Origin of the sequence: Nonomuraea bangladeshensis (assembly GCF_039529455.1) — a bacterium.
Lineage (GTDB): Bacteria > Actinomycetota > Actinomycetes > Streptosporangiales > Streptosporangiaceae > Nonomuraea > Nonomuraea bangladeshensis.
Window position 1 is genome coordinate 167,515 of the sequence record NZ_BAAAMV010000003.1, and the last position, 110,868, is coordinate 278,382.

Genomic DNA, 110,868 nt, shown 5'->3' on the forward strand with positions numbered 1-110,868 from the left:
GCCGAGGCTCACGCCCAGCAGCTCCATCAAGTGCCGCGGCACTTCGCCCTCCGGCAGGAGCTGCGCCAGGACCGCCGTGTTGAAGCCGCGTGAGAACCCGAAGCTGCCCGCCTCCGTGGCCGACACGATGTGGGAGGCCTGGAAGAACAGGCCGACCATCATCTCCGACGCCTTGACGCCCGGGTCCAGCACCTCGACCAGGTCGCTGAGGGTGAGCCGGACCCGCACCTCCACCGCCTTGGCGCCCTGGCCGACGCGCAGCACGACGCCGTCGCGGGAGGCGGTCTGGTGGAAGTCGGCGCGCAGCGCGCGCTCCAGCCCGTCCGGCGTGAAGCGGTGGGCCGACCCGTGGCGCGCCAGCAGGTCGTTCACCGTGGAGGTCAGGGCCGACAGGTGGGCGAGCCGTCCCGTGGGCATCGCGCCGGGCAGGGTGTCCGGGTCCGGCAGGGCGGCGGCCATCGCGTCCAGATACTGCTGGTGCAGGCCGAGGGCCTTGGCGGTCACCCACTGGGCGACCGTGGCGACGGGGACGTCGCCGGGCGGCGTCGGGCGGCCCTTGGCGGCGTACGTCATCGCCTGCAGCGCCTGCTCGTACGCCTGCCGCGTCTCCTTCGCCTGCTCCAGGGCGGCGCTGTACGCCTCGGCGATCCTCGTGTGCCGGGCCTGCGTGGCCTGGTGCACCAGGACCTCCTGCAGGGCCTTGCGCGCCCGCTCGAAGCGGGCCTCGTCGTGCTGTTCGAGCGCCTTCTTGGCCTCCTCGGACTTCTGGCGGGCCTGCTCGCCGGCCTCCTCGGCGCTCTGCTCCTTCGCGGCGATCTGGAGCTGGAGGTGCTGCTCGGCCTGGGCGAGCGTCTGCAGGATGTCGCGTACCTGCTGGATGGTCGGGTTCTTGCCCGGTAACGGCGGCGTGTGTTGCGCCCGGGTGGCCTGGGTGGGGGCCCAGGGCGGGGGCGGCAGGGTCTGCCCGCGCAGGGCGAGCTGGCGGGACAGGCCGTCGATGTCCACGGCGAGCAGGCGCTTTTCCTGGACCGTCGGCGCCTGGTGCCACTTCTCGGACAGGAAGGCCAGCTCGTTGAGCTGGGCCGGAACGCACAGGTCCTCGGTGACCTCGGCCTTGCGGCGGCGACGCCGGCGGCCCTGTTCCGCCTGCGTCGCCTGGAGGGTGTCGGTGATCTCGTGCAGCCAGACCCGGGAAAGCTGGTCGTTCGCGACCCTCGGGTTGAAGTGGACCACGTGCGGGGCGTTCTGGTCGGTGCCCTGGGCGACGTTCTCGCCCTGGGCCAGGTCGGTCTGGCCCATCAGGTCGGGCGACAGGCCGCCCACGACCGGGCGGAAGTGGTGGGTGCCGTGCTCGCGGGTCTCGACCACCAGCGTGCTGCCGTCCTGCGACCAGGTCAGGCTGAGCACCCCCTGGGTCAGGAAGTGGCGGGCCATGAGCTCGGCGACCGCGGTCTTCACCTCGTCGAGGGTCAGGTCGGGGCCCTGGCGGCCTTCGGTGACGTAGCGGGTGCCGGGGGTCGGGCGGGAGGTGACCGTGCCCGGTTTGCTGGTGGCGGGGGCCGGTGTGGGGCCGGGGTCCGGTGCGGGGGCCGTTTCCTGGTCTGCCGCGGCTTGGGAGATCAGGAGCAGGGCGGACGCCTCGGCCTGCAGGTCCGCGAGGCTGTCCACCTGGGTGGCGCGGGTGTTCAGCGCGGTCCTGATGCGGTTCATGGTGGCGACCGGGATCGTCCGTACGCCGTCGGCCGTGGGGACGAGCAGGTCGCCGGTCGGGCCGAGCACCGCGCCGGGGAAGTCGGCGGTGAGCGCGCCGATCAGCGCCGTACGGGCCCGCGCGGCCGGCGTCACGGAGGCGACGGGGGCGTCGGCGGGGCCGACTCCATCGGTCAGCCGCGTGGTCGCCCCGGCCGCCGCCGGCTGGACGGCGGCGGCGTTGTCCGGCTGCGGCGCGGCAGCGGTGTTCGGTTGCGGTGTGGTGCCGGCCTCTGGCTGGACGGCGCCCTCCGGTTGCGGCGCGGAGGTGGCGTCCGGCTGCGGCGCGGCCTCCGGCTGCGGCGCTGTGGCCTCCGGCTGGGCGGGGGTGGCGTCAGGCCGGGCAGGGGGCGCGTCCGGCTGGGCGGGGGTGGCGTCCGGCTGGGAGGCGGCGGTCGCGTCGGGTTGCGGCGCGGAGGTGGCGTCCGGCTGGGAGGCGGTGGCCGCGTCCGGTTGGGAGGCGGCCGTCGCGTCCGGCTGTGGCGCGGTGGCGGAGTCCGGCTGCGACGCTGTGGCTTCCGGCTGGGCGGGGGTGGCGTCAGGCCGGGCAGGGGGCGCGTCCGGCTGGGCGGGGGTGGCGTCCGGCTGGGCGTCGGGGGCCGGTTGCGAGGCAGAGGTGTGGTCGGCCTGCCTCGCCGGCTGGCCCTGCTGCCCGGTGCGCCGGGGTTCGGAGCCGTCCGCGTCCGGGGCGGAGGGCGCCTGGGGCTGCTGGTCGGGGTTCGCGGGCTGGGAGGCGTTCCTGGCGGGGCGGCGGTGGCTGGACGCGTCGGCGTCCGGAGCGCCGGTGGCCGTACGCCGGGCGCCGTCGTCCCCCGTGAGGTCGTTCGTGGCGACGGGGTTCGCCGGGGCGCGGCCGGGCGTGGAGACGGTGCTGCGGACCTGCGCCGGATCCGCGCCCCCAGGGCGGCCGACGGCGGCGGCGGCCGGGTCGCCGCCGCTCGGCCCGCTGCCGTTGGGCCCGCCGTTGACCGGGCTCCCGGCGGCCGGGTCACCGGGCGGGGCGCCACCGGCACGGGCGGCGTCGGTGCGGGCGGCGGCGTCGTACGCGGAGGCGAGCGAGGTGATCGGATGCGCGAGCGCCGTGTACACGTCCGGGTTGAACGGGCTGATCGTGCCGGTGCGCCCGGCACCGCCGAAGAAGCCCCCCAGCAGCGCGTCCGGCGTGAACGGGTTCCCCCACTGGTCGTACACGAGCCCGTTGGCGATGAAGCTGCCGGCGGGCGAGGCGATGGTGTTGGTGAGGCCGGTGGTGAGCGCCCGCCCGGCGAACCCCGGCACCCGGCTGGTGACGCGGGACATCGGCCCGGCCACCCGGGTGCCGATGATCGCGCCACCGCCCGCTCCGATGATCGCGGCCTGGGACTTCTTCCAGTCCCACTCCTGCCGCGTCCCCATCTTCATCTGCTGGTACTGGGCGGCCGCGTCGATGAAGAACTCCTCGCCGATCTCCTCGATCAGCTCGCGGCCGATCGAGGAGGCGAGCAGCCGGGTGATGAGGCCGCGTCCGGTGGCGCCGTTGAGCACGGTCACCCGGGCGAGCTGCCGGGCGGCGAGCGGCCTGCCGCCCGCCATGGCGAGCCGGACGAGGATCCGGCTGATGGCGGCGCGGGCCGCCGCCGCGTACGGGCCGATGAGCGCGGTGCTGGACCCGGCGGTGAAGAAGGCGGCGTACAGGGCGATGGCGATGGCGACGACGGTCACCCAGAAGGCGACGTTGACGGAGAGCTTGGAGTATTGGGTCTCGACGGCGAAGTCGCTCGCCTGCTGCGTGTACGCCCGCGCGTTCTGCGACACGCCGGTCAGGCCGCCCTCGTGGCCGTACAGGAACTGCGCCCTGGAGACGAAGTCGGCGGTGGCGGGCGCGGCCCAGCCGGACGCGACCACGCGCACGGCGGCTCCGGCCTCCGGCGCGGAGGAGACGGCTCCCGAGCCGAGCGCCTGGTACGCCTGGGCCAGCTTCGACAGCCCGCTCTCGCTGGCCTCCGGCCACTTCTGCCCGGCCGACAGCATGGGGATGAGCCAGGTGACCACCCACTCGGGCAGCGCCTCGGTCTCCCAGGCCGGTCCGACGTCCCGGTCGATGCGGACGGCGGCGACCGCGCTCGGCAGTCCGCCGCCGTTCTGGCTGCCGGGGTTGGTGAGGCCGCCGGCGTTGTTGGTCGCCACGTCGCCGGGGTCAGACCTGCATCGTCAGGTTGGCCTGCAGGTCGTTCTTGATGTCGGCGTCGGTGAGCAGGGTGTTGTCGACGTTCGCGCGCACTCTGGTGCCGGCGTCGACGATGGCCTCGGCGAGGTCCTCGTACTGGGTGAGCATCCGGTTCGGGCCGTCGCCCTGGAAGTGGGCGGCGTAGAAGGACCGGCCCTCGGCGCCCGCGCCCCACGGCTCGGCCGCGAGCGCGGCCTTGACCTGGGCGATCAGGCGGGCGGCCTCCCCGCTCAGCTCGTCGGCCATCGTCGTCCACTGCGTGATGCCGCGGTAGACGACGGGCTTCGCGATCTGCGTGCCGTCCCAGAGCCTCACCTTTTGCCCTCCATCCGTTCGGCGAAGCGGGCCATGGCGGTGTCGAGGTCGCCGTCGAGGTGGGCGAGGAGCTCGTCGCGTGGGACGACCGGCTCCAAAATCTCCACGACGCGCTCGCGCGCCTGGTCCGTGGCCCGCTGTACGGTGTCGAGGATCGTGCCGGCCAGGCGGCGCGCGTCAGGGTGGCGGTAGATGCGCGGATCGAGGTCGAGCCCGACGAGCTCGCCGCGGGCGCCGACGGTCACCGTCACCAGGCCGTCGCGCGACTTCGCGGTGGTCCGCAGGGTTCTGGCCTTCTCGTGCAGCTCCTGGCCGGCGTCGGAGATCTGCCGGAACATCTCGCGCAGTTCGTCGGCGTAGGCGCGCATCGCGGCGGCGTCCGGCCGTTCCGACGACTCCACGCGACAAACCCCCGTTGCCAAGCTCACACGTCCCCGACGTCACTCACGTGTTACCGATCAGTTTCCGTCACATGAACAACAGAAGGCAAGAGATCTATCAAAAGTGTTGAATCCCGACATCTAGCGGCATGGCGTGCTCGCGCAGATCCGACACCTCCTCCCGGGGAACCCATCGCCGGTAGACCCCGCGCTCGATCCGCTCCAGCCCGAGCCCGCGTGCCGTCAGCACGGAACCGCCGAGGTACTCCAGGCACAGCTGCCCGTCCCGCTCCTCCCGTACGAGGAACGACTCCTGCCGCCAGCGGCAGACGGTCCGCACCAGGTGCAGCGCCTCGCACTCCGGCGCGGGCACCGTACGCACGTGGCAACCGGGCTCGACCTCCTCGAACCCGTCCAGCGGCTCGGGGCTCCGCAGCCGGATCCACAGCTCCATGGCGTGCGGCTCCGGGCTGGCCGGGTAGTCGGCGCCCTGCCAGCGGGCCAGGTAGAAGCTCCCGCTCATGCCGCCCGCGTCCCGATGAGCAGCCATCGCCGCAGGTCGCCGTGGTACATCGCGCGCCGGTGCTCGGCGCCCTCGGCGGTCAGCTCCCAGATCTCCGCGCCGTGGGGGAGCGGCACGTCGTACACCTTGTACTCGCGGATGACGTGGTCGACGCTCGGCACCAGGCCCATCCCGACGAACGGCGGCTCCTCGACCACCCAGCCGGCGACCGCCGCGCGGCTCTCCTCGTCGGTCCCGCCGTAGGGCGTGAGGTAGAGCTCCAGGCCGGCGGGCCGCCAGCGCAGCACGTTCAGCGAGCCGTCGTCCGTCAGCATGCCGGGCTGCCCGAGCGCCGCGGCGAGCACGTCCGGCGTGGCGATGTGCGAGACGTCGAGCGCGTGGTGGCAGTAGCCGGAGATCCGCGGCTCGCCGCCGGTCAGCAGGTCGTGGATGTCGGCGGGCGCGAGCAGCTTCTGCACCGCCGGCACCCCCGAGTCAGGGGCGAGCCGCAGGTCCTGGATCAGCGTGGGGACCGCCAGCCTGGCGACCGTCCCCGGCTCCAGCAGGAAGGCGGCGGACAGCCCGGGATTGACCGCCAGCCCCCACCAGGGGTCCGGCCAGCCCGCCGCCAGCTCGGGCAGCGCGGCGATCCGGCCGTGCTGAGCCGCCCCGCCGGTGGCCAGCCGCATGCCCTCCACCGACGTGTACGCCACCACCCACGTACGCGGACCGTCCGCGACCGTCGCCCACGCGGGCGGCTCGTCCCCGGCCGCCGCGGCCGCGGTGATCGGCAGCGCCAGCTCCGTGTCCCGCAGCAGGGCGAGGCACAACGCGGTCTGGCCGTCCTGGTGGGCCGCCCACAGCCGCTCCTCGAACGGGCTGACCGGTCGATGATCGGTTGATGTCATCCGTCCAGTCTGCCCCGGCTCGCGGCGTACGCCTCAGCTCGCGTCGGCCTGGGCGCGGGCCCGCCAGAGCAGGTAGACGAAGTACGGCGTGCCGATCAGCGCCGTGACCAGGCCGGCCGGCACCTGGGCGGGGGCGATGACCGTACGGCCCAGGGTGTCGGCGAGGCTCACCAGCAACGCGCCGAGCAGGGCCGCCACCGGCAGCACCCGCGCGTGCCGCGAGCCGACCAGGGCGCGGGCGGCGTGCGGCGCGACGAGGCCGACGAAGCCGACCACGCCCACCGCCGACACCGCCGTGCTGGTCAGCACGACCGCCGCGCCCAGCGCGGCCAGGCGGACGGGCTCCAGGGGCACGCCCAGGACGCGCGGGGTGTCCTCGTCCAGCGCGAGCAGGTCGAGGTCGCGGCGCAGCCAGGCCAGCAGCGGAACGGCCACCAGCAGCGCCAGCACCACCGGGACGAGCTGGGCGGGCACCCGGCCGTACGTGGAGCCGGACAGCCAGGTCAGCGCCAGCGCGGTGTTCCACGGGTCGGACTTGACGATGATCAGCACGGTGACCGACGAGCAGGCCGCCTGCATGGCGATGCCGATCAGGACCAGCCGGTCCGAGTGCAGCCCGCCGCGCCACGACAGCGCGTACACCACGGCGAACGCGACCAGCGCGCCCGCGCCGGCGGTGACGGACATCATCCAGACGCCGGCCAGCGGCGCGGCGGCCAGCAGCGAGATCGCCCCCACCCCGGCCCCGGCCGTGACGCCGAGCACGCCGGGCTCGGCCAGCGGGTTGCGGCACACGGCCTGCACCGCGGCCCCCGCGACGGCCAGCGCGGCCCCCGCCAGCACGGCGGCCAGCACCCGGGGCCAGCGCTGGTCGAGCACGAACGTGAGCGCCCGCCCCGAGCGGCCCTGCAGCCAGTTGAGCACGTCGCCGGTGAGCAGCCACCGGTCGCCGCCGAGCAGACCGGCGACCAGCGCCGCGACCAGCAGCGCCGCGCAGACCGCCACCACGGTGAGGAAGGCCCCGCGACCGCGGGCCCCGCCGGTCCGTACGGCAGGCGGCCTGCGGGTCGGCCCCGCGTCCCGGTAGCGCCGCGCCAGCCAGATCATCACGCCCGCGCCGAGGATCGTCGTGACCACGCCGGGCGGCACCTCGACCCCGGCCTGCCCGCCGAGCGCGGCCCGCAGCAGGATGTCGGAGCCGAGCACGATGAGCGCGCCGGCCAGGCCGGACAGCGGCAGCAGCGCCCGGTTGCGGTGCAGTCCGGGGATGGTCCTCGGCAGCAGGCGCACGATCACCGGCGCGCAGAGCCCGACGAACCCGATCGGCCCCGCGATCGTCACGGCGGCCGCCGCCAGCAGCACGGCCATCAGGACGAGCCAGCCGCGCATCCGGCGCACGTTCACGCCGAGCACTGCGGCGGTGTCGTCGCCCAGGCCGAGGATGTCCACCCGCGGCCCGATCAGCACCGCCGCCACCAGCACCGCGGCGATGAGCGGCCCGAGCTGGGCGACGGCGCCGAAGTCGCTCTGCACGAGCGAGCCGCTGCCCCAGGCGTACAGCCCGGTGGTCTCCTGCTCGAAGAGGATCATGACGAGGTTGGTGAGCGACTGGAGCGCCAGGGCGGTGGCGGACCCGGCGAGGATGAGCCGGGTCGTCCCGGCGCGCCCGCCCGCCGACAGCGCCATCACCAGCCCGGCCGCGGCGAGGCCGCCGACCAGCGCGAGCCCGCCCGACAGGGGCAGCGGCAGCGCCAGCCCGAACGCCGCCGCCGTCGCCACCGCCAGGTACGCCCCGGAGCTGACGGCCAGCGTGTCCGGCGCGGCCATCGGGTTGCGCGCGACCGACTGCAGCAGGGAGCCCGCGACGCCGAGCGCGACGCCCACGGCCACCCCGGCGAGCAGCCGGGGCAGCCGGGAGGCCAGCAGCACGCGGGCTGCCTCCTCGTCGCCGCCGAACGGCAGCGCCAGCAGGTCGAACGCGCCGATCGACGAGGTGCCCTGCGTCACGTGCACGGCCGCCACCACGACGACGGCGACCAGCGCGAGCACGAAGACCCCGGCGGCGCCGAGCCGCCGCAGCGGCGTGCCCGGCGGCTCGGGCGCGAGAACCGGCCCGGCCGGCGCGCCCGAGCCGGGTCGTGGCGCGTTGCTCAACCCGCGTACGCCTTCACCAGCGCGTCGGCGAACTGCTGGCCCGACAGCGGCCCGCCGAAGGTCCAGATGCCGTTGGGCAGCTTGTGGACCTGCTGGCTCTTGACGAACGGCAGCGACTTCCAGATGGCGTTGGAGGCGAGCCCGTCGGCGAAGACGTCGTCGCCGTCGGAGGCGTTGTAGAAGAAGCGGATGTCGGGGTCCTTGAGCGCGGTCAGGCCCTCGACGTCGGTGGTGCCGAGGCCCCACTGCTCGTCCACCTTGCCGGTCCAGGCGTTGGTGAGGCCGAGCTGCCCCGCGATCTCGGAGACCAGCGAGCCCTTGCCGAACAGGCGGACCGAGATGGTGCTGCCCTGCTTCCACCCGTCGGCCATGACGAACGGCTTGCCCGCGGCGCCCGCGTCGGCCAGCTTCTGCTTGCCGGCGGCCATCGCGGCGTCGAAGTCGGCCATCAGCTTGGTCGCCTGGTCGGTCCTGCCGACCGCCTTGGCGATCATGTCGACGTCGTCACGCATGCGCTTGATGTTGTCGCTGCCATCGCTGCCCTTGGTCACCAGCACCGGCACGAACTTCTCCAGCTGCCCGATCAGCGGCGCGTCCCGCGAGGCCTCCATCACGACGAGGTCGGGCTGGAGGGCGCTGATGGAGTCGACGCTGGGCTCCTGCCGGGTGCCGACGTCCTTGACCGAGTCGTCGAGCTTGGCGGCGGTGTCCCAGGTGGCGTAGCCCTTCACGTCCGCCGCGCCCACCGGCATGACGCCGAGGGAGGCGAGGATCTCGGTCTCGGCCCACTCCAGGCTGACCACCCTGGTCGCCGGCCGGTCCAGCGTGATCTCCTTGCCACGGCTGTCGGTCACGGTGATCTTGGTGGCGGCGGAGGGACTGCCGCTCGGCCCCGCCTGTTCGGTCACGGGGGCCTCGGTCGTCCCGCACGCGGTGGCGAGCAGGACGGTGGAGGCGAGGGCGAGCAGGGTCTTGCGCATGGTCTTTCCTGACGTGTGGTGAATCGGGGGAGAGGGTGCTGAGGGAGATCAGACGGCGACCGGGACCGCGCGGGTGTGCCGGCCGACCGGGCGGGTGCTCACGGTGCCCGTACGGGGGTCGCAGGCGACCTCGATCCGGATGCCGTAGGCGGCGGTGAGCAGCTCGGTCGTGAGGACCTCGGCGGGCGTGCCCTCGGCGCGGACCCGGCCGCCCTGCAGGAGGACGACGTGGTCGGCGATCTCGGCGGCCTGGTTGAGGTCGTGCAGCACGACGCCGATGGCGACGCCGTGGTCGTCGGCGAGGTCGCGGACGAGGTCCAGCAGCTCCACCTGGTAGCGCAGGTCCAGGAACGTGGTGGGCTCGTCGAGCAGCAGCACGCCGGTGTCCTGAGCCAGGCAGGTGGCCAGCCAGACGCGCTGCAGCTCGCCGCCGGACAGCTCGTCCACGGGACGGTCGGCCATGACGGCGACGCCGGTGAGCTCCATCGCGCGGGCGACGGCCACCTCGCCCTCGGGGTCGCCGGCCCGCCAGCGCCGGCGGTAGGGGTGGCGGCCGTAGCCGACGACGTCGCGTACCTGGACGCCGCCCGGCGTGGGGCGGCTCTGGCAGAGCAGCGTCACCCGCTGGGCGAAGTCGCGGGGCGTGAGGTCCAGGGCTGAGGAGCCGTCGGCCAGGGTCACCGCGCCGCTGTCGGGGCGGTGCAGCCGGGCCAGCGCGCGCAGCAGGGTCGACTTGCCGCTGCCGTTCGGGCCGACCAGGGCGGTGACGCGGCCGGGACGGAGCGCGATACGGGCGTCCTGGACCACGGGGGTGCCGTGGTAGCTCAGGCACAGCTCCGCGCCGCGGAGGGAGATCTCCTCAGTCATGAAGCTAAGGTTAGGCTAACCTTCGCAACCGGGGAATACCGGGGCCCCCTCTCGGGCACGTGCTCCTGGTCACATTCGCGATCACGCTCATGACGCCGGCCGGCGGCGGCGCAGGACGAGGCCCGTGCCCCCGGCCAGCAGCAGCAGGGAGCCGGTCAGGATCAGCACCCGCCCGTCGGGACCGGCCTCGCCGCCGCCTCCCGTGGAGACGCCGCCGGACGGCACCGCCGTGGAGCTTTCCGTGGCGTCGTCCTCCGGGTCCTCCTCCTCGTCATCAGTGGGAGTGGGAGTGGGGGTGGGAGTCGGGGTCGGGGTCGGGCTCGGGGTGGTGCTCGACGTCGGGGTCGGACTGGGCGACCCGCCCGTGGCGCTGATCGTCAGCGGGTGGTCCACCGGCTTGGCGGTGCTCGGGAGCTCGCACTCGATCACCGGATCCTGCGGGCTGGGACCGAAGTTGACGGACGCCGCGTGCACCTTGCCCGTGCCCGCCTGCGACGGGGTGGTCGTCAGGTTGACCGTCGTCGTGGGGAGCGTGATCGGCGCGCCGGGGGAGACGCCGGTGAGCTGGGCGACGCCCGTGGCCGAGGTCAGGCCGGGGATGCCGCTGATGCCGGCGTAGGCGAACAGGTTGAGCCCGGCCTCCAGGCCGGTCGCGGGCGCGAGAAGCTGCGCCGACCCGGAGTAGGAGCCCTTCCAGGTGATCGTCAGGTGCTGCTGGACGCCGCCGGTGGCCGGCACGGTCAGCTCGACGCTCAGCTTGACGTTCTGCTTGTCGCCGGTCGCGGTCGTGGTGCACGTGTAGTCCAGCACCTCGGGGGCCGCGGCGGCCGCGGGGGCGCTTCCTAACAGCAGGGCGGCGAGGGGGACGAGCAGGGCGACACGCACGGAAGGCTCCCGGACGGATGGGGACGAAGGGTTCAAGTTTCCACTATCCGTGCGTGTCGGCAAGGTCTCGCCTAGCGGGTCTGGCGCACTCCTCGACGCCAGACGTCCACGATGGAGGCCGTGGCGGTGATGTCACGGGTCGGGTCGCCGTCGACCAGCACCAGGTCCGCGCGGAGACCGGGGGCGATCCTGCCGCGGTCGTCCAGGCCGAAGTGCCGGGCGGGCACGCTGGTCGCGGCGGCCAGCGCCTCCTCGGGGCTGAGCCCCGCCTCGGTGAGCAGCTCCAGCTCGCGGTGCAGGCCGGCGCCGTGGGTGGGCGTGAACGGGGTGGCGTCCGTCCCGGCGAGCAGGGGCACCCCGGCCCGGTGCAGGTCCCGCAGCGCGCCGGCGGCGTTGGCCGAGCTGCCGGGACGCGCGCAGTCGGCGGTCCTGACGTGCTGAGCGGTGATCGCCTCGAAATAGGCGAGCGTGGTCACCACGAAGACCTCCTGGCGGCGGGCCCGCTCGGCCAGCCGCCGAGAGGCCGGGTCGCCGGGCGGGAGGTCGGTCCACACGTGGGCCAGGCCGTCCACGCCGGCGTCGAGCGCGATCTCCACCTCGGACGCGGTGATCGCGTGGGCCACGACCCGCAGCCCGGCGTCGTGCGCCGCCCCGGTGAGGGCGGTGGCGACGTCCGGCGTCATCGCCGGCAGGTCGGCGCCGTGCACCCTGCCGTCGTCAATGACGATCTTGAGGTAGTCGGCTCCCTCGGCCAGCCGGGCCCGGACGAACGCCGGCGCCTGCGCGGGGTCGGACACGAACTCGATCTCCGGAGCGTCGAGCCCGGCGAACACGGTGCCGGCCAGGGCCGCCAGGAGCTGGGTCGGGTGCCCGCCCGGTGCGGTGGCCAGGGTGCCCGCGCTGCGCAGATCCGCCACGTCGTCGCTCTCCGAGGCGAGCCGGCGCTGCTCGCCGAGGATCCGCGGCAGGCAGAACATGTCGAGCTCCGTGGTGACCCCGTGCCGCAGGGCCTGGGCCAGGCTGCCGTCGAACACGTGCGTGTGCGCGTCGATCAGCCCCGGCAGGAGCGTCCTGCCCGCGCCGCTCACCTCGGCGTCGGCCAACCGGCCGGGGCCGACCGCGGTGATCGACCCGCCTTCGATCATCACGTCGGTCCTCGGGACGGACCGTTCGCCGTCGAACAACCGGACGTCGCGGATCAGCGTACGCATCGAAATCTCCTCCATCAGTCGTGACGCCACCAGAGAGGAGTCCCGGCGGACGGGTGTGACATCGGGCGTCGATGTCACACTTCGGGCGTGACGGAGCTCTTCGGCGGCGGATGAGGAGGTTCGCCATGACATCGACCCCAGGGGACGCGACCGCCACGGAGCAGTTCCTCGGCCATCGCGAGCTGCTGTTCTCGGTGGTCTACAACATGCTCGGCAGCGTCGCCGACACCGAGGACGCGCTGCAGGAGGTGTGGCTGGCCTGGTCCGCCCGCCGCGACAGGCTGGCCGCGGGGCCGGTCGAGAACGCGCGGGCCTATCTGGTGCGGATGGCGGTGAACCAGGCGCTGGCCCGCCGCGCGGACCTGAGCCGCCGGCGGGAGACGTACGTGGGCCCCTGGCTGCCGGAGCCGCTGATCACGGTCGAGGAGGACGCGGCCGCCGCCGCCGAACGGGCCGAGTCGTTGTCGATGGCGATGCTGGTGGTCCTGGAGACGCTGTCGCCGCTCGAACGGGCGGTGTTCGTGCTGCACGAGGTGTTCGGGTACGGCCATCCGGAGATCGCGGGCATCCTGGGCCGCACGCCGGCGGCGGTCCGCCAGCTCGCCGCCCGTGCCCGCCGCCACGTGCACGCGCGGCGCCCCCGTAGGCGGGCCGAGCCGGACGTCCACGCCCGGGTCACCGAGCGGTTCGCCGAGGCCGCGCTCGGCAGGGACCTGAGGGCCCTGCTGGAGGTGCTGGCGCCGGACGTGACCCTGTGGACGGACGGCGGCGGCAAGGGTCCGGCCACCAGCCTGCGTCCCGTGCACGGCCGCGACCGGGTGGCCGCCCTGTTCGTGTCGGTCGCCGCGACGTTGCCCGACGGGAGCCTGGACCTCCGCTACCGGCGGGTGGCGGGCGATCCGTGCGCGCTCGTCTTCTCCGGCGACAGCCCGCTGGCCGTCGTCGTCGTGGAGCTCGCGCCCGACGGCGATCTGATCAGCGGCATCTACTCGGTGACCAACCCCGACAAGCTGGCCGGGATCGGCTCCCGCTAGGCCCGGTCGGGAATCCGGCGGCGCGGCGTGTACGGCGGCAGCCCGCCGAGATCGCGGTCCGCGTCCGGCCAGCGGCGGCGGAGCAGTCCGGCGGTCCGGTCCGCCCAGCCCGCCAGGTGCGGCAGCGCGCCCTTCGCGACGCCGGCCGCCGCCTCCAGGGTCGCCACGAGCTGGGCCCGGCTGTCGTCGCCCGGCGGGCGGGCGTCGAGGGCCGGCAGGCGTTCGGCGCGGACGAGGGCGTACCAGAGGCAGGCCGCGGCGAGGCCGAAGCCGTAGCGGCGGTCGTCCTCGGCCTCGGGCACGCCCGCCGCCAAAGCCCGCCGGTGCGCGGCGGCCGGCCCCGGATCGGCCACCGAGAGCCAGCCGGGTCCGGGGACATGCAGGCAGACCGCGTCGTGCAGGCAGTGCGTGTACCCGGCGAACTCGAAGTCGATGAGCCGGGCGTCCGGCTCGCCGGCGGCGTGGACGAGCACGTTGTTGCTCTCCGGGTCGCCGTTGCTCAGCGCCAGGAACGGTCCGGGCTCGCGCAGCTCGGCCACGGCGGCGGCCAGCTCGTCCGCCGCGCGGCCGGTGACCGGCGCGCCGAAGTCGGCGGACGCCCGCAGCCCCCGCTCGTGGTGCCCGGCGAGGTGCCCGGCGCGGTCCTCGGCGGGGGAGACCGGGCCGAGCGCGGCCCGCCGGGCGTAGTAGGCCGCGGCCCGGCCGGCGGTGGCGGCGCTCAGGGTGCCGCGGGCGCGGCCGAAGGCGGCGAGCCGGGCGGCGTGCGGGGCCGGGCCGTCCGCGTGCAGCAGCCCGTCCAGCGGCGTACGCGGGGACAGGTCCTCCAGCACCACGAGGCCGCCGTCCAGGTCGGCGGCGAGGACGCGCGGCGCGAGGTCGAGTCCCAGGTCGTCGGCGAGGAAGCGCAGCGCGGCCACCTCGGTACGGGTCCGCCGGCCGTCGTCCCGCGCCTGGAGCACGTGCGGGCGTGTCCACTTGGCGATCGCCGACCCGCCCGCGCCGAGCCGCGCCCGCGCCACGGACCAGGGCGGCACCGGCTCCCAGCCGACGACGGCGGCCGACAGGAGGGACTCCACCTGGGCGGCACGGCTGATCACGCGGGCAGCCTACGACCCCGACGCCCCAGATTCGCGACATATTGCCTAATTCGGACGGAAGCCTTATTTTCTCACCAGTAGTTACTTAAGGGGCGACGATGGGCGAGCGGATCTCACCGGTCCAGGACGTGCGCAGGCACCACCTGCGGCTCGTGCTGCGCAGCCTGCGCGACGACGGCGTCCAGCCGCGCGCCGACCTCGCGCGGCGGCTCGGCCTGTCGGCCACCACCATGACCAAGGTCGTCGGCCAGCTCCTCGACGAGGGCCTGGTCGCCGAGGGCGCCGTGGAGGGGGCCGGCCAGCGGGTCGGCCGGCCGTCCACGGGCATCGGCATCAGGGCCGACGCGCGCAACGTCATCGGCGTACGGGTCGGCGCGGGCACCGTCGAGCTGGGGCTGTGCGACCTCAGGGCCCGGGTGACGCGGAGCGCGTCTTTCGCCTTCGACCCCGCCGAGCGGCCCGGACGGGTGGTCGCGCGCATCGCCGAGGAGGCGTCCCTGCTGGCCAAGGGCCTGCCCGACGGTCGGCTGCTCGGCGTCGGGGTCGCCGCCCCCGGCCCGGTGGACGCCGAGCACCGCCGCAACGTCCTGTCGGTCAACCTCGGCTGGCGCGACGTGCCCTTCGCCGACCTGCTGGAGCCCGCGCTCGGCGTCCCCGCGGTCGTGGACCACAACGTACGCGCCATGGCGCTCGCCGAGAGCCGCTACGGCGCGACCGGCGGCGCGGACCCGCTCCTCTACGTCCACGTCCGCACCGGCGTGGGCGCCGGGCTGGTGATCGGCGGGCAGCCGTTCCGTCCCGGCGCGTACGGCGTCACCGAGCTCGGCCACCTGCGCGTACGCGAGAAGGGCAGGACCTGCGCCTGCGGCGCGACCGGCTGCCTGGAGACCGTCGTGTCGGAGGCGTACCTCGCGGAGCGGCTCGGCCGCCCCTCGCCCGACCCGCTCGCCGAGCTGGACGACGAGCTGCTCGGCGAGGTCGCGGGCCACCTGACCACGGGCCTGGCCAGCGTGGTCAACCTGCTCAACCCCGAGCTGATCCTGCTCGGAGGCATCTTCCGCACGGCTCCCGAGCCGGTCTTCGACCGGGTGCGCGCCGCGCTGCGCGCCAAGGTGTTCCCCGTGCTGCGCGACATGGTACGGGTGGAGCGTCCGACCCTCGGCGGCGACGCCGGGGTCGTGGGCGGAGCCGCCGTCGCCCTGGACAGTTTCTTGTACGAAAGGTAGACAAAGTGGCAAATCGTGTGTTCGCTCCGCTGTCCGCGTTCGATCCGGTGGCGGGCTCCGTGGTGATGGAGCCGGAGAAGGACGAGCCGGGCTACTGGAGCGGCGCGGCCGGGGTCCTGCACGACGGCGAGCGGTTCTGGCTCACCTACCGCCGGCGGCGGCCGAGGGGCGCGGCGGCCGAGCGGGGCTGGCAGTGCGCGGTGGCCGTGAGCGACGACGGCCTGCGGTTCACCGACGTGTGGAGCGTGCACAAGGACGAGCTCGGCACCCCCTCCATGGAACGCTTCTGCCTGATGCCGGTCAGCGGCGGCTACCGGCTCTACCTGTCGTACGTGGACCCCGCCGACAACCGGTGGCGCATCGACGCGCTCACCGCCGAGCACCCGTCGCGGTTCGACGTCACCCGGGCCCGGCCGGTCCTGACCGCGGCCTCCACCGGCACCGAAGGGGTCAAGGACCCGTTCGTGCTGCGGGCCGGGCCGGTCACGTACCTGTTCGCCAGCTACGCCGCGCCCATGGACCGCCCTGACCCGGAGGCGCACGCCACCGCCGACATCTACAACGTCGGCGCGACCGTCCACCCGACCGGCCTGGCCACCAGCCTCGACGGCGAGTCGTTCACCTGGCGCGGCACGGTCCTGCCCGTCGGCACCGGCTGGGACCGCTACCAGGCCCGGCTCAACAGCGTCGTCCCCGTGCCCGGCGGCGGCTACGTCGGCTTCTACGACGGCTCGGCCTCCCACACCGAGAACTACGAGGAACGCTGCGGGGTCGCCGTCTCCGCCGACCTGTTCTCCTGGCGGCGGCTGTCCGAGTACGGCCCCTGGGTCACCTCCCCGTACGGCACCGGCTCGGTCCGCTACCTCGACGCGCTGCTCCACGACGACCACTGGTGGCTCTACTACGAGATGACCCGCGCCGACGGCGCGCACGAGCTGCGCGTCCACCGCGTTCCCGTCACGCGCACCGGCGGCTGAAAAGGGGTACCGGCGGCCGAATGAGCCGGACGCACCCCGCCCGCCCTACTACCCTCCTTGGGAAGGGCGTTGGTTGGGGGCGGAGGGATTGGTGACGGTCAACGGAGCGGCGAGCCCGCAGGCGGCGACAGCGGCAGGCGGGGCGCAGGTGACCGGTGAGGTGGTCGGGCGGGTCCTCGGCACGCAGGCGGCCTCGCCGCTGTCGTTCTGGGTGGGCCTGGAGCCGGGCAGGGTGCTCCAGCTCGACGACGTGGTGGTGACCAGGCGGGAGGTGCCCGGCCACGGCCCGGTGCTGGTCGCGGGCGTGGTGACCACGGTGGAGGCCCGGCACGAGGGCGCCGCGTACGACTCCGACGTGTTCCTCATCGCCGACGGCGCGCTCCCGGCCGCCGTGGTCGAGGTGGCCGAGGTGCGGGTGACCCGGGTCGAGCCGGAGGTGTTCGTGCCGCCGCTGCCCGGCTCCCAGGTCTACCTGGCCGGCTCCGGCGACCGCGACCAGGCGCTCTACTTCGACGTGATGGAGCGCCGCATCCCGCTCGGCATGGGCCGCGACGGCCAGCCGCTCTACGTCAACTTCGACTTCCTCGACGGCACCCGCGGCGCCCACGTGTCGATCTCCGGCGTGTCCGGCGTGGCCACCAAGACCTCCTTCGCCACGTTCCTGCTCTACTCGATCTTCAACTCCGGCGTGCTCGACGCCGAGTCCGCCAACACCAAGGCGCTCATCTTCTCCGTCAAGGGCGAGGACCTGCTCTTCCTCGACCACGACAACACCCGGCTCGACCAGCGCGCCCGCGACGGCTACGCCAGGCTCGGGCTGCCCGCGCGGGCCTTCGGCAGCGTCCACGTCTTCGCCCCGCCGCGCCCCAACGACCCCAACGGCGTCCCGCACGTCGCCGCCCGCACGCAGGGCGTCAGCGCCTTCTACTGGACGCTGGTCGAGTTCTGCCAGGAGGAGCTGCTGCGCTTCGTCTTCGCCGACGCCGACGACGAGCGGGCCGGCTACTCCCTGCTCGTCGGGCAGGTCGCGGCCCGGCTGAAGTCGTGGGCCGAGCCGATCGGCGACGGCGGCGCCGTACGCGTGCAGGGCACCACCTGCCGCACCTTCGCCGACCTCGTCGAGATGCTCTCCGACCAGCTCCAGGAGGAGGACACCCGCAGGGACTGGACCGGCGCGCAGACCCCGCTCGGCACCGTCAACGCCTTCCTGCGCCGCCTGCGCAGCGCCGTGCGCCCGCTGTCCCCGATCGTCCGCGGCGACCTGCCCTTCTACCGCAGCCACTCGGTCAGCACCTCCGACGCCCAGGTCTCCATCGTCGACCTGCACAACCTGCCCGAGCGGGCGCAGCGGTTCGTGGTCGGCGTGGTGCTGCGCGGCGAGTTCCACCGCAAGGAGTCCTCGGGCAGCGCCAAGCCGCTGCTGTTCGTGGTGCTGGACGAGCTCAACAAGTACGCGCCGCGCGAGGGCGACTCCCCGATCAAGGAGATCCTGCTGGACGTCGCCGAGCGGGGCCGCTCGCTCGGCGTCATCCTCATCGGCGCCCAGCAGACCGCCTCCGAGGTGGAGCGGCGGATCGTCTCCAACAGCGCCGTCCGCGTCGCCGGGCGGCTCGACCCGGCCGAGGCCGCCCGCTCCGAGTACGGCTGGATGCCCCCGGCCGTCCGCGAGCGCGCCACGATCGCCAAGCCGGGCACCATGTTCGTGGCCCAGCCGGAGATCCCGGTGCCGCTGGCCGTGGCCTTCCCGTTCCCCGCCTGGGCCACCCGGCCCGCCGAGGCCGCGCCCCGGGCCGACGACAGACCGGGCGCGAGGACAGGCGGCGACCCGTTCCAGGGCCTCCCGTCCGCCATCGAAGACGACATCCCGCCCTTCTGACACACAGGTGGTCTCGTGAAGATCCTGCACACCGCGGACTGGCACGTGGGCAAGGTGCTCAAGGGCCGGTCCCGTCTCGACGAGCACCGGGAGGTGCTGCGCGAGCTGGTCGCCGCCGCCCGCACCCACGACGTGGACGCCGTCATCGTGGCCGGCGACCTCTTCGACACCTCCGCGCCCACGCCGGAGGCGCAGTCGCTGGTGCTCGGCGCGCTCATGGCGCTGCGCGGCGACAACCGCGACGTCGTCGTGCTGGCCGGCAACCACGACAACGCGCAGCTCCTCGAGGTCTACCGGCCCGTGCTGGGCAAGCTCGGCCTGCACGTGGTCGGCGTCTTCCGCCGCCCCGACGCGGGCGGCACGCTCGCCTTCACCGCGCGTACGGGCGAGCCGGTACGCCTCGCGGTGCTGCCGTTCCTGTCGCACCGCTACGTCGTACGCGCCGCCGAGGTGCTGACCGGCACCGCCGCCGAGCACAACCGCGACTACGCCTCCCGCATCGGCGAGCTGATCGGCGCGCTCACCGCCGGCTTCCACGGCGACACCGTCAACCTCGTCACCACCCACGGCACCCTGCCCGGTGGCGCGTTCGGCGGCGGCGAGCGCGAGGCCCAGTCGATCTTCTCGTACTACTTCGAGCCGACCGCCTTCCCCACCACCACTCAATACGCCGCGCTCGGCCACCTGCACCGCCGCCAGCAGATCCCCGGCCCCTGCCCGATCTGGTACAGCGGCTCGCCGCTCAACGTCGACTTCGGCGAGGAGGGTAACGTGCCCGGCGCGCTGCTGGTCGAGGTCTCGCCCGGCCGGCCCGCCGTGGTCCGCGAGCTGACCTTCTCCTCCGCCCGCCGGCTCCGCACCGTACGCGGCACGCTGGAGCAGCTGGAGGGCATCGACCCCGGCGACGACTGGCTCAAGGTCGTCGTGGAGGAGAAACCCCGGGTCGGGCTCGCCGACGACGTACGCGAGCTGCTCGCGGGCGCCGCCGTGGACGTCATGCTGGACGAGAAGTTCCGCCCGGTGCCCGCCACCCGCCGGGCCGGTACGGCCGGCCGCAGCCCCCGCGAGCTGTTCCGCGACTACCTCGCCGCCACCGGACGCCACGACGACCAGGTGGCCGGCCTGTTCGACCGGCTCTACGACGAGGTGACCGGCTGATGCGCCCCCTGCTGCTCCACCTCGACCACTTCGGCAGCTTCCGCGAGCCGGTGGTCGTCGACTTCTCCGACACCGACTACTTCGCACTCGTCGGCCCCACCGGCGCCGGCAAGAGCACGATCATCGACGCGGTCTGCTTCGCCCTCTACGGCACCGTGCCGCGCTGGGGCAGGGAGGGCGCCGTCGCGCACGCCCTGGCGCCGTCCGTCGCCGCCGGCAAGGTCGCGATGGTCTTCGACAGCGACGGCCGCCGCTACGGCGTGGTCCGCGCAATGGTGCGCGACGCCAAGGGCGCGGTCCGCACCAAGGAGGCGCGGCTCGACGAGCTGGACCCGGCCGCGCCTCTGGAGCAGGCGTTCGAGGCCGTGGTCAAGCCGCTCGCCGAGGGCGAGGGCGTCACCCCCGAGGCGCAGCGGGTCACCGGACTCGAATACCGCTTCTTCACCCAGTGCGTGGTGCTGCCGCAGGGCCGCTTCGCCGAGTTCCTGCACGCCGCCCCGCGCGAACGCCAGGACCTGCTGGTGCAGCTCCTCGACGCCGACGTGTACGAGTTGATCAGGCAGCGCGCCGCCCGCGAGGAGGAGAGCGCCAGGCAGGAGGCGTCCTTCGCCCGCGACCAGCTCGCCAAGCTGTCCGGCGCGAGCGAGGAGGCCGAGCGCGAGCTGGCCGAGCGCATGGAGGCGCTGCGCCGGCTCTCCGACGCCATCGGCGCCGACCTCGACCTGCTGCGCGCCCGCGAGGGCGACATCCGCCGCGCCGAGCAGGAGCGCGCCGCCGTCGCCGAACGGCAGGCGGTGCTGGCCAGGCTGGCCATGCCGGAGGCCGTCCCCACCCTGGCCTCGGCCCGCCGCGCCGCCGCCGAGGCCGTCGAGACGCTGGCCCGCGAGGTCGCCACGCTGGAGGCCGACGAGCACGAGGCGTTCGAGGCGCTGGCCGCGCTGGGCGACCGCGGCGCGCCGCGGGCGGAACTGGCCGCGCTCGACGCCCGCGAACGCCTCGCCGCCGACGCGGCCCGCACCCGCGCCGAGGCCGAGGCCGCGCTCGCGGGCCTCGCGGACCTCGTCGCCGCCGCCGAGAGCGCCGAGCAGGCCGCCGGCGCGGCCGAGGAGCGGCGCGAACGGCTGCGCGACGCCCACGCCGCCGCCCACCTGGTGCACCGGCTGGCCGTCGGCGAGCCGTGCCCGGTCTGCCACCACCCGGTCGCCGAGCTGCCGCTGCACCGCTCGCCCGCCGACATGCGCACCGCCGACCGCGCCCTCGCCCAGGCGCGCGAGCAGGCCCAGCGCGCCCGCGCCGCGCACGCCAAGGCCGAGACGTCGGCGTCGCTGCTGGCCAGGCAGGCGGAAGGGCTGGAGTCCCGGCTCGCCGCGCTGCCCGCGCCCGGCGACCGCGCCGAGCTGGAGGCCCGGCTCGCGGAGATCGCCAAGGCGGACGCGGTGGCGGGGGAGGCCCGCGCCGCCGTACGCGCCGCCCGCGGCCGGCTGCAGCGCGCCCGCGACCACGCCGACCAGGTCGAACGCCAGACGGCGTCGGCCTGGCAGACGCTGGAGTCCGCCCGCGACCGCCTCCTCGTCTCCGGCGGCCGCTTCGGGCCCGGAGCCCCGTCGGACAGCGGCGAGGAGACCCAGGGGGACGAGCAGGTCCAGGGGGACGCGCCGCCGCCCCTCGTCCGTGACGACCTGCACCGGGCCTGGAGCGAGCTGCTGGCCTGGCGCGACCGGGCCGCCGAGACCGCCCGCGCCGCCCTCGCCGCCCGGGAGAAGCAGCTCGCCGACGCCCGCGACCGCCTCGCCGCCGACCGCCGCAGGCTCGCCGAGCGCCTGGCCGAGCACGGCGTCGCCACGCCCCGCGACGCCTCGCCCGACCAGCTCGGCGCCGCCGTCGCCGGCGCGCTCGCCCGCGCCGAGAGCGACCTCGACCGGCTCAGGGAGGAACGCAAGCGCGCCGCCGACCTGGAGCAGCGGGTCGCCATGAAGGAGCACGAGGCCAAGGTGGCCCACGAGCTCGCGCTGCGGCTGCGCGCCAACGCCTTCGAGCGCTGGCTGTGCGCCGAGGCCCTGGCGGTGCTCGTCGCCACGGCTTCGGAGACGCTGCGCGAGCTGTCCGACGGCCAGTACGAGCTCGCGCTCGCCGACCGCACCGGCGACATCGAGGTCATCGACCACGCCGAGGCCGGCCTGCGGCGCAGCGCCCGCACCCTGTCAGGCGGCGAGACCTTCCAGGCCGCGCTCGCCCTCGCCCTCGCGCTGTCCGGGTCCGTCGCCAAGAGCCTCGACTCGATCTTCCTGGACGAGGGCTTCGGCACCCTCGACCCGGCCACCCTCGACACCGTCGCCACCACGCTCGAACGCCTGGCCGCCGGCCAGGACCGCATGATCGGCCTGGTCACCCACGTGCCCGCGCTGGCCGAACGGGTGCCGGTGCGCTTCGAGGTCAGCCGCGACGGCAAGGGCTCCCACGTCCGCAAGGCCGGGATCGCGTGAGCGGCTTCACGGTCGACCCGTGGGACCCGGGCTACGCCGCCGCGCTCGCCGTCGAGAACATCGCCGAGATGGGCGCCACCAGCGCCGAGCTGGTGCTCGACGTCGAGCTCCAGCCCGCCGCCTGGCAGCCGGTCACGCCCGCGCCCGACGCGGTCCCGCCGACGACGCTGCTGGTCGCCGACGGGGTACGCCGCGTGGACGCGCGGGTCTGGGTCGAGGACCCCGGGGCGCCGATGCCGGTGCCGGGGATCGCGGCCTCGTACGCGGCCGGGATCGTCCGCTGCGGCCCGGAGGGCGCCGACCTGGCCGCGATCGAGGTCAGCAGGACGCTCATCTCCGCCTCCCCGAACACCCCCGAGGTCAAGACGCCGCACGCCACATACCACCCGAGCAAGGCCGCCGACGCCAGCTTCGAGGAGCTGTCCCTGGCGTTGCAGCGGCAGGTCACCCAGCTCGAAGTGGACCTGGCGGTGCGCCACCGCACGGAGAGCGACGACCTGCTGCTGGTGGACGGCCCGCTGCGGGGCCGCACCCACCTGCCGCGCACGGTCGGCTACATCAAGACGCACCACACGGCCTACCTCCCGCCACCGCAGTCCTCGGTGGTGGCGGCGCTCGCGCCGGGGCAGCGGACGCCGGTGTTCCTCATGGGCACGAGCTGGCGGCGGCACGCCTGGTACGTCCGGCTGCCGGTCCGCTCCTCCGCCCCGTGGGCGGGGGTCGCGCGCTGCGAGGCGAGCGCCGAGCTGGAGCCCGCCCAGGTCGTACGGCTCGCCGACGCCGTGACCCTGGCGCTGCCGCCGCTCGCCGGCGTCGACTACAAGGACCCGCGGGCGCCGCAGAACCTCGTGCCGATCGGCGGCCTGGAGAAGCTGCTGCGCCACCACCTGGGCGACGCCCGCCTGCTCTACCGCTCGCTGCGCACCGCCGCCCTCGGCTAGTGGACCGCGAAGATCTGCGCGTCGTCGGCGAACGCCTTGAACTCCAGGGCGTTGCCCGCCGGGTCGAGCAGGAACATCGTCCACTGCTCGCCCGGCAGGCCCGCGAAGCGCAGGTACGGCTCGATGACGAACGCGACGCCGGCCGCCCCGAGCCGGTCCGCCAGCCGGTGGAACTCCGGGATCGTCAGGATCAGCCCGAAATGCGGCACCGGCACGTCGTGCCCGTCCACCGGGTTGCGCGCCCGTTCCCCGGCGGCGCCTGGCGCGAGATGGGTGACGAACTGGTGCCCGTACAGGTTCCAGTCGATCCACCTGTCGGAGCTGCGGCCCTGGGCGCAGCCGATGAGCTCGCCGTAGAAGTGCCGGGCGGCGTCGAGATCGTCCACGGGCACGGCCAGGTGGAAGCGGGGGATCGAGGGAGCGGACATGAGCGACTTCCTCCCGTGCGTTTCCGCGATCACTACCCGCGCCCCCGGCCCCGATACCCCGATTCTGTCGGCCCGGCCTGGCAGGGTGGTGCCCGCACAGCGCGAGCCGCGAGGGAGAAAGGCGCCCGAGGTGAGTGATCGACCAGCCGATGAGAGCCCGCCGGTGCTGCACGTGCTGCTGGTGCGTTACACCGCGCCGCCCGCCGAGGTCGCGCCGCATGTCCCCGGCCACGTCGCCTACCTCCAGCGGTGGCATGCCGACGGCATGTTCCTGCTGTCCGGGCAGACGGTCCCTGACGACCTCGGCGGCGTGATCCTCGCCGTCGGCGACCGGGAGCGGGTCGAGCGGGCGGTGGCCGAGGATCCGTTCGCGGTGGCGGGGGTGGCGGCGTACGACATCGTCACCGTCGAGGCCGGGCGGGCCGACGCGACGCTGCGGGCGCTGCTCGGCGGGGACTGACGGCCGGTCACTGGCGGGCGCGGGGGAGGGTGGCGGTGACGACGAGGCCGCCGTCCTCGCGGGGGCGGGCGCTCACGTCGCCGCCGTGCGCCACCGCGATCGAGCGCACGATCGACAGCCCGAGCCCCGCGCTCCGCGCCGTCACCACCCGCTCGGCGCCGTGCCGGTGGAAGGGCTTGAAGAGCGGCGGCACCTCGTACGGCGGCACCTCCGGCCCGGTGTTGCTGACCTCGATCTGCGCCTTGCCGTCGGCCACCGTACGGCTCACCACCCGCACCCACCCGCTCCCGTCGTCCAGGTTGTACCTGATGCCGTTCTCGACCAGGTTGTGCACCAGCCGTTCGAGGAGCAGCGCGTCCCCGGTGACGGGCGCCTGGCCGGCCACCTCGTACACCGTGACCTTGGCCGCGGCGGCGTCGCCGGCCGTCTGCCGCACCACGTGCGTCACCACGTCGGCGAGGTCCACCGGCGAGCGGTCGGCGATCTCCTGCTCCGAGCGGGCCAGCAGCAGCAGACCGGAGATGAGCCGTTCGTGCCGGGCGTTGATCTCCAGCAGGCTCTCGCCCAGCTCCTTGACGTCCGGCGAGGCCGTACGCCGGTGCATGGCCAGCTCGACCAGCGCCCGGTTGAGCGTGAGCGGCGTGCGCAGCTCGTGGGACGCGTTCGCGACGAATTTGCGCTGCCCGTCGAAGGAGTGGTCCAGCCGCTCGACCATCGTGTCGAAGGTGTCGGCGAGCCGCTTGACCTCGTCCGCCGGGCGGCCCTCCAGCGCGATCCGCTCGTGCAGCCCGCGCTCGGCCAGCGGGGCGGCCGCGATCCGGCGGGCGGTGTCGGTGACGCGGTGCAGCGGGGCCAGCATCCGCCCGGCCACCACCCAGCCGAACGCGATCGCCGCCCCGCCGACCACGGCCAGCGCGAGCACGCCCTGCGCGAGCAGCGAGGTGCCGGCGGCCCCGCGCAGCTCCAGCTCCTGCCGCCGCAGCCACTCGACGGCCGCGTCCCCGGTGAGCTGCACGTCGCCGTTGACGATGAAGAACTGCTTGTGCAGGCCGGGCGCGGCGACGAACCGGTCCTCGAACGACCGTGTGAGCTGCTGGTCGAACAGCACGTACGTGACCCCGAGCAGCGCCAGCCCCGCCACCAGGAAGATCGCGCCGTACCCGAGAGTGAGCCGCAGCCGCAACGTCCGCGGCCCGCGCGGCCGCCAGCGTCCGGTCATCCGATCCGATACCCCACTCCCGGCACGGTCTCGATCACGGGCGGGCCGGCGAGCTTGCGGCGCAGCTTGAGCACGGTGAGCCGGACCGCCCCTGTGAACGGGTCGGCGTGCTCGTCCCAGACCTTCTCCAGCAGGTGCTCGGCCGAGACCACGCCGCCCTGCGCCCGCAGCAGCTCGGCGAGCACCGCGAACTCCTTCCTCGCCAGCGGCACGAACCGCCCGTCCCTGAACACCTCGCGGCGCGCCGGGTCGAGCGTGATCCCGGCCCGCCGCAGCACCGGCGGCGCGGCGGGCCGCGACCGCCGGCCGAGCGCCAGCACCCGCGCGGCCAGCTCGGGGAACGCGAACGGCTTCGGCAGATAGTCGTCGGCCCCGATGGACAGCCCCGTCACCCGGTCGTCGAGCTGGGCCGCAGCGGTCAGCATGAGCACCCGCGTGGCCGAGTCGGAGGCCACCAGCTCCTTGCACACGTCGTCGCCGTGCACGCGCGGCAGGTCGCGGTCCAGCACGACCACGTCGTAGTCGTTGACCGCGAGGCGTTCGAGCGCCGCCTCGCCGTCGTGCGCCAGGTCGACCGCGTGCGTCTCCTCACGCAGCCACTCGGCTATCGCGTCGGCGAGCACGTGCTCGTCCTCGACCACCAGCACCCGCATGGCTTCTCTCCGGCCCTTTCCTTCGGCTACGGAGCCGAGTGTGGCTCAGACGGCGTTCGGCGGAGGTAAGCGGCGGGGCCGGACACCAGGAAACGCGGAGGAAACAGCCCGGCCTATTGCATCTCCCATCGAAGACCTACATGACGTACCAACCAGATGGGGGAGACCACTCATGCGAGGACGAGCCCGCAGTGCCCTGGCCGCCGCGCCCGTCGTGTTCGCCCTGCTCCTGACCGGCTGCGCGGCCGGCGGAGGCGGCGGCTCCGAGGTGGCGTCGGTCACCGGCACCCAGGCCGCGACCAGCGCGCCGCCGAGCGCCGATCCGCAGGACAAGGGCATCAAGTACGCCCAGTGCATGCGCGAGCACGGCATCGACATGCCCGACCCCGAGCCGGGCAAGGGCGTCACGATGAGGATCGGTCCCGGCACGCCGAAGGAGAAGGTCGACCAGGCCGCACAGGCGTGCAAGCAGTGGGCCCCGGGCGGCCAGCTCAAGGGCGGCGGCGATCCCAAGCGCGCCGAGGCGCTGCGCAAGGCGGCGCAGTGCATGCGGGACAACGGCGTCGAGAAGTTCCCGGACCCCGACGGCGGCATGATGCGCATCACCCGCGACGTCGGCGAGGACCCCGACTTCAAGACCGCCCAGGAGAAGTGCCAGAAGGAGATGGCCGAGGCCGGCATGGGAGGTCTGGGATGAGAGGCCGCCTGTTCGCCGGGCTGCTGGTCGTGCTGGCCGCCGCGGGCGGGGCGTTCGTCACGTTCAACGCCGCCGGCCCGCTGGCGGGCGGGGCCGGCCCGACCGGCACAGCCGCGATCCTGCCCCCGGCCACCGCCACGGTGACCAGGCAGACCCTCGACGACACCGTGGACGCCGACGGCGAGCTCGGCCACGGCCCGGTCACCGGCGCCGTGGCGAGAAAGCCGGGCACGATCACCTGGCTGCCCGCGAGCGGCGCGCGGATCGCCCGTGGCCGCTCGCTCTACCGGGTGGACGACGAGCCCGTGACCCTCATGTACGGCGACACGCCCGCCTACCGCGACCTCAGGGTCGGCACGGAGGGCTCGGACGTCGAGAACCTGGAGCGCAACCTCCGCCGCCTCGGCTACGACGGCTTCACCGTGGACGACGAGTACACCTACGGCACGGCCGCGGCCGTCAGGGAATGGCAGGCCGACCGCGGCCTGGAGGAGACCGGGGTGGTGGAGCTGGGGCGGGTCGTGTTCGCGCCGGGGAAGGTGCGCGTGGAGAGCCTGGAGGCCGAGAAGGGCCAGCCGGCCCAGCCGGGCCAGAAGATCCTGACCTACACCGGAACGTCCAAGGTCGTCACCGCCGAGCTGGACGCCGAGGACCAGCGGATGGCGCGGAAGGGCGCCAAGGTCCGGGTCACGCTGCCCGACGGCACGACGGTGCCGGGCAAGGTCACCGAGGTCGCCACGGTCATCAAGCCGGGCGAGGGCCAGGGGGCCGACCCCGAGACCCGGGTCGAGGCCCTGGTCGCCCTCACGTCCGCGAAGGCCGTGAAGGCCGCCAAGGGCCTGGATCGGGCGGCGGTGGACGTGACCTTCACCGCCTCGCGGCGCGAGAACGTGCTCACCGTGCCGGTCGCGGCGCTGGTCGCGTTGCGGGAGGGCGGGTTCGGCCTGCAGGTCGTCGAGGGCGGCTCGGCCCGGTACGTCGCCGTCGAGACCGGCCTGTTCTCCGGCGGGCGGGTCGAGGTCGAGGGCGAGGGGCTGCGTGAGGGCATGACGGTGGGGATGCCGCGATGACGTACCCGATGATCGCCCTGACGGAGGTGTCCCGCGCCTACCCCGGCGGGGTGGCGGCGCTGCGGTCGGTGTCGCTGCGCGTCGAGCACGGCGAGCTGGTCGCGGTCGTGGGCCCGTCGGGGTCGGGCAAGTCCACGCTGCTCAACGTCGTCGGCACCCTCGACCGGCCGACCTCCGGCGCCGTCCGGCTCGACGGCCACGACGTGGCGGCGCTCTCGGACGGCCGGCTCTCGGCGCTGCGCGCGACCACGATCGGCTTCGTCTTCCAGCACTTCCACCTGGCCGCCAGGGTCCCGGCGCTGGACAACGTGGCCGACGGGCTCATCTACACGGGCCTGCGCCGGTCGGAACGCCGCCGCAGGGCCGCCGAGGCGCTGGAGCGCGTGGGGCTGGGGCATCGCCTGGACCACGAGCCGCACGAGCTGTCCGGCGGGGAGCGCCAGCGGGTCGCCATCGCCCGCGCGGTGGCCGGCGAGCCGCCGCTCCTGCTGGCCGACGAGCCGACCGGCGCGCTGGACTCGGTGTCCGGGGCGGGCGTGATGGAGCTGCTGCACGAGCTCAACGCGGCCGGCACGACCATCGTGATCATCACGCACGACCACGAGATCGCGGGCAGCCTGCCCCGGCAGGTGAGCATGCGCGACGGCCGCATCGTCGCCGACTCGGCCGCAGGCGTCCTCGCGACGGAGGGGCGGGTGACCCGATGAGCGCCCTGGAGCCTCCCGGGCCCGCGCAGGAAAGGACGCGGCCGATGCCGGTGAGGACGCCGCCGGCGCCCGCCAGGATGCGGCCCGGGGACGTCGTGCGGGTCGGCGCGGTCGGCCTGCGCACCCGCCCGCTGCGGGCGTTCCTGTCTGCGCTGGGCATCGCCATCGGGATCGCGGCCATGGTGGGCGTGGTCGGGCTCTCGTCCTCCTCCGGGGCCGAGCTGGACCGTACGCTCTCCGCCCTCGGCACCAACCTGCTCACCGTCTCCGCCGGCGCCACGCTGACGGGGGAGGCGGCGCGGCTGCCGGTGGAGTCCGAGGCCATGATCGAGCGCGTCGGGCCGGTGCAGGCGGTCTCGTCCGTCGGCAAGATCCCGGAGGCGAAGGTCTACCGCTCGGAGCGAATCCCCGAGGTCCAGACCGGCGGGCTCAGCACGTACGCGGCCCGCCTCGACCTGCCCGCCACGATCGGCGCGACCCTGCGCGACGGCACCTGGCTCAACGCGGCCACCGAACGCCTTCCCGCGGCCGTGCTCGGCGCGTCGTCGGCGCGGCGGCTCGGCGTCGGCGCGGCAGGACCGGACACGCAGGTCGTCGTCGGCGGGGTGCGCTTCACCGTGGTCGGCGTGCTGAACCCGGTGGCCCTCGCCACCGACCTCGACAACGGCGTGCTGGTCGGCTGGCCGGTCGCCGAGGAGCGGCTGGGCTTCGACGGCCATCCGACGACCCTCTACACCCGCGCGGAGGAGGCCGGGCTGGAGGCAGTGCGCGAGGTCCTGCCCGGCACCGCCAATCCGGAGGCGCCGAACGAGGTGGACGTCTCCCGCCCGTCCGACGCGCTGGCCGCCAAGCAGGCCACCAGTCAGGCGTTCGCCGGCCTCCTGCTGGGCGTGGGCGCGGTGGCGCTGCTGGTGGGCGGGGTCGGCGTGGCCAACACGATGGTCATCTCCGTCCTGGAACGCCGGGCCGAGATCGGCCTGCGCCGCTCGCTGGGGGCGACGAGGGGGCAGATCCGCACCCAATTCCTGGCGGAGTCGCTGCTCCTGTCGCTGCTCGGCGGGGCCGGCGGCGTCCTGTTGGGCACGGCCGTGACCATCGGGTACGCGCTCTACAGCGGCTGGCCTCCGGTGGTGCCCGTCTGGGCGACGGCGGGCGGCCTCGCGGCCACACTGGCGATCGGCGCGGTGGCGGGCCTCTATCCGGCCGTACGCGCCTCGCGCCTCTCACCGACCGAGGCCCTTTCCACCCCGTAGAAGCGTTGCGCGCCGGCACAAAAGTGGACTACAGTCCGCTTACATGGAGGAGCTGGAGATGCTGGGCGCGCGGCCGCCCAAGGAGCGCGCGGACGCGGCCCGCAACCGGCGTAAGGTGCTGGCCGCCGCGGCCAGGCTGTTCGCCGAGAAGGGCGTGGAGTCGGTCTCCATGGACGCCGTCGCCGCCGAGGCCGGGGTGGGCAAGGGCACGCTCTTCCGCCGCTTCGGCGACAAGTCGGGGCTCGCGGCGGCACTGCTCGACGAGCGCGAACGCGACCTGCAGCAACGCATCCTGTCCGGATCGCCGCCGCTGGGGCCGGGCGCGCCCGCCCGCGACCGGCTGGCCGCCTTCTTCGCAGCCTACCTGGAGTACGTGCTCGGGCACCTGGACCTGGTCAGGATGTCCGAGACCGCCAGCCCCGGCGCCAGGTTCCGCATCGGCGCCTACCGGTTCTGGCACCGCCACGTCGCCATCCTGCTGGCCGAGGCCCGTCCGGACGCCGACGCCGAGCCGCTGGCCCACGCCCTCCTGGCGGCCGTGAGCGCGGAGGTGACGGGGGTGCTGCGGGCCGAGTACGGCCCCGGCCGCGCCGCCGCCGCCGTGACCTGCCTCGTGGAGTCGGTCTCTCACCAGCCGCGGGCGACCCACGACTCCAGGTGAGGGCGTTCCGCCGCGACCGTCGTGTCAGGGCCGTGGCCGGGGTGGACGCGGGTCGTCCCCGGCAGGTCCAGCAGCCGGCGTACGGACCGGATGATCGCCGGGAAGTCCGACAGCGGCGGCCCGGTGAGGCCGGGGCCGCCGGGGAAGAGCGTGTCGCCGGTGAGCAGGTGCCCGTCCACGGCGAGCGACACGCCGCCGGGCGTGTGCCCGGGGGTGTGCAGCATCCGCACCTCCAGCGGCCCCACCCGCAGGATCTCGCCGTCCGCCACCGGCGTGACCGCGCCGTCCCACAACACCGCCCCGGCGGGGAAGGCCAGGGACGCCGGATCGCGGGCCAGCAGCTCGGCGGTCGCGGTGCCCGCGTCCCAGTGGCCGGCGCGCCGCGCGGCGGCGACCTCGTGCGGCCACACCGGCGCGTCCGCCGGGTGCGCCAGGACGGGGACCCGCCACGCGGCGGCCAGGTCCGGCACGGCCAGCACGTGGTCGAAATGGGCGTGCGTGAGCAGCACGGCCACCACGTCGAGCCCCCGGGCCGCGACCAGGATCCGGCCCGGCTCGTCCCCCGGGTCGACGACCAGGGCCCGGCGGTCGCCGCGCGCGTGCAGGATCCAGCAGTTGGTGGCGAGCACCCCCACCACCACTCGCTTGAGCACGAGCCCGCCGCTCACCGGGCCGCGCGCTTGAGCAGGTCGTCGTAGGCGCCGGCGTCGAAGGAGTCCACGACCGGGAAGCCGGCCGCCCACGGCCCCTGCCAGGAGACGCTGATGCCGGGATTGTGCGCGCTCGTCTCGTCGGCGAAGCGCAGCGTGGGGCTGCCGGTGATCGCGTCGGTGCCGGAGATCGCGAAGTCCCGCATGACGTCGGCGCGGTGGCGGCCGTCGTCGAGGGCGGCGCGCAGCGCGGCCACGTCCACGACCCCGCCCGGCACCCCGGCGGCGACGTCCAGGACGACCTGGCGGTGGCTGATCGAGCGGGAGTGCGTCCAGAACGCCTGGCGCAGCGCGAGGTCCAGTTCCTCCCCTGCCTCCAGGCTCTGCGCGCTCGCGGCGTGCACGGCCTCGGCGGCCAGGAGCACGGTGTGGGGGTAGAGGTCGTCGGGGGCGGTCCAGACGCGGAAGTTCGCGTCGGGCTCGATCTGCCCGAGCCCGACGGCCTCGGTGTCGGTGCCGCGCCGGGGGTGCGGGCCGTTGAACAGTTCGAGGGGGAAAACGCGGTGCTCGACCCTGACCCGGCCGTCGAGCCCGAGCCGTGCGCGGGCTCGGCGCAGCCAGATCAGCCCGACGTAGGCGAACGGGCACAGCAGGTCGGACCAGATCTGGATGGTGCCCGCCGCGACCGGCGGCGCGGCGGGTGCGAGGTCGTCCGTCATGGGTGCTCCTGGTGCTCGGTGCCCGGCGGGTTGGTGGTGAAGCGCTCCGGGCGCAGCAGGACGGCGGCCCGTCGCTCGGCGGCCATCGCCCGGTCGTACGCGCCGAGGTCGGGATGCTCGCCCCCGGCCGCGTGGTAGATGTCGCGCAGCAGCGCGGGCAGCGCGGCCGGGCCGAGGCCGGGCAGCGGGTCGTCCGGGCCGGCCAGCTCGACCGGCCCGCGGACCGCCGCCCATTCCCAGCCCGACCGGAACACGAGCGTGGCCCGCGGCAGGGCGCGCAGGTTCGCGAGCTTGGCCGTGCCGCCGCGCGCCACGAACGCGACCACCGTCTCCCTGCTGACCGGGTGCGGCAGCACGCCCGCGTTGACCACGCTCACGGACGGCTCGCCGTCCGCGCGGGTGGTCACCAGGACCGCCAGCCAGTGCTCGGCGGCGCCGTAGCGGCGGATCAGCCGCAGCCCCTCCTCGCCAAGAGCCATCAGAAGCCCTTGGCCAGCTCTCGGGCGTGCGCCTCGGCCTGCCGGCGCGTCTCGTCACGGTCGCCGGTGAGCGTGGGGTGGAAGCGGATCTCGCTGATGTCGGTCAGGCCGGTCCAGCGCAGCCAGTCGGTGAAGTACGTGGACTGGAAGTCGCTGCCGAACTCCGGGCCGAGCCCCGGCCCCCACACGGCGCTGGTGTAGACGACGGCGACGCGGGTGCCGCGCCCCTCCAGCAGGTGGCTGTAGCCCTTCTCCGGGTCGACGCCGAAGATCCAGCCGGGCTGGCTGACGACGTCGATGAGCTGCTTGAGCACGTACGGCACCGATCCGTTCCACATCGGGACGCTGAACAGCAGCCGCTCGGCGGAGGCGAAGCGCTCGAACGCGCGCCGGGCTGCGGCCCACGCCGCGGCCTCCTCGCCCTGCGGCTCGCCGCCGCCGAAGACGGTCATCTTGGCGCGCGCGCCGGCGGCGAAGTCCGGCAGGGAGCCGTCCCACAGGTCCCAGTGCTCGATCTCGTCGCCCTCGTGGGCGTCGCGGTAGGCGTCCGTGAACGTGCGGGCGATGCGCAGCGAATCGGAGTTCTCGCCGCGCGGGGAGGCGGAGACGTGCAGGAGCTTCGGCATGGGAGCACCTCTTTCTCGACAGTATCGGACCGTGGTCCGGTTAGTTGCGAGAACTATATGGACCACGGTCCGGTTACGTCAAGCGGTCAGGTGCGGGTCCAGCGCTGGTTGGCGGCGCCGTTGCAGGACCAGATCTGGAGCCTGACGCCGTTGGCCGTGGAGTAGTTGGGCACGTCCAGGCACTTGTTCGCGCCGACCGCGGTGATGCTGCCGTCGGCGTTGAAGCGCCACTGCTGGTTGTTCTGGCCGTTGCAGTCCCAGATCAACACCTGGGTGCCGTCCGCGGTGCCGCGGCCGGACACGTCCAGGCACTTGCCGCCGTAGACCCGCAGCTCGGCCGCGCCGGTGGCCTCCCAGCGCTGGTTGGCCTGGCCGTTGCAGTCGTAGATCTGCACCGGCGTGCCGTTCGCCTGCGCGGCGCCGACCACGTCGAGGCAGCGGCCCGAGCCCACGCCCCTGATCGCGCCGGCCGTGGAGCCGGGGTCGCCGGGCTCGCCGATGCTGCCGGGCGCCGACTGCAGCGCGGCGTACCAGGCGGCGGCCATCTTGTCGTAGCCGCCGGCGGTGGGGTGGATGCCGTCGATCAGGTCGGCGGTGGTGAGCTTGCTGTGCATGTCGACCAGGCGGACGCGCTTGCCGGCGCTCACCTTGCTCTGGACGATGCCGGGGATCGCCGCGTTGAAGGTGCGGGCGGCCGACTCCTGACCGGAGTTGGACAGCGGGATGATCGTCGCGACGAGGACGTCCGCGTTCGGCGCGCCCGCGGTGATGCGGTCGATCAGCGTGGACAGCCGTTGCGGCGCGCCGGCCAGGTTGTAGTTCTGCAGGACGTCGTTGGTGCCGATGTGCAGCAGCACCGTGCGCGGCGTGTACGAGCGCAGCCAGCCGGCGATGTTCGCGTCGATCTGGTCGATCCGCCAGCCCGGATGGCCCTCGTGGTCGTGGTCGCCCAGGCCGGCGGGCCCGTTGAACTGCGAGCCGACGAAGTCGACCATGTACCGGCCGCCGAGCAGGCGCTGCCACAGCCCGATCCGGTACCCGCCCGGCACCTGGGTGCCCTCGGTGATGGAGTCGCCGAGCGGCATGACCCGCGTCCCGCCGTTGGACTCGGCGGCGGCGGTGCCCGCCCCCGTCGCCAGGGTGGCCAGGACGAGCGCCAGGGCCGTGAATGCGGCGGCGCAGCCGCGTCTCCAGGCGCGCGGGCCCGCCGTCCGGACGGGGGCCGAATCGATAGGGGTCAAGGGAGCCTCCTGACGTGTTGTTAGCGCTAACATTTCGCGGCCCGATGCGGCGCTCCTTCCGCGTGGGCTGCTGGGGTGGTGGTGTGTGGCGGAGCAAATACCTCGCGGCCGCATCCGTCAAGCGCCCGCCCCCGCCTGTGGTGGCCCCCGCCGGCCCGCCGGGACGCCCCCACCAGGCATGACCCGGTGACAAGCGCGCGGTGGCGTGCGATGAAACGTTCACGCCGCGGCGGCCGGTCGTCGCACCGATCCGCTCACCGCCTTGACGGCGTTCGTGGGGGTTTTCGCTGTCGTGCTAGGAGGCCGCGTAACAGGTGGTCGAGCCGACCAGGCGGACGCCCGTGCCGCGGGCGACCGTCAGCTCGAAGGTCAGCAACGTCCTCGGGTCGCGCAGCACCGTCACGTCCTGGTGCCCGTCGCGCAGGTCCAGGTCGTCGGCGATCTCGGCGTACCCCATGGCCTGGAGCTTCTCCCGCAGGCCGGAGGAGGCGTCCACCCGCTCGCTCTCCGCGCGCAGCGACGCGCGCACCTCGCCGGGCGCGCAGGAGCCGTCGTCGATGTGCTGTGGCGCGGAGCGACGCAGGCTGGAGGAGCGCAGGAGGAGGTCGGCGTCGGCGGCGAGCCGGCTGGTGGCCTCGTCGAGCGTCGGGAGGCCGCGGCCCGCCGTGCACGCGCTGATCGCCGCGGCGCAGGCGAGCGCCACGGAGGCTGCGTATCGGCGGGTACGCATGCTCCGGACCCTACCGGAGGCCTCGCGCCTCCGGCAGGCCGCGCGGGATCAATGGATGATCGACTTGAGCCGGCTCACCAGGTGCTGGTCCTCCACGCACCGGCCGAGCCCGAGCGCCACCGAGTACAGGGGCCGCTCCGCCCGCCGCACCGGCATGTACAGCGCCGCGCGCAGCCGCCGGCCCAGGCCGCGCAGCAGCGCGCCGCCCCCCACCAGCACCGCGCCGCGCTCCCCGAGGTCGGCCACCAGCTCGGGAGGGCATCCCTCGACGGTCCCGACGGCGGCCCGCACGATGGCCTCGACCGGCTGCCGCGTCGCCTCGTAGATGAGCTGCACGGGCAGCGACACGGCCCGCTCCTGGCCGGTCTCGGCGTCCCGCCCCTCGACCGTCACGTGCCGCTGCAACGGCTTCCAGTCGGTGCCGGCCCGGCGTTTGGCCTCCTCCGCCTCGGCCTCGTCGAGCAGCAGCCCGTGCTCGCGCTCGACCATGCGGACGATGGCGAGGTTCATGGCCCGGCCCCCGAAGGGCACCGTCGCCGAGGCCACCACCGCGCCGTGGGACAGGACGGCCACGCGGGCCACGTCCCGCCCGATGTCGATGACCATCCGCCCGGTGCCGTCCCGCACCTGGACGCCCGCGCCCAGCGCCGCCGCGAGCCCGTGCGGGACGAGCAGGAGCCCGCGGGCCTCGGCGTCGTAGGCCACGTCCCGGAGGGCCGCCCTGTCGATGGACGTGGCGCCCTCCGGCAGCGCCATGACCAGGCGCGGACGGATCGCGAAGGGCCTCCGGTGCACCTTGCGCAGGAAGTGCCTGATCAGCCGCCGGGTCAGCTCCCCGTCGGCCGGCAGGCCGGCGCTGACGGGCCAGCAGGTCTCGTGGCCGCTCGCGGGGTCGGCCTCCGCGCCGTACTCCACGATCTTGCCTGTCCTGGCGTCGCGGACGACGGCGGAGGGCTCGTCCAGGACGATGCCCTTGCGCTTGACGTAGATCCGGGTGCGCGCGGCCCCCAGATCCACGGCCAGGTCCAGCCCCAGGATGCTCATGGCTGTCCAGGTGATATGTCCACCATGTCGGGATTTGTTTCCGGCGGACCATCAACGCAACACCACGAGCAGAACGTTGTCCTTTTACCCGGCCGAATCCCTGAGCTCCGCCAGGACCTCGTCGGCCCACTGGAGACTGGTCCGCGTCTGCGCCAGCCCAAGCCTCAGCGCGTACGCCCCGAACGAGGCGGGGGACTGGCTCTCCAGCGTCGCCAGCCGCCTCTGGAACCCGGCCCGGATCCGCTCCATCACCGCGATCGCGTCGTCCCGGCCGAGCAGCGGCAGCATGAACGCCTGGAGCGCGACCTCGCTCCGCGTCACGCCCACCGCCGCGTGCTCGATCATCCACTCGTGGAGCCGCCGCGTCCCCTCGGGGGTGATCGTGTACGTCTTGCGCCCCCTCGCGCCCTCGGAGCCGGCGTCGACCAGCCCGTCGGCCGCCATCTTCACGAGCTCCGGATAGATCTGCGTGTGCCCGGCCTGCCAGACGTGGTTGAGCGAGATCTCGAACTTCTTCGCCAGGTCGTAGCCGCTCGCCGGGCCTTTCACCGAGAGCAGCCCCAGGAGCGCCATCCGCAGGGACATGGCCGTCAGCTTATCGAAGACTTGACATGTAAGAACTTACATATCAATCTTCACATGTGACTAATGACATGAAGACGCGGGACGGCAGCACGCTCGTCCTCGTGGCCGCGCTCGGCGGCATGTTCCTCGCGATGCTCGACCAGACGATCGTCGGCACGGCGCTGCCGCGCATCGTCGGCGAGCTGGGCGGCGGCGAGCTCTACACGTGGGTGGTGACGGCCTACCTGCTGACCTCGACGGTCACGGTGCCGCTCTACGGCAGGCTGTCCGACCAGCACGGCAGGAAGCCCTTGCTGCTGGTCGGGATGGTGGTGTTCGTGGCGGGCTCGGCCCTGTGCGGACTGGCCCAGGACATGACGCAGCTCATCGCCTTCCGCGCGCTCCAGGGGCTCGGCGCGGGCGCGCTGGTGCCGTTGTCGCTCGCCCTGGTGCTGGAGATGTTCCCGCCCGGCAGCCCGCGCGGCGCGCGCACCCAGGGGGCGCTCGGCGGCGTGATGGCGCTGGCGTACCTGGCGGGGCCGTTCCTCGGCGGGGTGTTCACCGACCAGGCGAGCTGGCGCTGGGGTTTCTACGTGAACGTGCCGCTCGGCGCGGTGGTGATCGCGATCGTGGCGCTGCGCCTGCCCTGGAGGCCGGGCACCGGCGGCGGCGGGCGTCCCGACTACGCGGGCATCGCCGTCTTCACCGTGGCCATCACCGCCCTGCTCGTGGGGCTGACGGAGAAGGGGCTCGACGGCCACACCTGGACCGACGCGCCCGTGGCGGGGCCGATCCTGCTGGCGCTGGCCGGGCTCGCCGCGTTCGTGGCGGTGGAGCGGCGGGCGGCCAACCCGATGATGCCGATGCACCTGTTCGGCAACCGGACGTACACGCTGGTCAACGTCACCTCCTTCGTCACCGCGTTCTGCCTGTACGCCGGGGTCGTCTTCCTGCCGCGCTACTTCCAGGAGGCGCTGGGCGCCGGCGCCACCGAGTCGGGCCTGCGGATCTACCCCATGACGCTGGCCATGGTCGTGGGCAGCGGCGTCATGGGCCTGCTGATGTCCCGTACCAGGGTCTACAAGCCCTGGCTGCTGGCTTCGCCGTTCCTGCTCGCGGCCGGCACCCTGCTCTGCGTCAACCTCGCCCTGGACACCGGCGGCCTGGCGCTCGCCGGGTGGATGCTGCTCATCGGGCTGGGCATGGGGCCGATGCTGTCGGGGCTGACCGTGGCCGTCCAGCAGGCGCTGCCGCCCGCGTACCTCGGCACCGCCTCGGCCAACCTCACCTTCTTCCGCCAGATCGGCGGCTCCGTGGCGCTGGCCGTGGGCGGCGCGCTCTACACCTCCACGGTCACGGCGGAGGCTCCGGCGCAGGGCCTCGCCGCCGCGCACGCCTCCGCCGCGGCCGTCGCCGTGCCGTCGATCGGCGTGGCCGGGGCGGTGATCGCCCTGGTGGCGCTGGCGGCCATGCCGGGACGGCGGCTGGAGTTGCCGGCCGTACCGCAGACCAAGATTGACGCCGGTTTCGCGTCGTAAGGGACCCCGTGCGAAGCTGGGGGTGTCCCAACACCATGGAGGTCCTCAATGGCGGAATCACCGGAGCCGGAAGTCAGCGAAACTCCCGAGGACGAGATGAAGCGCAAGTTCCGCGAGGCGCTTGAGCGCAAGCGCGGCCAGCAGGCGGCCGGCGGCGCGGGTGGCAGGGGCGGCGATCCGTCGAAGATCCACGGCACGCACGGCCCGGCCGCGAACAAGCGATCCTTCAGGCGCAAGAGCGGCGGCTGAGTCAGACAGTTCCGGCAGGTCCAGAGGGGCGCGGTTATTCCGCGTCCCTCTTTTCTTTGCGCGCGGCCAGGTAGATCTTTTGTCCGATTCATGACGATTCGTTTGCGTTCGTCCCGGCGTGCGTGGTTTAGTCTTGCCATTCAACCAGCCGAATCCCGAACCACTCGGGAACCGGGGACCCACTTCGTTGGGGTGAATCCGGCAGCACGCCGGTAGGGCATCTCCTCGCCCGAACCCGTCAGCTAACCCGGTAGGCGTGATGGAGAGGACCCCCGCATGTCGTACCGCGTCACACCCCCGGACGCCGGCTCCCCACCGGTCGAGATTCCCGAGAGCGTAGTGCCGGCCGCCGGCTGAGCGGCCCTTCACCCCAGGCTCTTTTCCGCGCTCCGCGCAGCCTCCCCCGTCAGGTGCTCACCCCTGGCTGCGCCTTTCTCCCCTGAGCGCGTGTCCCTGTCCCCTCGCAAAGGACTCACTGCTTCATGTCTCCCCGCTTTGGCCTGCGTTCCTGCGCCGTGCTCGCCGCCTGCTCGTTCGGCGCGCTCACCGCCGTATCCACCCCCGCCCACGCCGACACCGACGAGAAGATCCTGCTCAAGGGCTCGACCACGGCCTCCTACTTCTGGGACGACGCCTCCGGCCGGGCCGGGGACACGGGCCTGCCGGCCAGCGGCAAGCCCATGCAGAAGGGCCTGGCCGCCAGCCCGAGCTGGCCCCTGCTGACCGAGGGCTACGTGATGTACAAGGGCAAGAAGATGCCCTTCTTCGTGGGTGACCGCGGCCCCGGCGTGCCCTCCAACTCGGGCATCATGCTCGACCTGGACGCCAAGACGTTCGCCGAGCTGACCGGCGGCAGGTTCAACCCCTCCACGCTGTACGTGGACGGCAACGGCGGCCAGGGCCACATCAAGGTCGACTACGTCATCACCAAGTGGGGCCCCGGCGTCGGCAAGAAGAACTACCCGGTGCCCTTCTCCACCGGCGCCTGGTCGCGCCGCGACAACAACCCGGCCGAGCCCCCGAAGGTCGCCGAGAAGCCGAAGACGACGCAGACCGCGCAGCCGGCGAGGACCGTGGAGAAGACGGCGGTCGCACCCCAGGCCAAGACGCAGAACCAGGCCGGCGCTTCCTCCGGCGGCGCGGCCGTCGAGCTCGCCGCCGGCCGGACCGTGCCCGCCCCCGCGGCCGAGTCCGAGCAGGTGAGCACCGGCGTGAGAGGCGCCGTGCTGTGGTTCGTCCTGGCCCTGGGCGGCGGGGCCGTGGTGGTGGCCGGCACTCGGCTCCGGCGCCTGATCAAGGGCTGACCTCGGCCCTGACGCTTTACGTCACCGGACCAGAATGAGATTCTGGCCCGGTGACGACCCGCGTAACCGCCAACGGCATCGACATCGCCTACGAGAGCTTCGGCGCCCCCGGAGGCCGCCCGCTGCTCCTCATCATGGGTCTCGGCGCCCAGCTCATCCATTGGGACGAAGGGCTCTGCGAGCTCCTGGCCGAGCAGGGACACCACGTCGTCCGGTTCGACAACCGCGACGCGGGGCTCTCCACCCACTTCGACGAGGCTGGGGTGTCCGGCCCTGGCGCGGCTCCGCCGTACCTGCTGGACGACATGGCCGACGACACCGCCGGCCTCATGGACGCTCTCGGCTGGCCACAGGCCCACATCGTGGGCGCGTCGATGGGCGGGATGATCGCCCAGACGCTGGCCATCCGCCACCCGGAGCGCGTGCTGACCCTCACCTCGATCATGTCCACCCCCGGTCCGGAGGTCGCGCCGCCGACCGCGGAGGCCTCCGCGATCCTCATGGCCCGGCCCCCCGCCGACCGTGACGGCGTGCTGGAGCAGGCCGTACGGACCTGGTCGGTGATCGGCTCGCCCGGCTACGAGCTGGACCACGAGCGCGTCACCACCCTCGCCGGCCTCGCCTACGACCGCTGCTTCGACCCGGCGGGCACCGGCCGGCAGCTCGCCGCCATCATGGCCTCGGGCAGCCGCGTCGAGGCGCTCGGCCGGCTGGAGGTGCCCACCCTGGTGGTGCACGGCGAGGCCGACCAGCTCGTCCCCCTGGCGGGCGGCCAGGCCACCGCGGCGGCCATCCCGGGCGCCCGCCTGGTGACGTACCCGGGCATGGGGCACGACCTGCCCCGCGCGCTCTGGCCCGACCTCGTGGCCGAGATCACCAAGCTCACCACCGCCTGAACGCGCCGCGGCCCGCGCCCCCCGGCGCGGGCCGCGCAGGTGGTCAGACCTCCAGCTTCTCCTCGATGGCCCGGAGCTGGTGCCGGGACATGGCGAGGTTGGCCCGGGCGCGGTCGAGGGCGAGGTAGAGGAACAGCCCCTTGCCGCCGCGTCCGGTGATGGGGCGGATGATGTGGTACTGGCCCCCCAGGGTGATGAGGATGTCCTCGATGCTGTCCTTGAGGCCCAGCGAGTCCATCGTGCGCAGCTTGGCCTTGACGACCTCGGTGTTCCCCGCGGCGGCGACCTGGAGGTCCAGGTCCTTCGATCCGCCGAGGGTGCCCAGCGCCATGCCGCTGCCGTAGTCGACGACCGCCGCTCCGACCGCGCCGTCGATGGTCATCATCTCCTTGAGAGAGACGTCCATGCCCGCCATGACTCCTCCTTCTCTGCCGGGTTCACTGCTTGTGTGCTGCGACGGCCGCCACGGCGGCGGCCGTCTTCCTGCCCTCCAGCCGCAGGAGCCCGACGTTCGCGCCGGGTCCGGCCAGGACTGTGAGGACGACGGTGGGGCCGGCGGCGTAGAAGGCCACGAAGCCGGCGGTGCCGGAGATCAGCGTCTCCTCGAAGGCGCCGTGCTGCGTCATGATCAGCATGCGCCTGCTCATGGCGAGCAGGGCCGCCGCGAGGGCCGCCGCCTGCTCGCCGATCTCCTCGGGCAGGTCGCAGGCCACCTGCAGGCCGTCCACGGTGCAGGCGACGCTCCCGCGCACGTCCGGCGTGCGCTCGCGCAGGAGCCTCATCTCCTCCAGGACCTCGTGCGTCGGTTCCACCCGTGGCCTCCTCCTGAGTGAGGGAAACCTCACGACAGCTCCTCTAGCGCTTTCTTCAGCCGCAACAGCAGCGCTATATCGGTCGGGTCCCCCGTGACGGGCGGCCCGGCGGGCAGCCGCGGGGCCTCCGGATGGTGGGGCGGGCGCGGCAGCTCGCCGCGGGCCCGCCTGGGCAGCGTCCGCTCGTCCTCCGCGGAAGGCGGGTCCGGATCCTGGCCGGGCGGATCCGGCGGGCACAGCAGGCCGGCCGCGGCCAGCCGGCGCACCGCCAGCAGCACCGAGTAGCCCGACCGCCCGATCTGCTTGGCCAGCTCCAGCGGGGTCGCCCGCCGGTCGGCCCGGACGAGCACCTCCCACTGGACCCGGTCGAGCGTCACCCCGTGCCCGGCCAGGGCGGTGGCCGGGCGCACCGGGCTGGTGTCGACGTCGGCGGAGGGCCAGATCCCCGCGAGCTGGGCCCGCCGCCTGGCGCACTCGCGCACCAGCCCCGCCACGTCGAAGAACCACTGCCCGCCCAGCCAGTGCTCCTCGCCGGGGCGGAACTTCGGCCGCGTCCCGCTCATCGGCAGCAGGAAGAAGGCCGCGTCGAGCACCACGCCGAGCACGGCGTACTGGAGCTCTCCCTGGGTGATCGAGCCCTCGCGCAGCAGCCGGTCGCAGCCGCCGTCGGACTGCGCGCCCCGCAGGGCCGCCTCCGACATCCGTCCCCTGGCGGTGAGCAGCCGTTCGAGGCTCGGGGTCTGGGCGCACTCCATGTACGTCACGCGCCCGTCCGACAGGAAGATGGTGCCGCTCCGGCCGACCCGCAGCGCGCCCGTCGAGCGCTCTCGGGCGAGCCCGGCGAGGAGGGAGTCCAGCTTCGTCATGGCTCACGTCGTCAGACGGCCGGCGATGGACTGGAGGCGGTGCCTGGCCAGGGCGAGGTTGGCTCGCTCCAGGTCGAGGCGTACGTAGATGACGAGCGGCCCCTCGAAGACGGTCTCCATCAGCCGGAGCAGATGGTGGCCCTTGTCCGTGGTGACCATCATGTCGTCGATGCGTACGACGTCGCCGGGACAGGTGCGGGCCAGCCCGTCGGAGGTGGCGCGCAGCGCCTCGGTGAGCGCGGCGGCGGAGCGGTCGGCCTCGACGCCGGACGCCTGGCTGAAGGCCACGGCCATGCCGCTGGTGTGGTCGACCAGCATGGCGTCCAGCGCGCCTGGTATGGCCATGACCTCCGCCAGGCAGGTGTCGATCCCGAGCACGGTACCTCCCTCGCCATCGGTGGGACGGAGACAGCGTAGAGGTACGGAACCGCCGCGAAGCGTGATCAGTTGCTGGAGTTAATGTTTTGTACGGCGATGGCGGAGAAAAACAACACCAGTGCAGATAAATATACGATTTACGAGAATTTCTCGCGGCAGCGGAGGATTTCCGCGACGTTCTGCTCGGCCCATTCGGCCACCACCGACAGCGGCCCGTGCAGCGAGCGCCCGAGCCCCGTCAGCGTGTACTCCACCCGCGGCGGGACCTCGGCGAACACCTCCCGCGTCAGCAGCCCGTCCTGCTCCATCGCCCGCAGGGTCTGGGTGAGCACCTTCGGCGTGACGCCGCCGATCCTGGTGCGCAACTGGGTGAAGCGCATCGGCCCGTCGCGGAGGCTGAGCAGCACCAGCATCGACCATTTGTCGCCGATACGGTCCAGAACCACGCGGGTCGGGCATTGGGGGTCGAATACGTCACCGGTATCCACAAGGTACTTATAGCACGATGAAGTAACCAGTATCCAACAGATACTGTTGACCTCATGAAGATCCTTGTCTTTGGCGCGACCGGCATGATCGGGCAGCGCATCGTGGCCGAGCTGACCGGACGTGGGCACGAGGTCACCGGCGTCAGCCGCTCGGGAGGCCCGGTCAAGGGCGACGTCCGCGACACCGCCACCCTGGCCAAGGGGCACGACGCGATCGTGCTCGCCATCTCGCCGCCGCGCGACGGCAGCGACCCGGAGGGCCCGTTCCTGGAGGCCAATCGCGCCGTCATCGACGGCGCGCGCGAGGCCGGCACGCGGCGGCTGATCGCCGTCGGCGGCGCGGGCAGCCTCAAGACGCCCTCGGGCGACGACCTGGTCGACACGCCCGGCTTCCCGGACGTCTACAAAAATGAGGCGCTGGCCGCGCGGAAGGCCCTTGGCCTCTACCGCCAGGTGGACGACCTCGACTGGACCTACATCTCGCCGGCCGCCGAGATCGCGCCCGGCGAGCGCACCGGCGTCTACCGCATCGGCCGCGAGGACCTGCTCGCCGACGCCGACGGCCGCAGCTTCATCACGGCCGAGGACTACGCGGTCGCCGTCGCCGACGAGCTGGAGCGCGGGGCACACCCGCGCACCCGCATCACCGTCGCTTACTAGGTCGACTCGCCTACTAGGTCACTCGTCCGGTTCGTCCGGAAGCAGCGCCTTCTCGTCGGGCTTGTGCACGAGCACGTTGTCCACGTACGACTTCGCCGCCGTGGCGAGCCCGACGTCAGCGCCCGCCTGCTCGGACAGATACCAGCGGTGGTCGAGGATCTCGTGGAAGATCTGCGCGGGCTCCAGCTTCCCGCGCAGCCCGGCCGGGATCGCGTCCACCGTCGGGTTGAACACCTCCGCCAGCCACCGGTGCGCCACGATGGCCTCGTCCTCGTGCCGCAGGCCCTTCGCCACCCGGAAGCCGTCGAGGTCGTTGAGCAGCCGCCTGGCCTGGTTCTCCTCGACGTCGAGGCCGGTCAGCCTGAGCAGCCGCCGCTGGTGGTGCCCGGCGTCCACCACCTTCGGCCGGACGATGAGCCGGCCGGTGCCGACCTTGCGCCGCACCATCATCTCGGCCACGTCGAAGCCGAGCAGGTTGAGCCGCCGGATGCGCTGCTCCACGCGGTGCCAGTCCAGCTCCTCGATGATCTCGCTGTCGTTGAGCTCGGCCCAGAGGCGGTGGTAGCGGGCCACGATGTCCTCGGCGGTCTCCATGGGGTCGATCGACGGGTGCAGCAGCCCGCCGGCCTCCAGGTCCAGCATCTCGCCGAAGATGTTGGTGTGGGCCGTGTCGATGTCGGCCAGTCGCTGGCCCTCGCTGATCATCGGGTGCAGCTCGCCGGTCTCGGCGTCCACCAGATAGGCCGCGAACGCCCCCGCGTCCCGCCGGAAGAGCGTGTTGGACAGCGAGCAGTCGCCCCAGTAGAAGCCGTTGAGGTGCAGCCGCACCAGCAGCACGGCCAGGGCGTCCAGCAGGCGGGTGAGCGTGTCGGGGCGCAGGGTGCCGGACATGACCGCGCGGTAGGGCAGCGAGAACTGCAGGTGCCGGGTGATCAGCGCGGCGTCCAGGCCGTCGTCCCTGCCGGTGACGTACGCGACCGGCTCGACCGACGGCGCGTCGAGCCTGGCCAGGTCCCAGAGGAGCTGGTACTCCCGCCTGGCGTAGCGCTCGCTGATCTCCTTGATCGCGTACACCTTGCCGCCGAGCCGGGCGAAGCGCACGATGTGCCGGGAGATGCCGCGCGGCAGATCCACCAGATGGTGCTGCGGCCAGTCTTCGAGTGGGACGTCCCAGGGGAGGCGGAGCAGGTCGGGATCGCCGAGCGCGCCAGTGATCTGGAGGGGCATTGGCTCAGGATAAGGTGCGTCGGTGGACGAGTTTCTCAAGTGGTACTTTTCCGACCATCCCGTGCTCGCCAGCCTCCTTGGGGCGGACGGTTACGATCACACCCTCGGCGACTTCACGGCCGCCGCCTGGGCCGCCCGCGAGCGCGAGGAGATCCGCTGGGCCGAGCGGCTGCAGGCGCTCCCCACCGCCTCCCTCGACGACGAGATCGACAGGGACCTCGTCCTCTCCCAGCTGAGAGGCTCGATCGCGATCGCGTCGTCCTGGCCCGAGTGGCGCCGCGACCCGGGCGTCTATCTCTCGCCGGTCTTCGGCGCGATGTACACCCCGTTCCAGCGGCGGCTCAAGCCCGAGCCCGAGCTGGTGGCGGCCGCGATCTCCCGGCTGGCCGAGGTGCCCGGCGTGCTCGCCGCCTGCCGCGCCAACCTCGACCCCGACCTCGCCGCGCCGCTGCTCGTCAAGCGCGGCCTCGGCCAGGCCAGGACCGGCCGCAACTTCCTCACCCGCACCATTCCCGGCATGGTCGGGGACGACGCGCTGCGCGCCCGGCTGGCCGAGGCCGCCGAGCCCGCCGCCCGTGCCTTCGACGAGCTCGTGACCTTCCTGGAGGGATTCGAGTGCGGCGGCACCTGGCGCATGGGGGAGAAGCTCTACTCCACCCTGCTCCGCGAGCGCGAGCTCCTCGGCTACGGCGCCGCCGAGCTGCACGAGAAGGGCAAGGCCGCCTGGGCCGAGCTGGACGCCAGGATGCGCGAGGTCGCCGTCCGGGTGAACGGCGGCGAGGACTGGCGGGCGGCCATGGAGTCCCTGATGGACGACCACCCGCCCACCCTCGCCGACATGCGGGCCGAGTACGAGGCCGAGACCCTGCGCGCCCGCGCCTTCGTCGCCGAGCGCGACCTGGTCACCTTCGCCGACGGCGAGGAGTGCCTGGTGCTGCCCTCGGCCGAGTACACCCGGCCGGTGCTGTCCGTCGCCCACTACCTGGCGCCGCCGCCGCTGGCCGGCTCGCGCACCGGCGTGTTCTTCGTGCCGTACACGCCGGACGACTTCACCGAGGAGCAGGTGCGCCAGCGGCTGCGGACGAACTCACGGGCCCAGATGCCCTCGATCGCCGTCCACGAGGCCTACCCCGGCCACCACTGGCACCTGTCGTACATGGCGGGCAACCCGCGCACGGTCAGGAAGGTCTTCCGCACCCCCTACTTCAGCGAGGGCTGGGCCCTGTACGTCGAGAAGCTCCTGCACGAGCAGGGCTACTTCGACACGCCCGCCACCGAGCTGGCCCACCTGGACTGCCGGATCTTCCGCGCTGCCCGCATCGTCGTCGACACCGCGCTGCACTGCGAGGACATGTCGATCGAGGAGGCCGAGACGTTCATGGCCACGAAGGCGTCGCTGTCGCCGGGGACCGCCCAGGGGGAGGTCAACCGCTACTGCGCCTGGCCCACCCAGGCGCCCTCGTACCTGACGGGGGCCATCGAGATCGACCGGATCCGGCAGTCGTTCCAGGGGTCGCTCAAGGAGTTCCACGACCGCATCGCCGGCTCCGGCGGCCTGCCGCTGGGGCTGGCCGAGAAGGCGGCGCTGGGGTAGCGGCGGGCTCAGCCCTTCGGGGGAGTGGGGTCGTTGCCGGGGGCGATGGTGCGCTGGTCGCGCACCTTGCCGTCGGTGCCGTGGACGCGCAGCTCGCCGCCGCCGTCGCGGTGCAGCAGCTCGCGGGCCCGCTCCACCGCCTCGGCCTGGGTCGCGGCCGTGTGCAGCGCGCGCTCGGAGCCGGGCTTGGTGACCGCCCAGGTGCCGTCGGGGCGCTGGACGACGTCTCGGGAGTTGGCCTGTCCGGCCATGATCGTTCCTTTCTCGCGACTGACACTGGACCGGGCGTCTACCCAGTGATCGGCCCGGCAGTCACGCCTCAGCCGCGCCGGGGGAACGGCGGCGGGTTGAGCGCCCGCTCGACCACGGCGGCCAGCTGCTCGTCCGTGAGGACGGTCGGCCGCCCGACCGACAGCCCCCTGACATAGACCTCGCACAGCCACTCCAGCAGCCGGGTGGCCTCGAACGCCTGCTCCAGGCCGGGCCCGACGGTCACCCCGCCGTGGTTGGCGAGCAGCGCGGCCTGCTTGCCGGCCAGCGCCTCACGCACGTTGGCGGCCAGCTCGTCGGTGCCGTACGTCGCGTAAGGGGCGACCTTGACCACGCCGCCGAGCAGCAGCGCGTTGTAGTGCACCGGCGGCAGCTCGGTCATGGTCGTGGCCACGACCGTGCCGAACACCGAGTGCGTGTGGACCACGGCCCGCGCGTCGGTGCTCGCGTAGATCGCCAGGTGCATGGGCGTCTCGCTGGAGGGCTGCAGCTCGCCCTCCACCAGGTAACCCTCGACATCGACCAGGGGGCACATCTCGGGCGTGAGCCGGTCGAGCGCCACGCCGGACGGGGTGACCGCGACGAGGTCGCCCTCGCGCACGCTGAGGTTGCCGGACGTGCCGATGACCAGGCCGAGCTCGACGGCGCGGCGGCCGTAGGCGCAGAGCTGTTCGCGAGGGTCCATGAGGGCGCAATCTAGTCGGTCGTCCGAATACAGTGCAATCGTGGTCATAGCCGGTCGAGTGCGCGCAGCATCAGCCGCTCGACGTCCACCCGGTTCAGCCGGTCCGGATAGAGCAGCAGGTGCAGGCTGAGCCCGTCCACGAGGGCGAGCAGGTGCTCGGCCAGGTCGTCGAGGCCGTCGTCCGGATGGTCGCCGCGCAGCTCGCCGGCCGCCCGCGCCTGGCCCAGCAGCTCGCGTACGACGGCGCGCAGCTCGTCCGCCTCCGCCCGCTGCACCCCGGCCAGCCGCTCCGAGGCGAGGCTGCGGCTCCAGAAGCTGACCTCCAGCCGCGACTCCTGGGTGCGCTCGGCGTCCAGCGGCAGGTTGTCCAGCAGCAGCTCGCGCAGCGCGGCGAGGCCGCTCGCGCCTCCCACCTTGCCGGTCAGCCGCTCGCGGATGCGCTGGTGCGACTGGCGCAGCGCCGACAGCAGGATCTCGTCCTTGTCGGCGAAGTAGTGGGCCAGCACGCCGTTGGAGTAGCCGGCCTCCTTGGCGATGGCCCGGGTGGTCGCGGCGTCGATGCCGTCCCTCACGATCACCCGGCGGGCCGCCGCCAGCACCTCCCGCCTGCGCTCGTCGTGATCGACGATCTTCGGCATCGAAACCTCCTCTTGACGTTTTATTCGGACGTCTGTCTATTTAGACTATGACCGTCGTCACCGTCGGCGTCCACATCGTCGACATTCTCGCCAGGCCCGTCGAGCACATCCCCGAGGGCCAGGACACCGTGCTGGTCGACCAGATCCGCCTCACGGCCGCCGGCGCGGCGGCCGGCACCGCCGTGGATCTGGTCAAACTGGGCAACGACGTGGTCACCATGGGCGCGGTCGGCGACGACGAACTCGCCGACTTCCTCCTCATGGTGCTGGCCAAGCGCGGCGTCGACACCTCCTGCCTGCGGCGCAGGACAGGAGAGGCCACCGCCGCCTCGATCCTGCCGATCCGGCCGGACGGCGGGCGGCCCAGCTTCCACGTCCCCGGCGCGAACCTCTCCGTCGTCCCCGCCGACCTCGACGCCGACGTGCTGCGCCGCGCCAGGGGCGTGCACCTCGGCGGCATGGACGTCACGTTCGGCCTCGGCGACCCGGCCTTCTTCGCCCTCCTGGACGAGATCCGCGCCGCCGGCACCGTCGTCACGATGGACCTGCTGTCGGAGATGCCCGACCTGCTCGGGATGGCGCGGGCCTTCCTCCCGCACGTGGACTACGTCCTGCCCAACGAGTCCCAGGCCCGGCTCATGACCGGGGCCGCGGACGCCGAGGAGGCCGCCCGCGCCCTGCTGGCCGACGGCCCGCGCGGCGTGCTCGTCACCCTCGGCGAGGAGGGCAGCCTCGTCGTCACCGGCGACGGTGCCGAACGGGTGCCGGCGCTCAAGACCGAGGTCGTCGACACGACCGGGTGCGGCGACGCGTACTGCGCCGGCTTCCTCACCGGTCTCCTCCACGGCGAGGACGTCCTCGCCGCCGCCCGCTGGGGCACGGCCGCCGCCGCCCGCGTCGCCACCGGGCTCGGCTCCGACGCCGGCCTCACCGACCTCGACTCGACCCTAAGGATGCTTCGATGAACGACGCCGACCTCCGCGCGCGGGCCGCCAAAGTCGTCCCCGGCGGCATGTACGGCCACCTCAACGCCGCCCTGTTCGCCCCCGGCTTCCCCCAGTTCTTCGAGCGGGGCGAGGGCTGCCGCCAGTGGGACGTGAACGGGCGCGAGTACATCGACTTCATGTGCAGCTGGGGCCCGGTCGTGCTGGGTCACCGGCATCCGCGCGTGGAGGAGGCCGCCGCCCGCCAGGCCGCGCTCGGCGACTGCCTCAACGGCCCCGGCCCGATCATGGTGGAGCTGGCCGAGCTGCTCGTGGACCTGATCCCGAGCGCCGACTGGGCGATGTTCTCCAAGAACGGCACCGACGCCACCACCCAGGCCCTCATGGTCGCGCGGGCCGCCACCGGCCGGAACAAGGTGATGATGGCGCACGGGGCGTACCACGGGGCCGACCCCTGGTGCACGCCCTCGCCCGCGGGCACCACGCCGAACGAGCGGGCCGACCTGGTGGAGTTCGCGTACAACTCGCTGGAGTCGCTGGAGGCCGCCGCGGCCACCGTCGAAGGGGACGTGGCGGCGATCATCGTGACGCCGTTCAAGCACGACTCGTTCGAGGACCAGGAGCTGGTCGAGCCGGCCTTCGCGCGCGGGGCCCGCGCCCTCGCCGACCGGATCGGCGCGGCGCTGGTGATCGACGACGTGCGCGCCGGGTTCCGCATCGACCTGCGGGGCTCCTGGGAGCCGTACGGGGTGCGCCCCGACCTGACCGCCTGGTCCAAGGCCATGGCCAACGGCTACCCGATCGCCGCCGTCACCGGCACCGACGCGCTGCGCGGCCCGGCCCAGACGTTGTACTCGACCGGCTCGTTCTGGTTCTCCGCGGTCGCGATGGCGGCGGCCAAGGCCACCATCGAGACGCTGCGCGACACCGACGGCATCGCCGCCATGGAACGCGCGGGAGCCCAGCTCCGCGAGGGCCTCCACACCCAGGCGAAGGCGCACGGGTTCGTGGTCAACCAGACCGGCCCGGTGACCATCCCGTGGCTCAGCTTCGACGGCGACGCCGACCTGTCGGTGGCCATGCACTGGAGCGACGCCTGCCTGCGCCACGGCGTCTACCTGCACCCGTGGCACAACTGGTTCATGTCGGCGGCCCACACCGAGGAGGACGTCGCCAAGGCGCTCGAAGGCACCGACCTGGCCTTCGCCGAGACCCGCGCCCACTTCGGCTGACCCGGCCCGCCCCGGCGCGCCGCGCGGTGGCGGCTCTCCCGGCCTGGACCGGGGGCCGGGGCCTCAGCCGGTGACGCGGTAGCGGCCGCCGGGGCCTCAGCCGGTGACGCGGTAGTGGCCCTCGCCGTGGCCGCCGAGCACCCGCGCCGTCGCCGGGAACAGCGGCGACGGCAGGTCGCCGACGGCGAACCAGCGCCACGACCGGAACACGTGCGGCTCGGTGACCACGGGCTCGCCCGAGCGCAGCTCCATCGTCACCGCCGCGGTCACCCGCACCACTCCCTCACCGGGATGGTCGAGCACCACGGCGGTGACCCGGGGCGGCCCGGCGTCGGACAGGCCGGTCTCCTCGCGCAGCTCCCGCGCGGCGGCCGCCTCGAACCCCTCGCCGGGCTCCACCGCCCCGCCCGGCAGGCACCACGACGGCGGCTCGCCCGCCTTGACCCGCTCGCCCAGCAGGATGCGCCCGCCGGGCGCGGTCAGCACGACGCCGACACCGATGATCCGTTCCACGGGACATCACCGTAACGGCTTCACGACCGCTTCCTGGACTCGGCGGCGGCCCAGGCGAAGACGCCCTTCGCCATGAGGGAGCGCTCGCTCGCCGCGCGGGCCGCGAACACCTCCGCCCGCACCCGGTGCACCCCCGCGTCGTCGGGCGCGGCCAGGGCCGCCATCTCGGCCAGGTGCCCGGCCAGCCGCTCGTCGCCGTCGGACAGCGCCTTCAGCGCCGCGTCCGCCAGCGCCGCGGGGCCGCCCGCCAGCCGGGCGACCGCCTCGGCCACCACGGCGTCGGGGGCGGGCTTGAGGGTGGCCGGGTTGCCGTCGTACCAGCCGCCGTAGAGCCGCCACAGATTGCGTACGACGAACTCCGGCTCGTCGTAGCGCGCCCGCAGGTAGGGGCGATCGGCGAGGTGCGCGGGCGGGCGCACGGTGTGGATGATCTCGTCCAGCCTGGCCCCGGCGTTGAGCAGGTCCAGGGTCTGGCCGACCAGCGACTCCAGCCACTCGGCGGTCTCCAGCAGGGCCTGCCTGATCCGGTCGCGGCCGAAGATCGGCGCGCCGTGGCTGGGCAGCATGATCTCGGCGTCCATGGCGGCCATGCGGTGCAGGGCGTGCACCCACTCGCGCGGGTAGCGCTGCACCTTCTGGGGGTTGCCGCAGTTGGGCGTCACCCAGTTGACCTCCTCCCCCTCGTGTACCGAGGGGAGTCCGACCGTCGCCGGTCGGTCTTCCTGCTTCATCGCCGGTCGCCCGCCCGAGAGGAGGACTCCCGTTGAGGTCTTACACCAGCTCCACAGGCGTTTCAGCTCTCCGCCGGCCCGGCGGCGAGCAGCATGTTCTGAGCCGCGTTCACCTCCCGATCATGCACCGCGCCACACGCACAAACCCACACACGGACGCTCAACGGCATCTCTTCCTGCAGCGTCCCGCAGACCGAGCACAACTTGGAGGAGGGAAAGAAACGGTCCACGACCGCCAGCGTGCGGCGGTACCAGTCCGTCTTGTACTCCAGCATGCGCCGCAGCTCCCGCCACCCGGCGTCAGAGATGGCGCGGGCCAGGGCGTGGTTCTTGAGCAGGTTGCGTACGGCCAGGTCTTCCACGGCGATCACTTGATTTTCGCGTACAAGCCGTGTGGTGACCTTGTGCAGGTAGTCGCGCCTGCGGTCGGCGATCCGGGCGTGCACCCGCGCCACCTTCAGCCGGGCCTTGGCCCGGTTCTTCGAACCCTTCTCCTTGCGGGCCAGCGCCCGCTGGGCCTTGGCCAGCCTGCGCCGCTCGCGACGCTCGTGACGCGGGTTGGCGAGCTTCTCGCCGCATGCCAGTGTGAGCAGGGCGGTGAGGCCCGCGTCCAGGCCCGTCGAGCGGTCGACGGGCGGCAAGGGCACGATCTCCTCCTCCACCAGGAGGGACACGAACCACCGCCCGGCCGGGTCCCTGCTCACGGTGACCGTGGACGGCTCGGCTCCCTTGGGCAGCGGACGCGACCACACGATGTCCAGCGGCGCGCCCATCTTGGCCAGGGTGAGCCGCCCGTCGCGCCAGCGGAACCCAGAGCGGGTGTATTCGGCCGACGCCCGCGACCTCTTCTTGCTCTTGAAGGTGGGGTACTTGGCGCGGCGGGCGAAGAAGTTCGCGAACGCCGCCTGCAGATGCCGCAGCGTCTGCTGCAGCGGCACCGACGACACCTCGTTAAGAAACGCCAGCTCGGGTGTCTTCTTCCACGCGGTCAGCGTCGCGGACGACTCGGTGTAGGAGACTCCGCGGCCTTCCAGCTTGTAGGCGCGGGTCCGCTCTTCGAGTGCTTTGTTGTAGATCAGGCGCACGCAGCCGAACGTCCGGACAAGCTCTTCGGCCTGTTCGGGGGTCGGATAGAAGCGGTACTTGTAGGCCCGCTTCACCAGCTGCGCCACCCCTCGATCATATGTGCGAGGTCACTCGGGCACCGGCCGTTTCGGACAGACGGCGGTTTGCTTGACGGCGTATCGCCTGTTCCTGCCCTGTTCCGCAGGAGTCCGGTTCCTCCCCCGCCTGAAGGCGGGGGTCTCCCCCTCGGGGGTATCTCATGAACAGGTCGCCCGGCAGCAGCCGGTGCTCGGGGACGTGGCCGATCGTGGCGTCGTCGGTCTCGCCCTTGGCGTGCGTGAGCTCGAAGGTCACCCCGGCCCGCCGTACGGTCAGCGCGTCGCGGTAGGTCACGTCGGGATGGCGGTACTCCGCCGGCCAGCGCAGGTCGTCCGCCTGGAACTGGCGCTGGTTGATCACCGCGTTGTAGCCGTTGGTGAGCACGTAGCGCCGGAAGCGGTCGCCGACGGCCTCGTGGGCGTAGACGGTGGCGCGCGGCCCCGACTCCTCGAACGGCCCCAGCCCGAAGACGTGGTCGATGTGCCCGTGCGAGTAGAAAGCGGTGGTCAGCGGCGCGCGGCTCCAGGCCCGTACGTCCTCGTGCAGCCGCCCGGCCGAGAACGGGCTGCCGGTGTCGAAGAGCGCGAGCTCGCCCTCGCCCGCGAAGGCGATCGCGTTGCCGAAGCCCTGCCACCAGCCGACCCCGTCGGCGATCGGGTGGACGCCGCCGCCGGCCAGGCCCGCGTCCACGATGCTGTCGTCCGACTCGCCGCGCCAGACGCGGTCCGCGTACTCCTCGATCATGTGACCACTCTGCGGCCGGGGGATCGTCCCCGGCAAGGACCCGGCCCTACCGTAGGGTGACCTCATGGACGTCGAGAGCAGGCTCAAGGACCTTCCCGCCTGGCGGCGCGAGGGCGAGGAGATCCGGCGCACCGTCGAGGCGCCCGACTTCCCCACGGCCATCCGCATCGTGGACGCGATCGCGGTCAAGGCCGAGGAGCTCAACCACCACCCCGACATCGACATCCGCTGGCGCACCCTGCACCTGGCGCTCACCACGCACGACCAGGGCGGACTCACCGAGCTCGACTTCACGCTGGCGGCCCTCATCGACGCGATCGCCGCCGAGCACGGCGCCTGACGCGCCGTTTCCCGTCAATACTCTCCGTGGTCTCATGGTCACTCGTTAGAGTGGGTGGCCTCTCGGCAGCCGCCGGCTCCGGACCTTGGGGGAGTTCACATGCGTGTGCCCGCGTTCCTGCTCGTTCTGCTCGCCGCCGCCGGCTGCGCGGGCTCGCCCCCGCCCATGCACGCCGAGGGTCCGGGCGAGCGCGCCGCCCCGGCGGGCGCCGCCGCGCAGGCGGGCGAGGTCAACCTCTCCTCGGCGGGCGAGTTCACGACCAACGACACCGGCGTCATCGCCTACGACCGCACGCTCGTCCCCGAGGGCGCCCAGGTCAGCGTCACCGTCGAGTCGTCGGCGGGCGCGACCCGCACCTCGCTCGTCACCGAGGGCCTGCTGCCCGGCCGCCACTACGGCGCCCACCTGCACGCCAAGCCCTGCGGCGGCAAGCCCGACGACGCCGGTCCGCACTACCAGCACCACCCCGGCCAGATCACCCCGGCCAGCGAGGTCTGGCTGGACTTCACGACCGACGCCGACGGGGCGGGCCGCTCCACGGCCAAGCAGGACTGGGCGTTCGACCCCGCCCGCCTGCCCGGCTCGCTGGTGATCCACGCCAAGCCCACCGTGACCAGCGGCCCGCAGGCCGGCACCGCGGGCGACCGGGTCGCCTGCCTGACGCTGCGCTGACTGGAAACCCGTTTCGTCCAAGCTTCTGGCGGTGCGAGACTTACACAATTACATACTGAAGAAGGGCAGCGCATTGACCAGCCAGTGGCAGCCACCCCGATTACGGCTCTTCGAGCAGGCGCACCGCCGCGTCACCTGGCTGGAGCTCCTCTACGACCTCGCCTTCGTGGTCGCGGTGGCCGAGCTGGCCGCCGCGCTCGGCGAGGGCCGTCTCCTGGTCTACGTGGGCCTGTTCGTGCCGGTCTGGTGGGCCTGGGCGGGCTACGTCTTCTACGCCAACCGGTTCGACACCGACGACGTCAGCCACCGGCTGCTGGCCCTGCCGCAGATCCTCGCCGTGGCCGCCATGGCCGCCGCCGTGGGCGACATCGAGCAGCGCTCGGGACTGTTCGCGCTCGCCTACGTGGCGGCCAGGCTGCTGCTCGTCGTCGCCTACCTCCGGGCCGGGCGGCACGTTCCCGAGGCCAGGCCGCTGACCGCCCGCTACGCCGCCGGGTTCTCCGTCGCCGCGCTCGTCTGGCTGGCCTCGCTCGCCGTCGAGCCGCCCGCGCGTTACGCGTTCTGGGCCGTGGCCCTGCTCGTCGATCTCGGCACGCCGCTGCTGTCCCGGCGTCACCAGGGCAAGCTGCCGCCGCAGACCGAGCACCTGCCCGAGCGGTTCGGCCTGTTCGTGGTGATCGTGCTCGGCGAGGCCGTCAGGTCCGTGGCCGTCGGGCTCAAGGGCCACGAGATGACGCCGGGCACGCTCGCTCTCGCCGCCGCCGGGGTGGCGATCGCGATGGCCTTCTGGTGGCTCTACTTCGGCCACACCGATGAGTCCGTGGTGCTGCGCACCCGGCTGGCCGGGCAGGTCTGGGTCTACTCCCACCTGCCGCTGTCGCTCGGCCTGGTCGCGTACGCGGTCGGCGTCGAGCACGCCATCGCCCATCCGGCCGCGACGAGCTGGGCGGTCGGCGTTCCGGCCGCGCTGGTGCTCGTCGTGCTCGGCGTCCAGCACCTGTGCTCGAACGAGCGCCGCGCCGCCACGCTGCGCCTGGCCGCCGCCGTGCTCACGCTCGCCTCGGCCGCTCTGCCCACCGCCGCCGCGCTGGCGCTGATCCTCGCGTACGCGGCCGCCCAGGTCGGCCACGACCTCCTCCGCCCCCGCTCTGTGGAAGGCCCCGTGGAAGGCAGCGCCGCATGACCGCCCAGGACGTGTTCGACCGCCAGCTCGCCGCCATCGCCGCCGGCGATCTCGACGCTCTGCTGGCTCAATACCACCCGGAGGCCGTCGTGGTCCGCTTCGACCGGGTGGCCGAGGGCCCGCCGGCGATCGGCGAGCTCTTCGCCGCCTATCTGGAGGCGAACCCGCAGGTGGACGAGCTGGTCTCGGTCCGCACGAGCGACGACGTGATCTTCTACCAGGCCAGGATGACGGTCGGCGGCAACCGGGTGGAGACCTACGGCACGCTGGTGCTGCGTGACGGCCTCATCTGGCGGCAGACCGCCGCGGCCCGCCCGCTCACCTGACGGTGGCTCAGCCGAAGACGGCGGGCGGCGGGACCGGCGCCAGCACGTGGTCGCCGTCCCTGATGGGGGCCGCGCCCGCGACGAAGTTCGTCAGCGCCTCCCCGTGGACGCACCGGGCCTGGGTCAGGCCGCCCGCCGCGCGGCGGGTCAGCAGGTCCACCGGCAGCTCCGCGCGGGAGGCGGCGACGATGAGGTTGCCGAAGCGCCGCCCCCGCAGGATGCCGGGCTCGGCCAGCAGCGCCACGTGCCGGAACGTCTCCGTGACGGTCGCGACCAGCCGCCGGGCGAAGGCGAGGCCCTTGCCGTCGGCCAGGTTGACCAGCAGGGTGCCCTCCGGGCGCAGGACGCGGGCCAGGTCGCCCATGTACTCGGCCGTCGCCAGCTCGATGGGCATGGTCGCGCCGGTGAAGGCGTCCAGCACCACCAGGTCGGCGGTGTCGTCCCACACCTTGCCGGTGCCCGTCCGCCCGCCCTCCACGATCACCTTCAGCCGCGGCACCGAACGCAGGTCGAGCTGCTCGCGTACGAGATTGACGAGGAGGCCGTCGGGCTCGACCACGATGTGGCGCGAGCCGGGGCGGGTGGCGGAGACGTAGCGCGGGATGGAGCAGGCGCCGCCGCCCACGTGGAGACAGCTGAGCGGTCCCTCGTCGAGGAGGTCGATCACGTCCGCCATGAGACGTACGTACTCGAATTCCAGAAATGTGGGGTCTTTGAGATCCACATAAGACTGAGGTACGCCATCCTTGGACAGCACCCAGCCGTCCTGCCTGTCCAGGTCCCGGAGAAGTTCGACCTCGCCGAACGTCACCGGATAGACCCCAGGCGCCGGTTCCCGCTGTCCACGTGTCACGCTGATCCCTCCCGGGAGAAACCGTATGCGACGCCGGAAGCTGATTGTGCTCGTTGTCGCGGTGGCCGCGATAGTCGGGGCCGGCGCGTTCGCCGTCTTCGCGGCGGACCGGGTGAAGGGGAGCGCGGCCGATACGGCGGCGGCCTACTTCGCGGCCTGGCGCAAAGGAGACGTCCTGGGCATGGAGCGGCTGGTCCACCAGCCGCCGGCGGACTTCGTGACCCGCCACCGGGCGCTGTCGGAGGAGCTGCACGTCGAGTCGCTGGCCCTGACGCCGGGACCGCTGAGGCGGACGGGGGAGGAGTCGGCCGAGGTGCCGTTCGCGGGCGTGCGGCGGCTCGCGGAGTTAGGGGCCTGGCCGTTCGACGGCACGCTGCGGCTGGCCGTACGCGACCGGGCGTGGAAGGTCCTGTGGACGCCCGAGACGCTGCACCCGCTGCTCAAGGACGGCGCCCGGCTGGAGCTGGGGGAGATCGAGACGACCTCGGCCGAGTTCGTGACCAGCGAGGGCGACCGCATCCCGCACGACAGCTACGCCGACGCCTATCTCGACCCGCTCAAGCCCGAGTTCGCCGAGGCGCACACCGGCTGGCAGCTGCTGCTGAAGACGCCGGGGCAGCCGGACCGGTCGCTGCTCAGCAAGCAGCCGGCGGCGAACGTCGAGCGCACCACCCTCTCCCGCCCGGTCCAGGCCGCCGCCGCCCGCGCGCTGGACGCCGTGGACGACTCCACCATCGTGGTCGTCCGGCCCAGCACCGGCGAGATCCTGGGCCTGGCCGACCGGCTGAAGGACAACTACAGCGCCGTGCGCGACGTCTTCCCGCCGGGCTCGATCTTCAAGACGGTCACCGCGGCGGCGCTGGTGCAGCACGGCCTCGATCCGCAGGCCGAGGTGCCGTGCCCCGGCTCGTACACGGTGCCGGGCTTCCGTACGATCCGCAACGACGGCGAGGTGGACCGGGGGGTCATCACGTTCACCGACGCCTTCGCCCATTCCTGCAACACCACGTTCGTCGAGCAGGCGACCAACCGGCTGACCTCGGCCGCGCTGGCGGAGACGGCGGCCGCGTGGGGCTTCGGCCGGCAGATGGTGACCGGCATCGGCGGGAGCTGCGGCACCGTCCCGGCGACCGACAGCGTCGACACCTTCGCCGAGGACGTGATCGGCCAGGGCGAGGTGGTGACGACGCCGCTCTGCATGGCCGCGCTGGCCGCCGCCGTGGAGAACGGCACCTGGCGCTCGCCCCGGCTGCTGTCGAAGGAGCAGGTGCGCCGCGTGGACGGCGTCACGAGCGAGGACGTCCGCATGGACCAGCGTGTCGTGCAGGCGCTCAGGGACATGATGGCGGCCGTCGTGGACCACGGCACGGCGTCCGGGATGGGGCTGCCCGCGGGCGTGGCGGGCAAGACCGGCACGGCCGAGACGCCGGACGGCCGGCCGCACGCCTGGTTCATCGGATACCGCGATGACCTGGCCTTCTGCGTGTTCGTCCGGCACGGGGGATCGGGGCGCGGCGCCGCCGTGCCCATCGCCGTCCGCTTCCTCAACGGCCTCTAACCTACGGTACCGTAGGTTTCATGACGACCTTGACCGTTAAGCCCAGGCTGCGCGGTTGGCTGCATGCGGGCGCGCTGCCCGTGGCCCTGGTCGCGGGCTTCGTGCTCGTGGCGCTCGGCCCGACGCTGCAGGCCCGCCTGGCCTCCGCCGTCTACGCGATCACCTCGGCGCTGCTGTTCGGCATCTCGGCGACCTACCACCGGAGCACGCTCGGGCCGAGACTGGCGGCCGTCCTGCGCCGCTTCGACCACGCGAACATCTACCTGATCATCGCGGGCACCTACACTCCGTTCGCGCTGCTCGCCCTGGAGGGCGCGGCGCGGGTGGCCGTGCTCGGCGTCATCTGGGGCGGGGCGTCGGCGGGCGTGCTGTTCCGGCTGTTCTGGCTCAACGCGCCGCGCTGGCTGTCCACCGCGCTCTACCTGCTGCTCGGCTGGACCGCGATCTTCGTGATGCCGCAGCTCCTGGAGGGCGCCGGGGTGGCCGCCGTGGTGCTCGTCGCGGTGGGCGGCGTCTTCTACTCCGCCGGCGCGGTCGTCTACGGGCTGCGCCGCCCCGATCCCTCGCCCCGGTGGTTCGGCTTCCACGAGGTCTTCCACGCCTTCACCCTCGCGGCGTACCTCGTGCAGTACATCGCGGTGTCGATCGTGGTCTACTCGCACGGCTGAGCGGCTCGGCGCTGTTTGTTGAAGAACTTCACTTGATGGGTACATATACCGTAATTTTTACGTGTGGGTCGGCGCTTCACCGGAGATGCGCGCGACCTGTCCGCCCACAGTGGAGGCGACATGGACGTACACACCCGCCTTGCCCGCCACCTGCTCGTCGACGGCTACCGCCTGGTGCTCGACCTGGAGCTGAGCCGCGGATCCTGGCTCGTCGACGCGCGTGACGGCCGCCGATACCTGGACTTCTACACCTTCTTCGCCTCCGCCCCCCTGGGCGTGAACCCGCCCTTCGCCCCCGATTTCGTCCAGCTGCTCGGCCAGGTCGCGCGGAACAAACCGGCCAACCCCGACATGTACACCGAGCACCTGGCCGACTTCGTGGAGACCTTCGTCCGTGTGCTCGGCGACCCCGCCCTGCCGCACCTGTTCTTCGTCGAGGGCGGCGCCCTGGCCGTCGAGAACGCGCTCAAGACCGCCTTCGACTGGAAGAGCCGGCGCAACGAGGCGGCCGGCCGCTCCCGCGACCTCGGCACCCAGGTCATGCACCTGACGCGGGCCTTCCACGGCCGCAGCGGCTACACCATGAGCCTGACCAACACCGAGCCGGGCAAGACCGACCGCTTCCCCGCCTTCGACTGGCCGCGCGTCGAGGTGCCCGCCACCCATCTCGGCGATGTCGAGGCGGCCGAGGAGCGCGCCCTGGCCCAGGCCAGGGCCGCGTTCGAACGGCATCCGCACGACATCGCCTGCTTCATCGCCGAGCCCATCCAGGGCGAGGGCGGCGACAACCACATGACCCCCCGGTTCCTGCAGGCCATGCAGCGCCTGTGCCACGAGCACGACGCCCTGTTCGTCCTGGACGAGGTCCAGACTGGCGGCGGCACGACCGGCACGCCCTGGGCCTACCAGCAGCTCGGGCTGGAGCCCGACATCGTGGCGTTCGCCAAGAAGGTCCAGGTCGGCGGCATCATGGCCGGCCGCAGGGTCGACCTGGTGCCCGACAACGTCTTCCAGGTGAGCGGCCGGATCAACTCCACCTGGGGCGGCGGGCTGGTGGACATGGTCCGCAGCCGTGGCATCCTGGAGATCATCGAGCGCGACGGCCTGATCGAGCGCGCCGGGACGCTCGGCGCCGTGCTGCTCGAACGGCTCGTCAAGCTGGAGGCCGAGCATCCGGAGACCGTCTCCGGCGTGCGCGGACGCGGCCTGATGGCCGCCTTCGACCTGCCCTCACCGGCCGCCAGGGACGCCCTGGTGTCCCGGCTCAGGGAGGATCACGGCGTGCTCGTGCTCGCCTGCGGGCCCCGCTCGGTGCGGCTGCGCCCGGCGCTCAACATCCCGGAGGCCGACCTCGACCACGGGCTGAGCGCCCTGGCGGCCGCGCTCGACGCCGGGACGCCGGTCACTGGGTGACGCTGGTGGCGGTGCGGCGCGGCCCGAGGTAACGCCAGAAGAAGTTGAGCAGCACGCTTGCCCGGTTGCGCCCGCCCAGCAGGTAGGCGATGTGGACGAAGATCCAGGTCAGCCAGGCGGGGAACCCGCGCACGGTGAGCCCGCTGGGCCGCTCCAGCACCGCCTCCGCCTTGCCCACCGTCGCCATGATGCCGGGGTCGCTGTAGCGGAACGGCCGCAGCGGCTCGCCCTTGGCCGCGGCGAGGATCTGCCGCGCCGCGTGCTTGCCCATCTGCAACGCCGGCTGGGCGAGCTGGGGGAGCGGCTTCGGCGGCGCGGCCAGGTCGCCGGCTACGAAGATCTCCGGATGGTCCGGCACGTTCAGCGCCTCGGTGAGCGTGATCCGCCCGCCCTTGCCCTGCGGCAGCCCCCAGTCGGCGACCTGGTCGGGCGCGGTGACGCCGAGCGCCCACACGGTCACGTCGCTCGGCAGCCTGGTGCCGTCCTTCAGCACTACCGCGTCCGGCTCCACCGAGGCCACCGTCGAGCCCAGGCGCATCCGCACGCCGCGCCGGCGCAGCGCGTTCTCCGCCGCCTGGCGCAGCCGCGGTTTGTACGGGGCCAGCACGTAGTCGAAGCGCTCCACCAGCGTCACGCTCGTCTGGTCCGGCCGGACCTCGGGATGCGTCAGCGGCAGCGTACGGCGGCGCAGCTCGGCCAGCGTGCCGGCCACCTCGACGCCGGTCGCGCCCGCGCCCACCACCACGACGTCGGTGCTCTCGCGCCGCCCGGCCGCCGTGTCCTCCAGGTAGTGCTGGAGCCGCCGACGCAGGGTGGCCGCGTCGTTCAGCGAGTAGATGGGCAGCGCGTTCTCCCTGGCGCCGGGCACGCCGAGCCAGTTCGTGGTCACGCCGGTGGCCAGCACGAGGTAGTCGTACTCCAGCGAGCTGCCGTCCTCCAGCTCCACCCGCCGCTCGTTCGGCAGCACCTTGCTGAGCGCGGCGCGGCGGGCCCGCACGTTCCGCCACCTGGCGGCGAAGGTCCTGATCGGGTACGACACGTCCGCCGTGCCCATGCCGGCCGTCGCCACCTGGTACAGCAGCGGCTGGAAGGTGGAGTACGGGTTGCGGTCCACCACCGTGACCAGCGCCCCGCCCTTGGCCAGCTCCCGGGTGGCCGCGAGACCGGCGAAACCGGCCCCGACCACCACGACCCGCGTTCTCCGTACCATGACCGGTTTCCTCCCCCTCGACGGCGCCATGGACTCCTATGACTCCGTCAGCGTCGGTTAAACCACCGTGCGAAGAAAGGCCCCCTTTCCCTGCGCGCCGGGAAATGGGGTTACGGTGATCCCTGGGAGGAGATCACCGATGTCGCAGCAAGTGACCACCATCGAGCGCCTCGGCCACCGCATCGCCGAACGGCGCGAAGCGCTCGGCCTCAGTGGCGAGGAGCTGGCCGAACGCGCGAAGGTCGAGGCCGACTACGTCGCCTACCTCGAAGGACGGGCCGGGCTGCCGCTGCGCGAGGCGCTCGCCCGGCTGGCCGGAGCCCTGGAGACGACCGTGGAGGAGCTGCTCACCGAGCCGCCCGCGGGCGCCGGGCCCGCCGCCGCGCACCCCGAGCTGGTGACGCTGGACGAGAAGGAGAGCCTGCGTCTGCTGGAGCCCGGCGGCGTGGGCCGCATCGCGTTCGCCGGCCGCTACGGGCTCACCGTCCTGCCGGTCAACTTCCGGCTGCTGGACGGCGCGATCGTCTTCCGCACCGCGACCGGCGGGTCCACCGACGAGGACCTGCGCACCGGCGTGGCCGACGTCGAGTACGTCGTGGCCTTCGAGGTCGACAGGATCGAGGAGGCGACGCGGGGCGGCTGGAGCGTCCTGGTGCAGGGTTCGCTGCACCACGTGACGGACGAGGAGGAGCGCGCGGCGGCCGCGGCCACGGGCGTTGAGCCGTGGGCGGGCGGCGACCGCGGCCAATACCTCAAGATCAGACCCACCCGCGTGACCGGCCGCCGCATCGACCCGGGCGCCTGAGATCCCGCCCGCACCCCACCCCGCCGGCCCGAGGGCCGGCCGGGGCAGGGCGGCCGTGGCAGGGCGGCGGCGGGCCGGCTGAGGCAGGGCGGCGGCGGGCCGGCTGAGGCAGGGCGGCGGCGGGCCGGCTGAGGCAGGGCGGCGGCGGGCCGGCTGAGGCAGGGCGGCGGCGGGCCGTGCAGGGGCGGGTTGTGCAGGGGCGGGCCGTGCAGGGGCGGCGTCGGGCCGGCCGTGGCTGGAGACCGCGGCTTTCCGCGTGGCGCCCCTGGCCGTGGCTGGAGGCCACGGCTTTCCGCGTGGCGCCCCCCGGCCGATGGCCGGTTACTGGCGGCGGGACCTCCAGAGGCCGATGGCGGTGACCCGGCTGTCCACGCCGAGCTTGGCGTAGATGCGGTTCACGTGGTTCTTGACGGTCTTCTCGCTGAGGAACAGGCGCCGCGCGATCTGACCGTTGGACTCCCCGTCGGCGATGAGGTCCATGACCTCGATCTCGCGTTTGCTCAGGGAGGTGAACACGCTCTCGAACGCTGCGTCGTCGACTCTCATCCGGCCTCCGGGGGCGCGAAGACGGTCAGATCGCCGAGGCCCCCGCGCTTCCGGCGTTAGCGGTAGACAGCGAGCATAACCCGCATTGTCGTGATTTGGTGGCGATTGTCGGGAGAAAAACGACGACGGCCGGTCCATCAGGACCGGCCGTCGTGCGCTTGGGGTGAGTGAAGGGACTTGAACCCTCGACACCCAGGACCACAACCTGGTGCTCTGCCAACTGAGCTACACCCACCATGGCCGCCCGCGCGAGGCGGCACAGGAAAAGTGTAGCGGGGTTCGGGAGTCTTTACGCCACTCCTTATCCGCGGACACGCCCGGCTGAGCCGCTGAACCGCTCCGGCTGAGCCGTGGACCCGCCCCCCGGCTCAGCTGCTGACCCGCTCCGCGAGTCCTCGCGCGGTCACCGAATCAGGCCCCGGCTGCTCCACGAAGATCGCCGCCCGGTAGTAGCGCAGCTCTCTGATGCTCTCGGTGATGTCGGCGAGCGCGCGGTGCCCGCCCTGCTTCTCCGGCGCGGCGAAGTAGACCCGTGGATACCACCGGCGGGCCAGCTCCTTGATCGACGACACGTCGATCATCCGGTAGTGGAGATGGCCGTCCACCGCGGGCATGTCCCGGGCCAGGAACGTGCGGTCGGTGCCGATGGAGTTGCCGCACAGCGGCGCCTTCTTCGGCTCGGGCACGTGGTGGCGGATGTAGTCGAGCACGAGCGACTCCGCCTCGGCCAGCGTCATCCCGCCGGCCAGCTCGGGCAGCAGCGCGGAGGCGGTGTGCATCTCGCGCACCACCTGCGACATCTGCTCCAGTGACTCCGGCGGCGGCTTGATGATCACGTCGACGCCTTCGTCGAGCTGGTTGAGCTCGCTGTCGGTGATGATGCAGGCCACCTCGATCAGGGCGTCGCGCCCGAGGTCGAGCCCGGTCATCTCGCAGTCGATCCAGACCAGCAAGTCACTCATACGATCTCCTCGCCCAGCGGCTCGGAGCGATCCGCCCGCTTGTTACCCCCACCAGCCTAGTGCCACTGGTCACGCGGGCTTGAGCGAGCCGACGACCTTGTCGACCACGCCGGTGCCGAGATTGTCCGGCACGGAGACGTAGAGGAGGGCCGGCCGCTCGTTCGCGCCGCGGTCCATGAGCACGATGGCTCCGGTCTCCTTCTTCCACTTGTAGCCGTTCTCCTTCGCCGCCTTCGTGAAGTCCAGCTCGAACTGCAGCAGCCAGCCCTCGCGGTCGCCGATCTTGATGGCCTTGTCGGCCGCGATCTTGGTCTCGTGCGCGACCGAGTAGAACTGCGCGAAGTCCATGAAGACGGCCTGCGCGGTCGCGCGGAGACCGGAGGCCCCGGTGTACGGGTAGAGCTCGTTGAGCAGGCCCGTGTTGACGTTGCCGACCCAGGTGCCGCCCTTGCCGTCGTAGTTGTCGTGCGAGGTCTTCTCCACGCTCGACGACCAGAGCTGGCGGTTGGGCGGCGGGTTGTCCGGGTTGAGCTGCGGGGGCACCGACCAGCCCTCGGGCACCTCGTACGAGATCCCGGTCTGGGTGTCGGCTATCCGGCCGTCGGCGGGCTGCGGCGGCGGGGAGGCCTGGCCGGGCGACGGCTGCCCAGAAGGCGGCTCCGCGGGCGGCTCCTGGGTCGGCTGCTCCGGCGGCACGTAGGTGTCGCCCGGAGAGGGCAGCGCGCTCGACTCGCCGCGGTTGACGAGGAAGATCCCGCCCGCGACGAGCAGCGCGACCACCACGAGCGCCGCCAGGCCGCCGAACACCCACGGCATCGGGTTGCCCTGCCTGGGCGGCGGGCCGTAGCCTCCGGGCCCCTGGGGTGGACCGCCAGGCCCCTGGGGCGGACCGCCCGGGCTCCAGTGCGGCTGCGTGGGCGCCGGCTGGCCGTAGGCGGACTGCCCGTAGGTGGGCCCGCCGTACTGCGAGGTCGGGTTCGCGGGTGTCGCCGACCAGTCCGGCCGCGCCTGCTGCTGCGGGCCGGAGGCCGGCTGCTGCTGCTGGGGATGGGGCTGGGACTGCGGTGCGGGCCCCTGCTCCTGGACGTGGGTGGCGTCGGTCCACTGGCTGCCGTCCCACCAGCGGAGCTTGGGCTCGCCATAGGGGTCCGGATACCAGCCCGCGGGGGTCTGGGTGGTCATGTTGGCCAGATTAGTAAGAAACCGCTCCGGTATGCAGGCCGAGCGGCATCAGCACTTGTACGTGAAGCTGACCTTGTCCGTACGCGCCGGCTCGGGGCTCACGATGCGCAGCGTGGCGGTGGCCTTCTCGGTGGCCTTGCCGTTGAGCGACCAGCGCAGCGGCAACTGGTACGACGTCTGGTCCGACCGCGTCTGGACGGTGCCCTTGACGACCTCGTCGTCCAGGTTCTTGTGCCACTCGTAGGTGATCACGCCGGACCCGCCGTTGGTGACGACCACGCCGGTGACCAGGGCCGTGGCGTCGCATCCGTACGACTTCTTGGCCACCTTCACGTCCACGGACCCGATCGCGAGGTCCGGCGCGTCGCTCAGCCTGAACCAGGCCAGGATCGCCCCCACCATGATCACCGCGAAGAGCGCCGTGGAGCCGATCGTGCGCCACCGCCGCGACCGGGCCGCCTTGACCCGGCGCCCGCCCGCGCCGCGCTGCACGGTGTCGGCCTCCGGCCGCCCGGAGCGCCAGATCTGCTCGGCCGTGGTCGCCGGCCGCTGCTCCTGCGTGCCCACACCGGGCCCGAACTGCACAGCCCCTGACGGCCCCGCCTGCCCCGGCCCCGCTTGTCCCGGCCCCGCTTGTCCCGGCCCCGCTTGTCCCGGCCCCGCTTGTCCCGGCCCCGCCTGCCCCGGCCCCGCCTGCCCCAGCCCTGCCTGCCCCGGTCCCGCTTGTCCCGGCCCCGCGTGCAGCGGCCCCGCATGTCCTGGCCCCGTCTGCCCCGGTCCTGGCTGTCCCGGCCACACGCGGCCCGGGCCGAGCAACGTCACGATGTCGCCCTCGTCGCGTGGCAGCGCCGGAAGGGCCGCCGCCGCGGCGGCGTGCGCGGGCGGCTGCGCGAACGCCGAGCGGCCCCGCGCCGCCCGCGCCAGCCCCTCCCTGCCGATCGTCCCGCCGGGCAGCGACGCCTGCTCGGCGAGCAGCGCGCCGCGCGCGGCGGCGAGACCCAGCGTCCCGGCCAGCCCCGCGGCCCGTTCGAAGAGCTGCGCCGCCTGCGGCGCCCACGCCACGAACGACGCGGCGAGCCCGCGCGCCAGCGCCGCCCACCCGGCGGCGTCCCGCTCCGGCGGCGACACCAGGCCGCGGATGGCGTCGGACAGCCCCCGCTCCGACAGCAGCGCCGCGCCCTCGGACGTGACGACCACCGTCCCGGGGTGCACGGAGCCGTGCGTGACCCCGGCCGCGTGCAGCGCGATCAGCGTCTGCGCGGTCTCCACCAGTGCCGAGGCCGCGCCGGCCGGCTCGATCGGCGCGCTGGTGAGCAGGTCGGCCAGCGTCGGGCTGACCGCCTGGCCGGTGAGCAGCCACACCTGGTCGCCGGCCGCCACCACGTCCGCGACCGGGATGAGCCCGGTCAGCCCGCCCAGCACCAGCCGCTGGTCGGTGAGTACGGCCGCCACCACCCGCTCGCGCACGCCGGGCAGCCCCATGCGCCGCGCGTCGAACAGCAGCGCGCCCGCCCTGCGCCCGTCCGGCGAGATGGCGTCGATCCAGTTGCCCAGCTCCGTCATCCACGTGTGCTCGGTCAGCCGGAAACCGGCGATCCCGTGCTCAGGATTGTTCATCGCCGTTCGCCCCCCGGCGCGTCTAGCGCTTCCTTCTGTGGCGGCCCGCCATGCGGCCCCGTACCGCAAGTGTGACCGGCACGACGCCGGACGTCATCAGGCCGAGCGCGAGCAGCGCGCCCGGGGCCGCCTCCGCGCGGTTGATCCGCGGGTCGTCGCTCGGCGTGGTGTCGCCGGTCGGGCTGGACGGGTCGGTCGGCGGCGTGGACGTGGGCGGCTGGGACGAGCTGGGCTGCTCCTGCGTGGGCCGCGTCGGGCGGGTGGTGGCCGGCGGGTTGCTGCTCCTGGTCGGGGCGGCGGAGGTCTGCGGGCGCCGGGTGTTCGACGGCACCTCCACCCTGCCGGTCGGCTCGTCCTCGTCGGTGTCCGTCGCGGTCGGGGACGCCTTGCGGGTCCGCGTCGGCGTCCTGATCGGGCTGCGCGTGGGCCGGGGCCGGGTGGTGGTCCTGGTCGGCGCGGCGGTCGGCCCGGCAGTGGGTGCGGTGGTGGGCACGGTGGTGGGCGGCGCCTGGCTCTGCGTGGCGGTCGGCGTCGTCTCCGGCGTGGTCTCCTCGGGCGTGCTCTCCTCCGTGGGCTCCGTGTCCTCCTCGACGGGCTCCTCCGTGGCGGGGACGACCGCGCTCGGGGTGACCGGGGTGGAGTCCGCGGAGAGCTTGGTCTCGCCGGACGACGACAGCGCGAACACGGCCGCGCCGATCACCACGACGGCGCCGACCGTCGCCACGGCGATCTTCGCCGGGATCTTGCGCAGCAGCCCGGCCGCGTCGGGGAAGCGGCTCTCGGTGAACGAGGTCTCGGTCTCGACCGGCTCGTCCAGCGAGCTCGGGAAGACCATGATCAGCATGCCGGCGAGCGCGGCAAGGCGGCGGCGACCGCGCTCCTCCCAGTCGGGGCCGTACGCGCCGGCCGCGACCGCCTCCAGCTCGGTCAGGAACGCCTCCGCCGACGGCGGCCGCTCGGCGGGGTCCTTGGCCATGCCGCGCTCGACCAGGCCCTGCAACGCGGCCGGCACCTCCTCGGCCGGGACCGGCGCGCTCTGGTGCTGGGCGGCCAGCGCGACCAGGTTGGTGCCGCGGTACGGCCGGCCGCCGGTCAGGCACTCGAAGAAGACGACCGTGGCGGCGTACACGTCGGTGGCGGGGCCGGCGGGCGCGCCCGACCACTGCTCGGGCGCCATGTACGGCGGCGTGCCCGCGGCTCCGGCGTCCTCGCCGGCCCGGACCGCGATGCCGAAGTCCACCAGCTTGCTGGTGCCGTCCTCCTGCACCATGACGTTCTCGGGCTTGTAGTCGCGGTGCACGACGCCGATGGCGTGCGCCGAGGCGAGGCCCCGGAGCGAGCCCTTCAGCACGGTCAGCGCCGCCTCGGGGCCGGTCGGGCCCTGGGAGCGGAGCAGTTCGCGTAACGAGACGCCGTTGACCAGCTCCATGACGATCGCCGCGCCGTAGCCGGACTCGACGTAGTCGATGAGGCGGGCGTGGTACGCGCTCTGCAGCGTGCCCAGCAGCCGCGCCTCGTGCCGGAAGCGGGCCACGAACCCCATGTCGGACCTCAGCTCGTCACTGAGGTACTTGATGGCCACCTCGGCGCCGTCGTGGTCGCGCGTGGCCAGCACGACACGCCCGGCGGCTCCCGAGCCCAGCTCGCGAACCTCGGTATAGCCGGGGACCCCCCATTGGCCCTCGCCGTACATACGGTCTCCTCTGGAGTTGTGTGGGCCCCCACCCGCATCAAACGAGTCCGTAGCTTAACGGGAGCGAACCGGATTCCCTGCCGATATGGCGATAAGTGTGACGGACGACTTCAGTCGATCTCCACCGGTGTGTCGGAAGTCTCAGGCGAAACCTCAGGTCGCGGGGTCTTCGACGGCCCCTCACCGGGCTCCTCCTCGCGTGGTTCCTCCTCGCGGGGAGGACAGGCGGCGGTGGTCCCGCTCGCCGAGTCGCCGCCGTTGCCCGCCGCCGGATCGGTCGAGGCGGTCACCGTCCACCGCGTGCCGCAGGCCAGTCTGACCGGGAAGGAGAAGGTCCGCACGTACGAGGTCTCGCCCGACAGCGTCGCCGTGTCCGAGCCGCCGCCCTCGCCGCCGGTGGTGTACCTGACGGTGAGGCGTACGGGCTGGGTGCTGGACGTCAGCACCCGGACCGTGGCCGTGAGGCCGTCGCCCGCGCTCGCCCGCAGCACGGTGACCTGGCGCACCTCGGGCGGGCAGGTCACGGCGGCCCGCGCGGTGGCCGTCCGGCCGCCCGCCGTCACCCGGACCGAGACCGTCGAGCCGCACGGGCGGGAGCGGAAGGCGTGCGTGAGCACGCGGCTGTAGGAGGTGCGGCCGGACAGGGTGAGGTCCCTGGCGGAGACCTGGTCGCCGTTCACCGCGAAGCGGGCCGTGACGGGGACCTCGCCGGTGCCGCTCGCCGTCACCCTGATCGCCGCCCGCGCGGCGCGGCCGGGCGCGGCGGGCATGTCCAGGGACACGCGCAGGCCGGTCACCCGGGCCGGGCAGGGCGGCACGGACACGGACGCGGTCCGCGCGCCACCGGCGGCGGCCGGGGTGGTGGTGACGGTCAGCGTGACCGTACGCCCGCAGGCGCGCTCGCCGGGGGTCCAGGTCAGCGTGCGCGTGTAGGAGGTCGAGCCGCGTAAGGCGAGGCGCTGGGTCCTGCCGGGGCCGCCGGGGACCGACCAGACGGCGGTGGCGGCGACGGGCGCGGTGCCGCTCGCCCGGACGGTGATCGTCGCGGCGGCCACGCCGTCGGCGCCGATGGTCGGCTCGCCGACGCTGACCCCGAGCACGGACGTGGCCGGCGAGGGAGTGGTCACCGTCGGGGTGGGAGTCGGCGTCGGTGTGGGGGTGGGGGTCCTGGAAGGGCCGCGCGTCGGCGGCGAGGTGACCGGGCGGGGGGTGGCGGGCCGGGAGGTGGCCGGCCGGGGAGTGGCGGGACGGGAAGTGGCCGGGCGGGAAGTGGTCCGTGGCGGGTCCGAGGGCTCGTCCACCGGCACGACGGCCTTCGGCGTGCCGGCCGGGGTGCTCTCGGGAAGCACCTCGGGCGTCGGCCCGGGCGAGAGCTCCGGAGTCGAGGTCGGCTCAGGGGTCGGTTCGGGCGTCGGCTCCAGGGTCGGGGTCGCCGCGGCGGCCTCGGGCGTGATGGTGGTCGGCGGCACGACCACCGCCGCGCCGATCGGCCCGGCGGGCGGCGGCTGCTCCCGGTTCGCGAGCAGGATCACCGACGCCACCGCCACCGCCGTGGCCAGCCCGCCGCCCATCGCCACCCGGGCCGCGTTGGCGCGCAGGCCGCGGAAGACCGTACGGGCGAACGACGTGGTCACCTCCGGCGTGGCCGCGGGCGGCGTGGGCAGCAGCAGCGCGAGCAGGCCCACCAGCGCGGCCAGCCGCCGCCGCCCGCGCTCCTCCCAGTCCTCCCCGTACGCGGCCACGGCCGTGGCCTCCAGCTCGGCCACGAACGCCTCCGCGCCCGCCGGCCGCCGCGCCGGGTCCTTGGCCATGCCGCGCCGGACCAGCTCGCGCACCGGCGCGGGCACCTCGTGGAAGGGCACCGGGGCGTGGACGTGCTGGTAGCCGAGCACGCTGGGCTCGGTCGAGCGGTAGGGCCGGTGCCCGGTCAGGCATTCGAAGAAGACGGCGGTGGCGGCGTACACGTCGGTCGAGGGCGAGGCGGGCCGGCCCTCCCACAGCTCCGGCGCCATGTACGGCGGCGTGCCCTCGGGCACCCCGGCCGAGCCCTGCCGCACCGCGATGCCGAAGTCGACGAGCTTGCTCACCCCGTCGTCGCGGACGAGCACGTTCTCGGGCTTGTAGTCGCGGTGCACGACGCCGCGCGCGTGCGCCGCGCCGAGGCCCAGCAGCGAGCCCTTGAGCACGGCCAGCGCCGCCTCGGGCTCGGCCGTGCCGTTCTCGCGCAGCAGCGCCCGCAGCGGCACGCCGTTGACCAGCTCCATGACGATGGCCGCGCCGCCGGCGTCCTGGACGTACTCCCACATGGTGGCGATGTGGGGGTGGCGCAGCGTGGTCAGCAGCCGCGCCTCCGACTGGAACCGGGCCACCGCCGCCGGGTCCTGGAGCAGGTGCGTGGCGAGGTACTTGATGGCGACCTCGACCCCGGTCTCGTCGTGCACGGCCAGCACGACGCGGCCGCCGGCGCCGGCGCCGAGCTGTCTGATCTGGGTGTAGCCGGGGGCGGTCCAGTCCATATGCCAACTCCCATCAGGATCCGGCCCACCTGATGAGACGTACGATCAAGAGCGCGGGTTTGCCAGGTGGCCCTGATTCATGGAACTACTCCCGATGGAGGATGTGAACGGGGGGATCGATACCTTCTGGGAGCACCGGATCGGGTTCGGGCGCGCCCCACGTCGTGACCAGCGGCAGCACGCCGGCCCACACCGGCAGGTCGTAGTCCTCCTCCTCGTCCGACGGCCCGCCGCGGCGCGTCTTGACCGACGCCTCCTCCAGTGACAGGGCGAGGACGGAGGTGGCGGCGAGCTCCTTGCGGTTCGGCTGCCTGACGTAGTCCCACTGGCCGGGCGCCAGCCGTTCCGACAGGGCCCGCAGGCCCGCCAGCCGCTCGTCGGGGTCGGTCACCAGCCGGGCGCGGCCGTAGACGATCGCCGAGCGGTAGTTGACCGAGTGGTGGAAGATCGAGCGGGCCAGCACGACGCCGTCCAGGTGCGTGACCGTCACGCAGACCTCTCCGCCGTCGGCCGCGCGCAGCGACCGGGCGCCCGTGGAGCCGTGCAGGTAGAGGGTGTCGTCCAGGCGGCCGTAGCCGGTGGGCACGACCATGGGGCAGCCGTCCACGACGACGCCCAGGTGGCAGATCAGGCCGGAGTCGAGCACGTCGTACAGGTGGTTCCTGTCGGTGCTGCCGCGCTCCTTGGAGCGGCCGAGCGTGGTGCGGGGAGTGGCGGAGAGCATGATTCGACCGTACGCAGGAAGTGGACCTAGTCTGGATGGCCACTGTCGACCCCTTCGTAGGGACCACTTGCGTGCGTAGCTCCGTCGACCTGCCGGTTTCCCTCTCGCGGGAGACCGCTGTGCCGCTCACTACCCAGCTCGCCGGCTGGCTGCGCCGGGCCATGCTGGACGGCACGCTGCCGCCCGGCGAGCGGCTGCCGTCGAGCCGGGCGCTCGCCGCCCAGCTCAAGGTGAGCAGGACCGTCGTCACGGAGGCGTACCAGCAGCTCTACGCCGAGGGGTGGCTGGAGGGCCGGCACGGCTCCGGCACCTTCGTGGCGGACATGGAGAGAGTGGACATGGAACGGGTGGTCACGCCGCCGCGCGAGACCCGCCGCGACCAGGGCCCGCCCGAGCCCGCCGCCGCCTTCATCGACCTCACGGCGGGCCGGCCCTGGGTGCGCGACCACGACCGGGCCGCGTGGAAGCGCGCCTGGCGCAAGGCGGGCGAGTCGCCGCCCGGCGCCGAACCCGACCCGTACGGCCTGCCGCGGCTGCGCGAGCTGCTGGCCGACCACCTGCGCAGGGCGCGGGGCATGGCCGTCGGCCCGGAGAACATCCTGGTCACCAGGGGCACCGGCAACGGCCTCGACCTGTGCGCGCTCGCCCTGCTCGGCGCGGGCGCCCGCGCCGGGGTCGAGGACCCCGGCTACCACGTGGCCCGCACGGTGTTCGCGGCGCGCGGCGCCGAGATCGTGCCGTGCCCGGTGGACGCCGACGGCGTGATCGTCGACGGCCTGCCCGGCGATCTCCGCGTGCTCTACACGACCCCCGCCCACCAGTTCCCGCTGGGCGGCCGGCTGCCGATCCCGCGCCGCGAGCGGCTGCTGTCCTGGGCGCGGAGCACCGGCGCGACCATCGTCGAGGACGACTACGACGCCGAGTTCCGTTACGACGTCGCCCCGCTGCCCGCCCTCTACGGCCTCGACCCGTCGCGGGTGGTGCTGCTCGGCACGCTGTCCAAGACCCTGTCGCCGGACGTCGGCGTCGGCTGGCTGGTCGGCACGCCGGAGCTGGTCGGGCGGATCGCCGGGCTGCGCAGCGCGGTCGCCGACCGGACCAGCGGCCCGGTCCAGGAGGCGGTGGCGACCCTGCTGGAGCGCGGCGACCTCGACCGGCACCTGCGCCGCATGCGCCTGGAGTACGCCCGCCGCAGGGCCGTCGTCGTCGAGCTGCTGGGGCCGGTGTGCCGGCTGCGCGGCGACACCGCGGGGCTGCACGTGCTCGCCGAGCTGCCCGCCGCCGTGGTGCCCGTCGTGGTCGAGCGGGCCAGGGAGCGGGGGGTCCTGCTGGACGCCACCGGCCGGCACCATCACGGCCGCGAGCGGCTGCACGGGCTGGTGATCGGCTACGGCTCGGCGTCGCTGGCCGACGTGCGCCGGGGCTGCCGGGTCCTCGCCGGGATCGTCAGGGAAGCGGTGGCGGGGGCGCCGTAGCGGGCTCCAGGGCGCGCAGGACGGGCAGGGAGCGGTGGACGTACATCGGGTCCACGGGAAGGACGTGGCGGGCCCACCAGCGCGCCTGGGCGGGGTCCGGCGACGGCTCGGCGAAGCCGGGGGCGTAGTCGTCGTAGGCGGGGGCGTACAGGTAGCCGGTGGACACGCCGTGGCGCTCCAGCTCGGCGATGGCCGCGTCCCGCTCGCGTACCAGCAGGGGGACGCGGAACAGCGGCTGGTCCAGGTGGTCGCGCACGGCCGGCGCGACGGCGGGCAGCTCGGCCAGCCGCGCCGCCCCCGCGAGCCGCCGGGCGCGCTCGCCTGGCACCTTGGCCGTCCGGCGCGCCTGGTACCAGCGGGCCAGCGGGCCCCGGCGCGACCGGTAGGCGTGCAGGTCGGCCCGGACCCACGGGTCGAACGGCGGCAGCTCGGGGATCTCCTTGAGCGCCAGCTCCAGCGCGTCGGGGTTGAGCGGGATGCGGAAGCCGTCGCGCGGCTCCTCCAGGCCGATCGCGCGGGCGACGGCGAGCGCCGGGCGGACCAGACCGAGCCTGAGCGCGACCTGGCGGGCCATCGAGGTGGACACCGACAGCAGGTCGGCGCGGAGCGAGCCGGGGGCCAGCACATCGTCGCGGGCGCGTTCGAGAGCCCGCAGGTCGGCGGCGTGCTCGACGGCCAGCACGCCGCCCGAGCCCGCCCCCGGGTGCTTCGAGAGGCTGAAGACCCCGGCCTGGCCGAACGTGCCCAGCGGCCGCCCGCCGAGATCGCTCTCCATGGCGTGCGCGACGTCCTCGATGAGGATCTTGCCGGTGAAGGCGGTGACGCGGTCGGGGAGGCCGTAGAGGTTGGTCGTGAGCACGGCGTCCACGGTGGCGAGGTCGACGCGTGCGGCGTCGATGTTGCCGTCGCGCGGGTCGAGCGGGGCGATCACCGGGCGCAGCCCGGCGGCGAGCACCAGGAACAGGATCTCGTCGGCCGAGATCGGCGACATCAGCAGCCGCTGCCCGGGCGTGCACCAGTGCCGTAGTGCCAGGTAGAGACCGAGACGATTGGAAGGTAACGACAGACAGTGACGGCCCGTGCGCTTTGCGATGTGTTTCACCGGGAGATAACGCTACGGAGTCGTCCGTACGTTTTCAATGCTTTGTCGGCACTGCGCAGAAGAAGCGGGTGTGCCATCACCGTCGCGCGGGCCTTGCGCACCGGGACGCGCATCATCCAGTGCACGCCCGCCCCCGCGCTCGCCCTGGCGACCCGGCCCTCGGCCACTTCGAGCTCGCCGTTCTTCAGCTTCTCCTTGTACTCCTTCTGCCCGCGCCCCATGTCGATCACCTCGATCCCGGAGGCGGCCGCCCGCTCGGCCATCGCGAGATGGTGGATGAGGCCGGGGGAGTACTTGGCGAACTGGGTGTCGTAGGCGGGGAACCAGCCGGCCAGCGTGGTGCGGGTGCGCACCCCGAAATGCCCGGCCACCGGCCGGTCGTCGACGTAGATCATGTCGAGCACGCCGGCGAAGGCGTCGGTCCGGGTGGCGAGCAGCCGCTCGACCAGCTCGACGATCCACTGGTGGGCGAACCGGTCGGTGCGGCCGGTGCGGCGGTACTGGTCGGTCTTCCAGCCGAGCAGCGTGTGCAGCGGCTCCAGGTCGGTGACGGCGAAGTCGTGGCGGAGCTCACCGGCCTCGCGCTGGAGCTTGCGCGACTTGGCCAGCGTGCTCTTGTACGTCTTGCCGGAGTTGTCCTTGAGGAAGCGCGTGTAGTTCTCGTATCCGTCGCGCAGGTCGATGATCGGCGACGGGTGGCGCTCGGCGCGGGCGGTCATCAGCGGCTGCCCGGCGACCAGGTGGTCGAACTCGTAGACGGCCAGTCCGCAGTCCTTGATCAGCCGCTGTGCGTCGATCTCCAGGTCCTTGGCGCACACCAGCCCCTGCGCGTCGGTCAGCCCCGCGGCGACCGGCTTGCCGATGCCCAGCGGGTGGCGTTCGAAGGGGAAGAAGCCGACGATGTCGGGTCCGTCGTGGAGGACGGCGACCTGGACGACCTCGCGCAGCTCGCCCACCGTGATCGTGAACTCGGGCGACAGGAAGGGGTTGTCGTAGACCGGATCGGACTCCTGAAGAGCACGCCAGCGGCTCACTTCGGAGGGTCCGAGCTCACGGGGGAGGGCGAGGGTGACGCGCATGTGCTCCTACAGACGGCCGCACTCTGTGTGTAGCAAGGGATCGGACCAGTTAAGTGCCAGGGTAAGCGAACCTACCGAATGCTCATCGTCGCAGGTCCGGAACGTTACAAAACTCTCAGGTATCGTTCAGGACCGAGTGACGTTCTAATGTGGGTCCATGACCGTACCTGGCATCGAGTGGCCCCGGCTGGTCGAGTGGATGGGCCGGAACGTGCCCGACGCCGGCGAGCCCCTGTCCGTGTCCCTGATCTCGGGCGGCAGGTCGAACCTGACCTACCTCGTCGAGGCGCGCGAGCGCAGGCTGGTGCTGCGCCGCCCGCCGCTCGGCCACGTGCTGCCCACCGCCCACGACATGCGGCGCGAGTGGCGCGTCATCTCCGCGCTCGCGCCGACCCCCGTGCCGGTGCCCGAGCCGGTCGCCTTCTGCGGCGACGAGGACGTGATCGGCGCGCCGTTCTACCTCATGGGGCACGTGCCGGGCACGGCCATGCGCACCAGGGAGGAGCTGGGCGACCCGCCGCCCGAGCACGTACGCCGGCTGTCGGAGCGGCTGGCCGAGGTGCTGGCCGCCATCCACGCCGTCGACTACCGCGAGGTCGGGCTCGGCGACTTCGGCCGGCCCGAGGGATACATGACCCGCCAGCTCGACCGCTGGTGCCAGCAGTGGGAGCGGTCGAAGACGGCCGACCTGCCGGAGTACGACCACCTCGTACGCCGCCTGCGCGACCGGCTCCCCCCGGAGACCCCCGGCACGCTCGTGCACGGCGACTACCGGCTGGACAACACCCTCGTCCGCGCCGGTGACCTGGAGATCCTGGCCGTGGTCGACTGGGAGATGTCCACCCTCGGCGACCCGCTGGCCGACCTGGGGCTCACGCTGACGTACTGGCACAGCCGCGGCGACGACGAGCGGGCGGGCATCCCGGTGGCCGGCGACGCCACGCTCACGCCCGGGTTCCTCGACGCGCCGGAGTTCGCCGAGCACTACGCGAAGGCGTCCGGCAGGGAGATCACCGACCTCGGCTTCTACGTCGCCTTCGGCAACTTCAAGCTCGCGGTCATCATCGAGGGCATTCACGCGCGCTTCCGCCAGGGTAAGACCGTGGGGGAGGGGTTCGACCGGATCGGCGCGGCCGTGCCGACGCTGATCGCGCGCGCCCACCGCACGCTCGACCAGGTCTGACCCGGCCGCGAGGCCCGACCCCCAGGGGAGTGTCATGAGCACAGTCGCATTGATCACCGGCGCGGCGAGCGGCATCGGCGCCGCCACGGCCCGCCGCCTGTCGGCGTCCGGCGCCCGGTGCGTCCTCGTCGACCTCGACGCCGAGGGCGTCGAACGGCTGGCCAAGGAGGTCGACGGCGCGTGGCTGGCGGCCGACGTCGGCGACCCGGAGTCCTCGCTGGAGGCCGTGGCCCTGGCCGAGCGCCGCTACGGGCGGCTGGACCTCGTGCATCTCAACGCCGGCATGACCGGGCGGGTGGACCTGGCCGACTTCGACCTCGACCGCTACCGCCAGGTCATGGGCGTGAACGTGGACGGCGTGGTGTTCGGGGCGCGGGCCGCCGTGCCACTGCTCGAACGCTCCGGCGGCGGCGCGATCGTGGTCACCGCGTCGCTGGCGGGGCTGGTGGGCTTCGCCGGCGACCCGATCTACACGATGACCAAGCACGCCGTGGTCGGCCTGGTGCGCGCGCTCGCCGAGCCGCTCGCGGCGCGCGGCATCCGCATCAGCGCGGTCTGCCCCGGCTTCACCGACACGCCGCTCGTGGCGGCGGCCAAGGAGATGTTCGCCAGCGCCGGGTTCCCGCTCCTCACGGCCGAGGACGTGGCCGCCGCCGTCGAGTCGGCCTTCTACACCGACACGCCGGGCACGCTCCTCGTCGTCCAGCCGGGACGGCAGCCGGTGCCCTACCGCTACGCCGGTGTGCCCGGCCCCGCGAGCGGTCAGCGGCCCCCGCAGGTGGAGTAGCAGGTTCGCGCACGGCAAGCCACATGCAAGCGGAGCTATTACTTTAAAGAGGGCCGGGCCCGTCGCCCGGCCCTCGAACGTTCCGCGACCATCCGTGAGGAGCCCTCCGTGATTCCGACCGACGGCCGGCACGCGCGCCGACGATCGCCCTGGCCCATCGCCGTGGGAGCGGGAATCCTCGCGGTGGTCCTGGTGGCGGGCATCATGGTCTACGCCTCGATGCGCTCGAAGTCCCGCGAGGGGTTCTCCGGCAGCGACGTGGCGACGGCCCAGCCCGAGGCGCCCGCCCCCACGCTGGCGGCGCCGCCCCAGCTCGACGCCTGGCCGCGCTGGGGCGTCACCCACACCCAGTACAGCGCCGACAACGAGCCCGAGGAGGTCGCCGAGCAGGCGAAGGGCGTGCTCGGGCGGGTGCCGATGCTGCAGAACCAGCACATCATGGGCTGGGGCGTGGGCAACCCGGAGCCGAGCCCCGGCCGGTTCAACTTCCGCGACCTCGACCGGCGGCTGACGTTCATGTCCTCGTCGCGCGCCGTGCCGGTCATCACGCTGTGCTGCGCGCCCGACTGGATGAAGGGCGGGCAGCCCGGCCGCACCGACTGGAGCAAGAACCACACGGTCGCGCCCGAGCCCGAGCACTTCGACGACTTCGCCGCGCTGGCGGCCCGGGTGGCCAAGCAGTACCCGACGGTCAAGCACTACATGGTGTGGAACGAGTTCAAGGGCTTCTGGGACACGACCACCAACAAGTGGGACGCCCGCGGCTACACCGAGATGTACAACAAGGTCTACGACGCGCTGAAGAAGGTCGACAAGGACATCCAGGTCGGCGGGCCGTACATGTCGATCGGCAACAGCGCGAGCCCCGACGCGCGCTCGGAGCTGAGCGGGCCTTGGGGCACGGTGGACCAGCGGGCGCTCGACGCGATCAGATACTGGATGCAGCACAAGAAGGGCGCCGACTTCATCGTCGTGGACGGCGCCTCGATGGCGAGCGACAAAGGGAACGTTCCCGACGACTTCGCCGCACTCGGCAAGTTCAGCGCGATCACCGGCTGGCTGCGGCAGCAGAGCGGCGACCTCCCGGTGTGGTGGGCCGAGTGGTACGTCGAGCCGGAGAACTCCGGCTGGAACGAGGACAAGCGCACGGCGGTCCAGGCCGCGGCGCTCATGGAGTTCGCGCGCAGCGGCGTGACGACGGCCCTCTACTGGAACCCGCAGCAGAAGGACGAGGGCGAGTGCCCCGGCTGCCTGTGGTCGCCCAAGGTGGGCGGCGAGCTGCCGATGGCGGGGCTGCTGAGCGGCTTCACCCGGTGGTTCCCGAACGGGACTCAGCTGACCGACGTCCAGTCCTCCGACCCCAGGGTGAAGGCGCTCGGCCAGGAACGCCAGGTCGTGATGGTCAACACGACGGGCGAGCAGCTGACCGCCACCGTGGACGGCCGCCAGGTCTCCTTCGCCCCCTATGAGATCAAGTGGGCCGGCCGGGGCGGCGCGTAGGCCCGTCGCTATCGTGGGGCGCGTGCCACAGGAGCCGCGTGACGTCCACTACTCGGTCTCGACCTGGCGGCAGCCGGTCCCGCCGCCGGCCTCGGCCGAGCGCGCCCGGCTCGTGGCCGACCTCGCCGGCCGGGTGCTCGCCCGGGGCTCCGGCCGGCTGCTGGTGGGCCTCGACGGCCTCACCGCGGCCGGCAAGACCAGCTTCGGCCACGAGCTGGCCGCCGAGCTCGCCGCCCGCGGCCGCACCGTCCTGCGCGCCACGCTCGACGACTTCAAGAGGCCGTGGAAGGACCGCCACCTGTACGACCGCGAGTCGGGCGAGGGCTACTACCGCAACGCCTACGACTACGACACGCTGAAGCGGGTCCTGCTCGACCCCTTCCGCTCGCCCCGGGCGGCCGAGTGCGCCCTGTGCTCCATCGACCCCCTGACCCAGGTCGACCACTCGGCCACCACGACCCCGCTGACCGCCGACGCGGTGCTCGTCGCCGACGGTGTCTTCGCCTTCCGCCCCGAGCTCGACGCCTACTGGGACTACCGAATCTGGATCGACGTCGACGCCGAGCTCTCGGTCCGCCGCGGCGCCGCCCGCGACCAGGACTGGGCCGGGCCGGCGGCCGAGGCGGTGCACCGCGACCGCTACCTCGTCGCCGCGCGGGTCTACCTCGCCGAGGCCGACCCGCTGGGGCGCGTGGACGCGATCGTCGACAACACCGCCTTCGACCGCCCCCGCCTCATCCGCCCGGCTGCATGACCGTGGAGGTGGGGCGGCGCCAGTACGTCAGGTGCCGCAGCCACCACTCCACCGGCCCGTACCTGTGCCGGCCGAGCCACCACCGGCTGTAGCCGACCTGGGCGGCGAAGACGGCGCAGGCGATCAGCACCTCCATCGGCGGGCTGACCCGGTCCATGAGCGCGAAGCCGTACCCGGTGAAGATCAGCGAGCAGATCAGCGACTGCGCCAGGTAGTTGGACAGGGCCATCCGGCCGGGAGCGGCGAGGACGCGGCCGAGGCCCGGCAGGCGCGGCAGCAGCCGCAGGAACGTGGCCGCGTACGCCGCCGCCAGCAGCGGGGCCGTCACCAGGTCCACCGCCTCGCCCCAGAACTTGTGCGCCATGCCGGTCCAGGCCGAGACGGTGTAGAAGAGCGCGCCGGACAACCCCACGGTGAAGCCGATCCACTGGAGCTTGCGCAACGCGTTCCAGTGGGCGGTGTGGTCGCGCAGGAGGCCGAGCTTGCCCACCGCCAGCCCGATGAGGCACGCCGCCAGCACCGCCGGTCCCTGGAAGAACACCCGCAGGACGAGGATCAGCGACAGCTTGCGTACGTGTTCTTCGACGATCTGCCCGAACCCGCCGACCAGCGCGGCGTCCGAGCGGGCGGCCTCGGCGGCCGTGTCGGCGACCGTATGGCTCATGTCGAGCCCGGCCGAGGTGAGGACGGCCAGCAGCACGAACGCCAGCGCGAGCAGCGCCGTCAGCCCGGCGGCCAGCAGGACCGCCGCCCGGGGCGTGATCCGGCGCAGCACCAGCAGGGCGACGCCCACCGCCGCGTACGTCGTCAGGATGTCGCCGGGGAACAGCAGCACCGCGTGCGCCAGTCCCAGCACGAACAGCCCGCCGAGCCGGCGGAGGAACATCGGCGTGAAGCGCAGGCTCTTCTGGGCTGCCGAGCCCAGCTGGAGCGTGAAGCTGTAGCCGAACAGGAAGGAGAACAGGAGATAGAACTTGTTCTCCAGGAACAACGTGACCATCCAGCGCACGGCCCAGTCGAGCGGGCCGTTGAACGCCGGTTCCGCCTGCCCGGCCATCCGGTAGCCGGAGGCCAGGAAGGCGATGTTCACGAGGAGGATGCCCAGCAGCGCGAAGCCCCTCAGCGCGTCGACTGAGGCGATCCGCGTGCCTCTACCCATTACGGGTGCTGCGTCCGGGATGGTGGAACGTGCCTGCTGTGATCTCATCACGGGTCATCATTCCGCAGAACCTGTGGGTTTCCTGTGAACGAAGTTAGTTATTTGCCGCGATATAGAGGAACCTCTCAATAATCACGGCGAACGCCACCACGAACGAGGGGATCGCCAGGTAGAGCAGCCGCCGCCTGGCCTTCCTCGCCCGGTTCGGGCCGTTGAGCCGGATGACCTCGTACCCGAAGAGCGTGGCCCACGTCAGGCCCAGCGCGGCGATGCCGACCGGGGTCCACGGCGAGGTGGGCTCGCCACGCGGCGTCTTGTACGGCCTCGGCTCCGGCGTCTCCGTGCCGCGGACGAACTTCTTCCAGGTGTAGAGCGCCGCGTCGGCGTTGGAGTAGACACGCTTGAGGTCGGGCGAGGCGTCCAGCGCCGCGCGGAACCGCTCGCCCCAGTCCGCCGGGTAGCCCTCGTTGAGCTGCAGGTAGCTCACCTGGCCGCGACTCACCATCAGGTAGGAGTTGCGCGGCTGCTCCTGCAGCGCCTTGACGGCGTCCGCGATCTGCGTCGGGTCCTTGTGGACCAGCGCCTGCACGTTGAAGCTGACGATCTCGACGTCCCGCTCGCCCCACGGCATGGTGGGCGTCACCTCGGGCCCCAGCTTGGGCACCAGGTAGAGCACGCGGGCGCTCGGCTTGTCGTTCGCGTAGACGTGGTGCAGGGCCTCCACCTCGCCGGTGGTGACCCGCTCGAACTTCTCGTTGCCGTAGCGGGCCATCAGGAACGCGAAGGCGAACAGCACCGCGAAGCAGGCCGCCAGCACCACCGAGAGCTTCTTGGTGAGCTGCGGGTTGAAGCGCACGTTGCGCCTGCGCAGCGGCACGGTCTCCTCGCGCACGTCCGCGCTGTCGGCCGGCAGGTTGGGGAAGAAGGCGTACGCGGCCAGCAGACACGCACCCGGCAGGGCGAACATGTAGATGCGCAGCCCGATCTCGCCGCCGTAGCTCTGCAGGCCGAGCGCCAGCACCGGCACGCAGAGCAGGATCAGCGCCGAGCGGTCGAACACGCCGCGCCGCAGCCGCCGCACCAGGCCGGTCGCGGCCAGGCTGAGGATCACCACGAGGATGCCGAGCCGGGCCTGCAGCACCCTGGCGTGCGCCGGGTCGCTGCCCTCGATGCGGTCGCCGGTGTTGCTGCGCAGGTTCTGCAGGATGTTGCCGAGACCGCCGAAGATCGCGTCGATCTGGCTCGACCAGAAGCCGACCGTCATGTAGCTGATCCAGGCCAGCACCGCCAGCCCGAGGAAGAACGGCAGCGCCCACGTCAGCGACGTCCGCTTGAAGATCAGGAACGCCGTCAGCACGCCCAGCATCATGAACGGCGTGATCTGGTGCGAGGCCACCGACGCCAGGAACAGCGCCACCAGCAGCATGAACATGAGCAGCTTGTCGGCGCGGAAGGTCCCCGTGTTGGCCAGCTCGCCCGGCGTCATCGCGTCCAGCCGGCCGATGAGCCTGCGCAGCCCCTTCGCCGGGATCGGCTTGGTGCGCGGCTCCACCCGCCCGAACCAGCGCAGCAGGATCGCCACCCACGCCAGGTAGAGCGCGAACGTGAAGCCCTGGGGCGAGAAGTAGTCCTGGCCGATCCACTGCACCAGCACGAACAGCAGCGCCGCGAACCAGCGCGCCCGTGTCGTCGCCACCACCTGGCGCAGGATCAGCACGAACGGCAGCAGGTAGAGCAGGTTGGACAGGAGCGGCGTCCACTGGAGGATCGTCGTCATGTCCTGGATGCCGGCCGCCTTCGTGACGAAGGCGAACAACGCGAAGAAGCCAGGCCAGCCCATGCGGGCGTCGATGCTGATCGCCGACTCGCCGGTCCTGCTGATGAACTCCACGAAGCCGGCGTGGATGTACGCGGTCGGGAACCGCGGCTCCGACGCGACCAGCGCGCCCGCGCCGTGCAGCGCGAACGTGATGGCGGCGATCTGGAACAGCAGCAGGAACTTGCGGTCGGTGCTCTGGGCGACCGTGACGAAGAACGACACGATCATGATCAGGATCGCCAGGAACGCCGTGGCCGGGAGGGCGGAGATCAGCCCGAGGCCGTCGATGTCGGCGGGATCCACGCCACGGAAGGGCCCCGGGGGGACCTTCAGGGCGAGGACGTACATGACCAGGCCCTCCAGTACCAGCAGTACGGGCAGCCACTTGGGCGCACTCGCCACCAACGCGCCGACCCGCCCCATGACACCCCCGGCCGCCCCGGCCCTCTTGGGCGGCGCGGCGACGGGCACGGGCGCGGGCTCGGGCGCGGCGGCGGGTGCCGGCGCGGCAGCGGTCTCCGGCTCGACGACGGGCTCGGGCGCGACGGCGGGAGCGACGGTGGGCGCGGACGCGGCACCGGACTCGGTCACGGCACCGGACTCGGGCGCGCGCTCAGGCGTCGCAGCGGGAGCGGGAGCAGGAGCGGGCGTGGGCTTGGCCTTGGCCTCGGGCTTGGTCTTGGCCGCGGGCTTGGCCTCGGGCTTGGCCTTGGCCTCGGGCTTGGGCGCGGGCTCCGCGACGTGAGCCGCCGCGCTCGACACGTCCTCCGCCTGCGCCCCGCCCGGCGCGTCCGCACCGAGAGCGATGGCCGTCCGCGACACAGCCCGCGTCGCCTCCGCCGCCCCCGCGGCGGTGTCGTCCTCGGCGGCGGGGCCGTCCCCGGACGTCTCCGGCTCGGCGAGAACGGGCATGGACACCGTTCCGGCGGCCGACAGTTCGGCCGCCTCCTTCACCGTCGGCGGCCGGCCGATGTGGAGAGCGGAGGGGATGCGGAAAGTGGCGGTCTGATCCGCCGCACGCTCGTCGTCATCCGCGTCGTCGACACGGGCCTCCCCGTCGGAGACACCCCCGTCGCCCTTGCCGTCAGCGGGGGCGCCGTCGCCGGCGGGTTCGCCGGAGCTCGGCCCGGGACCACGGCCGGAAGGTTCCTCGTCGAACGTCAGCCTGGGGATGACCCCCGTAGCGTCCGGGTCGAAGGGCACCTCCGACTCCTCCTTGTCCCCACGCACGTCCGAGGAGCCGCCGCTCACCATTCTCACGCCATCGCCGTCCGGTTGCCTCACGCTGACCATCATGAGGCCCCGGACAACCCCTGGGTGACAGTCTCGCGCCCGGTCTCGTCAATTTTGAGAATCTTACGTAGCTTTCCAAAGATCAAAAGAGCCATGAGGATCTCGCTGAGGAGCAGTCCGTACCCAACCGCGTTCACATTAGCGAACGGGAACAGGGCCATCGTGGAGACCAGCACCAGCGCGGCGAGCCCGATCTGCACGGCCGCGAGCGTGCGCGCCTTGCTCTGCGCCCGCAGCGCGCTCAGGTACACCTCGATCAGCACCCGGGGCAGCACGGCCAGCGACATCAGCCGCAGCAGCAGCGTGCCCTCCTCGGCGAACTCCGAGCCGAAGATGGTCAGGATGAGCGGCGCGCCCAGGATCACCACGGCGATGATCGGCGTCACGATCATGAACGCCCGCCGCAGCGCCCGCCGGCAGTTCTCGGCGAGCCGCGCCCGGTCGAAGGAGCCCTCGACGGTGAGCGAGACGGCCATGTTCATGGCCAGCAGCTCGATCATGCTCGCCAGCGTGTGGGCCATGGAGAAGCGCCCGAACGTGGCCTCGCCCACCTGCGTGGCGACCACCACGGGCACCAGGTAGACGATCGCCAGGATCGACAGCGTGCCGGGGAAGTCGCCGGCCAGGAACCTCCCGACCTCCCGCAGCTGCGGCGGCTCCTGCGCCGGATCGGCCTGCTTGACGTGCCGCGGCACGACGAAGCCGAAGATCAGCCAGTTGATCGGGATGAGCGCGAGCGCGGTCGGGATCATCCAGGAGACGAAGATCCCGCCCGTGGGCAGCGCGCCCGCCAGCGCGACCAGCAGCCCCATCTTGACCAGGCCGAAGACGAGGTTGTTGAACGGCACGATGGTCGCCCGCCGCAGCCCGGTCAGCACCACGTCCTGGAGCGTGAACACCGCCCACACGAGCACGGACCCGAGGAAGAACAGCCCGGGCCCGAACCCGCCGAGCACCTGGTACGTCTGCCCCCACATCGGCAGGGTCAGCAGGAAGCCGAGCGCCGCCACCCCCCCGGTGGCGGCGGCCAGCCCGTACCCCCTGAGGATCAGCTCAGGGGTGCGGCGGCCCGCCACCGGCAGGAAGCGGGCCAGCGCGCCGACGAAGCCGAGCGCGGTCAGCGACGCGAACAGCCGCATCGCGGTGATGACGGCCTGCCCGCGGCCGAACTCCTCGGGCGTGTAGTAGTGCGCGGCGAGCAGCCAGTAGCCCATGCCGAGCACGCCGGTGACGACGGTGTTGGCCATGAGGGCGTAGCCCTGGCGGAACAGCGGGTTGCGCAGGTCGTGGAGGATCCTGGCCCGGACGCTAGACATTTCCGCGCACCCGCTGCAGCCCGTACCTCGTGCGCCGCACGACCGCGTACCCCTTGGTGAGGATGCGCTCGCGCAGGTAGATGAGGGGCACGGCGTTGCCTTCGACGGCGCGCTTGAACATGCCGATGGTCTGGCCCTTGCCGACCGTCAGCCGGGGGATGGCGAGGATGTCGTGGCGATCGGCGGCGATCGAGTTGCTGACGGCGCAGGCGGCGAAGTAGCCCGCCTTACGCACCTCGCGGCGTACGCGGGCGCTGCTGTAGCCGTAGGGGTAGGCCATGGTGGCGACCGGCGCGCCGATCTTCTCCTCCAGCAGGCCCTTGTTCCTGCGCAGCTCCTGGCGCAGCTCGTCGTCGCGGAGCTGGTCGAGCTGGGGGTGGCTGTGGCTGTGGCCGCCGATCTCGATGCCGGTCTGCGCGGCCTCGCGGGCCTGCCCCCAGGACAGCATGGCGTCCAGGGGGCGGCCCGCGGCCTCGGCTCCGGCGTCGGCGACCCAGCCGCTGGTCAGGAAGACCGTGGCGGGGAAGCCGTAACGCTCCAGCAGCGGCAGCGCGTGGCTGTGGAAGTCGGCGTAACCGTCGTCGAAGGTCAGCACGATCGGCTTGGCCGGCACGGTGTGACCGTCGATCCCGTTGAGCGCGGCCACCAGGTCGCCCAGGGTGAGCGGGGTGAAGCCGGCGCCCTTCAGGTGGTCGAGCTGCTCCTCCAGGTCGCCGGGACGCACCGCGTGCGGCTTGGTCTCGTCGTTGGGCGCGTCTGTGACGGAGTGGTACATAAGGATCGGTACGCGGGTCATGACCGCGCCGCCTTCAGCCGCGCGGAGCCGACCACGTAGCCCCAGGTCGTCCAGGCCAGCCCGATGACGATCGCGAACGCCCGGCCGAGCCCGCCGAGGTCGCCGCGCAGCGCCTCGCCAAGGCCGCGCAGCGCGCCCAGCGGCAGCGTCTTCATGGCGTGGGCGCGCTCGCTCGACAGCCCGTCCTGGGTGCCGACCTCCTTCGTCACCAGCGCCTTCGACAGCCCTTCCGCGTAGCACCGCGACCGGAAGTAGGCGAACCGCTCCCGCTGCAGCGACACCTTGTGACCGATGAGCGCGCGCGGCTCGAACAGCATGACCGAGCCGGGCTTGCGCTGGCTCAGCCGGATGCAGAACTCGGTCTCCTCGCAGCCCAGCGGGCGCGACTTGCGCCCCTGCACGCTGCGCCCGATGCCGCTGTGGAAACCGCCCACCTCGGACACGGCGTCGCGCAGGAACGCGGCGTTTCCGCCCATGACGTTGCGGATCGGCGCGCGCACCGCGGGCATGCCGCGGTAGCTGCAGCCGACCGTCCAGTCGAACTCGTACGGGAACCACCCCGGCCGCCGCCCCGAGGCCCAGATGGGCTCGGTGCGGCCGCCAACGCCCACCACGCCGGGTTCCTGGAAGCCCTCCTCCAAAGCTTCCAGCCATCCCGGGTCGGCCACCGCGTCGTCGTCGAGGAAGGCGACGATCTCGCCTGCCGCGGTCGCGACGCCGGTGTTCTTGCCACCGGACAGGCCCTTGTCGTGCGTGTTCTCCACGACGACGGCCTGCGGGTATTCGCGCTTGAGCTTGAGATGCAGCTCGGGGTTGTGGTCGACCACCAGGATCAGCTCGTGTGCCGGGCGTGTCTGGTTCTCGACCGACTCGACTGCTTGCCTGATGTCCTCCCACCGGTCCTCGGTGTAGACGCAGATGACAACAGACGTGTTCACAACAGGCCTCTTAACGGAAAATTACGCGACGCCCCGGTCGGCGGCGGGCCGGGCCGTGGGCTCGGGCTGCGGAGCGCTGGGCTGGCGGCGCCACTCCTTCAGGATGGTCTTGAGCACGCGGAAGCCGTCCCGCACGACGTGCAGGTTGCTTTCACCGTGGATGCGGTTGCGCTCGTGACTGGGCACCTCATGAACCTTAAGCCCCGCCTTGGCCGCACGCACGTTCATCAGCGTCTCGACCTCGAAGCCGTCGCAGTCGAGGTTGAGCACGTCGAGGTGGCGGGCCCAGAAGGCGTTGTAGCCGTAGCACAGGTCGGTGTACTTGGTGTTGTACATCACGTTGACGATGCCGGTGAGGACCTTGTTGCCCAGACGGCGGTTGACCGTCAGGTCGTCGCTGCCGCCACCCGAGGCGTAGCGCGAGCCCTTCACGAAGTCGGCGCCGGTGACCAGCGCGCCCACGAAGTTGATGATTTCGCGGCCGTCGGTGGATCCGTCGGCGTCGATCATCACGATGATGTCGCTGGTGCAGGCGGCGAAGCCGGCGGCCAGGGCGTCGCCCTTGCCCTTGCCGGTCTGGGTGACCACCTTGACGTTGGGACGCAGGCGCTTGGCCACGGCCACCGTGTCGTCGGTGGAGTTGCCGTCGACGAGGACGATCTCGTCGATCCACTGCGGGATCGTGGCGAAGACGTGCGGCAGGTTCTCCGCCTCGTTCATGGCCGGCACGACCACGCTCACCGTCGGAGAGATGGCGAGGTGCGGGGTGACGGGCGTGAAGCTGCTGGGCGGTGGCATGGAACGGAGGGGCGAGGTGTGTGCCTTGCCGTTGTGCTTGGTGATCTCGGGACTCATGGCGAGGGATATCCTTCCGTGGCCCTCCCCTGCGAGCCGGCCTGCACCGTTCCCGGGTGCTGCGGAAACGGCGATGCCGGTGAGGGTGCATCGGAGGTGCCTGTGGAGTGAGGGTGTACGGGATGCCGGACTGCTGGGTGGGAGCGGTCAGCGCGCTCCCGTCGCTTCGTTCGCTACTGCGTTGGGTGACTCCTGTTGCTGCTGCATCGAGGTGCGCACCCGACCGAAGCCCTTGAGGACGCGGTCGGCCGCTCTATAGAGAGACGGCCGATCAAGGACAATTGTTCGGGCTTTGTTCAAAGGAGTTCGGCCCATCCAGTGCACGGCCGCTGACGCGGACGGTCGTGACACCCGGCCCTCGGCGACGTAGAGGGTGCCGCTCTTGAGCCAGTCCTTGTACTCCTTGCCGCCCTTGCCCATGTCGACCATGTGCAGACCCGACTTCGCGGCGGCCTCGGCCATCTGCAGATGGTGGACGATGCCGGGGGAGTAGCGGGCGTACTCGGTGTCGTAGGCGGGGAACCACCCTACAAGCGTGGTCGCCGTACGGAGGCCGAAATGCCCGGCCACCGGTACGTCACCGGCATAGAGCATGGTCAGAACGCCCCCGAAGTCCGATGCGTTCTCGGCATGCATCATCTCGGTCAGCTCGACGATCCACGGCTGGGCGAAGCGGTCCACCCGGCCGGTGCGGCGGTACTGGTCGGACTTCCAGGCCAGCAGGATCCGCAGGACCTCCGGATCGGGCGTGGACCACGCGAAACGCAGCTCGCCCTGCTCGCGGCCGAGCTTGCGCTCCTTGTAGCGAACGGTCTTGAGGTTCTTCGGCGAGTTGGACTTCACCTGCTCCAGCCAGGCGTCGAAGCCCTGGGTGAAGTCCATCACGGGGGCGGGGCGGACGTCCTGCTCGTAGGGAGCGAACGTCGGCTGCCCGGCCACGAGGTGGTCGAAGTCGAACACGCTGAGCTTGCAGGCGCGCAGCAGCGCCTTGGCGTCGAGCTTCAGCTCCGGGCTCGCGATCAGGCCGTGGCACGTGGTCAGGAAGCCGCCGAGCGGCTTGCCGATGCCGAAGCTGTGCCGCTCGTACGGGAAGAACCCGGCGATGCGGCCGCCGTCGCTGATGACCGCCACCCTCACGTAGTCGCGCAAGCGGTCCATGGCGACGGCGAACTCGACCGACAGGAACGGGTTGTCCAGACTCGGGTCGGCCTTCTGCAGCTCACGCCATCGGTCGCGCTCGGCCTCGCCGAGCTCTCCCGGCCGAACTACCTGGATTTTCACCTTGCCCTGGCCCCCTGTTCGGTCTGCATGCTCTTCCCCCGGTACAAGACGCGCAGCACGTACATGAACCCGCCGAGCACGGCCACGGTGGCGACACCGGCCCTGGGGGACCAGGCTCCGAACAGGAGCATGGCCTCGGCGAGCAGAACGTTCATGACGAGACTTGCCGCGGCTCCCACGGATAGTGCGGCGAGGGGGTCACGATCGCGCAACAGTCCCACTACCGCCGCTCCCGGCACGACCAGGAGGAACAAGGAGATGAGGAAGGGGCGCAGCGGCGTCTCGATGTCGAACAGCGCCACCGCTGCTCCGGCGACGCAGGCCAGCCCCACCAGCCAGGCGAGGGCCTTACGGCGTTGCTTGAGCATTTCCTTGACTCTCTCCTGCTCTCGACTGGTCACAGCACGATTGATCGCAGTTCATGGGACCAATCCGTGCCCGGACACGTCAATGCCGACGCTTGGCGACGCGCCTCGGTTTACCGGCAGGAAGAGGTTTCTTGTGTGACCTTCGGCACACACTTGAGCAATCTCCGGCCCCGACGCGGTCTCCAAGCACACCAGAATGCCCTATCCGGCACAGGATCCACGAGTCGGGGTCCGTTACATCCCCGTTTGTCGATTAAATTCCAATCTACTGTCGGTAGATGCCCGCTTTATTCCCGATTCATGCCATCCGATGTAGAACTCGCCATTCCTGTAGGAGTGGCGACGGGTTCTGTGGAGGTCGGCACGGGGTCGTGGTCGGGCTGTCCGGGGTCGTCGGGCTGGCTGCCCTCCCAGCTCAGTGAGCAGGTCGAGGTGCCGCCGTTCGAGGTGAACGACACCCGCCCGTCGCCCGCTTCCTCGGGGTCCGTCACCGTCACCCGGACCCGTACCGAGCCGCCGGCCTTGATCGACCCGCTCGCGGGGGAGACCTCCAGCCCCTGGGAGGCCGTCGCCACCCAGGACACGGCGGCGCCCCTGGCGCTCAGCCCGATCTGCGCCACGCCGTCGATCGCCTTCGGGCAGGACGTGCCGAGCCGGGGCACGGGGGCGGGGCGGCGGGTGTTCCGCACCGGGGCCCGCCTCGGCGGAGTGGAGGGCAGGGTCGCCGGCCGGGTGGTCGGCCGCGTGGCCGCCGGCCGGTCGTCCGGCGTGGTCCGGCGCGAGGCCGACGGGCTCGGCTCCGGCGACGGCGTCACCTCGTCCTGGTCCGGCACCGGGTCCGGGCTCTCGTCATAGGCGGGCGGCACGGAGGACGCGGACGGCACGGCGGACGCGGTCGGCGCGGGCGCGAACCGCAGCGACGTCTTGTCCGCCGCCTCGCCTCCGTTGATCACGACCACCGCCCCGGTCGCCGCCAGCACGCACGCGCCCGCCAGCACCACCGGCGCGAGGCGGCGGGGCCTGCGCCGGCGGGAGCGGCGCTCGCCCGCCACCGGGAACCCGGCCCGGTCGAAGCCCTCGCCGCGCTCCAGGATCAGGGTGCGGGCCTGGTCGCGCCCGGGGCTCACGCTGGTCTCGATCACCCGGCGGCGCAGGGAGAGCGGCGGGTACCCGACCGGCACCAGGTCGAGCAGCCGCCCCCCGTCCACCTGGCCGCGCCGCCGCTCGCCGCACACCTCGCAGCCGCCGATGTGCCCGGACAGCCGCCGGCGCAGCAGCGGCGTGAGCGGGCCTTCCCAGGAGTCGACCATCGCCGACAGGTCCGGGCAGTGCGCCCGTCCGGTCCTCGCCAGCACCACGGCCGCGACGGCGATCTCCAGGTGGTCGCGGGCCCTGGTCAGCCGGGTCACGGCCTGCCGCGAGGTCAGCGCCAGCACCGCGCCGACCTCGGACGGGGTGAGGCCGTGACGCAGCGACAGCTCCAGCACCTCGCGGTCGACGCCGGTCAGCTCGCCCAGCGTCTCGTGCACCAGGTCGGCCAGCTCGGGATCGGGCTGCCCGTCCGGGTCGGGCAGCGGCGGGCCCTGCGGCGGCGTGCCGCGGTGCGCCAGCCGGGCTCCGACCTGGGACCTGGTCAGCGCGTACAGCCAGGGGCGCAGCCGGCCGGGCTCCCGCAGCCGCTCGATCCAGCCCTGGGCGCTGACCAGGGCGTCGTGCACGGCGTCGGCCGACAGGTCAGGCTCGCCCGTCAGGCAGTAGGCGTAGTCGTGCAGCCGTTCGCCGTAGGAGTCGAAGAGCGCGGCGGGGGCGTCGGCGTCCGCGCGCCGCAACGCCTCCACCAGGTCGTGGTCAGCGGCGCGATCGACGGTCGGCCATCCAGGCACGGATTCCCTCCCCGCGGGTAGACGGGCCCTTGAGCCCCACGCGGAGAGGACGCGCCCTTGTTCGTGGGGGTTCGCCCGTCATGCCCGATGGGCATGAAACGTCAGCCGTCGCAGTTGGGCGTGCAGAGGCGGCGTTCCATGCCCTGAAGGAAGAAGTCGCGGACCTGGAGGACGTCCTTGGCGATGTACGCCTCGCCGCCGGTGGCCTTCGCCACCGCGTCCATCTGCTGCTTGCCCTTCTCCGCCTCGGGCCCGAACGCGATGAGCAGGATGCTGATCGGCCGCTTCGGGTTGTAGGTCTTCTTGAGGTAGTCCAGCAGCCCGGCGTTGGACAGGCCGCCGTCGGGGTCGTCGTTGCCCGCGCCGTCCGTCAGGATCAGCAGCGTGTTGATCTTGTCTTCCTTGTACGTCTTGGTGAGCTGCCCGTAGGCCGCCTTGACCGTGTCGTTCAGCCCGGTGTCGCCGGTGGCCTTGGCCTGCACCTGCGCGAACGTCCTGACCAGCGTCTCCTTGCGCAGCACGCCGTTGATCGACTCGCTGACCGGGCCGACCGACACCAGCTCCCGCCAGTCCTTGCCCTGCCCGTCGAGGTGCGTGGAGAACGTCCACAGCCCGAGCTCCGAGTCGGCGGGGAACAGCGCCAGCCCCTCGGTGGCGATCTTGTTGATGGCCTGCATGCGGGTCATGCCCGTGCCCGGCACCGGCAGCGCCATCGTCCCCGAGACGTCGAGCAGCGTGAGCAGCCGGGTGCCGAGGTTCAGCCGGGACCAGGTCTGCACCATCCGCGTCACGGTCGCCGCGTCCGGCGGGGTCAGCGCCTGCGGCGTCTCCTGCGCGAAGCCCTTCTCCTTCGACAGGTTGTCGCCCGCCTTGCCGTCGGCGCTGCGGAACCCGGCCTCGCGCAGGATCTTCTTGGCCGAGTCGCCGGACAGCTCCTTCTTGAAGCCCGCCGCCGCCTTGAGCGTCGCGGCGTCCTTGGTGAGGACCGTCATCGGGTAGTCGAGGCTGAGCGTGCCCTCCTCGGGATAGAGGGCGACGATCGGGGCCTCGGGCTTGCGCGTGTTGTGGACGTAGACCGCCTGCTCGGAGGCCACGCCCACCGGCACCCGGCTGCCCGACTTCACGGTGAGGCTGGCCAGCAGCGCCGAGGAGTCGGAGGCGAGCTGGCCCGACAGCTCCTTGAGCGCTCCCACGAGCGCCTTGTCCTGCTTGGCGGCCTTGGCCGTGCCCGCGGCGGCGAGCAGCGCGGTGAGGCCGGCCGAGTTCTTCTGCGGGTCGAGGGCGAGCACCCGGACCTTCCTGCCGGGCCCGTCCACGTTGGCCACGTTCGCCGCCGCGATGAGGGCGGTCCAGCTCGGCTTGAGCGTGCCCTCCAGCTTCGCCGCGGACGTCTTGGCCGTCGCCAGCACGACGGGGGAGAGCGCGACGGAGCCGTCCGGGCGCGGCAGCGCGTCCCCGCCGCCGGCGGCCGCGCGCATGCTCTCCAGCAGCAGGCTGGAGTCGGCCACCCAGAAGTCCGCGTTCGACTTGCCCGCGGCGATCGCGTTGGCGGTCCTGGCCGCCGACTCCTTGGTCACCGTCACGTCCACGCACTTGCTGTCGACGGAGTGCATGGCCTTGTTATAGTTGCCAGCGATCTTGTTGAGCGCCGGCTGGATGTCCGGCGTGGCGACGACGCGCAGCGCGAGCTTGCCGTCCGAGCAGTCGTGGTCGCGGTTGAAGATGACGAACGCGGCCACACCGAGGAGCACCGCCAGCGCCACGGCGCCGGCCAGCGGCACGAGCACGCGGCCCCGGCTGCTGCGCGCCCTGCGGCGCGAGGGGGGTTCGGCGGCCCGGTATCCGCCGTCGAGCTCGTCTGTGCGGTGTCGCCCCACGATGTCCTCTTCGGTGTGTCGTGACCTTCCGGAGACCCTAGCGGGAGTTGCTCCGCAATACTCCGGGAACGATACTCGGTGCGGTCAGTGGTGCAAAACAGCCCTTTTGGTGCGGTGATGACGCACGGTGACCAAACCAAGTCGCTGCGGGACCGGTGACAGGGGGTGCGAGAACCTTCGACCGTACGCGGTCAGTGGCAGCAGGCATGGCCGCGCCAGGCCCGCGCGCCCTCGCGTACGCCCACCGCCGCGAGCGCCAGCGCCATCGCCGGGTCCGCCCACCACCAGCCCAGCGTGTTGAGCCAGAGCCCGGCGAGCACCCCGGCCGCCATCGCGCCGCAGATGAGGTTCTGCGTGCCCTCGCCCGCGGTCGCCGCCGAGCCCAGTCGGCGGGCGAGCCTGCGCTTGACCAGGCCCAGCACCGGCATGCCGATCAGGCTGACGGCCGTCACCACGATGCCGAGCGCGCTCGGCGCCGCCCGCTGGCCCTCGCCCAGGTCGTACGCCACGTGCGCCACGAGATAGGGGGCCAGCAGCCAGAAGCTCACGGCGACCGCCCGCCTGGCCGTGCCCTCCGCCCCCGGCGACAGCGTGCGCGAGCCGGTGAACCGCCACAGCACGATCAGGCTGGCCGCCGCCTCGACCAGCGCGGACAGCGCCCAGCCGATGAGCGCCACCGAATGCGCCGCCATCCCGGCCACCAGGCCGAGCGTGCTCTCCACGCCGAGCCAGCCGAGCGTGACCAGGGAGAGCGCGCGGGCTGCGCGGGCGTCGCCCAGCCACTCGGCCGACACCACGGGAAGCTCGTGGATCCGCTGCTCAGACATGACGAACCTCCCGGTGACCCTGAGTTACCTACCCGTCACCGTACGCGAGAAAGGCGTCCGCCCCGCCAAGGAATGGCCAAGATCGGCCGATAATGGGGAGCCGACGAGGGGGAGAAGCCGATGCCGTTCACGCCCGCGCACATCGCGGCGGTGCTGCCGCTGGTCTCGGCGGCCCGGGTGCGCCGCTTCGCCGACCCCTGGGCGCTGGCCGTGGGCGCGATGGTGCCCGACCTGCCGATCTTCCTGCCGTTCCTGCCCGACTACACCGACTGGCACTCCTGGACCGGCGTGCTCACGCTCGACCTGGCCGCGGCGGTGCTGCTGGTGGCGCTGTTCCACCACGTCCTGCGCGATCCCCTGACCGCCCTGCTGCCGCCCGCGCTCGCCGGGCGGGCCGCGCTGCTCGCGCCCGCCCGCCTCCGGCCGGCGCCCATTGTGGCCGGAGCCCTGATCGGCGCCGCCACCCACATCGGCTGGGACTCCTTCACCCACTCCACCGGCCCCGCCCTCTGGGGCGGCTGGCTCTCGGCAGAGGTCCTCGGGGTGCTGCCGCTCTTCCGGGTCCTGCAGTACACCTCCTCGGCCGTCGGCCTCGCCGCCGTCGTGTGGTGGGCCTGGCGCGGCCTCGCCAGGATGGCGCCCGCGCCGGTGCCCGAACGGCTCGTCGTGTCCGCCCGCGTACGGGCCGGCGTGCTCGCGGCCTGCGCGACCGGCGTCGTCGCGGGGGCGCTCGTCTGGCCCCTGGTGGACGAGCCGACCCCGGCGCTCGGCCTGCCCAGCGTGCTCACCAAGACCGGCGCGGGCACCGTCGTCGGCCTGTGCCTGGTCCTCGCCTGCTACGCCGCGCTCTGGCAGCTCAGGCGCCGCCGCCCGGCCGTCCCTGACCGCGCCTGACCACTGGCACTATCGAGAGGTGCTTGAGTACGTCACCGACGCCGACGACCCCCGCCTCTCCGACTACACCCGGCTGCGGGACGTCGAGCTGCGCAAGAGCCTGGAGGCCGAGCGCGGCCTCTTCCTCGCCGAGGGCGAGAAGGTCATCAGGCGGGCCATCGGCGCCGGCTACCCCATCCGCTCGGTCCTGACCACCCGCCGCTGGCTCCCCTCACTCGCCGACGTCCTCGGCGACGCCCTCGTGTACGTCGTCAGCGACGAGATCATGTCCGGCATCGCGGGTTTCCAGGTCCACCGCGGCGCCCTCGCCTCGATGGAGCGCCTCCCGCTGCCGTCCGTGGAACACCTGCTGACGGGCGGGGCCCGCCGCCTGCTGGTGCTGGAGGACCTGGTCGACCACAGCAACATCGGCGCGATCTTCCGCTCGGCGGCGGCGCTCGGGGTCGACGCGGTCATCCTGTCCCCCCGGTGCGCCGACCCCCTCTACCGGCGCGCGGTGAAGGTGTCGATGGGAGCGGTGTTCTCGATCCCGTACGCGCGCATGGACGACTGGTTCGAAGGACTGTCGCGGCTGCGGGAGGCGGGCTTCCAGACGCTGGCCCTGACACCGGACCAGCAGGTCACGCCGATCGACACGGTGAAGCTGTCCGACCGGGTGGCGCTGCTCCTCGGCTCCGAGGGTGACGGCCTGTCGTCCCACTGGCTGGAGGAGGCCGACCAGGCGGTGTGCATCCCGATGAGCCCGGCCGCGATGGCGGCGGGCGTCGACTCCCTGAACGTCGTCGCCGCGGCGGCCATCGCCTGCCATGGCCTGATGAGAGGTTGACCTTGCCGCTGGCGGCAGGGTTGAACGATGACGGCATGGACATCACTGCACCCCAGAACAGCAGGATCGTCGTCGTCACCGGAGCCGGCACCGGGATCGGCCGGGCGACGGCCCGCGCCTTCGCCGCGGAAGGCGCCCACGTGATCGCGCTCGGCCGGCGCGTCGAACCGCTCAAGCAGACCGCGGCCGGGCACGACCGGATCACCCCGCTGGCCGCCGACATCACCGCCGAGGGCGAGCCCGAGCGGATCATCCGTGCCGTGCTGGAGACACACGGCCGGCTGGACGTGCTGGTCAACAACGCCGGCATCGTACGCAGCGGCGCCCTCGGGACGATCACGCAGGAGGCGATCACCGCTCAGCTCGCCACCAACCTCGTCGCCCCCGTCCTGCTGGCGCAGGCCGCGCTGCCGCTGCTGGAGACGTCGGGCGGAGTGATCGTCAACGTCAGCACGTCGATAGGGCAGCGGGCGTTCCCGGGCAGCTCGGTCTACGCGGCGACCAAGGCCGCACTGGAACTGCTCACCCGCACCTGGGCGGTCGAGCTGGCGCCGCGCGGGGTCCGGGTGGTGGCCGTCGCTCCCGGCGCGATCGGCACCCCCATCGGTGAGCACCAGGGCCTGACACCGGAGCGCCTGGCCGCGCTGCGGGAATGGCAGCTGGCGCACACCCCGCTGGGCCGGATCGGCCGGCCCGAGGAGGTGGCCTGGGCGATCACCCAGCTCGCCGCGCCGGCCGCGTCGTTCGTCACCGGAGTGGTCTTCCCGGTCGACGGCGGAGCGGTCGTGGCGTGATAAAAGTGGCCCGGGAGGTGGGACGCGTGCGGATCGGCGAGCTGGCCAGGATGACCGGCACGACCGCTCGGGCGCTGCGGCACTACGAGCAGGCCGGGCTGATCTCCTCCGAACGGGCCGCCAACGGCTACCGCCGCTACGACGAGCGGGCCGTGGTGCGGGTGCGCAACATCCGCCACCTGCTGTCCGCCGGACTGACCCTGGACGACGTGCGCGCGTTCCTTCCCTGCCTGGACGGCGACGTCGCCGCCGTACCGCCCTCGGACAAGGGCCTGCGGATCGCGCTGGAGCGGCTGGCGATACTCAACGAACGGATCGCCACGCAGACCGAGGCCCGCGACCGCCTGGAGAAGGCACTCCGCGAGAAGGCCGGCCACCGCATCCGCCCGGTGGCCTGACGCAGGACTGCCCGGCACGGGGGCCGGTCGGGCGAGGGCTCTTCACATCGGCCTTCCATGATGCCCGTGTAGACGTTCGGTCCCGTTTCTTCGGGCCCCAGGACGTGGGCCATTTCCAGTGAACGGGTTTAGGCGGCTCACAGGGGGCACGGGCAGACAGCATCGTCGAGGAGAGGTGAGATGCACTCCGTAGAGAAAGCACTGTCGCTCGGAATGGGCATGCTCAGCGCCGCGCTGGCCGCCGCGATGTTCAAGCGGGTGTGGACGATGGCGTCGGGGGAGGAGGACGCGCCGGACGCCGACGATTTGGAGCGCGGCTGGACGGAGATCCTGGTCGCCGCCGCGCTGCAGGGCGCGATCTTCGGCCTGGTCAAGGCCGCGGTGCACCGCGCGGGCGCGCAGACCTTCCACCGCCGGGCGGTCAGGAACGGCGCGAAGGGCTGAGCCGGGTCAGGGGTGGCCGGGCATCCAGTCGGGGTAGTTGTCGACGTCGTAGGTGACCGGCCTGCTCTCGACCGGGCCCGTGTGGCCCGCTGCTCTGAGCAGCGCCTCCATCGCGGGAGCGTGCGCGTCCGTGGTGATCAGGGTGAGCCGCCACGCGGACGTCCCGGCGGATGAGCCCGGCACCTCGTCGATGTCGATGGACGTGGCGAGATCCGCCCCCAGGATCTCGTGCGCCAGGACGGCCGCCTTCTCGTGGCCTTCGACCGTGGTGCGGACCTCGATGAATGCCGCCATCGGTTTTCCTTTGTCCGTGGGGAGGCCCACCCTACCTGTGGAGCGCACGAAGCGAACGGGATTCGGCATATGCTGCTCCCTGTGACACTGCCATGACGGTGGGTGACGGGGAGGGTTCATGGACCTGGGGTGGATCATCGTGACGGCGATCGGGGCGGGTGCCTCGCCCGCTGCTCCACCGGCCGCGCTGACCTGCGCGGTCGCGACCCCGCCCGCCCGGCCGCTGAGCTTCACGCCGAGCGTCGGGCTGACGCCCCGCCCGGTCACCGTGCGGGGCAACCTCCAGCTCACCGGCTGCGTCTCGCCGGACGGCTCGGCCTCCGCCCTGCGGTCCGGCTGGGTGTCCCTGCGCGTCACCGCCGACGCCTCCTGCACCAGCACCGCCCGCGTACGCGACCGCGCGACCGTCGTCTGGTTCGGCGCGGACGGCCGTCCCCTCGGCACCTCCACGATCACCGGCGGCCCGGGCAGCCTGGCCACCCATCGGCCCGCCGACAGCCTGCTGTCGGGCACCGTGACCTACGGCCCGCTCAAGGGCCGCCGGGCGAGCGGCGGCCTGACGCCGGACGCGGGTCTCCTCTCCTGCGCCACCGACGGGCTGAGCCGCCTGGCCGGCACGGGGACGATGAGGTTCGGCTGATCAGCCTTCCGCGATCCGCCTCTCCGCGTAGTCGAGCAGCTGCTCGGCCGTGGTGAAGCGGCGGTTCTTGTCGTCGTGCAGCAGTGCGCCCACGATCTGGACGCCGTTCCGCTCGGCGGCGAACAGCAGGCAGTAGCCGGCCGCCCTGGTGTAGCCGGTCTTGACGCCCAGCACGCCGGCGGAGCGGGAGAGCAGTTCGTTGGAGTTGCGCCAGGTGTGCGCCCGGTGCACGGCGGTCTTGCCCACCTTGTACGTCTTCGTCCCCACCATGGACTGGAACGTGCTGTTCGCGAGCGCCCGCTGCGCCAGCTTCACCTGGTCGGCGGCGGTCGAGTAGCCGCCGTTGCCCGGCGTGGGCATGCCGTCGGCGTTGGTGTAACGGGTGTCGGCCAGGCCGAGGGCGCGGGCGGTGCGGTTCATCTTCGCGACGAACGCCGCCTTGCCCGGCCCGTAACGCCGGGCCAGGGCGCTGGCCGCGTCGGCGCCCGACGGCAGCAGCAGCCCGTGGAGCAGGTCCCTGACCGTGAGGCGTTCGCCCGCGCGCAGCCCGGCCGTGGTGGCGCCGTCCTTGACGGCGTCCTTCACGTCGGCCTCGGTGACGGTGATCGTGTCGGTCAGCCGGGCCTCGCGCAGCACGACGTACGCGGTCATGACCTTGACCAGGCTGGCGACGGGCACCCGCCGGGTCTGCCGCTTGCCGAAGTGGATCGTTCCCGCCGAGTCCACCACGTACGCCTCCGCCGCCTTCACCTTGGGGGCGTCGGCCGCCACGGCTGGGGTGGTGAAGCCGACAAGCACGGCGAGCGCGGCAGAGCCCATCAATCCCGCAATACGCATGCCAAACATGGTGGCAGGAGATCAACGGTTCGTTTGCCTGACTTCGCCATAAAGCCCCATCGGGTGGGGGTAAATGAATGCTAGATCGAAGGGGGAACAGCCGTGGCGGGCAGGTTCATCATCACCGAGGACGGGCAGGGCGGTTACCGGTTCGCGCTGGTCGCGGGCAACGGGCAGACCCTGGCGGTGGGCGAGGGCTTCACCAGCAAGGCCGCCTGCGTGAACGGCATCGAGACCGTGCGGAGAAGCGCCCCGGAGGCCGTCATCGACGACCGCAGCCAGGCGCCGGCCTAGTGCTCCAGTGACACTTCGCGATCATGGTTCAGATCTGCGCTGGTAGTGGCAGTGCCGGGCGGTGGCGATGGCCGCAGTTCTTACGGTCGATGTCGGCCAGCAGCCGGCGCACGTACGCGGTCGCGGCGCGACGGGGTTCGACGCGGCCGAATTGGCCGGCGATCCGGGCCATCAGCTCGTTGAAGATGACCATCCAGCCGTCAGGGTCCACGCTGTGGCTCGCGGCCACCGCACGATCTTTTGTCGTCTTGACAAACCACGAATGATCACGCGGTGGCCGTCGCCATGTGACCGCGACCCCTCAAGATCGCGAAGTGTCCCTGGAGTACTAGGTGGTCTGGTATTGCAATAGCCAGCTTGCTGGGACGTTGTCGGCCCTGTCGCTGGCGCTTCGCTTCACCCGGCCGATGCTGACCTTGCACGAGTTGGCAGGAAGTTTGTCGCCGACGTGGGGCCCCGCGGCGGTGAGGTCGTAGGTTTTGATGACACTCCAGGTGGTGCCGTTGTGGATGGCGACCCGGAGTCGCACGTCGGCCCAGTCGCTGCCGAAGGAGAGGTAGCCGTCCCCGGACCAGCCGCCCTGGTTGGCCAAGGGGATGGTCAGGACGATTGCGTTCCTGTAGTGGATGAGCCCGGTGTTCTCGTCAAAGGAGAAGCCGTGGGGGATCTCGCCGGTCTGGAATGCCTGCATCGTGCTCCTTTCGGTTTGGCGCGGACACTGAGCGGGGGCACAGGCCGGGCACCGGTGGAACTGACCTTTACGTCGAGTGGTCGGCTTGGAACTCTCCAGCCAGCCATCCACACGGAATGTAATCGAATGGATTCACTGCGTGACAGATGCTGATGGGCTAGCCAGACGCGCTAGCTATCTGTCCCCTTGCAGGCCAGTTGACGGCATGGCCCTATTCGGGGAGAGGGATGCCGATCACATTGCGACGGCCACCGCGTGATCGTGGTGAAGCGTGATCGCGATGTGTCGCTGTGGTGCTAGGCGATCACGGCCTTCTCGTCCGCCGTGGCGCGCCGCCGCCTCCTGCGCCACACCACGAACCCGGCCACCGCGCCGACGACCAGCACGGCCACGGCCGCCGCGGCGACGGGCGAGTGCGAGGCCAGTTGCACGTAGCCCCAGATGGCCGCCGCGCCGCCGAACCACCACAGCGGCGCCCAGGTCAGGCAGCCGAGCGCGCTGGCGACGACGTACCAGGGGTAGGAGACCCGCAGGGCGCCGGCCACCCAGGGCAGGGTGTGGCGCAGCCCCGGCACCCAGAAGCACCCGTAGACGGCGAGTGCCCCCCACTTCTCGACGACCCGCTCGACGGCCTCGATGCGGGCCCGGCCCACCTTGCGCCCGATCCGCGAGTCGTAGAGCTTCTCGCCGAGCCTGCGGCCGACCCAGTAGTAGACCTGGAACGCGCCGAACAGGGCGATGATGAGGATGACGCCCACCAGCCAGTAAGGCAGGTTGAGCCAGTAGGGCGTGTCGGGGGCGGGAACGGCGATCATCGCGGCCGACATGTCCACCACCCCTCCACTGTGCGTTAGGTAATCCTAACCTTATTCGCGCGTCAAGCCGAGTGCCACACCCGCCTGCAAGCGGCCCGCAGCGGGTGCAACCAGAGGACAAGCAGCGATCAACCGCCCCGCTCCACTCTAGGTGTGAGCAAGAAGGGGTGTTGACGATGTCGACGACGAGAAGCAGGGCCGCCCTGGCCGGTGGCACCGCGAACGCGGCCAGGTTGTTCGTGGCCGCGCTGGCCTTCACCAGCGCCTACGTCGGCCTGTCCGCCTACGGCAACGCCCGCTCGGCCGCCGCCCCGGTGCAGACCGTGACGCTGTCGGCCCGCGAGATGCCGATCGCCCGCCCCCTCAAGGTCCCAACGTCCACGTCCACGTCCGCGCGGGCCGGCGCGGTCGCCGTCACCGCCGCCGGCGCGGACCGCTGCGCCACCTCGTACGTCGCCCGCAGCCTGCTCGCCGAGGCCGCCCCCGGCCAGGGCGTGATCTACCGCTGGCGGCTGTCCCGCTGGAGCCCCGCCACCAGGACCTGGCGCACATTCCTCGCCGAGCACGGCGGCTTCGCCGCGAGCGAGCGCGAGATCGAGTGGCGCCCCCGGATCTCCGGCAACCCCGGCTGGTATCGCGTCGAGGTGCTGGCCGAGGGCGCCGGAGCCGTCAGGAGCGAGCGTTTCCAGGTGAGCTGCTGACCGAGCGCCGCGCCGCCTCGACCCAGCGCGGCACGCCGACCCGCTCGGCCACCTCCAGCGCCTTCTCGTAGTGCTCGCGGGCCGCATCGGGCTGGCCGAGGCGGACCGCCAGGTCGCCGAGGGTGAGCGCCACCGGCCACAGCGCGACCACGCCGGTGCCCGCGCCCGCCACCCGGTCGGCGAACGGCTTGAGCTTGTCGTAGCAGTCGACCATCCGCTCGCGGTCGTCGAGCAGCATCCCGGCGAGGGCCCGCCAGGTCATCGCCAGCTCGTACAGGAAGTCGGGGCGCACCGGCGGGCGGACGGAGGCGACGGCCTTGGCGTCGGGGACGTGCCCGGCGGAGGCCAGCGCGAGCGCGTAGGCGTCGAGCGTCCACTTCGCGCCCCGGTGATGGGCGTCGGCCAGCACGTCGACCATCTCGGCGGCCCGGCCGTCGACCAGGTGCAGGCAGAACATGGTGATCAGCGGGAGGTCCTGGCGGCCCTCCAGCATGCCCGCGCGCTGGGTCATCCTGGCCGCGTCGCGGTAGGCCCGCTCGGCGCCCGCGTAGTCGCCGGAGATCATGAACCGCATGCCGCGGTACCAGACGACCACCGCGGCGGGGGCGGACAGGTCGTACTGCCTGGCCAGCTGGTCGGCCGCGGCGGCGTGCGTGTCGGCCACGGCGAACTCGCCCCGCGCCGCCGCGCACTCCAGCAGCACCAGGTGGGCCAGCGCCTGCGTGGCCATCTGCCCGGAGCGCTGCGCCACCTCCAGCAGCTCCCTGCCGATGCTCTCGCGCGCGTCCACGGCCGGGATGTCGTACGACTGCCGCAGCCGCCCGCTCAGCGCCGCCGCGATCAGCGTCGGGTCGCCGCTCTCCCTGGCCAGCTCCAGCGCCTGCAGCGACGCCTCCCGTCCGCGCTCGGGCGAGGAGGAGCCCTCCAGCTCCAGGGCCAGCGTCGTCAGCAGGCTGGCCCGCAGCCGCTGCTCGCCGGCCGGCAGCTCGACGAGCGCCCGCTCGGTGACGTCCACGATCTCCCACGCGGTGCGGGTGAAGTCGCGGGCCATGCCCTTGTGCGGCACGGCCAGCGAGGCCGCCACCTTGGCGGTGAGCTCCAGGTCGCCGAGCGGCAGCGCGGCGTCCATGGCCTGGCGGCGCAGCAGCCGCGCCGCCGTCATGTCGCCGCACACCGCGAGCGCCCTGATCTGGCGCAGCATCAGCCGCAGCCGCTCCTTGGCCCGCTCGGGCTGCTCGGTCTGCTCGTCGCCACGGGAGCGGTCGAACGCGGCGATCGCCTGCTCCCACAGCGAGGCGGCCTCGCGGTGGGCGAAGCGCCGCTCGGCCTGCTCGGCGGCGAGGCCCGCGTAGCGCACCGCCTTGTCGGCCGCGTCGGCCAGGAAGTAGTGGTGGGCGAGCGCGGCCACGTCGGAGGACGTGCGCTGCTCGATGACCGCCGCCACGGCCGCGTGCAGCCGGGCGCGGCGCAGACGGGAGGCGTCGGAGTAGATCGTGTCGCGCACCAGGTCGTGGTCGAAGCGCAGCAGCCCGGGGCCGGGCTCGGTGACGAGCCCGGCGAGCAGCGCGGCCTCGACGGCCTCGATCACCGCGTCCTCGTCGCCCGCGACCGCGATCAGCACGTCGAGGTCGACGTCGCGGCCGATCACCGCGGCCTGCAGCAGGATCTGCTGCGCGCCGGACGGCAGCCGCGAGATGCGCCGCCGCAGCACGTCGCGGACGCCGGAGGGCACCCGCGACAGCACCTCGGTGGCGCTGGCCCGGTCGGCCGCGCCCTCGGCGTCGAGCAGGCGCACGGTCTCGCGCACGAAGAACGGGTTGCCCGCGGTGCGCTCGACGATCGACTCGACCGCGTCCTCGTCGATCTCGCGTACGCAGGTCGCCCTGACCAGCTCGGCCACGGCCTTCGGGTCGAGCCCGGAGAGACCGACGCGGACCGGCCCGAGCCGGGCCAGCGAGGCCAGCACGTCGGACTGGGCGTCGTCCAGCTCGCTCTCCCTGCACGTCACCACCAGCAGCACCCGGCTGGTGGCGAGCAGGCTGGGCAGCGCGCGCAGCAGCGCGAGCGTCTGGTCGTCGGCCCAGTGGAGGTCCTCGACCGTCAGCAGCACCGGCGCGCGCTTGGCCACCCCTGCGAGGTAGCCGCCGACCGCGCGGTGCAGGCGGAAGCCGCCGGAGACCTCGTCCTCGTCGGGGTCGGGGGCGGCGTCGTCCAGCAGCGGGGCGAGGAGCTGGGCGTATTCGCCGGCGCCGGTCATGCCGACGAGCGTGCGCAGGATCTCCACCCAGGCCCAGCCGGGCGGGGTGGCGCTGGAGTCGGGGCAGGCGCCGGAGGCGGTGATCCAGCCGTCGCCGCCGAGCTGGCCCTCCAGGCGGCGCAGCAGCGTGGTCTTGCCCGCGCCCGCCACGCCGGTGACCACGGCCACCTGGAAGCGGCCGGTGCGCGAGGCGGCCGTGGTGAGCCGGGCGAGCTCGGCTTCGCGGCCGACGAACGGCTCGGGGTCGAGCGGCGGCGGCTCGACCGCGGCGGCCGGCCGGGGCGGCCAGGTGTCGCCGGCGGCCGGGACCGGGCGCGCGGGCCGCGCCGGGAGCGCCAGGTCCAGCTCGGGCGACTGGGCGAGGATGTCGGACTCCAGCTTGCGCAGCGCGGGTCCGGGGTCGATGCCGAGCTCGTCGGCCAGGATGTTCCTGGCTCGGCGCAGGGCCGCCAGCGCGTCGCCCTGCCGGCCGCAGCGGTAGAGACCGAGCGCCAGCAGCCGCCAGCCCTCCTCGCGCAGCGGATGTTCGGTGGTCAGCGCCTCCAGGTCGGGCACGGTCTCGGCGTGCAGGCCGAGGCGCAGCCCGGTGTCGGCGTGCCGCTCACGGGCCACCAGCCGCAGCTCGGTCAGCCTGTTGACCTCGGCCTCGGCCCACTGCTGGTCGGCGAAGTCGGAGTAGGGGGTGCCGCGCCACAGGCCGAGCGCCTTCTCCAGGCGGCCGCGCGCCGACTGGGGGTCGCCCTCCTCCAGGTGCTCGCCCGCCGCCCGGACGAGCTGCTCGAACCGGAGCGCGTCGACCTGCTCGGAGGCCACCCGCAGGGCGTAGCCGGAGGCGACGGTCACCAGCAGGCGGTTGGGGCCGCCGCGAGGGCGGCCGGGTTCGAGCACCCTGCGCAGGCGCGAGATGTAGACCTGCAGGCCCGACTGCGCGCCCTTGGCCGCGTCGTCGTCCCACAGATCGTAAAGAAGAGTGTCAACCGGGACGACCTGACCCCTGGCCACGAGGAGTCGGGCGAGGACGGCTCGCTGCCGCAACCCGCCCAGGTCGAGTCCGTCGTCGTGTTCGTACGCCTCGACTGGCCCCAGAACTCGGAACGCCACCATGTCAGCCGCCACGCTATGCGGGCCTACGAATCGCGCACAAGGTCTTTGAGGGGTTTGGGATTGTCACTGGGGGGCCTTCGAGATCGCTGACGGGGACTCCGCGCCGGTGCCCCGGCCGCCGCGCCTGCGCAGCAGCGCCCACGCGCCCAGGGCCAGGCCACCGAACGGGATCTCGATAGTGTAAGTCCAGAAGCCGAAGAGCAGTGCGGTCGCGGTGGCCGGAGCGGCCGGCACGTGGAAGGCGGCGGTGAGCAGGAACACCACCCCGCTCTCCATGATCCCGGCCCCGCTGGGCGTGACCAGCGCGCTGGTGAGCACCCGCGACAGCGCGAAGACGGCGATCGACTGGGCGAGTCCCGGCCAGGCGCCGGTGGCCCACATGCAGGCCGCCATGATCGCCCACTGGAAGCCGAGGAAGAACACCATGCCGAGCGACAGCCCGAGCGAGCGGGTGCGGACGATCTCGGCGGTGTCGGCGCGCAGCTTGTGGAAGTGCTCGCCGGCCCTGACCCGCAGGCGCAGCAGCCCGGTGATCCGGTCGAGCGCGCGGCCGAGCAGGTCGGCGGCCCGGTCCCAGTAGAGGGCGGCGGCCACGGCCGCGCAGATCGCCAGGATGGCGAGCGCGCCGGTCCAGCCGGCGTTGGCGACCGTGGCGTTGGGCGCCTCACCCGCGACGAGCAGCGCGATGATCCCGACAGCCGGCAGGATGAACCGGAACAACGTGTTCCAGATGCCGCTGACCAGCGTCATGACCACGATCGACCGGTTGCCGAAGCCCCAGCCCCTGGTCATCGCGAACGACAGCGCCACGCCGACCGCGCCGCCGAACGGCAGCAGGTTGCTGACCGCGCTGCCGGCCGCGTTGAGCGTGAGGCCCTGCAGGTTGGTGAGGCCGGGCAGCGAGTTGGTCAGCACGAACGTGTAGGCCAGCAGGCTCAGCAGCCACAGCGCCGTCATCAGGGCGATCTCGCCGAGCCCGAGCCCGCCGAACACCGCGCCGATCTCGGCCCACGACACGGGCTTGCCCGTGAGCGCCCGCACGATCTCCGGCAGGTAGACCACGAGCAGCACCGCCAGCCCGAGCGAGAGCACGGAAAGGACGATCTGCAGCCACTTGTTCTTCATCGGCACCCAGTCTGCCCCCTCGCGAGGGGCCGATCATCCCTCGGAGGGACTACTCGGGCCACCGCTCGAAAGGATGACGCAGCCGGGCGCCGGGCGGCAGGTCGCGGCGGACGTACCACTCGGTGCCGAAGACCAGGCGGTAGAGCGGGCCGGGGACCTTCAGCATGACGGCGAGCGTGCGGTCGCTGTCGCCGCCGCTCGCCTGGGAGACGTGGGCGGACATCGAGGCGCGTTTCTGGCGGGCGTAGCGGCGCACGTTGACCCGGTGGGTGATGGCCTCGCCCGGGGAGTAGGCGCTTTCGAAGGTGCGTACGTCGAACTCGGGAGGAAACCGGTAGAACTTGGTCGCCAGCCTGAGCAGCCGGACCAGCGGGTCGCGGTTGACCGTCGCCTCCAGGACGATCTCGGTGCCGGCGATCTCGGCGGCCCGCCTGCCCACCCGGTGCACCTGCACGTGGTCGGGGTGGCCGTAGCCGCCGGCCGGGTCGTAGATCGCGAGGAGGTCGGCCCGCTCCTCCTGGAGGATCGCGGCCAGCGCCTTGGCCGCCTCCTCGATGTCGGCGTCCATGAACGCGTTGTCGGGCCGCTCCTCGGCGCTGCCGCCCTTGGGGCTGAGGCCCGAGTCGCCGTAGCCGAGGCACTCGACGCGGGCGCAGCCCAGCACGGCGGCCGACTGGTAGAGCTCCTTGAGCCTGGTCTCGCCCAGCGCCTCGCCCGGCGCCATGTCGGCCAGGCCGCGCTCGCCCGCGGTGGCGGTGACCAGCACCACGCGGTGTCCCTCGGCCGCGAGCATCGCCATGGTGCCCGCCGTCAGCAGGGCCTCGTCGTCGGGGTGGGCATGGAAGAACACAGCGGTACGTGGAGGCACACGCCCAGATTAGTCTGGGAGGGGTGCGGATCTTTCACGTGAGCGACTGTTACCTGCCGCGACTCGGGGGGATCGAGGTCCAGGTGGCCGATCTCGTGCGGATGCAGCGCGCGGCCGGTCACGAGGTGACGGTGGCCACGGCGACCAGGGGCGAGCCGCTGGAGGGCGTGCGCAGGATCGTCGCCAGGGTGCCCTTCGACCTGCCGGTCCACCCGCGCGGCGTGGGCCATCTGACGCGATGGATCGCCGCCGGGCGGCCCGACGTGGTGCACGTGCACACCGGGGCGGTCTCGCCGTTCGCGTGGATGGGCGTGCGGGCGGCGGCGCGGGCCGGGGCGCCGTGCGTGGTGACCGTCCACAGCATGTGGGACCCGCTGACCCGGCTGCTCTACCGGCTGCTGCGGGCGGCGTACGGCTGGCAGCGGTGGGGGCTGGTCGCCACCACCGTGAGCAGCGCGGCGGCGGTGCCGATCCGCGCGGTCGCCGGGCCCCGGGTGCCGGTCAGGGTGGTCTCCAACGGCCTCGACCTGTCGGGCTGGGCGCCCCCGCCGGGCACCCCGCAGCCGCGCGAGGAGGTCCACGTCGTCGCGGTCGGCCGGCTGGCGCCGCGCAAACAGCCCGTACGCCTGCTGAAGCTGCTCCAGGCGGCCCGCGCCCGGGTGCCCGCCGCGATCCCCGTCCGGGCCACGATCGTCGGCGACGGTCCCGCCAGGGGGCAGATGGAGCGCTTCCTGGCCCGGCACGGCATGGCCGGCTGGGTGTCGCTGCCCGGCCGCTACTCCCGCGAGCAGATCGCGAAGGTCCTGGAGTCGGCCGACGTCTTCGTGGCGCCCGCGCCGCGCGAGTCGTTCGGCATCGCGGCGCTGGAGGCGCGGGCGGCGGGGGTGCCGGTGGTGGCGCGGGCGCAGAGCGGGGTGGCCGACTTCGTCGCCGACGGCGTCGAGGGGCTGCTCGGACGGAGCCTCGGCGATCTGGCGCGGGCGGTGGCGCGGCTGTGCGCCGACGCCGGGCTGCGCGAGACGATCGCGGCGCACAACCGGGCGACGCCGCCCACGGCAGGGTCGTGGCCGGCGGTGCTCGCGGGGTTCGAGTCGGCGTACGAGCGGGCCCGCGATCAGCGGCGCAGCACCACGTAGCCGTCGCGTTCGAAGACGATCACATAGCCCTGGGCCTGCAGCTCGCCGACCTTGGCGACCTGCTGGTCGAACGAGCCGAACGGGAACTCCCAGCGGGCGGTGTCGGCGATCACCCAGGGCGCGTTGTGCGAGGTGGGCCCCCACAGCAGCACGGTCGTGCGGTCGGTGAGCGCCGGCCCGACCGAGTTGGGGGCCTCGACGAGCACGCCGTCGGGCACCTTGCTCACCGCCTCGGCGGCGGCGGCCGCCTTGGGCTCCTTGTAGAAGGACGGATGGTAGAGCTGGTCGAAGGCGAACCTGGGCACCAGCGTGAGCGCGACCACGCAGGCGGCGGCCGACCAGAGCAGCTTGAGCGTGGCGTCGTCGGAGCGTTCGAGCCGGCGCAGCAGCCGGGCCATGCCGTCCACGCCCGCGCAGATGATGATGACCACGGTGAACGCGCTGTACTGGAAGTCGGCCTGCCACCACTGCGGGCGGTCCGACAGCATGCGCTCCAGCACGTGCGGCAGGGCCGCCAGCGACAGCGGCGACAGCAGGCAGAGCATCAGGGTGGGCCAGGTCAGCAGGAACAGCGTGTCGACCTTGGCCTCCTCGCTGAACGGCAGCAGCAGGGCGGCCAGCGGGTCGCGGGCGATGCCCACGAGCGCGCCGCCGATGTCGGGGCCGAGGTGCCCGTAGGCCCAGAAGTCCCGCGGATTGCCGCCGAAGACCGTGGTGACCAGCCCGCGGATGAGCAGCACGGCCCCGATGCCGAACGTGACGCACAGCGTCCCCCGCCACCGCTCGCCCATGACGAACAGGCACAGCCCGACCCCGGCGATCATGAGCCCCATGTCCTCCTTGACCAGGAGGAGGGCGAGCATCGCGAGGAACGCCGTGCGCTCCTTGCCCGCGTGGTAGCGCTCGATCATGATCGCGGTGAGCACGGGGACGAACATGACCTCGTGCGCGTCGAACGCGACGGCCTGCGCGACCGGCCACGACAGCGCGTACGCCGCCGCCACCAGATAGGCGGGCGCGACCCCGAGCACCCGCCTGGTGTAGTTCCACAGGAACGGCACGACCCCAGCGAACAGCGCCGCCTGCGCCACGATCAGCGTGCCCGGCCCGTCGTGGATCCAGTAGAAGGGCGCGAGCAGCGCGTAGATCGGCGAGAAGTGGTCGGCGAGCTGGACGTAGTCCAGGCCGCGCCCGTGGAACATGCCGAGCACGGGGACGTACGGCGGCCGGAACGCCGCGTAGTTGCGGACCGCCTGGTCCACGATCACCAGGTCCAGCGTGGTGGCGCGGAAGGAGGCCAGCTTCACCAGCCCCAGCACCGCGTAGGCCACCGCCGCGAGCAGCGTCATCACGCCCACCCGCAGCCGGTGGCCGCTGAGCGAAACCCTCCAGGCCCGCCGTGCGGGGGGAGCGGCGCCGTCCGGCGCGAGGTCGGTTCCAGCCGTCACGGGCGACAAGACTAGAACGAATCTGCGCGAAAGTGGCGCGGCCGCCGCGCCGACCTGCCCCCCGCAGGCGGTACGGCGGCCGCGCGGCCGGCCGTCAGGAACAGGCCGAGGTGATCTTGCTGGAGAAGCCGTTCATCTTGCCGGTGAACTCCGTCATCTGTGCCACGTCGCCCTTCTCCAGGCTCTCGAACCCGGCGGCGAGGTCGTTGAGCGCGGCGGCGACGTTGCCGTCGTACTTGCCGGCGAGCTCCTTGGTCTTGTCGGCGGCGGTGGCGGAGGCGGCGCCGACGGCCTTGGCGTCGGTGGCGTTCTTGGTGACCTCCGAGCTCCAGTCCGTCATGATCTTGCTGGCCTCTTGGGCAGCGGAGTTGCAGTCGACCGCCTGGCCCAGCGCGCCACAGGCGGTGGTCAGGACGGCAAGGGAAATCGTCGCGGCCGCGATGGCCAGGCGACGGCGAGGGGGAGTCATCTTCCGGTGCCCTTCGTTGGTTGAGCGAACACCGAGAACGTTAGGGACGGGAGCTTGATCTCCGCTTGCACGCCGCTAACACCCGTGCCGTCAAGCCGGCGTAAAGCCGTGGAGCAGGACCTGGACGATCTCCTCCGGCTCGGGAAGCGGCAGGTCGAGCAGGCCGCGGTAGGTCACCAGGCCGGTGAACAGGTCGGTGAGCAGCCACAGGTCGGCGTCCGGGGGCAGCTCGCCGCGTTCGACCGCGCGTTCGTAGACCACCCATGACCGCTCCATCCTGGTCCGCATGCCGGTGCGGATGATCTCGGCCACGGCCGGGTCGCGGCCGGCCTCGCCGTAGATCTGCCGGGCCGTGCGGGCGACCCCGGGCTGGTGCCAGAGGGCGAGCGTGTCGGTCACCACCACGCGCAGGTCGCCCTCCAGCGAGCCGGTGTCGGGGATGGCGACGTGCGTGTCCATGAAGCCGGCGAGGGTCTGGAGGAGCATGTCGCGTTTGGTGGGGTAGCGACGGAACACGCTCGCTCTGCCTACACCTGCCTCCTCGGCGACGTCGTCCATGGTGAAGTCGAAGCCGTGGGTGAGCACCAGCCTGGTCGCGGCCTGTCTGATGCGGTGGTCGACCGTGGGATCGGGCTTGCGGCCGCGCGCGGACATAGTGATACTCCTAGTATCTGATACCCCGAGTCTCAAAAACAGGGAACACCATGAGAGTAATAGTGGTGGGTGCGGGCGTGGCGGGTCTCGCCCTCGCGCGCGGCCTGCTCGCCGCCGGTCACGAGGCCGAGGTGTACGAGGAGTCCCCCGAGCCGCGCACCGCCGGCGGCTCCGTCACGCTCTGGCCCGGCAGCACCGGCATCCTGGAGGAGCTGAAGGCCGACCACACCCGCGTCGGGCGGCGGCTGGAGACCCTGGAGTCGTGGAGCTCCGACGGCCGCAGGCTGGTCACCGTCGACCTGACGGCCGCCGAGCGCAAGTACGGCCACCCCACCGTCCACGTGGCCCGCGGCGAGCTGGTCGAGCTGCTGGCCGAGGGCGTCCCCGTCACCTACGGGGCCCGCGTCGAGCACGTGGACCCCGACCGGGCCGAGGCGCGCCTGGCCGACGGCACCACCGTGCGCGGCGACGTCCTCGTGGGCGCCGACGGGCGGCGCTCGGTGGTGCGCGCCGCGCTGTGGGGCGAGGACCGGGCG

111 protein-coding genes, 1 tRNA gene, 1 pseudogene and 1 riboswitch (2 of these 114 cut by a window edge) are annotated in these 110,868 nt (G+C 72.8%); of the genes and pseudogenes, 44 read left to right on the forward strand and 69 right to left on the reverse strand.

Annotated elements, in window-relative coordinates:
* The 10 genes from ABD292_RS08965 to ABD292_RS09010 form a co-directional block, all read right to left on the reverse strand.
* On the reverse strand, positions 1-3,915 hold the 5' portion of the coding sequence (locus tag ABD292_RS08965) for a WXG100-like domain-containing protein (protein WP_344206594.1). 6,621 nt of this gene lie to the left of the window's left edge; only the first 3,915 of its 10,536 coding nucleotides appear in the window; its start codon is at positions 3,913-3,915; its stop codon lies beyond the left edge, outside the window.
* A 10-nt stretch (positions 3,916-3,925) separates the two neighbouring features.
* On the reverse strand, positions 3,926-4,270 hold the full coding sequence (locus ABD292_RS08970) for a hypothetical protein (protein ID WP_344206595.1): 345 nt from the start codon (positions 4,268-4,270) through the stop codon (positions 3,926-3,928).
* Positions 4,267-4,671, reverse strand: coding sequence for a YbaB/EbfC family nucleoid-associated protein (locus ABD292_RS08975; RefSeq protein ID WP_344206596.1), 405 nt, complete (start codon positions 4,669-4,671; stop codon positions 4,267-4,269). Before ABD292_RS08975 ends, ABD292_RS08970 begins: the two co-directional genes overlap by 4 nt.
* 97 nt (positions 4,672-4,768) lie before the next feature.
* Positions 4,769-5,173, reverse strand: a complete 405-nt coding sequence (locus tag ABD292_RS08980; RefSeq protein WP_344206597.1) for a hypothetical protein — start codon at positions 5,171-5,173, stop codon at positions 4,769-4,771.
* The gene (locus ABD292_RS08985) at positions 5,170-6,060 is read right to left on the reverse strand and encodes an SseB family protein (RefSeq protein WP_344206598.1); all 891 of its coding nucleotides are present in this window, start codon (positions 6,058-6,060) and stop codon (positions 5,170-5,172) included. Before ABD292_RS08985 ends, ABD292_RS08980 begins: the two co-directional genes overlap by 4 nt.
* Before the next feature lie 33 nt (positions 6,061-6,093).
* On the reverse strand, positions 6,094-8,214 hold the full coding sequence (locus tag ABD292_RS08990; protein ID WP_344206599.1) for an iron ABC transporter permease: 2,121 nt from the start codon (positions 8,212-8,214) through the stop codon (positions 6,094-6,096).
* Positions 8,211-9,194: an ABC transporter substrate-binding protein gene (locus tag ABD292_RS08995; protein WP_344206600.1), complete on the reverse strand. Its 984-nt coding sequence runs from the start codon at positions 9,192-9,194 to the stop codon at positions 8,211-8,213. The genes ABD292_RS08990 and ABD292_RS08995 overlap by 4 nt, the downstream gene beginning before the upstream one ends.
* Before the next feature lie 48 nt (positions 9,195-9,242).
* Positions 9,243-10,061, reverse strand: coding sequence for an ABC transporter ATP-binding protein (locus ABD292_RS09000; protein WP_344206601.1), 819 nt, complete (start codon positions 10,059-10,061; stop codon positions 9,243-9,245).
* A gap of 87 nt (positions 10,062-10,148) precedes the next feature.
* On the reverse strand, positions 10,149-10,946 hold the full coding sequence (locus ABD292_RS09005; RefSeq protein WP_344206602.1) for a hypothetical protein: 798 nt from the start codon (positions 10,944-10,946) through the stop codon (positions 10,149-10,151).
* Positions 10,947-11,017: 71 nt separating this feature from the next.
* Positions 11,018-12,157, reverse strand: coding sequence for an amidohydrolase family protein (locus ABD292_RS09010; RefSeq protein ID WP_344206603.1), 1,140 nt, complete (start codon positions 12,155-12,157; stop codon positions 11,018-11,020).
* 125 nt (positions 12,158-12,282) lie between these two features.
* Between ABD292_RS09010 and sigJ the strand changes: the two genes are divergently transcribed.
* On the forward strand, positions 12,283-13,191 hold the full coding sequence (gene sigJ / locus ABD292_RS09015; RefSeq protein WP_344206604.1) for an RNA polymerase sigma factor SigJ: 909 nt from the start codon (positions 12,283-12,285) through the stop codon (positions 13,189-13,191).
* Here sigJ and ABD292_RS09020 read toward each other — a convergent pair.
* The gene (locus ABD292_RS09020) at positions 13,188-14,288 is read right to left on the reverse strand and encodes a hypothetical protein (protein WP_344206605.1); all 1,101 of its coding nucleotides are present in this window, start codon (positions 14,286-14,288) and stop codon (positions 13,188-13,190) included. The two genes, sigJ and ABD292_RS09020, sit on opposite strands and share 4 nt — an antisense overlap.
* Positions 14,289-14,386: 98 nt before the next feature.
* Between ABD292_RS09020 and ABD292_RS09025 the strand changes: the two genes are divergently transcribed.
* The 6 genes from ABD292_RS09025 to ABD292_RS09050 all read left to right on the forward strand — a co-directional run bounded on the left by ABD292_RS09025 (position 14,387) and on the right by ABD292_RS09050 (position 22,949).
* Complete coding sequence (locus ABD292_RS09025; protein ID WP_344206606.1) at positions 14,387-15,514, forward strand: ROK family transcriptional regulator; 1,128 nt, start codon at positions 14,387-14,389, stop codon at positions 15,512-15,514.
* 5 nt (positions 15,515-15,519) lie between these two features.
* Positions 15,520-16,491, forward strand: coding sequence for a glycoside hydrolase family protein (locus tag ABD292_RS09030; RefSeq protein ID WP_344206607.1), 972 nt, complete (start codon positions 15,520-15,522; stop codon positions 16,489-16,491).
* Between the two features lie 91 nt (positions 16,492-16,582).
* Positions 16,583-18,367: an ATP-binding protein gene (locus ABD292_RS09035; RefSeq protein ID WP_344206608.1), complete on the forward strand. Its 1,785-nt coding sequence runs from the start codon at positions 16,583-16,585 to the stop codon at positions 18,365-18,367.
* Positions 18,368-18,382: 15 nt separating this feature from the next.
* Entirely contained in the window at positions 18,383-19,525 is a 1,143-nt protein-coding gene (locus tag ABD292_RS09040; RefSeq protein WP_344206609.1) for an exonuclease SbcCD subunit D, read from the forward strand.
* On the forward strand, positions 19,525-22,008 hold the full coding sequence (locus ABD292_RS09045; RefSeq protein ID WP_344206610.1) for an AAA family ATPase: 2,484 nt from the start codon (positions 19,525-19,527) through the stop codon (positions 22,006-22,008). Before ABD292_RS09040 ends, ABD292_RS09045 begins: the two co-directional genes overlap by 1 nt.
* Entirely contained in the window at positions 22,005-22,949 is a 945-nt protein-coding gene (locus tag ABD292_RS09050; RefSeq protein ID WP_344206611.1) for a hypothetical protein, read from the forward strand. The genes ABD292_RS09045 and ABD292_RS09050 overlap by 4 nt, the downstream gene beginning before the upstream one ends.
* Here ABD292_RS09050 and ABD292_RS09055 read toward each other — a convergent pair.
* Positions 22,946-23,377 (reverse strand): VOC family protein, encoded by a 432-nt coding sequence (locus ABD292_RS09055; protein WP_344206612.1) that lies wholly within the window; start codon positions 23,375-23,377, stop codon positions 22,946-22,948. The two genes, ABD292_RS09050 and ABD292_RS09055, sit on opposite strands and share 4 nt — an antisense overlap.
* 130 nt (positions 23,378-23,507) lie before the next feature.
* Here ABD292_RS09055 and ABD292_RS09060 point away from each other — a divergent pair, with 130 nt between their 5' ends.
* Entirely contained in the window at positions 23,508-23,837 is a 330-nt protein-coding gene (locus ABD292_RS09060; protein ID WP_344206613.1) for a YciI family protein, read from the forward strand.
* Between the two features lie 7 nt (positions 23,838-23,844).
* Here the strand turns inward: ABD292_RS09060 and ABD292_RS09065 are convergent, their stop codons facing one another.
* Together ABD292_RS09065 and ABD292_RS09070 are read right to left on the reverse strand one after the other, a co-directional pair.
* Positions 23,845-25,056 carry a sensor histidine kinase gene (locus ABD292_RS09065; protein WP_344206614.1) on the reverse strand — a complete coding sequence of 404 codons (1,212 nt, stop codon included), beginning with the start codon at positions 25,054-25,056 and terminating at the stop codon, positions 23,845-23,847.
* A complete protein-coding gene (locus tag ABD292_RS09070) occupies positions 25,053-25,709 on the reverse strand; it encodes a response regulator transcription factor (RefSeq protein WP_344206615.1) in 657 nt (218 codons plus the stop codon). Before ABD292_RS09070 ends, ABD292_RS09065 begins: the two co-directional genes overlap by 4 nt.
* A 172-nt stretch (positions 25,710-25,881) precedes the next feature.
* Between ABD292_RS09070 and ABD292_RS09075 the strand changes: the two genes are divergently transcribed.
* From ABD292_RS09075 to ABD292_RS09095, 5 genes are read left to right on the forward strand one after another with little or no spacing between them, the layout of a single operon-like run.
* Complete coding sequence (locus ABD292_RS09075) at positions 25,882-26,406, forward strand: hypothetical protein (RefSeq protein WP_344206616.1); 525 nt, start codon at positions 25,882-25,884, stop codon at positions 26,404-26,406.
* A complete protein-coding gene (locus ABD292_RS09080; protein ID WP_344206617.1) occupies positions 26,403-27,476 on the forward strand; it encodes an efflux RND transporter periplasmic adaptor subunit in 1,074 nt (357 codons plus the stop codon). Before ABD292_RS09075 ends, ABD292_RS09080 begins: the two co-directional genes overlap by 4 nt.
* Positions 27,473-28,183, forward strand: coding sequence for an ABC transporter ATP-binding protein (locus ABD292_RS09085; protein WP_344206618.1), 711 nt, complete (start codon positions 27,473-27,475; stop codon positions 28,181-28,183). The genes ABD292_RS09080 and ABD292_RS09085 overlap by 4 nt, the downstream gene beginning before the upstream one ends.
* Before the next feature lie 44 nt (positions 28,184-28,227).
* Positions 28,228-29,436 (forward strand): ABC transporter permease, encoded by a 1,209-nt coding sequence (locus ABD292_RS09090; RefSeq protein WP_344206619.1) that lies wholly within the window; start codon positions 28,228-28,230, stop codon positions 29,434-29,436.
* Between the two features lie 43 nt (positions 29,437-29,479).
* Positions 29,480-30,097 (forward strand): TetR/AcrR family transcriptional regulator, encoded by a 618-nt coding sequence (locus ABD292_RS09095; protein ID WP_344206620.1) that lies wholly within the window; start codon positions 29,480-29,482, stop codon positions 30,095-30,097.
* On the opposite strand, the gene ABD292_RS09100 is transcribed toward ABD292_RS09095, so the two are convergent.
* The 8 genes from ABD292_RS09100 to ABD292_RS09135 form a co-directional block, all read right to left on the reverse strand.
* Positions 30,064-30,765, reverse strand: a complete 702-nt coding sequence (locus tag ABD292_RS09100; RefSeq protein WP_344206621.1) for an MBL fold metallo-hydrolase — start codon at positions 30,763-30,765, stop codon at positions 30,064-30,066. The two genes, ABD292_RS09095 and ABD292_RS09100, sit on opposite strands and share 34 nt — an antisense overlap.
* Positions 30,762-31,466: a DsbA family oxidoreductase gene (locus ABD292_RS09105; protein ID WP_344206622.1), complete on the reverse strand. Its 705-nt coding sequence runs from the start codon at positions 31,464-31,466 to the stop codon at positions 30,762-30,764. Before ABD292_RS09105 ends, ABD292_RS09100 begins: the two co-directional genes overlap by 4 nt.
* Complete coding sequence (locus tag ABD292_RS09110) at positions 31,463-31,945, reverse strand: pyridoxamine 5'-phosphate oxidase family protein (protein WP_344206623.1); 483 nt, start codon at positions 31,943-31,945, stop codon at positions 31,463-31,465. The genes ABD292_RS09105 and ABD292_RS09110 overlap by 4 nt, the downstream gene beginning before the upstream one ends.
* Complete coding sequence (locus ABD292_RS09115) at positions 31,945-32,571, reverse strand: FMN-dependent NADH-azoreductase (RefSeq protein ID WP_344206624.1); 627 nt, start codon at positions 32,569-32,571, stop codon at positions 31,945-31,947. Before ABD292_RS09115 ends, ABD292_RS09110 begins: the two co-directional genes overlap by 1 nt.
* An 86-nt stretch (positions 32,572-32,657) precedes the next feature.
* Complete coding sequence (locus ABD292_RS09120; RefSeq protein WP_344206625.1) at positions 32,658-33,812, reverse strand: lectin; 1,155 nt, start codon at positions 33,810-33,812, stop codon at positions 32,658-32,660.
* Between the two features lie 295 nt (positions 33,813-34,107).
* Positions 34,108-34,542, reverse strand: coding sequence for a hypothetical protein (locus tag ABD292_RS09125; RefSeq protein WP_344206626.1), 435 nt, complete (start codon positions 34,540-34,542; stop codon positions 34,108-34,110).
* Positions 34,543-34,590: 48 nt separating this feature from the next.
* Positions 34,591-35,586, reverse strand: a complete 996-nt coding sequence (locus ABD292_RS09130) for a rod shape-determining protein (RefSeq protein WP_344206627.1) — start codon at positions 35,584-35,586, stop codon at positions 34,591-34,593.
* Positions 35,587-35,670: 84 nt separating this feature from the next.
* Positions 35,671-36,171, reverse strand: coding sequence for a PadR family transcriptional regulator (locus ABD292_RS09135; RefSeq protein ID WP_344206628.1), 501 nt, complete (start codon positions 36,169-36,171; stop codon positions 35,671-35,673).
* Positions 36,172-36,227: 56 nt separating this feature from the next.
* On the opposite strand from ABD292_RS09135, the gene ABD292_RS09140 reads away from it, so the two are divergent.
* The 4 genes from ABD292_RS09140 (at position 36,228) to ABD292_RS09155 (ending at position 40,137) form a co-directional block, all read left to right on the forward strand.
* Positions 36,228-37,688 carry an MDR family MFS transporter gene (locus ABD292_RS09140; RefSeq protein WP_344206629.1) on the forward strand — a complete coding sequence of 487 codons (1,461 nt, stop codon included), beginning with the start codon at positions 36,228-36,230 and terminating at the stop codon, positions 37,686-37,688.
* Positions 37,689-37,736: 48 nt separating this feature from the next.
* Positions 37,737-37,937 (forward strand): DUF5302 domain-containing protein, encoded by a 201-nt coding sequence (locus ABD292_RS09145; RefSeq protein WP_329590838.1) that lies wholly within the window; start codon positions 37,737-37,739, stop codon positions 37,935-37,937.
* 136 nt (positions 37,938-38,073) lie between these two features.
* Positions 38,074-38,209, forward strand: a riboswitch (cyclic di-AMP (ydaO/yuaA leader).
* A gap of 210 nt (positions 38,210-38,419) precedes the next feature.
* Positions 38,420-39,241, forward strand: a complete 822-nt coding sequence (locus ABD292_RS09150; protein WP_344206630.1) for a hypothetical protein — start codon at positions 38,420-38,422, stop codon at positions 39,239-39,241.
* 50 nt (positions 39,242-39,291) lie between these two features.
* Positions 39,292-40,137 (forward strand): alpha/beta fold hydrolase, encoded by an 846-nt coding sequence (locus tag ABD292_RS09155; protein WP_344206631.1) that lies wholly within the window; start codon positions 39,292-39,294, stop codon positions 40,135-40,137.
* 43 nt (positions 40,138-40,180) lie between these two features.
* Here the strand turns inward: ABD292_RS09155 and ABD292_RS09160 are convergent, their stop codons facing one another.
* The 5 genes from ABD292_RS09160 to ABD292_RS09180 all read right to left on the reverse strand — a co-directional run bounded on the left by ABD292_RS09160 (position 40,181) and on the right by ABD292_RS09180 (position 42,639).
* Complete coding sequence (locus tag ABD292_RS09160; RefSeq protein ID WP_091078105.1) at positions 40,181-40,552, reverse strand: hypothetical protein; 372 nt, start codon at positions 40,550-40,552, stop codon at positions 40,181-40,183.
* A 22-nt stretch (positions 40,553-40,574) separates the two neighbouring features.
* Entirely contained in the window at positions 40,575-40,949 is a 375-nt protein-coding gene (locus ABD292_RS09165) for a roadblock/LC7 domain-containing protein (protein ID WP_344206632.1), read from the reverse strand.
* A gap of 29 nt (positions 40,950-40,978) precedes the next feature.
* Positions 40,979-41,815, reverse strand: coding sequence for a hypothetical protein (locus ABD292_RS09170; RefSeq protein ID WP_344206633.1), 837 nt, complete (start codon positions 41,813-41,815; stop codon positions 40,979-40,981).
* Between the two features lie 3 nt (positions 41,816-41,818).
* Positions 41,819-42,193, reverse strand: coding sequence for a roadblock/LC7 domain-containing protein (locus ABD292_RS09175; protein WP_344206634.1), 375 nt, complete (start codon positions 42,191-42,193; stop codon positions 41,819-41,821).
* A 137-nt stretch (positions 42,194-42,330) separates the two neighbouring features.
* Entirely contained in the window at positions 42,331-42,639 is a 309-nt protein-coding gene (locus ABD292_RS09180; protein ID WP_344206635.1) for a winged helix-turn-helix transcriptional regulator, read from the reverse strand.
* Positions 42,640-42,735: 96 nt separating this feature from the next.
* On the opposite strand from ABD292_RS09180, the gene ABD292_RS09185 reads away from it, so the two are divergent.
* A complete protein-coding gene (locus ABD292_RS09185; RefSeq protein ID WP_344206636.1) occupies positions 42,736-43,341 on the forward strand; it encodes an NAD(P)-dependent oxidoreductase in 606 nt (201 codons plus the stop codon).
* Positions 43,342-43,359: 18 nt separating this feature from the next.
* Here the strand turns inward: ABD292_RS09185 and ABD292_RS09190 are convergent, their stop codons facing one another.
* Positions 43,360-44,568, reverse strand: coding sequence for a DUF4032 domain-containing protein (locus tag ABD292_RS09190; RefSeq protein WP_344206637.1), 1,209 nt, complete (start codon positions 44,566-44,568; stop codon positions 43,360-43,362).
* 22 nt (positions 44,569-44,590) lie between these two features.
* On the opposite strand from ABD292_RS09190, the gene ABD292_RS09195 reads away from it, so the two are divergent.
* Complete coding sequence (locus ABD292_RS09195; protein ID WP_344206638.1) at positions 44,591-46,162, forward strand: DUF885 domain-containing protein; 1,572 nt, start codon at positions 44,591-44,593, stop codon at positions 46,160-46,162.
* Between the two features lie 8 nt (positions 46,163-46,170).
* On the opposite strand, the gene ABD292_RS09200 is transcribed toward ABD292_RS09195, so the two are convergent.
* The 3 genes from ABD292_RS09200 to ABD292_RS09210 all read right to left on the reverse strand — a co-directional run bounded on the left by ABD292_RS09200 (position 46,171) and on the right by ABD292_RS09210 (position 47,755).
* Positions 46,171-46,413 (reverse strand): DUF2188 domain-containing protein, encoded by a 243-nt coding sequence (locus ABD292_RS09200; RefSeq protein ID WP_329590856.1) that lies wholly within the window; start codon positions 46,411-46,413, stop codon positions 46,171-46,173.
* 68 nt (positions 46,414-46,481) lie between these two features.
* Positions 46,482-47,117: a class II aldolase/adducin family protein gene (locus ABD292_RS09205; RefSeq protein WP_344206639.1), complete on the reverse strand. Its 636-nt coding sequence runs from the start codon at positions 47,115-47,117 to the stop codon at positions 46,482-46,484.
* A gap of 44 nt (positions 47,118-47,161) precedes the next feature.
* Positions 47,162-47,755: a TetR/AcrR family transcriptional regulator gene (locus tag ABD292_RS09210; protein WP_344206640.1), complete on the reverse strand. Its 594-nt coding sequence runs from the start codon at positions 47,753-47,755 to the stop codon at positions 47,162-47,164.
* A 47-nt stretch (positions 47,756-47,802) separates the two neighbouring features.
* Between ABD292_RS09210 and ABD292_RS09215 the strand changes: the two genes are divergently transcribed.
* Both ABD292_RS09215 and ABD292_RS09220 read left to right on the forward strand, forming a co-directional pair.
* Positions 47,803-48,720, forward strand: a complete 918-nt coding sequence (locus ABD292_RS09215) for a carbohydrate kinase family protein (protein ID WP_344206641.1) — start codon at positions 47,803-47,805, stop codon at positions 48,718-48,720.
* On the forward strand, positions 48,717-49,931 hold the full coding sequence (locus ABD292_RS09220; protein WP_344206642.1) for an aminotransferase class III-fold pyridoxal phosphate-dependent enzyme: 1,215 nt from the start codon (positions 48,717-48,719) through the stop codon (positions 49,929-49,931). The genes ABD292_RS09215 and ABD292_RS09220 overlap by 4 nt, the downstream gene beginning before the upstream one ends.
* A gap of 96 nt (positions 49,932-50,027) precedes the next feature.
* On the opposite strand, the gene ABD292_RS09225 is transcribed toward ABD292_RS09220, so the two are convergent.
* From ABD292_RS09225 to ABD292_RS09240, 4 genes and pseudogenes are all read right to left on the reverse strand, one after another.
* Positions 50,028-50,444: a nucleotide triphosphate diphosphatase NUDT15 gene (locus tag ABD292_RS09225; protein ID WP_344206643.1), complete on the reverse strand. Its 417-nt coding sequence runs from the start codon at positions 50,442-50,444 to the stop codon at positions 50,028-50,030.
* Positions 50,445-50,464: 20 nt separating this feature from the next.
* Complete coding sequence (locus ABD292_RS09230; protein WP_425565060.1) at positions 50,465-51,175, reverse strand: alkyl sulfatase dimerization domain-containing protein; 711 nt, start codon at positions 51,173-51,175, stop codon at positions 50,465-50,467.
* Positions 51,149-52,347: pseudogene (locus ABD292_RS09235) on the reverse strand (RNA-guided endonuclease InsQ/TnpB family protein); the annotation flags it as partial. The pseudogene ABD292_RS09235 and the gene ABD292_RS09230, both read right to left, overlap by 27 nt.
* Before the next feature lie 7 nt (positions 52,348-52,354).
* Positions 52,355-53,083 (reverse strand): MBL fold metallo-hydrolase, encoded by a 729-nt coding sequence (locus ABD292_RS09240; RefSeq protein ID WP_344206645.1) that lies wholly within the window; start codon positions 53,081-53,083, stop codon positions 52,355-52,357.
* A gap of 64 nt (positions 53,084-53,147) precedes the next feature.
* On the opposite strand from ABD292_RS09240, the gene ABD292_RS09245 reads away from it, so the two are divergent.
* From ABD292_RS09245 to ABD292_RS09260, 4 genes are all read left to right on the forward strand, one after another.
* Positions 53,148-53,423: a 4a-hydroxytetrahydrobiopterin dehydratase gene (locus ABD292_RS09245; protein ID WP_344206646.1), complete on the forward strand. Its 276-nt coding sequence runs from the start codon at positions 53,148-53,150 to the stop codon at positions 53,421-53,423.
* 99 nt (positions 53,424-53,522) lie between these two features.
* Positions 53,523-54,095: a superoxide dismutase family protein gene (locus tag ABD292_RS09250; RefSeq protein WP_344206647.1), complete on the forward strand. Its 573-nt coding sequence runs from the start codon at positions 53,523-53,525 to the stop codon at positions 54,093-54,095.
* Between the two features lie 31 nt (positions 54,096-54,126).
* Complete coding sequence (locus tag ABD292_RS09255; protein ID WP_344206648.1) at positions 54,127-55,278, forward strand: low temperature requirement protein A; 1,152 nt, start codon at positions 54,127-54,129, stop codon at positions 55,276-55,278.
* Positions 55,275-55,604 carry a nuclear transport factor 2 family protein gene (locus tag ABD292_RS09260; RefSeq protein WP_344206649.1) on the forward strand — a complete coding sequence of 110 codons (330 nt, stop codon included), beginning with the start codon at positions 55,275-55,277 and terminating at the stop codon, positions 55,602-55,604. Before ABD292_RS09255 ends, ABD292_RS09260 begins: the two co-directional genes overlap by 4 nt.
* 7 nt (positions 55,605-55,611) lie before the next feature.
* Here the strand turns inward: ABD292_RS09260 and ABD292_RS09265 are convergent, their stop codons facing one another.
* Positions 55,612-56,457, reverse strand: a complete 846-nt coding sequence (locus tag ABD292_RS09265) for a spermidine synthase (protein ID WP_344206651.1) — start codon at positions 56,455-56,457, stop codon at positions 55,612-55,614.
* Positions 56,458-56,518: 61 nt separating this feature from the next.
* On the opposite strand from ABD292_RS09265, the gene ABD292_RS09270 reads away from it, so the two are divergent.
* From ABD292_RS09270 to lat, 3 genes are all read left to right on the forward strand, one after another.
* Complete coding sequence (locus ABD292_RS09270; RefSeq protein ID WP_344206652.1) at positions 56,519-58,015, forward strand: penicillin-binding transpeptidase domain-containing protein; 1,497 nt, start codon at positions 56,519-56,521, stop codon at positions 58,013-58,015.
* Between the two features lie 20 nt (positions 58,016-58,035).
* Positions 58,036-58,683, forward strand: coding sequence for a PAQR family membrane homeostasis protein TrhA (gene trhA, locus ABD292_RS09275; protein WP_344206653.1), 648 nt, complete (start codon positions 58,036-58,038; stop codon positions 58,681-58,683).
* A 120-nt stretch (positions 58,684-58,803) separates the two neighbouring features.
* The gene (gene lat / locus ABD292_RS09280; protein ID WP_344206654.1) at positions 58,804-60,096 is read left to right on the forward strand and encodes an L-lysine 6-transaminase; all 1,293 of its coding nucleotides are present in this window, start codon (positions 58,804-58,806) and stop codon (positions 60,094-60,096) included.
* On the opposite strand, the gene ABD292_RS09285 is transcribed toward lat, so the two are convergent.
* Positions 60,086-61,306, reverse strand: a complete 1,221-nt coding sequence (locus ABD292_RS09285) for an NAD(P)/FAD-dependent oxidoreductase (protein ID WP_344206655.1) — start codon at positions 61,304-61,306, stop codon at positions 60,086-60,088. The two genes, lat and ABD292_RS09285, sit on opposite strands and share 11 nt — an antisense overlap.
* Before the next feature lie 139 nt (positions 61,307-61,445).
* Between ABD292_RS09285 and ABD292_RS09290 the strand changes: the two genes are divergently transcribed.
* Entirely contained in the window at positions 61,446-62,111 is a 666-nt protein-coding gene (locus ABD292_RS09290; RefSeq protein ID WP_344206656.1) for a helix-turn-helix domain-containing protein, read from the forward strand.
* 321 nt (positions 62,112-62,432) lie between these two features.
* Here ABD292_RS09290 and ABD292_RS09295 read toward each other — a convergent pair whose 3' ends face one another.
* The 8 genes from ABD292_RS09295 to ABD292_RS09330 form a co-directional block, all read right to left on the reverse strand.
* The gene (locus ABD292_RS09295; RefSeq protein WP_344206657.1) at positions 62,433-62,657 is read right to left on the reverse strand and encodes a helix-turn-helix domain-containing protein; all 225 of its coding nucleotides are present in this window, start codon (positions 62,655-62,657) and stop codon (positions 62,433-62,435) included.
* A 159-nt stretch (positions 62,658-62,816) separates the two neighbouring features.
* Positions 62,817-62,892: transfer RNA gene (locus ABD292_RS09300), tRNA-His, on the reverse strand.
* Between the two features lie 133 nt (positions 62,893-63,025).
* Positions 63,026-63,619, reverse strand: coding sequence for an oligoribonuclease (orn, locus tag ABD292_RS09305; RefSeq protein WP_344206658.1), 594 nt, complete (start codon positions 63,617-63,619; stop codon positions 63,026-63,028).
* Between the two features lie 69 nt (positions 63,620-63,688).
* On the reverse strand, positions 63,689-64,801 hold the full coding sequence (locus tag ABD292_RS09310) for a DUF2510 domain-containing protein (RefSeq protein WP_344206659.1): 1,113 nt from the start codon (positions 64,799-64,801) through the stop codon (positions 63,689-63,691).
* A 48-nt stretch (positions 64,802-64,849) separates the two neighbouring features.
* Entirely contained in the window at positions 64,850-66,418 is a 1,569-nt protein-coding gene (locus ABD292_RS09315) for a protein kinase family protein (protein WP_344206660.1), read from the reverse strand.
* Positions 66,419-66,440: 22 nt separating this feature from the next.
* Positions 66,441-68,111 (reverse strand): serine/threonine-protein kinase, encoded by a 1,671-nt coding sequence (locus ABD292_RS09320; protein ID WP_344206661.1) that lies wholly within the window; start codon positions 68,109-68,111, stop codon positions 66,441-66,443.
* A gap of 110 nt (positions 68,112-68,221) precedes the next feature.
* Entirely contained in the window at positions 68,222-70,627 is a 2,406-nt protein-coding gene (locus ABD292_RS09325) for a protein kinase domain-containing protein (protein ID WP_344206662.1), read from the reverse strand.
* A gap of 85 nt (positions 70,628-70,712) precedes the next feature.
* The gene (locus ABD292_RS09330; protein ID WP_344206663.1) at positions 70,713-71,351 is read right to left on the reverse strand and encodes a pyridoxamine 5'-phosphate oxidase family protein; all 639 of its coding nucleotides are present in this window, start codon (positions 71,349-71,351) and stop codon (positions 70,713-70,715) included.
* A gap of 71 nt (positions 71,352-71,422) precedes the next feature.
* Here ABD292_RS09330 and pdxR point away from each other — a divergent pair, with 71 nt between their 5' ends.
* Positions 71,423-72,826, forward strand: a complete 1,404-nt coding sequence (gene pdxR / locus ABD292_RS09335; protein ID WP_344206664.1) for a MocR-like pyridoxine biosynthesis transcription factor PdxR — start codon at positions 71,423-71,425, stop codon at positions 72,824-72,826.
* Here pdxR and ABD292_RS09340 read toward each other — a convergent pair.
* Together ABD292_RS09340 and ABD292_RS09345 are read right to left on the reverse strand one after the other, a co-directional pair.
* Positions 72,798-73,928, reverse strand: a complete 1,131-nt coding sequence (locus tag ABD292_RS09340; RefSeq protein WP_344206665.1) for a DegT/DnrJ/EryC1/StrS family aminotransferase — start codon at positions 73,926-73,928, stop codon at positions 72,798-72,800. The genes pdxR and ABD292_RS09340 overlap by 29 nt on opposite strands.
* A complete protein-coding gene (locus ABD292_RS09345) occupies positions 73,925-75,007 on the reverse strand; it encodes a GNAT family N-acetyltransferase (protein WP_344206666.1) in 1,083 nt (360 codons plus the stop codon). The genes ABD292_RS09340 and ABD292_RS09345 overlap by 4 nt, the downstream gene beginning before the upstream one ends.
* A gap of 157 nt (positions 75,008-75,164) precedes the next feature.
* Between ABD292_RS09345 and ABD292_RS09350 the strand changes: the two genes are divergently transcribed.
* The 4 genes from ABD292_RS09350 to ABD292_RS09365 all read left to right on the forward strand — a co-directional run bounded on the left by ABD292_RS09350 (position 75,165) and on the right by ABD292_RS09365 (position 79,231).
* Positions 75,165-76,190, forward strand: a complete 1,026-nt coding sequence (locus tag ABD292_RS09350) for a phosphotransferase family protein (protein WP_344206667.1) — start codon at positions 75,165-75,167, stop codon at positions 76,188-76,190.
* Positions 76,191-76,224: 34 nt separating this feature from the next.
* Positions 76,225-76,977 carry an SDR family oxidoreductase gene (locus ABD292_RS09355; RefSeq protein ID WP_344206668.1) on the forward strand — a complete coding sequence of 251 codons (753 nt, stop codon included), beginning with the start codon at positions 76,225-76,227 and terminating at the stop codon, positions 76,975-76,977.
* Positions 76,978-77,085: 108 nt separating this feature from the next.
* Positions 77,086-78,477 (forward strand): GH39 family glycosyl hydrolase, encoded by a 1,392-nt coding sequence (locus tag ABD292_RS09360; protein ID WP_344206669.1) that lies wholly within the window; start codon positions 77,086-77,088, stop codon positions 78,475-78,477.
* 22 nt (positions 78,478-78,499) lie between these two features.
* Positions 78,500-79,231 (forward strand): nucleoside/nucleotide kinase family protein, encoded by a 732-nt coding sequence (locus ABD292_RS09365; RefSeq protein WP_344206670.1) that lies wholly within the window; start codon positions 78,500-78,502, stop codon positions 79,229-79,231.
* Here ABD292_RS09365 and ABD292_RS09370 read toward each other — a convergent pair.
* The 11 genes from ABD292_RS09370 to ABD292_RS09420 form a co-directional block, all read right to left on the reverse strand.
* Complete coding sequence (locus ABD292_RS09370) at positions 79,212-80,390, reverse strand: DUF418 domain-containing protein (RefSeq protein ID WP_344206671.1); 1,179 nt, start codon at positions 80,388-80,390, stop codon at positions 79,212-79,214. The genes ABD292_RS09365 and ABD292_RS09370 overlap by 20 nt on opposite strands.
* 94 nt (positions 80,391-80,484) lie before the next feature.
* Complete coding sequence (locus ABD292_RS09375; RefSeq protein WP_344206673.1) at positions 80,485-83,493, reverse strand: hypothetical protein; 3,009 nt, start codon at positions 83,491-83,493, stop codon at positions 80,485-80,487.
* An 8-nt stretch (positions 83,494-83,501) separates the two neighbouring features.
* The gene (locus ABD292_RS09380; RefSeq protein WP_344206674.1) at positions 83,502-84,818 is read right to left on the reverse strand and encodes a lipopolysaccharide biosynthesis protein; all 1,317 of its coding nucleotides are present in this window, start codon (positions 84,816-84,818) and stop codon (positions 83,502-83,504) included.
* Complete coding sequence (locus tag ABD292_RS09385; protein WP_344206675.1) at positions 84,811-85,614, reverse strand: polysaccharide deacetylase family protein; 804 nt, start codon at positions 85,612-85,614, stop codon at positions 84,811-84,813. The genes ABD292_RS09380 and ABD292_RS09385 overlap by 8 nt, the downstream gene beginning before the upstream one ends.
* Positions 85,611-86,552 carry a glycosyltransferase family 2 protein gene (locus ABD292_RS09390; RefSeq protein ID WP_344206676.1) on the reverse strand — a complete coding sequence of 314 codons (942 nt, stop codon included), beginning with the start codon at positions 86,550-86,552 and terminating at the stop codon, positions 85,611-85,613. Before ABD292_RS09390 ends, ABD292_RS09385 begins: the two co-directional genes overlap by 4 nt.
* Before the next feature lie 21 nt (positions 86,553-86,573).
* Complete coding sequence (locus ABD292_RS09395; protein WP_329590913.1) at positions 86,574-87,407, reverse strand: glycosyltransferase family 2 protein; 834 nt, start codon at positions 87,405-87,407, stop codon at positions 86,574-86,576.
* A 147-nt stretch (positions 87,408-87,554) separates the two neighbouring features.
* Positions 87,555-88,688, reverse strand: a complete 1,134-nt coding sequence (locus ABD292_RS09400; protein WP_344206677.1) for a GNAT family N-acetyltransferase — start codon at positions 88,686-88,688, stop codon at positions 87,555-87,557.
* The gene (locus ABD292_RS09405) at positions 88,685-89,056 is read right to left on the reverse strand and encodes a hypothetical protein (RefSeq protein WP_091078002.1); all 372 of its coding nucleotides are present in this window, start codon (positions 89,054-89,056) and stop codon (positions 88,685-88,687) included. Before ABD292_RS09405 ends, ABD292_RS09400 begins: the two co-directional genes overlap by 4 nt.
* 287 nt (positions 89,057-89,343) lie before the next feature.
* The gene (locus ABD292_RS09410) at positions 89,344-90,939 is read right to left on the reverse strand and encodes an RNA polymerase sigma factor (protein WP_344206678.1); all 1,596 of its coding nucleotides are present in this window, start codon (positions 90,937-90,939) and stop codon (positions 89,344-89,346) included.
* Positions 90,940-91,040: 101 nt separating this feature from the next.
* Entirely contained in the window at positions 91,041-92,816 is a 1,776-nt protein-coding gene (locus tag ABD292_RS09415) for a substrate-binding domain-containing protein (RefSeq protein ID WP_344206679.1), read from the reverse strand.
* Between the two features lie 191 nt (positions 92,817-93,007).
* Positions 93,008-93,643, reverse strand: a complete 636-nt coding sequence (locus tag ABD292_RS09420; RefSeq protein WP_344206680.1) for a cation efflux transmembrane domain-containing protein — start codon at positions 93,641-93,643, stop codon at positions 93,008-93,010.
* A 120-nt stretch (positions 93,644-93,763) separates the two neighbouring features.
* Between ABD292_RS09420 and ABD292_RS09425 the strand changes: the two genes are divergently transcribed.
* The 5 genes from ABD292_RS09425 (at position 93,764) to ABD292_RS09445 (ending at position 96,999) form a co-directional block, all read left to right on the forward strand.
* Entirely contained in the window at positions 93,764-94,537 is a 774-nt protein-coding gene (locus tag ABD292_RS09425) for a DUF4184 family protein (protein ID WP_344206681.1), read from the forward strand.
* A 19-nt stretch (positions 94,538-94,556) separates the two neighbouring features.
* Entirely contained in the window at positions 94,557-95,363 is an 807-nt protein-coding gene (locus tag ABD292_RS09430; RefSeq protein WP_344206682.1) for a TrmH family RNA methyltransferase, read from the forward strand.
* 35 nt (positions 95,364-95,398) lie between these two features.
* Positions 95,399-96,157: an SDR family NAD(P)-dependent oxidoreductase gene (locus ABD292_RS09435; protein WP_344206683.1), complete on the forward strand. Its 759-nt coding sequence runs from the start codon at positions 95,399-95,401 to the stop codon at positions 96,155-96,157.
* 26 nt (positions 96,158-96,183) lie between these two features.
* Positions 96,184-96,555: a MerR family transcriptional regulator gene (locus tag ABD292_RS09440; protein WP_344206684.1), complete on the forward strand. Its 372-nt coding sequence runs from the start codon at positions 96,184-96,186 to the stop codon at positions 96,553-96,555.
* Between the two features lie 180 nt (positions 96,556-96,735).
* Entirely contained in the window at positions 96,736-96,999 is a 264-nt protein-coding gene (locus tag ABD292_RS09445) for a DUF4235 domain-containing protein (protein WP_344206685.1), read from the forward strand.
* A gap of 6 nt (positions 97,000-97,005) precedes the next feature.
* Here ABD292_RS09445 and ABD292_RS09450 read toward each other — a convergent pair whose 3' ends face one another.
* Entirely contained in the window at positions 97,006-97,293 is a 288-nt protein-coding gene (locus ABD292_RS09450; protein ID WP_344206686.1) for a hypothetical protein, read from the reverse strand.
* Positions 97,294-97,411: 118 nt separating this feature from the next.
* Here ABD292_RS09450 and ABD292_RS09455 point away from each other — a divergent pair, with 118 nt between their 5' ends.
* Complete coding sequence (locus ABD292_RS09455; protein ID WP_344206687.1) at positions 97,412-97,933, forward strand: hypothetical protein; 522 nt, start codon at positions 97,412-97,414, stop codon at positions 97,931-97,933.
* Here ABD292_RS09455 and ABD292_RS09460 read toward each other — a convergent pair whose 3' ends face one another.
* Complete coding sequence (locus ABD292_RS09460) at positions 97,934-98,770, reverse strand: D-alanyl-D-alanine carboxypeptidase family protein (RefSeq protein ID WP_344206688.1); 837 nt, start codon at positions 98,768-98,770, stop codon at positions 97,934-97,936. It abuts the gene before it with no gap.
* Between the two features lie 102 nt (positions 98,771-98,872).
* On the opposite strand from ABD292_RS09460, the gene ABD292_RS09465 reads away from it, so the two are divergent.
* Positions 98,873-99,064, forward strand: a complete 192-nt coding sequence (locus tag ABD292_RS09465) for a YegP family protein (RefSeq protein ID WP_344206690.1) — start codon at positions 98,873-98,875, stop codon at positions 99,062-99,064.
* A gap of 28 nt (positions 99,065-99,092) precedes the next feature.
* Here ABD292_RS09465 and ABD292_RS09470 read toward each other — a convergent pair whose 3' ends face one another.
* From ABD292_RS09470 to ABD292_RS09480, 3 genes are all read right to left on the reverse strand, one after another.
* Positions 99,093-99,293: a hypothetical protein gene (locus ABD292_RS09470; RefSeq protein ID WP_344206691.1), complete on the reverse strand. Its 201-nt coding sequence runs from the start codon at positions 99,291-99,293 to the stop codon at positions 99,093-99,095.
* 99 nt (positions 99,294-99,392) lie between these two features.
* Entirely contained in the window at positions 99,393-99,755 is a 363-nt protein-coding gene (locus ABD292_RS09475; RefSeq protein WP_344206692.1) for a hypothetical protein, read from the reverse strand.
* A gap of 296 nt (positions 99,756-100,051) precedes the next feature.
* A complete protein-coding gene (locus tag ABD292_RS09480) occupies positions 100,052-100,582 on the reverse strand; it encodes a DedA family protein (protein ID WP_344207148.1) in 531 nt (176 codons plus the stop codon).
* Between the two features lie 164 nt (positions 100,583-100,746).
* Here ABD292_RS09480 and ABD292_RS09485 point away from each other — a divergent pair, with 164 nt between their 5' ends.
* Complete coding sequence (locus tag ABD292_RS09485; protein WP_344206693.1) at positions 100,747-101,271, forward strand: hypothetical protein; 525 nt, start codon at positions 100,747-100,749, stop codon at positions 101,269-101,271.
* On the opposite strand, the gene ABD292_RS09490 is transcribed toward ABD292_RS09485, so the two are convergent.
* From ABD292_RS09490 to ABD292_RS09500, 3 genes are all read right to left on the reverse strand, one after another.
* A complete protein-coding gene (locus ABD292_RS09490) occupies positions 101,240-104,632 on the reverse strand; it encodes an ATP-binding protein (RefSeq protein ID WP_344206694.1) in 3,393 nt (1,130 codons plus the stop codon). The genes ABD292_RS09485 and ABD292_RS09490 overlap by 32 nt on opposite strands.
* A gap of 63 nt (positions 104,633-104,695) precedes the next feature.
* The gene (locus tag ABD292_RS09495; protein ID WP_344206695.1) at positions 104,696-105,757 is read right to left on the reverse strand and encodes a lysylphosphatidylglycerol synthase domain-containing protein; all 1,062 of its coding nucleotides are present in this window, start codon (positions 105,755-105,757) and stop codon (positions 104,696-104,698) included.
* A 49-nt stretch (positions 105,758-105,806) separates the two neighbouring features.
* Positions 105,807-106,625 (reverse strand): PIG-L deacetylase family protein, encoded by an 819-nt coding sequence (locus ABD292_RS09500; protein ID WP_344206696.1) that lies wholly within the window; start codon positions 106,623-106,625, stop codon positions 105,807-105,809.
* 23 nt (positions 106,626-106,648) lie between these two features.
* On the opposite strand from ABD292_RS09500, the gene ABD292_RS09505 reads away from it, so the two are divergent.
* On the forward strand, positions 106,649-107,761 hold the full coding sequence (locus ABD292_RS09505; protein WP_344206697.1) for a glycosyltransferase family 4 protein: 1,113 nt from the start codon (positions 106,649-106,651) through the stop codon (positions 107,759-107,761).
* On the opposite strand, the gene ABD292_RS09510 is transcribed toward ABD292_RS09505, so the two are convergent.
* The 3 genes from ABD292_RS09510 to ABD292_RS09520 all read right to left on the reverse strand — a co-directional run bounded on the left by ABD292_RS09510 (position 107,740) and on the right by ABD292_RS09520 (position 110,332).
* On the reverse strand, positions 107,740-109,209 hold the full coding sequence (locus ABD292_RS09510; protein ID WP_344206698.1) for a DUF2079 domain-containing protein: 1,470 nt from the start codon (positions 109,207-109,209) through the stop codon (positions 107,740-107,742). The two genes, ABD292_RS09505 and ABD292_RS09510, sit on opposite strands and share 22 nt — an antisense overlap.
* A gap of 94 nt (positions 109,210-109,303) precedes the next feature.
* Positions 109,304-109,678, reverse strand: coding sequence for a hypothetical protein (locus ABD292_RS09515; RefSeq protein ID WP_344206699.1), 375 nt, complete (start codon positions 109,676-109,678; stop codon positions 109,304-109,306).
* A gap of 90 nt (positions 109,679-109,768) precedes the next feature.
* Positions 109,769-110,332 carry a TetR/AcrR family transcriptional regulator gene (locus ABD292_RS09520; RefSeq protein WP_344206700.1) on the reverse strand — a complete coding sequence of 188 codons (564 nt, stop codon included), beginning with the start codon at positions 110,330-110,332 and terminating at the stop codon, positions 109,769-109,771.
* A 50-nt stretch (positions 110,333-110,382) separates the two neighbouring features.
* Here ABD292_RS09520 and ABD292_RS09525 point away from each other — a divergent pair, with 50 nt between their 5' ends.
* Positions 110,383-110,868: the beginning of an FAD-dependent oxidoreductase gene (locus ABD292_RS09525; RefSeq protein ID WP_344206701.1), read on the forward strand. Its footprint extends 621 nt past the window's final position; 486 of the gene's 1,107 nt are visible here — the first part of the coding sequence; its start codon is at positions 110,383-110,385; its stop codon lies off the right edge, out of view.

Excerpts from the sequence above, each read along its gene's own strand:
- ABD292_RS08980 (WP_344206597.1), bottom strand. The coding sequence starts at position 5,173 with ATGAGCGGGAGCTTCTACCTGGCCCGCTGGCAGGGCGCCGACTACCCG.
- ABD292_RS08985 (WP_344206598.1), bottom strand. The coding sequence starts at position 6,060 with ATGACATCAACCGATCATCGACCGGTCAGCCCGTTCGAGGAGCGGCTG.
- ABD292_RS08995 (WP_344206600.1), bottom strand. The coding sequence starts at position 9,194 with ATGCGCAAGACCCTGCTCGCCCTCGCCTCCACCGTCCTGCTCGCCACC.
- ABD292_RS09000 (WP_344206601.1), bottom strand. The coding sequence starts at position 10,061 with ATGACTGAGGAGATCTCCCTCCGCGGCGCGGAGCTGTGCCTGAGCTAC.
- ABD292_RS09010 (WP_344206603.1), bottom strand. The coding sequence starts at position 12,157 with ATGCGTACGCTGATCCGCGACGTCCGGTTGTTCGACGGCGAACGGTCC.
- sigJ (WP_344206604.1), top strand. The coding sequence starts at position 12,283 with ATGACATCGACCCCAGGGGACGCGACCGCCACGGAGCAGTTCCTCGGC.
- ABD292_RS09025 (WP_344206606.1), top strand. The coding sequence starts at position 14,387 with ATGGGCGAGCGGATCTCACCGGTCCAGGACGTGCGCAGGCACCACCTG.
- ABD292_RS09045 (WP_344206610.1), top strand. The coding sequence starts at position 19,525 with ATGCGCCCCCTGCTGCTCCACCTCGACCACTTCGGCAGCTTCCGCGAG.
- ABD292_RS09055 (WP_344206612.1), bottom strand. The coding sequence starts at position 23,377 with ATGTCCGCTCCCTCGATCCCCCGCTTCCACCTGGCCGTGCCCGTGGAC.
- ABD292_RS09065 (WP_344206614.1), bottom strand. The coding sequence starts at position 25,056 with ATGACCGGACGCTGGCGGCCGCGCGGGCCGCGGACGTTGCGGCTGCGG.
- ABD292_RS09070 (WP_344206615.1), bottom strand. The coding sequence starts at position 25,709 with ATGCGGGTGCTGGTGGTCGAGGACGAGCACGTGCTCGCCGACGCGATA.
- ABD292_RS09075 (WP_344206616.1), top strand. The coding sequence starts at position 25,882 with ATGCGAGGACGAGCCCGCAGTGCCCTGGCCGCCGCGCCCGTCGTGTTC.
- ABD292_RS09080 (WP_344206617.1), top strand. The coding sequence starts at position 26,403 with ATGAGAGGCCGCCTGTTCGCCGGGCTGCTGGTCGTGCTGGCCGCCGCG.
- ABD292_RS09085 (WP_344206618.1), top strand. The coding sequence starts at position 27,473 with ATGACGTACCCGATGATCGCCCTGACGGAGGTGTCCCGCGCCTACCCC.
- ABD292_RS09090 (WP_344206619.1), top strand. The coding sequence starts at position 28,228 with ATGCCGGTGAGGACGCCGCCGGCGCCCGCCAGGATGCGGCCCGGGGAC.
- ABD292_RS09095 (WP_344206620.1), top strand. The coding sequence starts at position 29,480 with ATGGAGGAGCTGGAGATGCTGGGCGCGCGGCCGCCCAAGGAGCGCGCG.
- ABD292_RS09105 (WP_344206622.1), bottom strand. The coding sequence starts at position 31,466 with ATGACGGACGACCTCGCACCCGCCGCGCCGCCGGTCGCGGCGGGCACC.
- ABD292_RS09110 (WP_344206623.1), bottom strand. The coding sequence starts at position 31,945 with ATGGCTCTTGGCGAGGAGGGGCTGCGGCTGATCCGCCGCTACGGCGCC.
- ABD292_RS09115 (WP_344206624.1), bottom strand. The coding sequence starts at position 32,571 with ATGCCGAAGCTCCTGCACGTCTCCGCCTCCCCGCGCGGCGAGAACTCC.
- ABD292_RS09125 (WP_344206626.1), bottom strand. The coding sequence starts at position 34,542 with ATGCGTACCCGCCGATACGCAGCCTCCGTGGCGCTCGCCTGCGCCGCG.
- ABD292_RS09130 (WP_344206627.1), bottom strand. The coding sequence starts at position 35,586 with ATGAGCATCCTGGGGCTGGACCTGGCCGTGGATCTGGGGGCCGCGCGC.
- ABD292_RS09135 (WP_344206628.1), bottom strand. The coding sequence starts at position 36,171 with ATGTCCCTGCGGATGGCGCTCCTGGGGCTGCTCTCGGTGAAAGGCCCG.
- ABD292_RS09145 (WP_329590838.1), top strand. The coding sequence starts at position 37,737 with ATGGCGGAATCACCGGAGCCGGAAGTCAGCGAAACTCCCGAGGACGAG.
- ABD292_RS09150 (WP_344206630.1), top strand. The coding sequence starts at position 38,420 with ATGTCTCCCCGCTTTGGCCTGCGTTCCTGCGCCGTGCTCGCCGCCTGC.
- ABD292_RS09160 (WP_091078105.1), bottom strand. The coding sequence starts at position 40,552 with ATGGCGGGCATGGACGTCTCTCTCAAGGAGATGATGACCATCGACGGC.
- ABD292_RS09170 (WP_344206633.1), bottom strand. The coding sequence starts at position 41,815 with ATGACGAAGCTGGACTCCCTCCTCGCCGGGCTCGCCCGAGAGCGCTCG.
- ABD292_RS09185 (WP_344206636.1), top strand. The coding sequence starts at position 42,736 with ATGAAGATCCTTGTCTTTGGCGCGACCGGCATGATCGGGCAGCGCATC.
- ABD292_RS09190 (WP_344206637.1), bottom strand. The coding sequence starts at position 44,568 with ATGCCCCTCCAGATCACTGGCGCGCTCGGCGATCCCGACCTGCTCCGC.
- ABD292_RS09200 (WP_329590856.1), bottom strand. The coding sequence starts at position 46,413 with ATGGCCGGACAGGCCAACTCCCGAGACGTCGTCCAGCGCCCCGACGGC.
- ABD292_RS09205 (WP_344206639.1), bottom strand. The coding sequence starts at position 47,117 with ATGGACCCTCGCGAACAGCTCTGCGCCTACGGCCGCCGCGCCGTCGAG.
- ABD292_RS09210 (WP_344206640.1), bottom strand. The coding sequence starts at position 47,755 with ATGCCGAAGATCGTCGATCACGACGAGCGCAGGCGGGAGGTGCTGGCG.
- ABD292_RS09215 (WP_344206641.1), top strand. The coding sequence starts at position 47,803 with ATGACCGTCGTCACCGTCGGCGTCCACATCGTCGACATTCTCGCCAGG.
- ABD292_RS09220 (WP_344206642.1), top strand. The coding sequence starts at position 48,717 with ATGAACGACGCCGACCTCCGCGCGCGGGCCGCCAAAGTCGTCCCCGGC.
- ABD292_RS09230 (WP_425565060.1), bottom strand. The coding sequence starts at position 51,175 with ATGAAGCAGGAAGACCGACCGGCGACGGTCGGACTCCCCTCGGTACAC.
- ABD292_RS09240 (WP_344206645.1), bottom strand. The coding sequence starts at position 53,083 with ATGATCGAGGAGTACGCGGACCGCGTCTGGCGCGGCGAGTCGGACGAC.
- ABD292_RS09245 (WP_344206646.1), top strand. The coding sequence starts at position 53,148 with ATGGACGTCGAGAGCAGGCTCAAGGACCTTCCCGCCTGGCGGCGCGAG.
- ABD292_RS09250 (WP_344206647.1), top strand. The coding sequence starts at position 53,523 with ATGCGTGTGCCCGCGTTCCTGCTCGTTCTGCTCGCCGCCGCCGGCTGC.
- ABD292_RS09260 (WP_344206649.1), top strand. The coding sequence starts at position 55,275 with ATGACCGCCCAGGACGTGTTCGACCGCCAGCTCGCCGCCATCGCCGCC.
- trhA (WP_344206653.1), top strand. The coding sequence starts at position 58,036 with ATGACGACCTTGACCGTTAAGCCCAGGCTGCGCGGTTGGCTGCATGCG.
- lat (WP_344206654.1), top strand. The coding sequence starts at position 58,804 with ATGGACGTACACACCCGCCTTGCCCGCCACCTGCTCGTCGACGGCTAC.
- ABD292_RS09285 (WP_344206655.1), bottom strand. The coding sequence starts at position 61,306 with ATGGTACGGAGAACGCGGGTCGTGGTGGTCGGGGCCGGTTTCGCCGGT.
- ABD292_RS09290 (WP_344206656.1), top strand. The coding sequence starts at position 61,446 with ATGTCGCAGCAAGTGACCACCATCGAGCGCCTCGGCCACCGCATCGCC.
- ABD292_RS09295 (WP_344206657.1), bottom strand. The coding sequence starts at position 62,657 with ATGAGAGTCGACGACGCAGCGTTCGAGAGCGTGTTCACCTCCCTGAGC.
- orn (WP_344206658.1), bottom strand. The coding sequence starts at position 63,619 with ATGAGTGACTTGCTGGTCTGGATCGACTGCGAGATGACCGGGCTCGAC.
- ABD292_RS09310 (WP_344206659.1), bottom strand. The coding sequence starts at position 64,801 with ATGACCACCCAGACCCCCGCGGGCTGGTATCCGGACCCCTATGGCGAG.
- ABD292_RS09315 (WP_344206660.1), bottom strand. The coding sequence starts at position 66,418 with ATGAACAATCCTGAGCACGGGATCGCCGGTTTCCGGCTGACCGAGCAC.
- ABD292_RS09320 (WP_344206661.1), bottom strand. The coding sequence starts at position 68,111 with ATGTACGGCGAGGGCCAATGGGGGGTCCCCGGCTATACCGAGGTTCGC.
- ABD292_RS09325 (WP_344206662.1), bottom strand. The coding sequence starts at position 70,627 with ATGGACTGGACCGCCCCCGGCTACACCCAGATCAGACAGCTCGGCGCC.
- ABD292_RS09330 (WP_344206663.1), bottom strand. The coding sequence starts at position 71,351 with ATGCTCTCCGCCACTCCCCGCACCACGCTCGGCCGCTCCAAGGAGCGC.
- ABD292_RS09345 (WP_344206666.1), bottom strand. The coding sequence starts at position 75,007 with ATGCGCGTCACCCTCGCCCTCCCCCGTGAGCTCGGACCCTCCGAAGTG.
- ABD292_RS09350 (WP_344206667.1), top strand. The coding sequence starts at position 75,165 with ATGACCGTACCTGGCATCGAGTGGCCCCGGCTGGTCGAGTGGATGGGC.
- ABD292_RS09355 (WP_344206668.1), top strand. The coding sequence starts at position 76,225 with ATGAGCACAGTCGCATTGATCACCGGCGCGGCGAGCGGCATCGGCGCC.
- ABD292_RS09370 (WP_344206671.1), bottom strand. The coding sequence starts at position 80,390 with ATGGGTAGAGGCACGCGGATCGCCTCAGTCGACGCGCTGAGGGGCTTC.
- ABD292_RS09380 (WP_344206674.1), bottom strand. The coding sequence starts at position 84,818 with ATGTCTAGCGTCCGGGCCAGGATCCTCCACGACCTGCGCAACCCGCTG.
- ABD292_RS09385 (WP_344206675.1), bottom strand. The coding sequence starts at position 85,614 with ATGACCCGCGTACCGATCCTTATGTACCACTCCGTCACAGACGCGCCC.
- ABD292_RS09395 (WP_329590913.1), bottom strand. The coding sequence starts at position 87,407 with ATGAGTCCCGAGATCACCAAGCACAACGGCAAGGCACACACCTCGCCC.
- ABD292_RS09405 (WP_091078002.1), bottom strand. The coding sequence starts at position 89,056 with ATGCTCAAGCAACGCCGTAAGGCCCTCGCCTGGCTGGTGGGGCTGGCC.
- ABD292_RS09420 (WP_344206680.1), bottom strand. The coding sequence starts at position 93,643 with ATGTCTGAGCAGCGGATCCACGAGCTTCCCGTGGTGTCGGCCGAGTGG.
- ABD292_RS09425 (WP_344206681.1), top strand. The coding sequence starts at position 93,764 with ATGCCGTTCACGCCCGCGCACATCGCGGCGGTGCTGCCGCTGGTCTCG.
- ABD292_RS09435 (WP_344206683.1), top strand. The coding sequence starts at position 95,399 with ATGGACATCACTGCACCCCAGAACAGCAGGATCGTCGTCGTCACCGGA.
- ABD292_RS09445 (WP_344206685.1), top strand. The coding sequence starts at position 96,736 with ATGCACTCCGTAGAGAAAGCACTGTCGCTCGGAATGGGCATGCTCAGC.
- ABD292_RS09450 (WP_344206686.1), bottom strand. The coding sequence starts at position 97,293 with ATGGCGGCATTCATCGAGGTCCGCACCACGGTCGAAGGCCACGAGAAG.
- ABD292_RS09455 (WP_344206687.1), top strand. The coding sequence starts at position 97,412 with ATGGACCTGGGGTGGATCATCGTGACGGCGATCGGGGCGGGTGCCTCG.
- ABD292_RS09460 (WP_344206688.1), bottom strand. The coding sequence starts at position 98,770 with ATGCGTATTGCGGGATTGATGGGCTCTGCCGCGCTCGCCGTGCTTGTC.
- ABD292_RS09475 (WP_344206692.1), bottom strand. The coding sequence starts at position 99,755 with ATGCAGGCATTCCAGACCGGCGAGATCCCCCACGGCTTCTCCTTTGAC.
- ABD292_RS09480 (WP_344207148.1), bottom strand. The coding sequence starts at position 100,582 with ATGTCGGCCGCGATGATCGCCGTTCCCGCCCCCGACACGCCCTACTGG.
- ABD292_RS09485 (WP_344206693.1), top strand. The coding sequence starts at position 100,747 with ATGTCGACGACGAGAAGCAGGGCCGCCCTGGCCGGTGGCACCGCGAAC.
- ABD292_RS09490 (WP_344206694.1), bottom strand. The coding sequence starts at position 104,632 with ATGGTGGCGTTCCGAGTTCTGGGGCCAGTCGAGGCGTACGAACACGAC.
- ABD292_RS09495 (WP_344206695.1), bottom strand. The coding sequence starts at position 105,757 with ATGAAGAACAAGTGGCTGCAGATCGTCCTTTCCGTGCTCTCGCTCGGG.
- ABD292_RS09515 (WP_344206699.1), bottom strand. The coding sequence starts at position 109,678 with ATGACTCCCCCTCGCCGTCGCCTGGCCATCGCGGCCGCGACGATTTCC.
- ABD292_RS09520 (WP_344206700.1), bottom strand. The coding sequence starts at position 110,332 with ATGTCCGCGCGCGGCCGCAAGCCCGATCCCACGGTCGACCACCGCATC.